At 69.4% G+C, this 108512-nt stretch carries 83 protein-coding genes and 27 pseudogenes (1 of these 110 running past the window's edge); 56 read left to right on the top strand and 54 right to left on the bottom strand.

The window, feature by feature from the left end; genetic code table 11:
* Together ACIPSA_RS35645 and ACIPSA_RS35650 are read left to right on the top strand one after the other, a co-directional pair.
* Positions 1-982 carry the 3' portion of a VCBS repeat-containing protein gene (locus ACIPSA_RS35645; protein WP_402642333.1) on the top strand. The gene continues 524 nt to the left of window position 1, outside the view, so 982 of the gene's 1506 nt are visible here — the last part of the coding sequence; the start codon falls outside the window, past its left edge; its stop codon occupies positions 980-982.
* 436 nt (positions 983-1418) lie between these two features.
* Positions 1419-1604 carry a KOW motif-containing protein gene (locus ACIPSA_RS35650; protein WP_402642336.1) on the top strand — a complete coding sequence of 62 codons (186 nt, stop codon included), beginning with the start codon at positions 1419-1421 and terminating at the stop codon, positions 1602-1604.
* Between the two features lie 228 nt (positions 1605-1832).
* Here ACIPSA_RS35650 and ACIPSA_RS35655 read toward each other — a convergent pair whose 3' ends face one another.
* From ACIPSA_RS35655 to ACIPSA_RS35675, 5 genes are all read right to left on the bottom strand, one after another.
* Positions 1833-2354 carry a hypothetical protein gene (locus ACIPSA_RS35655; protein ID WP_402642339.1) on the bottom strand — a complete coding sequence of 174 codons (522 nt, stop codon included), beginning with the start codon at positions 2352-2354 and terminating at the stop codon, positions 1833-1835.
* Entirely contained in the window at positions 2351-3427 is a 1077-nt protein-coding gene (locus tag ACIPSA_RS35660; protein ID WP_402642341.1) for an RHS repeat-associated core domain-containing protein, read from the bottom strand. The genes ACIPSA_RS35655 and ACIPSA_RS35660 overlap by 4 nt, the downstream gene beginning before the upstream one ends.
* A 743-nt stretch (positions 3428-4170) precedes the next feature.
* Positions 4171-4737 (bottom strand): dihydrofolate reductase family protein, encoded by a 567-nt coding sequence (locus tag ACIPSA_RS35665; protein ID WP_402642344.1) that lies wholly within the window; start codon positions 4735-4737, stop codon positions 4171-4173.
* Between the two features lie 263 nt (positions 4738-5000).
* Entirely contained in the window at positions 5001-6218 is a 1218-nt protein-coding gene (locus ACIPSA_RS35670) for a DUF4158 domain-containing protein (protein WP_402642346.1), read from the bottom strand.
* Positions 6219-6494: 276 nt separating this feature from the next.
* Positions 6495-7061: a class I SAM-dependent methyltransferase gene (locus ACIPSA_RS35675; protein WP_402642349.1), complete on the bottom strand. Its 567-nt coding sequence runs from the start codon at positions 7059-7061 to the stop codon at positions 6495-6497.
* 132 nt (positions 7062-7193) lie between these two features.
* Between ACIPSA_RS35675 and ACIPSA_RS35680 the strand changes: the two genes are divergently transcribed.
* Positions 7194-8459, top strand: a complete 1266-nt coding sequence (locus ACIPSA_RS35680; protein ID WP_402642351.1) for a sensor histidine kinase — start codon at positions 7194-7196, stop codon at positions 8457-8459.
* Positions 8456-9154: a response regulator gene (locus ACIPSA_RS35685; RefSeq protein ID WP_402642354.1), complete on the top strand. Its 699-nt coding sequence runs from the start codon at positions 8456-8458 to the stop codon at positions 9152-9154. Before ACIPSA_RS35680 ends, ACIPSA_RS35685 begins: the two co-directional genes overlap by 4 nt.
* Before the next feature lie 42 nt (positions 9155-9196).
* Here the strand turns inward: ACIPSA_RS35685 and ACIPSA_RS35690 are convergent, their stop codons facing one another.
* Positions 9197-9706 carry a hypothetical protein gene (locus tag ACIPSA_RS35690; RefSeq protein ID WP_402642356.1) on the bottom strand — a complete coding sequence of 170 codons (510 nt, stop codon included), beginning with the start codon at positions 9704-9706 and terminating at the stop codon, positions 9197-9199.
* Between the two features lie 106 nt (positions 9707-9812).
* Here ACIPSA_RS35690 and ACIPSA_RS35695 point away from each other — a divergent pair.
* A pseudogene (locus ACIPSA_RS35695) lies at positions 9813-10397 on the top strand (ISAzo13 family transposase); the annotation flags it as partial.
* Here ACIPSA_RS35695 and ACIPSA_RS35700 read toward each other — a convergent pair.
* The 6 genes from ACIPSA_RS35700 to ACIPSA_RS35725 all read right to left on the bottom strand — a co-directional run bounded on the left by ACIPSA_RS35700 (position 10285) and on the right by ACIPSA_RS35725 (position 16221).
* Entirely contained in the window at positions 10285-11910 is a 1626-nt protein-coding gene (locus ACIPSA_RS35700; RefSeq protein ID WP_402642359.1) for a hypothetical protein, read from the bottom strand. The pseudogene ACIPSA_RS35695 and the gene ACIPSA_RS35700 overlap by 113 nt on opposite strands.
* Entirely contained in the window at positions 11907-12362 is a 456-nt protein-coding gene (locus ACIPSA_RS35705; protein WP_402642707.1) for a tyrosine-type recombinase/integrase, read from the bottom strand. Before ACIPSA_RS35705 ends, ACIPSA_RS35700 begins: the two co-directional genes overlap by 4 nt.
* Before the next feature lie 139 nt (positions 12363-12501).
* Positions 12502-12711 (bottom strand): hypothetical protein, encoded by a 210-nt coding sequence (locus tag ACIPSA_RS35710; protein ID WP_402642360.1) that lies wholly within the window; start codon positions 12709-12711, stop codon positions 12502-12504.
* 114 nt (positions 12712-12825) lie between these two features.
* Positions 12826-15294, bottom strand: a complete 2469-nt coding sequence (locus ACIPSA_RS35715; RefSeq protein ID WP_402642362.1) for a DUF4132 domain-containing protein — start codon at positions 15292-15294, stop codon at positions 12826-12828.
* A 2-nt stretch (positions 15295-15296) separates the two neighbouring features.
* Positions 15297-15692: a hypothetical protein gene (locus ACIPSA_RS35720; RefSeq protein ID WP_402642364.1), complete on the bottom strand. Its 396-nt coding sequence runs from the start codon at positions 15690-15692 to the stop codon at positions 15297-15299.
* A gap of 76 nt (positions 15693-15768) precedes the next feature.
* Entirely contained in the window at positions 15769-16221 is a 453-nt protein-coding gene (locus ACIPSA_RS35725; RefSeq protein ID WP_402642366.1) for a hypothetical protein, read from the bottom strand.
* A gap of 36 nt (positions 16222-16257) precedes the next feature.
* On the opposite strand from ACIPSA_RS35725, the gene ACIPSA_RS35730 reads away from it, so the two are divergent.
* Positions 16258-16410 carry a hypothetical protein gene (locus ACIPSA_RS35730; RefSeq protein ID WP_402642368.1) on the top strand — a complete coding sequence of 51 codons (153 nt, stop codon included), beginning with the start codon at positions 16258-16260 and terminating at the stop codon, positions 16408-16410.
* Positions 16411-16552: 142 nt separating this feature from the next.
* The gene (locus ACIPSA_RS35735) at positions 16553-17521 is read left to right on the top strand and encodes a TIGR01777 family oxidoreductase (protein ID WP_402642369.1); all 969 of its coding nucleotides are present in this window, start codon (positions 16553-16555) and stop codon (positions 17519-17521) included.
* Between the two features lie 157 nt (positions 17522-17678).
* Here ACIPSA_RS35735 and ACIPSA_RS35740 read toward each other — a convergent pair whose 3' ends face one another.
* The gene (locus tag ACIPSA_RS35740) at positions 17679-18521 is read right to left on the bottom strand and encodes a LysR family transcriptional regulator (protein WP_402642372.1); all 843 of its coding nucleotides are present in this window, start codon (positions 18519-18521) and stop codon (positions 17679-17681) included.
* An 81-nt stretch (positions 18522-18602) separates the two neighbouring features.
* Between ACIPSA_RS35740 and ACIPSA_RS35745 the strand changes: the two genes are divergently transcribed.
* The 5 genes and pseudogenes from ACIPSA_RS35745 to ACIPSA_RS35765 form a co-directional block, all read left to right on the top strand.
* On the top strand, positions 18603-19097 hold the full coding sequence (locus ACIPSA_RS35745) for a cupin domain-containing protein (protein WP_402642375.1): 495 nt from the start codon (positions 18603-18605) through the stop codon (positions 19095-19097).
* Between the two features lie 177 nt (positions 19098-19274).
* Positions 19275-19634, top strand: coding sequence for a DoxX family protein (locus tag ACIPSA_RS35750; protein WP_402642377.1), 360 nt, complete (start codon positions 19275-19277; stop codon positions 19632-19634).
* Between the two features lie 942 nt (positions 19635-20576).
* Positions 20577-21107, top strand: coding sequence for an RNA polymerase sigma factor (locus ACIPSA_RS35755; RefSeq protein ID WP_402642380.1), 531 nt, complete (start codon positions 20577-20579; stop codon positions 21105-21107).
* The gene (locus ACIPSA_RS35760) at positions 21104-22423 is read left to right on the top strand and encodes a DUF5667 domain-containing protein (RefSeq protein ID WP_402642382.1); all 1320 of its coding nucleotides are present in this window, start codon (positions 21104-21106) and stop codon (positions 22421-22423) included. The genes ACIPSA_RS35755 and ACIPSA_RS35760 overlap by 4 nt, the downstream gene beginning before the upstream one ends.
* Before the next feature lie 381 nt (positions 22424-22804).
* Positions 22805-23065, top strand: a pseudogene (locus ACIPSA_RS35765) (GNAT family N-acetyltransferase); the annotation flags it as partial.
* Between the two features lie 77 nt (positions 23066-23142).
* On the opposite strand, the pseudogene ACIPSA_RS35770 reads toward ACIPSA_RS35765, so the two are convergent.
* From ACIPSA_RS35770 to ACIPSA_RS35780, 3 genes and pseudogenes are all read right to left on the bottom strand, one after another.
* Positions 23143-23649 (bottom strand): annotated as a pseudogene (locus ACIPSA_RS35770) (transposase); the annotation flags it as partial.
* A gap of 333 nt (positions 23650-23982) precedes the next feature.
* Positions 23983-25101 (bottom strand): fatty acid desaturase family protein, encoded by a 1119-nt coding sequence (locus ACIPSA_RS35775; RefSeq protein ID WP_402642385.1) that lies wholly within the window; start codon positions 25099-25101, stop codon positions 23983-23985.
* A gap of 7 nt (positions 25102-25108) precedes the next feature.
* Entirely contained in the window at positions 25109-26164 is a 1056-nt protein-coding gene (locus tag ACIPSA_RS35780; protein WP_402642388.1) for a ferredoxin reductase, read from the bottom strand.
* 86 nt (positions 26165-26250) lie between these two features.
* On the opposite strand from ACIPSA_RS35780, the gene ACIPSA_RS35785 reads away from it, so the two are divergent.
* On the top strand, positions 26251-27390 hold the full coding sequence (locus tag ACIPSA_RS35785) for a PucR family transcriptional regulator (protein ID WP_402642391.1): 1140 nt from the start codon (positions 26251-26253) through the stop codon (positions 27388-27390).
* A 555-nt stretch (positions 27391-27945) separates the two neighbouring features.
* Positions 27946-28284, top strand: a complete 339-nt coding sequence (locus tag ACIPSA_RS35790) for a thioredoxin family protein (protein WP_402642394.1) — start codon at positions 27946-27948, stop codon at positions 28282-28284.
* A 32-nt stretch (positions 28285-28316) separates the two neighbouring features.
* On the opposite strand, the gene ACIPSA_RS35795 is transcribed toward ACIPSA_RS35790, so the two are convergent.
* Positions 28317-28598 carry a hypothetical protein gene (locus tag ACIPSA_RS35795; protein WP_402642396.1) on the bottom strand — a complete coding sequence of 94 codons (282 nt, stop codon included), beginning with the start codon at positions 28596-28598 and terminating at the stop codon, positions 28317-28319.
* Between the two features lie 625 nt (positions 28599-29223).
* Between ACIPSA_RS35795 and ACIPSA_RS35800 the strand changes: the two genes are divergently transcribed.
* The 4 genes from ACIPSA_RS35800 to ACIPSA_RS35815 all read left to right on the top strand — a co-directional run bounded on the left by ACIPSA_RS35800 (position 29224) and on the right by ACIPSA_RS35815 (position 32294).
* The gene (locus ACIPSA_RS35800) at positions 29224-29727 is read left to right on the top strand and encodes a hypothetical protein (RefSeq protein ID WP_402642398.1); all 504 of its coding nucleotides are present in this window, start codon (positions 29224-29226) and stop codon (positions 29725-29727) included.
* An 84-nt stretch (positions 29728-29811) separates the two neighbouring features.
* On the top strand, positions 29812-30084 hold the full coding sequence (locus tag ACIPSA_RS35805; RefSeq protein ID WP_402642400.1) for a VOC family protein: 273 nt from the start codon (positions 29812-29814) through the stop codon (positions 30082-30084).
* A gap of 1114 nt (positions 30085-31198) precedes the next feature.
* On the top strand, positions 31199-31591 hold the full coding sequence (locus ACIPSA_RS35810; RefSeq protein ID WP_402642403.1) for a hypothetical protein: 393 nt from the start codon (positions 31199-31201) through the stop codon (positions 31589-31591).
* A 298-nt stretch (positions 31592-31889) separates the two neighbouring features.
* Positions 31890-32294 carry an SsgA family sporulation/cell division regulator gene (locus ACIPSA_RS35815; protein WP_402642405.1) on the top strand — a complete coding sequence of 135 codons (405 nt, stop codon included), beginning with the start codon at positions 31890-31892 and terminating at the stop codon, positions 32292-32294.
* Between the two features lie 106 nt (positions 32295-32400).
* Here the strand turns inward: ACIPSA_RS35815 and ACIPSA_RS35820 are convergent, their stop codons facing one another.
* Positions 32401-33108, bottom strand: coding sequence for a TetR/AcrR family transcriptional regulator (locus ACIPSA_RS35820; protein WP_402642408.1), 708 nt, complete (start codon positions 33106-33108; stop codon positions 32401-32403).
* A gap of 258 nt (positions 33109-33366) precedes the next feature.
* A complete protein-coding gene (locus tag ACIPSA_RS35825; protein ID WP_402642708.1) occupies positions 33367-34545 on the bottom strand; it encodes a PP2C family protein-serine/threonine phosphatase in 1179 nt (392 codons plus the stop codon).
* Positions 34546-35392: 847 nt separating this feature from the next.
* On the opposite strand from ACIPSA_RS35825, the gene ACIPSA_RS35830 reads away from it, so the two are divergent.
* Complete coding sequence (locus tag ACIPSA_RS35830; protein ID WP_402642411.1) at positions 35393-35551, top strand: hypothetical protein; 159 nt, start codon at positions 35393-35395, stop codon at positions 35549-35551.
* A 60-nt stretch (positions 35552-35611) separates the two neighbouring features.
* On the opposite strand, the gene ACIPSA_RS35835 is transcribed toward ACIPSA_RS35830, so the two are convergent.
* The 3 genes and pseudogenes from ACIPSA_RS35835 to ACIPSA_RS35845 form a co-directional block, all read right to left on the bottom strand.
* A complete protein-coding gene (locus ACIPSA_RS35835) occupies positions 35612-35833 on the bottom strand; it encodes a helix-turn-helix transcriptional regulator (RefSeq protein WP_030724363.1) in 222 nt (73 codons plus the stop codon).
* Positions 35833-36318 carry a DUF2975 domain-containing protein gene (locus tag ACIPSA_RS35840; protein WP_402642414.1) on the bottom strand — a complete coding sequence of 162 codons (486 nt, stop codon included), beginning with the start codon at positions 36316-36318 and terminating at the stop codon, positions 35833-35835. Before ACIPSA_RS35840 ends, ACIPSA_RS35835 begins: the two co-directional genes overlap by 1 nt.
* Before the next feature lie 68 nt (positions 36319-36386).
* A pseudogene (locus ACIPSA_RS35845) lies at positions 36387-36640 on the bottom strand (hypothetical protein); the annotation flags it as partial.
* A gap of 282 nt (positions 36641-36922) precedes the next feature.
* Between ACIPSA_RS35845 and ACIPSA_RS35850 the strand changes: the two are divergent.
* From ACIPSA_RS35850 to ACIPSA_RS35865, 4 genes and pseudogenes are all read left to right on the top strand, one after another.
* A complete protein-coding gene (locus ACIPSA_RS35850) occupies positions 36923-38566 on the top strand; it encodes an SDR family oxidoreductase (RefSeq protein ID WP_402642416.1) in 1644 nt (547 codons plus the stop codon).
* A gap of 5 nt (positions 38567-38571) precedes the next feature.
* Positions 38572-39507, top strand: a pseudogene (locus ACIPSA_RS35855) (deoxyribodipyrimidine photo-lyase); the annotation flags it as partial.
* 55 nt (positions 39508-39562) lie between these two features.
* Positions 39563-40097, top strand: a pseudogene (locus ACIPSA_RS35860) (DUF4383 domain-containing protein); the annotation flags it as partial.
* A gap of 263 nt (positions 40098-40360) precedes the next feature.
* Complete coding sequence (locus ACIPSA_RS35865) at positions 40361-41251, top strand: SDR family oxidoreductase (RefSeq protein WP_402642418.1); 891 nt, start codon at positions 40361-40363, stop codon at positions 41249-41251.
* Positions 41252-41436: 185 nt separating this feature from the next.
* Here ACIPSA_RS35865 and ACIPSA_RS35870 read toward each other — a convergent pair whose 3' ends face one another.
* Positions 41437-41802: a hypothetical protein gene (locus ACIPSA_RS35870; RefSeq protein ID WP_402642421.1), complete on the bottom strand. Its 366-nt coding sequence runs from the start codon at positions 41800-41802 to the stop codon at positions 41437-41439.
* Between ACIPSA_RS35870 and ACIPSA_RS35875 the strand changes: the two are divergent.
* Positions 41798-41941 (top strand): annotated as a pseudogene (locus ACIPSA_RS35875) (glutamate-cysteine ligase family protein); the annotation flags it as partial. The gene ACIPSA_RS35870 and the pseudogene ACIPSA_RS35875 sit on opposite strands and share 5 nt — an antisense overlap.
* Positions 41942-42122: 181 nt before the next feature.
* Here ACIPSA_RS35875 and ACIPSA_RS35880 read toward each other — a convergent pair.
* Positions 42123-42887, bottom strand: coding sequence for an ANTAR domain-containing protein (locus tag ACIPSA_RS35880; protein ID WP_402642423.1), 765 nt, complete (start codon positions 42885-42887; stop codon positions 42123-42125).
* A gap of 178 nt (positions 42888-43065) precedes the next feature.
* Here ACIPSA_RS35880 and ACIPSA_RS35885 point away from each other — a divergent pair, with 178 nt between their 5' ends.
* A complete protein-coding gene (locus tag ACIPSA_RS35885; RefSeq protein ID WP_402642425.1) occupies positions 43066-43398 on the top strand; it encodes a helix-turn-helix transcriptional regulator in 333 nt (110 codons plus the stop codon).
* 97 nt (positions 43399-43495) lie between these two features.
* Here ACIPSA_RS35885 and ACIPSA_RS35890 read toward each other — a convergent pair.
* Positions 43496-44179 (bottom strand): annotated as a pseudogene (locus tag ACIPSA_RS35890) (hypothetical protein); the annotation flags it as partial.
* Here ACIPSA_RS35890 and pta point away from each other — a divergent pair.
* Positions 44083-44867 (top strand): annotated as a pseudogene (pta, locus tag ACIPSA_RS35895) (phosphate acetyltransferase); the annotation flags it as partial. The pseudogenes ACIPSA_RS35890 and pta sit on opposite strands and share 97 nt — an antisense overlap.
* Positions 44868-45574: 707 nt before the next feature.
* Here pta and ACIPSA_RS35900 read toward each other — a convergent pair.
* Positions 45575-45796, bottom strand: a pseudogene (locus tag ACIPSA_RS35900) (recombinase family protein); the annotation flags it as partial.
* Between the two features lie 109 nt (positions 45797-45905).
* Complete coding sequence (locus tag ACIPSA_RS35905) at positions 45906-46562, bottom strand: TetR/AcrR family transcriptional regulator (RefSeq protein ID WP_402642428.1); 657 nt, start codon at positions 46560-46562, stop codon at positions 45906-45908.
* Positions 46563-46719: 157 nt separating this feature from the next.
* Between ACIPSA_RS35905 and ACIPSA_RS35910 the strand changes: the two genes are divergently transcribed.
* The 10 genes and pseudogenes from ACIPSA_RS35910 to ACIPSA_RS35955 form a co-directional block, all read left to right on the top strand.
* Positions 46720-47673, top strand: coding sequence for a fumarylacetoacetate hydrolase family protein (locus ACIPSA_RS35910; protein WP_402642431.1), 954 nt, complete (start codon positions 46720-46722; stop codon positions 47671-47673).
* Positions 47674-47767: 94 nt separating this feature from the next.
* The gene (locus tag ACIPSA_RS35915; protein WP_402642434.1) at positions 47768-49684 is read left to right on the top strand and encodes an acyl-CoA synthetase; all 1917 of its coding nucleotides are present in this window, start codon (positions 47768-47770) and stop codon (positions 49682-49684) included.
* A 66-nt stretch (positions 49685-49750) separates the two neighbouring features.
* Positions 49751-50101, top strand: coding sequence for a DoxX family protein (locus ACIPSA_RS35920; protein ID WP_402642437.1), 351 nt, complete (start codon positions 49751-49753; stop codon positions 50099-50101).
* A gap of 161 nt (positions 50102-50262) precedes the next feature.
* A pseudogene (locus ACIPSA_RS35925) lies at positions 50263-50490 on the top strand (amidohydrolase family protein); the annotation flags it as partial.
* 112 nt (positions 50491-50602) lie between these two features.
* Positions 50603-50977, top strand: coding sequence for an amidohydrolase family protein (locus ACIPSA_RS35930; RefSeq protein WP_402642711.1), 375 nt, complete (start codon positions 50603-50605; stop codon positions 50975-50977).
* A 49-nt stretch (positions 50978-51026) separates the two neighbouring features.
* Complete coding sequence (locus tag ACIPSA_RS35935) at positions 51027-52793, top strand: FAD-dependent monooxygenase (RefSeq protein WP_402642439.1); 1767 nt, start codon at positions 51027-51029, stop codon at positions 52791-52793.
* Positions 52794-52945: 152 nt separating this feature from the next.
* A complete protein-coding gene (locus ACIPSA_RS35940; protein WP_402642442.1) occupies positions 52946-54091 on the top strand; it encodes a VOC family protein in 1146 nt (381 codons plus the stop codon).
* Positions 54088-55755, top strand: coding sequence for a bifunctional 3-(3-hydroxy-phenyl)propionate/3-hydroxycinnamic acid hydroxylase (locus ACIPSA_RS35945; RefSeq protein WP_402642443.1), 1668 nt, complete (start codon positions 54088-54090; stop codon positions 55753-55755). The genes ACIPSA_RS35940 and ACIPSA_RS35945 overlap by 4 nt, the downstream gene beginning before the upstream one ends.
* 1426 nt (positions 55756-57181) lie before the next feature.
* A complete protein-coding gene (locus tag ACIPSA_RS35950) occupies positions 57182-59569 on the top strand; it encodes a SpoIIE family protein phosphatase (protein WP_402642446.1) in 2388 nt (795 codons plus the stop codon).
* 139 nt (positions 59570-59708) lie between these two features.
* A pseudogene (locus ACIPSA_RS35955) lies at positions 59709-59840 on the top strand (diacylglycerol kinase); the annotation flags it as partial.
* 62 nt (positions 59841-59902) lie between these two features.
* On the opposite strand, the pseudogene ACIPSA_RS35960 reads toward ACIPSA_RS35955, so the two are convergent.
* The 5 genes and pseudogenes from ACIPSA_RS35960 to ACIPSA_RS35980 all read right to left on the bottom strand — a co-directional run.
* Positions 59903-61182 (bottom strand): annotated as a pseudogene (locus ACIPSA_RS35960) (NF041680 family putative transposase); the annotation flags it as partial.
* A gap of 190 nt (positions 61183-61372) precedes the next feature.
* Positions 61373-62020: pseudogene (locus tag ACIPSA_RS35965) on the bottom strand (alcohol dehydrogenase catalytic domain-containing protein); the annotation flags it as partial.
* Positions 61936-64281 carry a SpoIIE family protein phosphatase gene (locus ACIPSA_RS35970; RefSeq protein WP_402642448.1) on the bottom strand — a complete coding sequence of 782 codons (2346 nt, stop codon included), beginning with the start codon at positions 64279-64281 and terminating at the stop codon, positions 61936-61938. The pseudogene ACIPSA_RS35965 and the gene ACIPSA_RS35970, both read right to left, overlap by 85 nt.
* Positions 64282-64478: 197 nt before the next feature.
* A complete protein-coding gene (locus ACIPSA_RS35975) occupies positions 64479-66947 on the bottom strand; it encodes a SpoIIE family protein phosphatase (protein ID WP_402642450.1) in 2469 nt (822 codons plus the stop codon).
* Positions 66948-67280: 333 nt separating this feature from the next.
* A pseudogene (locus ACIPSA_RS35980) lies at positions 67281-67517 on the bottom strand (HoxN/HupN/NixA family nickel/cobalt transporter); the annotation flags it as partial.
* Between the two features lie 83 nt (positions 67518-67600).
* On the opposite strand from ACIPSA_RS35980, the pseudogene ACIPSA_RS35985 reads away from it, so the two are divergent.
* A pseudogene (locus ACIPSA_RS35985) lies at positions 67601-67732 on the top strand (transposase); the annotation flags it as partial.
* Between the two features lie 30 nt (positions 67733-67762).
* Here the strand turns inward: ACIPSA_RS35985 and ACIPSA_RS35990 are convergent.
* The 3 genes and pseudogenes from ACIPSA_RS35990 to ACIPSA_RS36000 all read right to left on the bottom strand — a co-directional run.
* Positions 67763-68422, bottom strand: coding sequence for a dihydrodipicolinate synthase family protein (locus tag ACIPSA_RS35990; protein ID WP_402642452.1), 660 nt, complete (start codon positions 68420-68422; stop codon positions 67763-67765).
* 32 nt (positions 68423-68454) lie between these two features.
* A complete protein-coding gene (locus tag ACIPSA_RS35995; protein ID WP_402642454.1) occupies positions 68455-68865 on the bottom strand; it encodes a hypothetical protein in 411 nt (136 codons plus the stop codon).
* Positions 68866-68876: 11 nt separating this feature from the next.
* Positions 68877-69344, bottom strand: a pseudogene (locus ACIPSA_RS36000) (transposase); the annotation flags it as partial.
* Between ACIPSA_RS36000 and ACIPSA_RS36005 the strand changes: the two are divergent.
* Positions 69344-69469, top strand: a pseudogene (locus ACIPSA_RS36005) (transcriptional regulator); the annotation flags it as partial. The pseudogenes ACIPSA_RS36000 and ACIPSA_RS36005 sit on opposite strands and share 1 nt — an antisense overlap.
* 364 nt (positions 69470-69833) lie before the next feature.
* Positions 69834-70709 (top strand): helix-turn-helix transcriptional regulator, encoded by an 876-nt coding sequence (locus ACIPSA_RS36010; RefSeq protein ID WP_402642455.1) that lies wholly within the window; start codon positions 69834-69836, stop codon positions 70707-70709.
* Positions 70710-70833: 124 nt separating this feature from the next.
* Here the strand turns inward: ACIPSA_RS36010 and ACIPSA_RS36015 are convergent.
* From ACIPSA_RS36015 to ACIPSA_RS36030, 4 genes and pseudogenes are all read right to left on the bottom strand, one after another.
* A pseudogene (locus ACIPSA_RS36015) lies at positions 70834-71563 on the bottom strand (SDR family oxidoreductase).
* A gap of 105 nt (positions 71564-71668) precedes the next feature.
* Entirely contained in the window at positions 71669-71872 is a 204-nt protein-coding gene (locus ACIPSA_RS36020) for an SRPBCC family protein (protein WP_402642713.1), read from the bottom strand.
* Positions 71873-71917: 45 nt separating this feature from the next.
* Positions 71918-72046, bottom strand: coding sequence for a hypothetical protein (locus ACIPSA_RS36025; RefSeq protein ID WP_402642458.1), 129 nt, complete (start codon positions 72044-72046; stop codon positions 71918-71920).
* Between the two features lie 17 nt (positions 72047-72063).
* Entirely contained in the window at positions 72064-72348 is a 285-nt protein-coding gene (locus ACIPSA_RS36030; RefSeq protein ID WP_402642460.1) for an Atu4866 domain-containing protein, read from the bottom strand.
* A gap of 614 nt (positions 72349-72962) precedes the next feature.
* Between ACIPSA_RS36030 and ACIPSA_RS36035 the strand changes: the two genes are divergently transcribed.
* The 8 genes and pseudogenes from ACIPSA_RS36035 to ACIPSA_RS36070 form a co-directional block, all read left to right on the top strand.
* Entirely contained in the window at positions 72963-73178 is a 216-nt protein-coding gene (locus tag ACIPSA_RS36035; protein ID WP_402642462.1) for a hypothetical protein, read from the top strand.
* A 161-nt stretch (positions 73179-73339) separates the two neighbouring features.
* Positions 73340-74095 carry an Atu4866 domain-containing protein gene (locus ACIPSA_RS36040; RefSeq protein WP_402642465.1) on the top strand — a complete coding sequence of 252 codons (756 nt, stop codon included), beginning with the start codon at positions 73340-73342 and terminating at the stop codon, positions 74093-74095.
* A 202-nt stretch (positions 74096-74297) separates the two neighbouring features.
* Positions 74298-75689, top strand: a complete 1392-nt coding sequence (locus tag ACIPSA_RS36045; protein WP_402642468.1) for an amidohydrolase family protein — start codon at positions 74298-74300, stop codon at positions 75687-75689.
* Between the two features lie 405 nt (positions 75690-76094).
* Positions 76095-76205: pseudogene (locus ACIPSA_RS36050) on the top strand (Atu4866 domain-containing protein); the annotation flags it as partial.
* Positions 76206-76337: 132 nt separating this feature from the next.
* Positions 76338-77567 carry an MFS transporter gene (locus ACIPSA_RS36055; RefSeq protein ID WP_402642716.1) on the top strand — a complete coding sequence of 410 codons (1230 nt, stop codon included), beginning with the start codon at positions 76338-76340 and terminating at the stop codon, positions 77565-77567.
* A gap of 52 nt (positions 77568-77619) precedes the next feature.
* Positions 77620-79176 (top strand): aldehyde dehydrogenase family protein, encoded by a 1557-nt coding sequence (locus ACIPSA_RS36060; protein WP_402642471.1) that lies wholly within the window; start codon positions 77620-77622, stop codon positions 79174-79176.
* 103 nt (positions 79177-79279) lie between these two features.
* Entirely contained in the window at positions 79280-79714 is a 435-nt protein-coding gene (locus ACIPSA_RS36065) for a carboxymuconolactone decarboxylase family protein (RefSeq protein WP_402642473.1), read from the top strand.
* An 84-nt stretch (positions 79715-79798) separates the two neighbouring features.
* Positions 79799-79991: pseudogene (locus tag ACIPSA_RS36070) on the top strand (Atu4866 domain-containing protein); the annotation flags it as partial.
* A 556-nt stretch (positions 79992-80547) separates the two neighbouring features.
* Here ACIPSA_RS36070 and ACIPSA_RS36075 read toward each other — a convergent pair.
* From ACIPSA_RS36075 to ACIPSA_RS36085, 3 genes are all read right to left on the bottom strand, one after another.
* Positions 80548-81330 (bottom strand): DUF899 domain-containing protein, encoded by a 783-nt coding sequence (locus tag ACIPSA_RS36075; RefSeq protein ID WP_402642474.1) that lies wholly within the window; start codon positions 81328-81330, stop codon positions 80548-80550.
* A gap of 693 nt (positions 81331-82023) precedes the next feature.
* Entirely contained in the window at positions 82024-82800 is a 777-nt protein-coding gene (locus ACIPSA_RS36080) for an SDR family oxidoreductase (RefSeq protein WP_402642477.1), read from the bottom strand.
* Between the two features lie 166 nt (positions 82801-82966).
* Entirely contained in the window at positions 82967-83806 is an 840-nt protein-coding gene (locus ACIPSA_RS36085) for an SDR family NAD(P)-dependent oxidoreductase (RefSeq protein WP_402642479.1), read from the bottom strand.
* A gap of 648 nt (positions 83807-84454) precedes the next feature.
* Between ACIPSA_RS36085 and ACIPSA_RS36090 the strand changes: the two genes are divergently transcribed.
* From ACIPSA_RS36090 to ACIPSA_RS36100, 3 genes and pseudogenes are all read left to right on the top strand, one after another.
* Positions 84455-85330 (top strand): helix-turn-helix transcriptional regulator, encoded by an 876-nt coding sequence (locus ACIPSA_RS36090; RefSeq protein WP_402642482.1) that lies wholly within the window; start codon positions 84455-84457, stop codon positions 85328-85330.
* Positions 85331-85649: 319 nt separating this feature from the next.
* Positions 85650-86549 (top strand): helix-turn-helix transcriptional regulator, encoded by a 900-nt coding sequence (locus tag ACIPSA_RS36095; RefSeq protein WP_402642483.1) that lies wholly within the window; start codon positions 85650-85652, stop codon positions 86547-86549.
* Positions 86550-86762: 213 nt separating this feature from the next.
* Positions 86763-87143, top strand: a pseudogene (locus ACIPSA_RS36100) (PP2C family protein-serine/threonine phosphatase); the annotation flags it as partial.
* Positions 87144-87208: 65 nt separating this feature from the next.
* Here the strand turns inward: ACIPSA_RS36100 and ACIPSA_RS36105 are convergent.
* Positions 87209-87307: pseudogene (locus ACIPSA_RS36105) on the bottom strand (hypothetical protein); the annotation flags it as partial.
* Between the two features lie 242 nt (positions 87308-87549).
* On the opposite strand from ACIPSA_RS36105, the pseudogene ACIPSA_RS36110 reads away from it, so the two are divergent.
* A pseudogene (locus ACIPSA_RS36110) lies at positions 87550-87684 on the top strand (ATP-binding protein); the annotation flags it as partial.
* Positions 87685-87949: 265 nt separating this feature from the next.
* Here the strand turns inward: ACIPSA_RS36110 and ACIPSA_RS36115 are convergent.
* The 3 genes and pseudogenes from ACIPSA_RS36115 to ACIPSA_RS36125 form a co-directional block, all read right to left on the bottom strand.
* A pseudogene (locus tag ACIPSA_RS36115) lies at positions 87950-88657 on the bottom strand (electron transfer flavoprotein subunit alpha/FixB family protein); the annotation flags it as partial.
* A gap of 727 nt (positions 88658-89384) precedes the next feature.
* Complete coding sequence (locus ACIPSA_RS36120) at positions 89385-89852, bottom strand: GNAT family N-acetyltransferase (RefSeq protein WP_402642485.1); 468 nt, start codon at positions 89850-89852, stop codon at positions 89385-89387.
* Entirely contained in the window at positions 89849-89998 is a 150-nt protein-coding gene (locus tag ACIPSA_RS36125; RefSeq protein ID WP_402642746.1) for a hypothetical protein, read from the bottom strand. Before ACIPSA_RS36125 ends, ACIPSA_RS36120 begins: the two co-directional genes overlap by 4 nt.
* Here ACIPSA_RS36125 and ACIPSA_RS36130 point away from each other — a divergent pair.
* Positions 89967-91481 carry a cation:proton antiporter gene (locus ACIPSA_RS36130; protein WP_402642487.1) on the top strand — a complete coding sequence of 505 codons (1515 nt, stop codon included), beginning with the start codon at positions 89967-89969 and terminating at the stop codon, positions 91479-91481. The genes ACIPSA_RS36125 and ACIPSA_RS36130 overlap by 32 nt on opposite strands.
* 140 nt (positions 91482-91621) lie before the next feature.
* Positions 91622-92230, top strand: a complete 609-nt coding sequence (locus ACIPSA_RS36135) for an FG-GAP repeat domain-containing protein (RefSeq protein ID WP_402642488.1) — start codon at positions 91622-91624, stop codon at positions 92228-92230.
* Positions 92231-92561: 331 nt separating this feature from the next.
* On the opposite strand, the gene ACIPSA_RS36140 is transcribed toward ACIPSA_RS36135, so the two are convergent.
* Entirely contained in the window at positions 92562-94184 is a 1623-nt protein-coding gene (locus tag ACIPSA_RS36140) for a glycoside hydrolase family 76 protein (protein ID WP_402642719.1), read from the bottom strand.
* Between the two features lie 637 nt (positions 94185-94821).
* Here ACIPSA_RS36140 and ACIPSA_RS36145 point away from each other — a divergent pair.
* The gene (locus tag ACIPSA_RS36145; protein WP_402642491.1) at positions 94822-97677 is read left to right on the top strand and encodes an MGH1-like glycoside hydrolase domain-containing protein; all 2856 of its coding nucleotides are present in this window, start codon (positions 94822-94824) and stop codon (positions 97675-97677) included.
* Positions 97678-98751: 1074 nt separating this feature from the next.
* Here the strand turns inward: ACIPSA_RS36145 and ACIPSA_RS36150 are convergent.
* The 5 genes and pseudogenes from ACIPSA_RS36150 to ACIPSA_RS36170 form a co-directional block, all read right to left on the bottom strand.
* Positions 98752-100179, bottom strand: a complete 1428-nt coding sequence (locus ACIPSA_RS36150) for a cellulose binding domain-containing protein (RefSeq protein ID WP_402642493.1) — start codon at positions 100177-100179, stop codon at positions 98752-98754.
* Between the two features lie 61 nt (positions 100180-100240).
* The gene (locus tag ACIPSA_RS36155) at positions 100241-101773 is read right to left on the bottom strand and encodes a beta-N-acetylhexosaminidase (protein WP_402642495.1); all 1533 of its coding nucleotides are present in this window, start codon (positions 101771-101773) and stop codon (positions 100241-100243) included.
* A 43-nt stretch (positions 101774-101816) separates the two neighbouring features.
* On the bottom strand, positions 101817-102656 hold the full coding sequence (locus tag ACIPSA_RS36160) for a carbohydrate ABC transporter permease (protein WP_402642498.1): 840 nt from the start codon (positions 102654-102656) through the stop codon (positions 101817-101819).
* A pseudogene (locus tag ACIPSA_RS36165) lies at positions 102653-103641 on the bottom strand (carbohydrate ABC transporter permease). The gene ACIPSA_RS36160 and the pseudogene ACIPSA_RS36165 overlap by 4 nt, the downstream one beginning before the upstream one ends.
* 34 nt (positions 103642-103675) lie before the next feature.
* Positions 103676-104944 carry an extracellular solute-binding protein gene (locus ACIPSA_RS36170; RefSeq protein ID WP_402642500.1) on the bottom strand — a complete coding sequence of 423 codons (1269 nt, stop codon included), beginning with the start codon at positions 104942-104944 and terminating at the stop codon, positions 103676-103678.
* 270 nt (positions 104945-105214) lie between these two features.
* Here ACIPSA_RS36170 and ACIPSA_RS36175 point away from each other — a divergent pair, with 270 nt between their 5' ends.
* Complete coding sequence (locus ACIPSA_RS36175; RefSeq protein ID WP_402642503.1) at positions 105215-106054, top strand: GntR family transcriptional regulator; 840 nt, start codon at positions 105215-105217, stop codon at positions 106052-106054.
* 90 nt (positions 106055-106144) lie between these two features.
* Here ACIPSA_RS36175 and ACIPSA_RS36180 read toward each other — a convergent pair.
* Positions 106145-106591, bottom strand: a pseudogene (locus ACIPSA_RS36180) (transposase); the annotation flags it as partial.
* 238 nt (positions 106592-106829) lie between these two features.
* Positions 106830-107432 carry a hypothetical protein gene (locus ACIPSA_RS36185; RefSeq protein WP_402642506.1) on the bottom strand — a complete coding sequence of 201 codons (603 nt, stop codon included), beginning with the start codon at positions 107430-107432 and terminating at the stop codon, positions 106830-106832.
* A gap of 229 nt (positions 107433-107661) precedes the next feature.
* On the opposite strand from ACIPSA_RS36185, the gene ACIPSA_RS36190 reads away from it, so the two are divergent.
* Positions 107662-108348, top strand: coding sequence for an MFS transporter (locus tag ACIPSA_RS36190; protein ID WP_402642721.1), 687 nt, complete (start codon positions 107662-107664; stop codon positions 108346-108348).
* Positions 108349-108512: the final 164 nt, after the last annotated feature.

Consider the following 108512-nt stretch of genomic DNA (forward strand, 5'->3'; position numbering starts at 1 on the left):
CGACGTCGACGGGGACAAGAACCCGGACGTGGCGGTGTCGGGCGACGACTACGGCGACGAGAACACGCCGGGCGACGGCTCGGTGCTGCACGGACCATTCCAGCGGGACGGCGGCAGCGCGAGGACGACCCGGTTCACCCTCGTCCCCGGGGAGGAGTGGTACGCCATCGCGATGGCAGCCGGTGACGTGACCGGCGACGGCATTGCCGATCTGGCCGTCAGCGCCAGGCAGCAGGACGGCGAGATCGGTACCGGTGGGGTCGCCCTGCTGGTGGGCGGTCCTTCCGGGTTCACGTACAAGGGCCTCCTCAAGGACGCCCAGGGCCGGCTCATCCGCGGTGAGGACGTCGAGATGGGCGACCTCGACAAGGACGGTCGTGCCGAGATCGTCGTCGGTCACTCCGTCGACGGCACCGACTACGACGTCGGCCTCCCGGTCAAGGGCGGTGCGATCGCCGTCGTCCACGGCGGTCCGAACGGCGTGTCCACCACCCGCAAGCCGGTGTGGATCAACCAGGACACCGCGGGCGTACCCGGCGTGGGGGAGTGGCGTGACGGCATGGGCTCGGGCCTGTCGATCGGCGACACCAACGGCGACGGCTACCCCGACGTGGTGACCGGCCTGCCCGGCGAGGACTTCGACGGCCTCACCGACGCCGGCACCGTGCTCGTGCTGCGCGGCAGCGCGAACGGTCTGACCACCACCGGCATCAAGTCGTTCAGCCAGAACACCGCCGGGGTGCCCGGCACCGCCGAGAAGCTGGACCGTTTCGGCAGCGAGACCGCCCTCATCGACGCCAACGGCGACAAGAAGGACGGCCTGCTCGTCGGCGACTGGGCGGAGAACGCGAACAACGGTGCCGCGTGGGTCTTCTCGGCCACATCCAGCGGCATCACCGCGAGCGGTTCCTTCTCGTTCGGCCCGTCCACCGTGGGCCTGCCCGCGACCGGGTCCCTGTTCGGAGCCTCGGTGGCCGACTGACGGCGACCACGTCCCCGTACGAGCGCAAGCCTCTACCCACACATCATGGGACAGCCGCATGACGAGCCCGCCGCAACGCGCGGGACTGTGAACGCCTCATGACCCACGCCGAACCACACATCCACTGGGCCGTCATACCCTCATGACCCGCCGCCGCACCCGCCGAGACCGCCAAAACGAGACCGTCCTGGCCTCCGCCGCGGCAGCCGCCTGATGATCTCTCATTTACGATCGCCCTTCCCTCCCATCCCCTATGACCTGCGGAAAGAGGATGTGACACAGGCACTTACCTTGTTCCTTAACCTCGGCCTGCTTAATTGCCGGCTGCAGGTGGGCGGACAGCGCGATGGGAACCGAGATGTGGCTAGGTTCTACCTCGCCGGCGTTGTCCGCAGGTAGTGGCAGCTGGTGTCGATGGCGCCTGGAGGGAGTGGACATGCCGGATGAGGCGAAGGTTCGGATAGGTGACGTTGTGCGGGTCACTGGCGGGCCGTTCGCAGACTTCAGGGGCCCTGTCGGCTCCGTCGACCTCGGTCGTGGACGCGTGCAGCTGACCGTCGACATCCTGGGTGACGTGAGCACTATCGACGTACCCCTGTCGGATGTTGTGAGGACCGACTGAACTCGTCTGTCACGTCCGCCTCGAACAGCCAGCCGCTCCGATCACTCGTACGGGGATTCCTCCGACGACGGAGCGGCCTTCGCGTGATACTGAAAACGACTTTAGTACCCAGTTCAGCGGTCTTGAGGAGTTGGCCACCCTCACGGCAGCGAGTCCACGTGCTCGTCATAATTCGCCGAAAAGGAGGGCGGCTTGCCCAGTGAACCGGCAGGCCGTCGCGCGTCGGGCCTAGCTGCTTGCGATATCCTCCACGGCGCCATCGACGTTTCGAGATTTGGCTGTGATGCCTGCAATCCTTTCAACCGCTGCGGCAACCCATTGAGCGTCTCCGAGTTTTTCTGCGCGTCCGCACTTCACCACTTGCGCGAAAAACGCTTCGGCCAGACGGATTTCACGGCTGTCGTATTTTGTGGCGGCGCGTGTGAAATGCGCATTCCAGTCCTCATAGGGACTTCGCAGTGTCGCAGTGAAGTACGCCCCTCCTCCACCGTGACGGGAGCTCCCCGTGAGGGAGAGAACCAGATCCGTGATCCGTGCGAGTGTTCTGGAGTTTCCCAGCTGGCTGGCCTGGATCGAAAGGTCGAGGTTCATGAACCGCGACCACGGGATCGTCTCGGCCCGCACCCCCTGGACCCAGTAGCTGAGTCCTTGCCGATCGAGCTTGAAATACTTGCTCTTGGGGGCGGTCGAGTCACCGACGATCCACTCGCCTGAGACAAACTCCAGGGGGCCCAGGTTGGGGATGGTCATCGATCGCCGATCCATTGCCATGCGGCACTCCAGGCCGCGTGATGTCCTCGAAGTGTACGCCCCGATGCAGTTCTCCACCCGACGTTGTGGGGTAATCCGTGCGCATAGCCCGCGAAGCTGGAAATACCCGACCGATGCCTGACTGCCCAGCGATGTACTCTCCGGGCACCATGCCACAGGCCGCGCCAGAATCGCCCGTCCAGGTCGTAGCGGTTGAGGGGGTCGCCTCCGCAGCATTCGTACGCGTTGGCGCTGCCGCCGGGTACGGGGTCGACGGACAGGAAGCGTCCCGTGGCGCGGCCGTAGAGGCGCACACCCATGAGGGTGGCTCCGGTGACCGTCTCGCTGGAACGCTGCTTGCCGCCGAGCCAGCCGTAGCGGACGGAGGAGGTGTCGCCTTCTGCGTTGGCGTACTCGTCATGGGCGAGTGCGATCGGCGCCTGGCTGGTGTCCAGGGGCAGCTGCACGCTCACGTCGCCGTGGATGTCGGTGAGCTGGAGGACGGTGCTGCCCGTGGCGCTGGTGACGGCGTCGAGGTCGCCGCTGATGCCCTGGACGTTGCGGGTGATGGTGCTGCTGGTCCCCTGGATCCAGTCGGGGCTGTCGCTGTCGGAGCCGTAGTGGTTGGTCTTGGCTGCGGTCTGGGTCCAGGTGCCGCTGCTGTTGGTTTCGGTGGTCCAGGCGGCGAGGCGGCTGGTCGCGTCCGGGTTCCAGGTCTGCCGGCTGGTGCCGGAGGTCTGCTGGCGGACGAGGTCGTTGGCGTAGTAGCCGATCGTCGCACCGGACGCCTGGGTCGTGGTGCGGCCGAATGCGTCGTACACCGTGCCGCTGGTGGTCAGCCGGTCTGCGCTGTCGTAGGTGTACGACGTGGTGGTGGCACCGGTCGACGTGCAGGCCGCGCCGACTTCGCTGGTGGCGGTGCGGTTGGTGTTGTTGTCGAAGGTGTAGTCGCGGCGGGTGCAGGCCCCGTTCGGGTCGGTGTCGTCCGCCCGGGTGAGGCGGCCGGCTGCGTCGCCGGCACGGCGGCGGCTACCGCGGCTGACGAGACTGCGGGTGCCATCACTCGGTGACACCGGCCCGGCCCCCTCGGCACCCGCACAGGTGGTGTGCCCCCGCTGTTCTGCCTGCGGGGGCGTACCACCGCCTTCCGTGGCCACGCCCTCTTTCGGGCTCCGGCCCGTCGCCCTTCCTTGCCGCCCGCGCAACCACCTCATAGCGCAAGGTCGGAACGTTCGGCGCGTGTCACGAGAGCGAGCCGAGCGGCCCCCGAGCGTTCATCTTGATTGCGGATGCACTTGATGACCCGCCATCGTTCGAGATGTCGGCGTCGGCTGAACCAGCGTTCGGCCGTCGTCGAGAGCGTCCCAAAGGGGCATCGTCAGTCGCATCGAGCGAGCGGTGACACAGCGTGAGCTGGCATGGCCGGCGATTGCTGATGGCGCTACTGAAGAAATGCCGCGGAGCTGAGACGCGGGCATACAGACATGCGCTGGGACAGGTCAGAGACCCGCTGGTCAGCGCGATGCGTCATGACACGGAGATTGAGAACCTACAGGTGTGTAGGGTCTCAGATTTCGTGGCCAAATCTCACGAGCGATGGCCAAGCGATGGCATATCTGACACGAATCTGAGACTGGCAGGTCAAGCCCCCCACTCGTATGGGTGATTGGGCTCTGATGCTGGTGCCCTGGTAGAAGCCCGCTGCCACCGTGGGCTCACAGGGCATCGCTCGTGGGCTTGGGAGTGTGCGGTGGGGGAGATCGCCGCGACGGTGAGAGGAAACACCCATCCAAGCCGTGAGACAGCGGGAAGCTGCTCAGCGCCTCGTCTCGTACCTGGTCAGGACCACGCCGCCGGGAAACGTCCGCGTCTCCACCAGGTTCAGGTTCACCCAGCTGTCCAGCGCGGTGAAGAACGGCGTGCCGCCGCCCACCAGGACCGGATGGGCGGCGATCGCGTACTCGTCGATCAGCCCGGCGCGCATGGCCGCCCCGGCGAGCGTTGCGCCGCCGATGTTCATTGGGCCGCCGTCCTCGGCCTTGAGCCGGGTGATCTCGGCGATCGCGTCGCCGGTGACCAGGCGGGTGTTCCAGTCGACCTTGTCGATCGTCGAGGAGAACACCACCTTCGGGGTGTCCCGCCAGTTCCGCGCGAACTCGATCTCCGCCGGGGTAGCGTTGGGCTGCTGGTCGCCGGTCGGCCAGTAGGAGCTCATCGTCTCCCATAGCTTGCGCCCATACAGCGACAGGCCACTCGCCTGCTCGTGGTCGAGCCACCACTGGAACAGCTCGTGGCTCGGCGGTCCGCTCCAGCCGATGTCGTCGCCGGCCGCGGCGATGTAGCCGTCCAGGGTCAGGTTCATGTCGTAGATCAGTTTCCGCATGGCCCAGCCTTCCGTCCGTGGGTGTCCGGCGTATAGACCAGTGCGGCGCGGGAAACTCATCGGTGCGCGATCTGGGCTCGTCGGTAGTCCTCGTGCTCGGGGCTCAGCGTGGTGTACTGGGCCGACACGGGCAAGCCGCCTGATCTCGACCTCGCCCTCGCGAAGAATGCCACGGATTTGAGACTGATCATGGGTGACAAGGCCGTGAGACAGCCAAGAACGCCCAGGTCACGCAAGATCGACATGTCACGAGCGGCGAGACCCTACACTCGATCGGCGCGCTGGGCGGCGCCGCCCTGGCCGCCGCCACCGTCGGCACAGCCCACAGCGCTCTGTTCCTGACGGTTGCGACCTGGGACTGGCACCCCTTCGACGGTGAGCAGTCGGGCACTGCGGCCTGGCCGCTGGCGTTGCTCTCCCGCCGTGGTGAGTCGACACCGAAGGGAGCCGCAGCGGTCGCCCATGCGACGGCAGTCGGCAGCCACGCGGACGAACTGGAGCGGTGGAGCAAACTCACTCCCGTGCGACCAGCCGCCCATCAGCAGTAGCCTCGCGGGACCGAACAAGACCAGGTGATAGGCGCTGCCAGCTTGCGGCGCAGCCGGTCGCGCAGGGCCTGGAAGACGCACGCTTCTGTAGGAGGACTTGAACGCCTCTCGCTTGGAGCGGGCGAAGGCGGCGTTCGTCGCCTTCATCTCGGCGACCAAGTCCTTGAGCGTCTTCTCCTCGCCGGCCGCAGGATAGACCACCTCGCGCACCGACCCTTCGGGGGCGCTGAGGGAGGCAGCGGCGATCTTCCCGAGGAGTCCGGGCTTGCCGCGGATCTTGGTGAACTCGGCGACGAACGCCTCGGTCACCGATTCCACATCGTCTTCGTCCTCCGCGTTCGCCTCACCCTGGGCGGGGCCGTCGGCGGTCAGGTCGGCGAAGACCAGCGCGTCCAGGCGACGGGTGCAGTTCTTTGCCCGTGCCAGGCGGGCGGTGACCTCGGCGACGGCGCGTGCGTCGGCCTGGTGCAGCGCGGAACGGATGACCGTGTCGTTCTGGGCCGCGGTCGGCGGCTCGATCAGATCCTCGCGCATCTGCCTCAGCAGCTCGGCGCGCACTTGCTCCTCGCGGCGTTCGTCGTGCCAGATCACGTCCACCAGCTGCGAGACGAGCTTGACCAGGTCGGTCTTGGTGCACTCGTGCCAGCCGGTCAGATCCCGCAGCTCGCTGCGGTGCCGCTTCGCAGCGCGGGAGCTGAAGTCGTAGAAGGCCAGTTCGGACGCGGCGACGCCGACCTGCTTGGCGACGTGCTCGACCGCGTCGGGCGGCAGCTCCAGGCGCATCCGGGGAAACCGGCCGCGCCAGGTCAGGAACTTGAGCTGAACGGCGAAGCCCAGCCTCGTGGCACCGGTCTTGTTCCGTAACCAGCCCGCCTCGTCGCCGGACAGGGTGAAGTGGTCCACCACGCCGTCCAGCCCCAGATCCCGCCCCACTGCCCGGCCCCTTCCGCACGCCCTCGTGACCAGTGTTCGGGCTGGACGGTAGAGGCGCCGCCGTACGGCGGGCACGGGTATCGGCAATGTGCCCTGGCGGGGCGGCCCGAGCTTATAGAAGAACCGGCTTCTGCGCCGCAGAGCTCTCCTCGTCTCGGGTGCGCGAACTGCCAGGGAGCCCCGGCCGGCGCGTTGGACCGGCAGCCTCCGCGCCGTCCCCGTACGGATGGTCTCGCCCCCTGGCGCTGGTCCTCGCTCTCGCGGGCCTGCTCGCGGTCATGTCCTCCCGGTGGCTCGGTGTACCAAGGCGGGCGGGAGGTTCGCCCACACCGCCTTTGAGCGTTCCAGCCGGTCGAAGCGGCTGGCCAGTTCGGCGGTGAAGTGGCGGGCGGGTGGGGTCCAGGCCGCGTGCAGATAGGCGAAGGTGGTGAACCGGCCGCCGGGTGTGAGGACTTCGGTCACGGCGTCCAGGATGTGTCCGCGCTGGTCCTGCGGCATGACCGTCCACGGCAACCCGGAGACCACCGCGTCGACCGGTTCGCCCACCGCGGCGGCCAGCCCAACTGCTGAACCCTGGACCACGGTCAGCCGGCTGTCGCGCCGGGTGGCCGACAGCCGGGCGGCGAGCACGGGGTTGAGCTCGACGGAGACGAGCCGTGCGTCGGGTGCGAGCCGGGCGAGGATCGCGTCGGTGAACACTCCGGTCCCCGGGCCGAGTTCGGCGACGAGCCGGGCCCGTTCCAGGCCGATGCCCTCGGTCATCGCGTATGCCAGTCGTCGTGAACTGGCCGCCACGGCTCCGGTCATGAGGGGCCGTCTGAGGAACTCGGTGGTGATCGACATGGCGGCCATGGTGGAAGCGCCCTGGGTGGCCGCACGTCGTATCCCCGGCCGGTGTCCGTACGACTGCGGGAGGACCCCGTGACGCCCGGCAGGACGATGCCGGGGAGCGGGTCCCGGCCGTAGCGTGAGGCGGTGCAACGGCTGATCGAGACCCTGCCCCGCCTGCGGCGCGAACATCCGTGGCTGGCGGACGTCCTGCTGCTCGTACTGGTGGCCGTGCCCCCGGTGATCCGTCCGCAGCCGGGCTGGCGGCCCGTCTGGGTACAGGCGGTCGTGTACGCCGCCCTGGTGCTGCCCCTGCTGTGGCGCCGCCGGCGGCCGGTCCTCGTCGCGGCCCTGGTGACGGCCGCGTTCTGGGCGCAGTACCTCGGACAGGTGTGGGGACAGGAACCGGGACGCGGCGCCGTCGCCCTGGCCGCGGCCCTGGCCACCCTCACGGTACGCGGCCTGCGCCTCGCCGCCGCGGCGACGGTGCTCTGTGCCGTCGGCTGCGTCGTGCTGTGGATTCCCGACTGGCAGCGGGACTACGGGGGCCCGGGCGCCCGCGGTGCCTGGCTCACGCCGCTGGCGGTGGGGCTCCTGCTGGCCGGGGCCTGGGTGTTCGGCGAATACGTCCGTGCCCGGCGCGCCTATATCGCCGAGTTCGAACGCAGGGCCGCGCTCGCCGAGTCGGAACGCCTCGCCCTGGCCCGGGTCGCCGTCGCCGAAGAACGGGCCCGCATCGCCCGCGAGATCCACGACGTCCTCGCGCACAGTGTGAGCGTGATGGTGCTGAACGCCGAGGGTGGCAGGCTGATGCGGCACGCCGACCCCACGGTCGTCGACCGCACCCTCGGCGTCATCAGCGCGACCGGCCGTGAGGCCCTGGACGAACTGCGCCGGCTGCTGGAGGTACTGCGCACCCCCGACACGGACGCCCCAGCCGGCGACCCCGGCCCCGACAGCGGTGGGACCGGCGAGTCCCTCTCGGCTGATCTCCGGCGGCTGGTCGGCCGCCTCAACACGAGTGGCACGCGCGCCCGGCTGGACCTTCGCGGAGAGCGTGGCGGCCTTCCGGCGGACCTCACCGCGCAGACGTACCGCATCGTGCAGGAGGCGCTCACCAACGTCGTCAAGCACGCACCGCCGGACGCCACGATCCACGTACGGGTCGACACCGGTACTCAGGGGCCGGGGCGGCAGGTCCGCGTCCGGGTGGAGAACTCGGCCGGAGCCGGAAGGGGAGCAGCCTCGGAGCACCTCACCCCGCCGCTCCTCTCCGGTCACGGACTCACCGGCATGCGCGAACGCACCGCCCTGTACGGAGGGAGCGTCGACGCCGGACCCACACCCGACGGCGGCTACCGGGTCACCGCCACCCTGCGCCCCGAAGCCGAGCCCACCACGGCGGCCCCATGACCGGCCCGGCCCCCACCTCGGCTCCCACCCCGTCATCGTCCCGCGTGCTGATCTGCGACGACCAGGAGCTGATCCGGATGGGACTGCGCATGGTCATCGACAGCCAGCCCGACCTCAACGTGGTGGGCGAGGCCGCCGACGGGCACGCGGCGATCAGAGGCGTGGCCGCCCTGGGGCCGGACCTCGTTCTGATGGACGTACGCATGCCCGGTCTGGACGGGCTCGCCGCGACCGAACACCTCTGCTCGCAGCCGCATGGACCCCGGATCCTCGTCGTCACCACCTTCGACCTCGACGAGTACGCCTACGCTGCCCTGCGTGCCGGCGCGAACGGCTTCCTCGTCAAGGACGCCCCCGCCGAGGAGATCCTGGTCACCGTCCGCGCGGCGCTGCGGGGCGAGGTCATGGTGGCGCCCTCACTCACCCGGCGCCTGGTCGAACGCTTCGTCCTGCAAGCCCCCGCGTCCGTGCCCGCCCAGCGCAGCCGCCTGGCCGCGCTCACCGACCGGGAACGGGAAGTCCTCACCCTGGTCGCCCGGGGGCTGGCCAACGGCGAGATCGCCGAGCGCCTTTTCGTCGGAGAGACGACCGTCAAGACCCACCTCGGCCGCATCCTGACCAAACTCGGCCTCCGCGACCGTATCCACGCGGTGATCTTCGCCTACGAGAGCGGGCTGATACGGGCCGGGGACTGAACAGCGACGGGCGCAGCGCCAGGCTGCCCGCATCGCCGTGGACTAGCTGCGGTGGGTCCCGCGTTCCTGCCCCGCGCCGGCATCCAGCGGCCGACGGATGCGCTCGTACTCGGCGGCCGTCTGCGGTGTGGCGAGGATGTCGTCGAGGTCGGCGGAGACCTCGTGGTCGATGTCCTCGATGGAACGGATGGCGAGTTCGTAGACCTCGCCGCGCCGGTTCTGCTCCAGGTAGCTCTTCCAGTGCGCCAACGCGCTGATGGCGGTGAGGACTCCGGGGTCCAGACCGTTATCGACCAGGATGCCGTCATGGATCGTCGCAAGCGCGTCGTGCAGCTCGGCGGCGCTGATCGTCAGTACGTTCGCGCAGGCGGTGGCCAGTGCCGCCCGGGCCGTTTCGGTGAGTTCGTCCTCGGCCACACCGCAGAGCAGCTCCGGCCGCACCAGACGAGTGACCGTCTCCTCGCCGAAGGCACGAACGCCGCTCTCGGTGGCCCCGACGACCAGCCGGAGAACGTCCGCCTCAAGCTGGGGTGCCGGTAAGAACGCTGTCACCGATCCTGCTGGCTTAGGACTCGCAGAGAATCAACGTGTTGCTTCCCGTGATTCGGCTCGTTGTTGTGATGTGAGCGTCTCCGTTGAAGTTCGTGGTCAACTCGCTGTGAAGTTCTGGGTGTTGTTCCCTCATCTTGACGAGCGGCAGCGGCGGTTGCTGAAGAGGGCCGAGGCCCGGATCCTGGGGCATGGTGGGATCCGGGCGGTCGCGCACGCGGCCGGGGTCAGCGAGACGACGGTCCGTAAGGGCGTGGACGAGCTGGAAGCCGGCGAAGAGCCTCTGGGCCGGGTACGCAGGCCCGGTGGTGGCCGCAAGAGAGCCGTGGTCCTTGGCCGTGGTTTGCGGCCTGTGCTGCTTGCGCTGGTGGAACCTGATGAGCGGGGCGATCCGATGTCGCCGCTGCGCTGGACGGTGAAGTCGACCAGGAGCCTCGCGGTCGAACTCACCCGCCAGGGGCACAGGGTGAGCGCGGACACGGTCGGGGATGTGCTGCGTGAGGAAGGCTTCAGTCTGCAGGCCGGCGCCAAGACCATCGAGGGCAAGCAGCATCCGGACCGTGACGCCCAGTTCCGCTGCGTCAACGAGCGGGCCAGGCAGCACATGGATACCGGTCAGCCGGTGATCGGCGTGAACGCGAAGACGAAGGAGCTCGTCGGCGACTACAAGAACGCGGGCCGCCAGTGGCGGCCGGTTTGGCGAACGCTGTGCCGGTCTTGTCTGCGGGGAAGTCCAGCAGGCAGACGGCGTCCCGGGCGAGAATCTGAGTCGAGTCGCCGGCGACAGGAGTGCCCTTGTGCTGCCACCGGATGCATCCGAGGCGCAGGCACGCGATCTCGTTGCTGCGCTGACCGGCAAACAGCCAGGTCGATGTGATGGCTCGGACCAGTTCCACGGGATAGACGAGGCCGGCTTTGCCGCGCGGGATGTCGCCTGCCTCCAGGTTGAGCCCGGCCCACAGCAGCTTGGCCCAGATATCGTCAGCGATCACGCGGGGGCGCGGGCCGATCAGCGCGTTGATGCTGTGCGGCAGGCCGAGAGCACGTTGGGGATCGAACCTGCGGGGCAGCCACTCCCATTCCTGGATGTCCCTGAAGAAGACCCTGACTGCGCGCACGAGGTCGGCCTTCGATCCGGCCTGGATCGGCTGGCCGACCCGCCCTTGGAGACTGCTGGCGCGCAGCACATAGTCGCCGACCTTCATGCGGTCGACGGCCGCGATCCAGGCCGCGCACGTCTGCCGGGTCCAGGCGGCGGGATCATCGGCACCCGGCTGTTCCGCAGCGATCCACCGGCCGGCCTTCAGCAGCGCGGCCCGGCTGTGCAGACGGTGCCGGTGCGTCAAGGCCGTCGTGGACGTCCACCGCTCCACCCACTCGGCCCACACCGGCGAGACCCCGGCGTGGCCGACTACTTCCGATGTGGAGCGCAACGCCGGTGCCTCGCAGAAGCCGAGTTCGGCAACGGCCCGCTGCACCGCGAACAGGACTTTCGTACCGCCGAAGGCGAGGAGATCCTCCCTCCCTACACGGTCGAAGAACGCAGTGGTGAGATCGCTGCTGTGGGGGCTGCGGTTGAGCAGGAAGAGCCGGCTCATCACCGAGGGCACGCCTTTGTCGTGCCCCTGCCCATACTGGTGGCCCCAGCCGGTCAGCACAGTACGAACCCGCCGGATCTCCTCTTCGACCAGTTGCTGCCCGAAGACGCGGCAGGCCAGCGTCAGGCGGTTGAAGTGGCCCAGCCGGTTGAAGCCGGCAAAGCCGCCCAGGTGGTAGGCGTGCCCGCACAGGAACGGCCGCACCGCACCCTCGGCCCAGTCGGACACCTGCTCCCGGAATGCCTGGTGGTTGCGCCCGAGAAGGTCCAGCCACTCCTGGGCGGTCCAGTCCCAGTACACGCGGCCTACATCCGCGCACCGCAGAATGAGAACGGCGACGGCGTCGCTCATGGCGCGCTGCATGCGCATGGTGGGCGTCGTGTCGAAGCTGGCGTTGACCTCCTGCGGAGGCTGTACGAGACGGTTGATGGCAGCCCACTGAGAGGCATCGGGGTCGTGATGGCGCAGTCGGCGCAGGTTCCGCAAGCCCAGCTCACGGATGGCAAGCTGCTCTTCCACCGACAGCGCGGGCGAGCGGTCACCGCGGCTCAGGCCGAGCGAGGAGTGCCAGCGCTCGTTCGTTTCCTCAGGCAGGGAAGCGGTCGTCATCGCGCTCCTCCTATCGCGGCCTGCGCCATGTCGGCTTCGGCGAGCATCTGGACCCGCCAGGAGTGAAGGTGATCCATCCCGCTCTTCAGCTTCTCAACGAGATCACGGCCGGAGAGATGGATGTACTGCAAGGTCGTGTCGGTGTGACGATGGCCGGCGAACGTCGCGATGGCGTGCAACTCCCAGCCCATGCGCGCCAAGTCGGTCAGGCACAGATGGCGGATCGTATGGGTAGGAAACCGCTCGACACCGGCCGCCAGCGCGAGACGCCTGACCACCTTTGACCACGTCCACAGGCTCAACGTCTGGCCGTGATTGCGCCGGGACTCCGACTGGAACAGCGGCCCACGGGCCCGACTGATCGTTGCGCAATGCACGAGGTACTGAGTCAGCAGCACCCCCGTCGGGGCGGAATACGGCCCCACACGTTCGGGCCGGTTCTTCGTCGTGATCGAACATAGTTTTGATTCTTGTGGCCGTGCACGCTAGTTGGCCCCGATGGACAACTCCGACGCTCAGAACCGCGACCTCCGACGATGCTGGCATCCAAGCCCCTCTGTGCCCTTGCCGGTGCTGGCGAGCGGACCGGGTTCAAAGACGTTCGAGCGCCCCAACGAGGTGCAGGTTCTGAAGGCTCGGGCGGTTGAGGCCCGGCGTGGGAGAGCTCTGGGTGCGGGTGAGGGCTGCGAGGGCCTGGAGGTCGGCGTGGCGGACGAAGGCGTACTGGACGGTTTGGGGGCAGCGGGATGCGGCGAGCGGGATGTCGATCAAGCCGTGGCAGACGTTGTTGTCCAGGTTCATGTCGCGGTCGGGGTCGACGAGAGGGGCGGGCGCTGATCACGCGCCGCTACTGACCATCTTGTTTCTGTGTCCGCTGTGGGCCCCGCTCCCGGGTGAAGCGGGGCCCACGGCTGTTCAGCGGCGTATCTGACTGATGATCGTCGGATCGGTGATCTCCGTGTCCTTGGCGAGCATCAACGCCTTGCTGAGCACGACGGCCAAGGTGCGGTCGCCCTCGAAGGGCAGATAGCCGGTCTGCGCGGCGGGTCCTGCGGACGGCTTGGGGACGATGCAGAGGTACTCGTCGTTCGGCGTCATCAGGATGTTGCCCGAGCCGAGATGGATCTTGTACGTCCGTAGTTCGCCCTTGACATGCAGGAACCGGCCCTCGATCGTGCACCGCCCGGCGATCGCGAGCCGCGGCACCAAGAGCTCAAGAAGGGCGCGACGGGTCTCGGCGCTCTGGTTCAGCTCGCCGAAGCCGTATGACGTCCAGTACTCGCGGAACCGGCCGCCGGGCCCGCCGTCCTGCCACGTCGGGTCGTTGCCGACGCTGGCCACGCCGACGAACAGGTCCACGTCCCGCAGAACTTCGGAGAGGACAAGCGGCGGGATCTCGGTGAGCGGGAGCGGCTCAACCGGCTCCGCGCCGTCGCGCAGCCACATGCGGTACTCGCCGCCGCAGCAGTGCGCCGAGTTCTCCGGTGCGCCGATCGGGTAGAAGCGCACCTGGTCGGTACGCAGCCGCAGGTAGCTGCCCGACTCGGTGGTGTCGAGGCCGTACTCCTCGCCCTCGCCCTCGATCCAGTACTCGGCGCGCAGACCCCACTGCGGGAGTTCACGGGTGGCGGGTGGCGCCGTGTCGTCGACGCAGAGCCGCAGTTTGTTGCGCCAGCCGCGGATCGCGGCGAGAGAGTGGAACTGGTGCTGGCGGACGATGTGCGCCGCGAATCGGTTCGAGTAGGTGCCCGTCGTCCGTTCGGCGTCGGTCAGCAGATACACCTCGCGGTGGGCCTGCTTGAAGGGCTGGGTGATCGCGTGCCGCTCCAGCCAGTCCCGCCAGGCGACCACCTCGGCGGGCTCGCGGCCGACGGGGTGCCAGAGGGTGACCTCGGTGCCGTGCTCGACCGTGTCGTCGGCGAGGGTGCGCAGGGCGCCGTCGGCGAAGCCGACCGGGGTGCCGTCCACCGTCCACAGCAGGCGGCGGGCGAGGCTGCCGACGAGGGGGTGGTCGAGGTAGCGGTCGCGCCAGGCGGCGTAGGACCACGTGCGCAAGGCGAGGAACTGCCGGTCCAGACGCTCGGTCTGGGCGCCGAGCATCTTGTCGATGTCCTTGACGGCGGCCTTGAGCTCCTTCAGTTCCTCGGGATGGTCGCGCCGGACCGCGGCAGGGACGGACTTGACCTCTTTGCCGGTGGCGGAGCGCCAGCGCAGGACGGCTTTGGCGCCCTGGATCTCCAGCAGGGCGGTGGTGTCGCCGAGCTGTGTCGCGCAGCGGCCGACCTCGGTCAGCCCGTAGGCGGGCACGGCCAGTTCCTCGATCTCCTCCCGGCTGAGGCCGAGGGCTTCCGCGCGAGTGTCGAGGGCGGTGTTGAGCAGCTTGAGGGTGCCCTTGTAGGTGGTGCGGGTGGCGAGCCGGGCCAGCTCGGCGAGTGCCGCCTCGCTGTCGATACGGGCGAGGGCCGTGACCGAGGCATTGGCGACCTTGGGGTTCACGGGCCCGAGGCCGGGGACCTTCTTCAGGGAGGTCTCGACGAGCGCGCCGAGAGCGCGGGCCGTGTCCGGGTGAGCGGGCAGCAGGGCGAGGATCCAGGCAAGGCCGCGCAGGGCGTTGGCGTTGTACGGGTCGAAGGCGAGGTTTGTGTCGGGCCCGGACCGCACGGTGGTGAACGCGAAGGTGCGGGGGCGGCCGACGAGCGGCAGCCAGCCGAGCACCGCCGCACGCACGGCGTCGGTGCCGAGGGTTTCGATGAGGGTGAGCGCGGCCTTGTCCCACTTGGCCGTGGGTTTGGCCGACGTCGCGGTGGTGGCGTGGACGAGCAAGGCCAGCCAGGGCTCCTCGGCGGCCTCCTTCATGGCCTGCTCGGCCCACGCCTCTCCCACGTTCAGCACGGGTTCCGTCAGCTTCCTGGCCAAGGCCGTCATCTCCGTCTGGCGGTACGCCTCCAGAGCGGACCGCCGCAGGAATGCCACGACGGGTGCCGACAAGGGCCGGCCGGCGGCCAGTTCGTGCTCGGCGGCGAACCGCGCGTTACCGTCCCACCAGATGGAGACCTCGGTGCCGAGCTTCTCCAGCTCGGCGGTCCGCTCGGCCGCGAGCGGATCACCGGGCAGGTCCGCACCCACGGCTTGCAGGAGCCGCAACACCTTCACCTGCGCGCGCTCAGCGGAGCTGAACTTGGCGTACAACCGGCCAAACTCAACCGCGACGTCCGCGCGCACCACGGGATCGAGGCTCTCCAGCAGCTCGACCATCTGGACCCACACATCCCCCCTGAAGGTCGTCCGGGCCGTCGCCACGCACAGTGCCTCGTACGCGAGCGGACCGGCCTCGCGCGCAGCCGCGTGGCCCTGCATCTTGCCCAGCTTGCTCAGCACGTCCACTGTCAGCCACCCACCAGCGGCACAAGCTTCAGGAACGTGACCTCGACGCCGAGCGGCAGCTCTATCTCCTCGTCCGGGTCCGTGACCTGCCGGTCCCCGACAAGCACCAGGAACCCGTTCCCCGCGAACGCGGCCAGCGCGCGCTCCGCCTGGGCCTCCGGGTCGATGCGGCGCGGGGTGCGCAGCGCGTACCCGTTCAGCACGCGCTCCGTGTCCTGCGGCTGCACAAGGCCCTGGAAGACGTGCGCCTCCGCGCGCGCGTTGAACTCCGCAACCTCCTGGAAGACCCGCCGCCGGATCAACTCACGCACCGTGAGTTGATCCTCGGCGATCTCGAGTCCGAAGGCTGCGCCCCTGTCCCCTGATGTCGTCTCGTCGACGAACGTCACCGTTCCCATGGCCGAGGACGCTACCGGGTACCACTGACAACGGCCCCTGACAGCGGCGGCCGGGCCGCATGCGCAACATCGCAGCTCAGCCCATGCGGGGGCTGTCCCGCCGGCCATCCGGAATGCACAGCACAACAAGTCCCATGCGTGCGGCCCCAAGTCCGGCCCACCCAGGGGCTGTACTTGGGGCTGTCCATGCAGTGATCTGCGGGGCGGTGTCGTAGCGGAGACGGCCGAGTTCGACGAGGTCGAAGCGGCGCTCTGTGTGGGTGGGCTCCCACCCGTTCACGCCCCTGACGGCCCCTGGTCCGCAGTCTTCGCGCAGGAGGCCGGAGCCGGGGGTGTCCACGCCGACCAGAACGAGGGTGACGTGCATGCTCATGAACGCGCGGATCAGGTCGAGGGTGTCCTGGTCGTCGGCGCCGTGCATCCGCAGCCGGGTGATGTCGTCCAGGATCAGCACCTTCGTGCCGTAATCGCTGAGGGAAGCGGCGACCTGGCGGATCAGCTCGGGCAGGTCCATCCGGTTGGTCGGCACGTACGTGAGACCGCCTGGACTGAGGACGCCTCCCGTGTGCGCACCGGCACCGCCCCTCGGGCCATGGCCAGCCTGCGCAACCTCGCCATCGGTGCCCTCCGCCTGGCAGGGCACCGGAGTATCGCCGCCGGCCTCCGCCACCACGCGCGCAACGCCACCCGCCCCCTGACCACCCTCGGCATCACGTGATCAAACCGGACAACGCTCCCAACTGACGTCCAGCGCCCTGTGCCGCACGGCGAGGCTGACTGAAATCGTGGATCGCACCCCTAGTTTTGAACGCGTTCAACTCTTTGGTCTAGGCTCACCCGAGACGAAGGAGGGGTAGCCGGTGAAGATTGTGATTCCTGGGGGTACCGGACAGGTCGGCGCGGTCCTGAAGCGCGCACTGGACGCCGCCGGCCACGAGGTCGTGATTCTCACCAGACGCCCCAGGCGCGAGGGCGAGGTCCATTGGGACGGTCAGACCCTGGGGCCATGGACGGCGGCGGTGGACGGCAGCGATGTCGTGATCAATCTGGCCGGACGCACTGTGAGTTGCCGATACACGGCGGCCAATCTGCAGGAAATGATGGACTCCCGGGTCGACTCCACCCGGGTCGTGGGCGCCGCGATCGCGGGCGCTGCCCGACCGCCCCGGGTCTGGCTGCAGATGAGCACCGCCACGGTGTACGCGCACCGCTTCGACGCCCCCAATGACGAGGCCACCGGTGTGATCGGCGGTACCGAACCGGGCGTGCCGGACTACTGGGCGTACAGCGTCGAGATCGCCAAGGCCTGGGAGCAGGCTCAGCAGCAGGCCGAAACGCCGGCCACGCGCAAGGTCGCTCTGCGCTCGGCCATGGTGATGAGCCCGGACCCCGGCGGGGTCTTCGCCGTCCTGCTGGGACTGGCCCGCCTGGGTCTCGGCGGCCCGGTCGCCGGTGGAGCGCAGTACGTGTCGTGGATCCACGAACACGACTTCGTGCGCGCGGTGGAGTTCTTGATCGACCGGGAGGACATCGCAGGGCCGGTGAACCTGGCGGCTCCCCATCCTCTGCCGCAGCGCGCATTCATGCGCACCCTGCGCTCCGCGTGGGGCGTACCGGTGGGTCTCCCTGCGACCAAGTGGATGGCCGAGGTCGGCGCGTTCGCTCTGCGTTCCGACACCGAACTGCTGCTGAAGAGCCGCCGTGTCGTCCCGGGTCGACTGACCCAGACAGGCTTCGACTTTCAGTACGCACAGTGGCCGCAGGCCGCGGATGAGCTGGTGCGTCGGGTGCGCAAACGGGTCGGAGGCGGTTCCGCGGCACGCCGGTGAACGGATCCCGGACGGCGGCCGATCTGGCCGCCCCGTCGGGCCCTGGCCAGCCTGTGCTGCACCGCCCCCACGCACGCAACGCCACCCTCTCCCTGGCCAGCCTCGGCATCACGCGATCAAACCGGACAGACCCACTGAACGACGCCGCCCTGGGTGCTCAGTGACGGTACGCGGCTGTCGCGATCTCGACGAAGGATCGGATCAACGGATTGGTGTCACCTTCGTTCCACACCGCGACCACTCGGCTCGGCGCCATGTCGATCAGCGGTACCACGGCGAGCTCTGCGGGCAGGTCGTGTCCGAGCGGGGCCAGGCCGACCGTGCCGTTCCACAGCACAGCCTGCAGGCATTCCTGGACGGCGCGCACCACTGGGCCCTCGCGCGGCCTGCCACCATTCCAGTACGACTGCCAGATGGGGTCGGTGCCCTGCGGGAACTGGAACCAGCGGCGGCCGCTCAGTTCGGCCAGCCGCAGCCGGTCGCGGCGGGCCAGCGGATCGTCGGCGCGCAGGACCACGCCGACTGGATCGGTCCGCAGCGCACGCACCGTCAGGGCAGTCTCGTCGAACGGCGCCCGGGTCAGGGCGATGTCGACCAGTCCGGCGCGCAGCCCGCAGGTCAGGTCGGTGTCGCGGATGCAGATGTCGATGCCGGGGTGGTGTCGGCGGTAGGCGGCGGCCAGCCTGGACACTCCCGGGTCGGTGCCGTCGCCCAGGATGCCGACAGTGATGGTCGCGACGCCGGCCGCCGCGCTCACGCGTACACGGACGCGGTCGGCGTGGTCGAGCAGGGCCCGCGCCTCGTCGAGCAGCACCGTGCCCACCGAAGTGAGCGTGACGCCGGTGGGCGAGCGGGCGAAGAGCAGGGCCCCGACATCGGCCTCCAACTGCTTGATCGCCCGGCTCAGCGGCGGCTGACTCATGTGCAGTCGGGTGGCGGCCCGGCCGAAATGGAGTTCCTCGGCGACCGCCACGAAGTAGCGCAAGGTTCGTAGCTCCACGCTGCAACGATACCCACGGGGTATCAGCGCTGCGGGATGGGTCTTGGACACTGGCGGGGTCCCGGCGGTGCACTCGTGAGCATGACCGAAGAAGCGAAAACCAGCGAGCCGCAGGCCGACCCCGCCGTATCGGTGGTGGGTCCCGGCGACGGCGAGACGATCGTTCTGGGCACCACGCGCATGCGCGTCCTCGAAGACGGCAGCCACACCGGGCACCGCCTCGCGATCGCCGAGTCCGTCCTCGCCCCGCACACCCCCGGACCGCCGCAGCACCGCCACGCCCGACACGACGAGGGCTTCTACATCCTCTCCGGCACCGTGCAATTCACCGTCGGGGACCAGGACTACGACGCCGCCACGGGCACACTCGTGATGATTCCGCCCGGCACCCCGCACACCTTCGCCAACCGGACCGACCAACCCGCCGTCATCCTCAGCACATTCACCCCCGACCTGTACGTGCAGTACTTCCGGGACCTCCAGGAAGTACTCGCCGATGGCCGGCCGCTGACGCCACAGGCCAACATCGACGCGATGAGCCGCTACGCAACCGAGCCCGCCACCGACCTCACCTGAAGCCGACGACACAGCACGTCCCGGCCCGGCCACCCTCCTTTCGACCGGCAGGACGGTAGCGCTGCCGCATTTCGGCGCCCGGGTCCTTCGGACGACGGGCCGGGCCTTCTTCAGGGCTCTTCTGGCCATCGACGCAATCGAGGGCCCCCGTGAACCGGTGGCCCATGAACGGGAACCATGAACATCGCCTATTGGATCACCGCGGGACTGCTCGCGCTCTTCTACTTCTACGCAGGCACGCTGAAGGTGATCCGCAGCCGCGATCAACTCCGACCGATGATGGCCTGGGTCGACCGCATACCCTTGTCTGCCCTCAGGGCGCTGGGGGCGGTCGAACTACTCGGCGCGACCGGCCTGATCCTGCCGCCGCTGACCGGCATCGCTCCCTCGCTGGCGCTGGCCGCGGCCATCGGCTTCGTACTCCTGCAGACCGGCGCGATCGCCGTCCACCTGATTGGCGAAGACCGCCGGATCGCACTCAACGCCTGGCTCACCGTTACCGCGGCCGTGACCATCTGGCTCGCCACCCGGCTGTGATCGAGCGCAGTCCTCGACCGGTGGATGCGACTACAGAGCCGACCGCCCCACGGCCGCTGCCATCTCTCATGAACATCGAACACGCCGCCATCCACGCGCTGCTCGGTGAGGTGTACATCCGCTGTCGCAACTCATGAACAAGGCCACACTCGGCTCCCGCGCTGGGCGAGTGTGGCACTACTCAGTGGTGTCGAGGTGGGTTCGGCGGTCCTGAACGAGCCGCGACAATTGGACGCTCAACATGGCGGCCGCGACGCAGTACTTCGAACGCGAGACACACCTCCACGTGCCCCGCAGCACGTGGAAAGCGTTATCACCGACGACGGCCTCGAAGTACCCATCAATCTAGGCGTATGGACCAACAATCAGCGGGCGCGGGCCGCAAGCTTCATGCCCGAGCGCCTCGAACAGCTATCCGCCCTCGGCGTGCGCTGGTCGAGGAGCCGGTCGCCCACCGTACGGCAATCGAGTGAAGCGTCGCCCCTATTTCCGAATGTGAAGCTGTCGTCAATCAGGGCCCCTCCTCCCTCTTATATGCGTCAGGGTTACCTCCCCCCAACGCATGCAAGGACGGATCAACGTGCACCATCTCGCCCCGTGCGTGATTCTGGTGTTCAGTCTTCTGGCGCACAGACCGACGATCGAACACTGGGTCCGCGACCGCTCCCGCCAGCGGCTGAACTGCGCCGTCTTGCAGGAACTCGCCCGCACTGGCGGCACGGTCCGGGAAGAACACCGCTCACGCGGCAACACCGTGGTGTGGGAAGTGGAACTGCCGCCCAACCGGCCTGCCTCTGCACCGCGTCCGCAGACCGCTCGCGGAGAACGGGAGCACCGGCCACGGCCGACGACTTGCCGCACCGGCGCCACGAGGCCGCCGAGGAGCCGCGCCAGCGCCAGCGAACCGGGCAGGGGCCGGTGATCGAAGAAGGTTCACCCTGGGTGGACAGTACTGGATCCAAGCACCTGTTCGATCAATTCTTCAATGAATTCCATGACGAGGCCGTAGGGTTCGTAACCTCTGTAGCGTCGGACTTGGATGTCGCGGACATCGTCCAGCAAGTATTCGCGGAGATGTTGAGGAAGTGGCACACGATCCAGAATCCTCGCGCATATCTCTACGCCGCCCTCAAAAACGAAACTTCAAATCGGCGCAAAAAGCTGGCAAGGGATTTCCACTACAGCAGGCTTTACGTGGCCTCCCAGCCCCCTCTCCCTCACCCGGATCCCGCAGACCTCGTCCAGTCCGACAGCGAGTTCACAGAGACACTCACCGCAGTGCGGCAACTCCCTGAGCGCATGCGCGACATCGTCCTGTTGAAGATCTACGAATACAAGAACGACGAGATCGCCGACATCCTCGGAATCAGTCGCAGCACAGTATCCACCCAACTGACCAGGGCCAATAGGCGGCTCCGAAAGATCCTCGGGAACCGCACACCACAGCGGCGGTACATGCAGGGGGACCGATGACTGAGCATGCGCACGACGCACAGCCCGACGAGCAGTTGGACCCCTTCGTCGCAGGCCGACTGGCAGCGGCCCAGGCATACTTGCGCGCCAACTCGCCGCTGCTCACCCCCGAGGCCCGGGCATCGATGCTCCAAAGGATCAAGCAGCAGGCGGCTGCGGAAGAAGAAGCCGTTTCAACGCTGGTGTCTGCTACGCCTGCAACGATTCCCGCCGGCCATCGGTCCCTGGCCACCGGGCTGCTGCTCGTTGAGGCGACCGGCTCTCTCCTGACAAGGCAAGACCCTCGCCGGGCTCAGGCCTTCGCTGATGCCCTCGAGTGCGAAGACGCCCAGGTAGGTGCCAACGAGCAGGTCGGTGGGACCCGCGCCACAGACCGGCGTGCGGATCCGGAGCAGGGCAGGATCCTTGCCCTGGCGGACGCCCTGCAGGACGTGCCGCGACCGGCGCTGGATCCCGAGACGAGGACCGTTCAGCGCGCCCAGTTGATCGCAGCCATGGAGGCTGCCCTCGCCGACGGCACGTTGACAATTCCCCTAGAGAGCGACGGCAATCGGGGCACGCGCCGCACTGGCGACCACGGTCTTCGCAAGGCAAGGCCGCGCTCCGCGTGGTCGCGCAGGCTCGCTGCCGGCGGCCTCACGGTCGGGGTGGCGGCCGGTGCCTTCGGCGGGGCCGCCGCCGCGAGCAGCGATGCGCTGCCCGGCGACTCCCTCTACGGCCTCAAGCGGGGTATGGAGGACTTGCGTCTCGACCTTGCCGACGACGACGCCAGCCGCGGCACCATCTATCTCGACCTCGCCTCCACCCGGCTCCAGGAAGCCCGCCGCCTCATGGAACGCGGCAGCAGCGGCGAACTCGACGACGAGTCTGTGGGAGAGATCCGCCGGGCCCTGTCCGGCATGCAGCAGGAGGCCTCCGAGGGCCACCGCCTGCTCGCCGTCGCCCACCGCAAGGACGGCTCGCTGCAGCCGATCGAGACTCTCTCCGCGTTCTCCAACAGCCATCGCAAGGGCTGGACGGAGCTGCGCGACCGGCTCCCCTCCCGACTCGACGACGTCGGCAACAACGTCACCTCTGTCTTCGATGCTATTGAGCAGGAAGTGGCGCCGTTGCAGAAGCTGCTGCCGCCCTCCGGTGGCTCCGCTCTTGGTGACGGACGCAGCCGCAACGCTGGCACGCGCCCCACCGGCGGCACCCGGGAAGCCGTATCCCCTGCTGAACGCTCCACGGACCCCGACGACATGTCTCTCCCGCCCTTGCTCCCCGGCCCTCTTCCCCGCCCCAACCTCGAGTCGGACGACGGCAGCCACAAATGAAGCCTGGGGCCAGGCCGTCACCGCGCCCGGCCCCAGGTTCGTCATCGCCGGGTTCCCGAGATAAGTCGTGATAGTCGAGCCTGCAGAGCTTCGAGCGCACGGTCCCCTTCGGCCTGTGCTGCTACACCATCGCCGTCGTCTGGTACGCACAGCACGGACACCATCCCCATGACGCAGCCGAGCGGCGCGAACGGGCCACGTGGTACGCCGCGAAGACCCAGCCGTCACTGTCGGACATGCTCGCCAAGCTCCGCCGGGTGGTGATGGCGGCCCGATTTATGCCCACCACCGCCGGTCAGCCGACGGATGCCGAAATCCGTGCCGTCCACCAGGCATGGGCCGCAGCCAGCGGATGCCTGCCGTGACGATCAGTCAGAACGACGAAAGCCTGCCGGGAAAGCCGAGCTCGGCTACCTGTTCCTGCCACAGGCGTGGGGACACGGGTACGCCGCGGAGGCGTGCGCAGCGGCACTCGACTGGTTCGTCGGCGCGCTTCCCGGCGAACCAGTGGTGCTGGCCACCCAGACCGCCAACGTCCGCTCGATGCGCCTCGCGGCGAAGCTGGGGTTCATCGAGGTGGAGCGGTTCGATGCCTATGGAGCCGAGCAGTGGTTCGGCATGTGGTCCCCGGTCACATCGTCCGATCGAGCTCGTACTCGACAGCTGGGAGTTGCCGAAGCACTGCCGTTCTCGTGGACGAAGCCAGGCGGGCTTGCGGGTTATGCAGGCGCTTGAAGGACTGGTGCGAAGGCGCGTTGTTCGTCGAAGGGCTGTCGGGTCTGGAGGCAGTGGTGGAGCTGGCCGAGGAATCGGTTCAGCAAGTGGTGTTGAGCGGCAGCGTGCCAGTCTCCGTGCTCGCGGCGGTGCCGGTAGTGGGCGTTGGCTCCGGGCGAGGTAGTGAGGGCGGCAAAGGCCCAGAGGAACCCGGCGTTCATGAGGCGGTTGTTCTTGATGAAGCGGCGTCCGACGAAGTGCTTCTTGCCAGAGGCCCGGGTGATCGGCGCGGAGCCGGCGTAGGACTTCAGGGCCCTGGCGTCGGCGAACCGGGCCCGGTCGTCGCCGATTTCGGCAAGAACACGGGTTCCGAGCAGGGGGCCCAGTCCAGGGAAGCTGAGCAGGATCTCGCTGTCGGCGTGCTGGCGAAAGGCGGATTCGACCGTCTCCGCGAGGTTGTCCGCGGCCTGGCAGGCGGCGTCCAGCTGCCTGAGCAGCGCCAGGAGCTGATGTGCGCGGTGCCGTCAGCGTCGGCGACGTACACCACGGTCTCGCCGTTCAGTGCCGTCGCGTCCGGCAGCTGGCTGCTCCCGGATTCGATCTCCGGGAACGAAGCAGCCAGGCTCGTGCCCCGCTGTGAGTGGAGCACTACCCGGCCCACGTCGACGGAGACCAGGGTGTGTGCTGAGCTCCTGGCGCACGTCCAGGCAGCGCAGCCGGACATCGGCCTGCCCGGATCCCGTGTCGTACGGTCTGATGTCGCGGCCGCCCACCGTCCGCAACGGCTCTCACCGAACCCGGCGGTGCCGCCGGTACGGCCGAAAGATCTGAACCAATACCGGGAATCAGGCCGCGACGAGCTCCTGCTCGCGGTCCGGCGTCTTGACCCTGGGCTTCTTGTTCGGCAGCGAGAGCCGGAAGACCTTGCGCCACGCGGAGAACACCTGCTTGGGCAGCGGCCCGGTGACGTACTCCAGCTCGTACTTCTCGAACAGCGCGCGCACCTTCACCGCGACCTCGGCGTACCGGTTGCTCGGCAGGTCCGGGAACAGGTGGTGCTCGATCTGGTGCGACAGGTTGCCGGTCATGAAGTGCATGGCCCTGCTGCCGCTGATGTTCGCCGAGCCCATCATCTGGCGCAGGTACCACTGGCCGCGCGTCTCGCCCTTGATCGACCGGCGCTCGAAGACCTGCACGCCCTCGGGGAAGTGCCCGCACATGATCACCGAGTGGGACCAGATGTTGCGGACCAGGTTCGCGGTGAACGTGGCGGCGAGCGTGGTGAGGAACGACGGGCCCGACAGCAGCGGGTGGATCACGTAGTCCTTGAGCACCTGCTTGCGGATCTTGCGGCCCACGGCCTTGGCCCGCGCGCGGAACTCCGGGTTCTTGCGGCGGCGTTTGTGCAGGTTCTTGCCGAGCTCCAGGTCGTACGCTGCGATGCCGTACTCGAAGAAGCAGGCGTTGATGAAGTTCCACAGCGGCTGGCCGAGGTGGAACGGGTGCCACTTCTGGTCCTCGTCGACGCGCATGATGCCGTAGCCGAGGTCGTTGTCCTTACCGATCACGTTGGTGTACGTGTGGTGCAGCTCGTTGTGCGAGTGCTTCCACTGGTCGGATGGCGAGACGTGGTCCCACTCCCAGGTGGTGGAGTGGATCTTCGGGTCCCGCATCCAGTCCCACTGGCCGTGCAGGATGTTGTGGCCGATCTCCATGTTGTCCATGATCTTCGCCACGGACAGTCCGGCGGTGCCCAGCAGCCAGGCGGGCGGGAAGAACGAGAACAGCAGTACGCCCCTGCTGACCATCTCGAGCTTGCGCTGCGCCGAGATGACCTTGCGGATGTAGGCGGCGTCCTTCTCGCCGCGGCTGGCGATCACCTCGTCGCGGATCGCGTCCAGCTCACGGCCGAGCTCCTCGATCTGCTCCGCGGTCAGGTGGGCGGTGGGGTCGATGGCGGTCAAGGTGCTCCTACCGTTCGATGTCGCAGGGGCCCGCGGCGGCGGACACGCAGGTCTGGATGAGGACGCCCGGTTCGGCCTCGGTGATGTCGCCGGTGCGCAGGTCGCGTACGGCGCCCGCCTTGAGCGGCGTGACGCAGCCGAAGCAGATGCCCATGCGGCACCCGGAGGGCATGAGCACGCCGGCCTCTTCGCCGACGTCCAGCAATGGCGTGGCGCCGTCCGCGTCGACGGTCTTGCCCGTGGCGCTGAACGTGACCTCGCCGCCGTCGCCGGCGACGACGATGCTGGGGCGGAAGCGTTCGGTGTGCAGGCGCCCTTGGACGCCGTGCTCGGTCCAGTGCACTTCGGCGGCGTCGAGCAGGCCCGCGGGCCCGCAGGCCCAGGTCTCGCGCTCGGCCCAGTCGGGTACGAGTTCGCCGAGACGGGCGATGTCGAGCATGCCGTCCGTGTCGGTGTGCACCTCGGTGAGACGCAGCTTCTTGTCCGCGACCAGGTCGTGCAGATCGTTGCGGAAGATCACGTCGTGCGGCTGTGGCGCGCAGTGGACCATGACGACGTCGTCGAACTCGGTGTCGCGCAGCATGCCCATCACCGGCGTGATGCCGCTGCCGGCCGTCAGGTAGAGCACCTTGGCCGGCTTGGTCTCCGGCAGCACGAAGTCACCGGTCGCCTGGTCGAGCTGGATCAGCGTGCCCGGTTTCGTCCTGCGGACCAGGTGGTTGCTGACCTTGCCGTCCGGGATCGCCTTCACAGTGATCGTGATGCGGCCGTCCTGGCGGTTCGTCGGCGAGGTGATGGAGTAGGCACGCCACAGGCGCACCCCGTCGACGTCGACCCCGATCCGCACGTACTGACCGGCTGTGTGGCCGCGCCAGCCCCGTCCCGGTCTGATCACGATGGTCGCGGCGTCACCCGTCTCGGGGCGCACGGCCTCGATGCGCCCACGCAGGTCGGCGCCCGCACGCAGCGGGCTGACCAGGTCGAGGTAGTCCGACGGCAGCAGCGGCGTCGTGACCATCTCGAGCATCTTCCACGCCCTGCTGCGGAGGGCTGTACTCGTCATGGCTCCAGCTTGCTGCGCCTCAGGGCGTAAGGTCCTGACCGCAGGACGTAAATCTGGTCGGCAGAATTGTTCGCAGGGAATAAAACGTGAACCATGTGATCCGGAGGGCCAGCGAACTGGCCCTGGATGAGACGACGGTCACCGTACTTCGGGCTGGGCTGAAGGCCACCGCCGACGAGGTTGTCCAGGCGATCATCGACGAGGTCCCTCCCTACGCCAACGCCCTTACGGGCCACATGGGCGCCACCATCCGCCGAGCCGTCCGCACCGCCCTGGGGCACTATCTGGACCTTGCGAGCGGGAGTGCCACGGGTGGCGACGGCGGTGACGCGGCCTACGAGCTGGGCCGCGGCGAGGTCCGCGACGGCCGTTCAATGGACGCCCTGCTCAGCGCCTACCGCGTCGGTGCCCGCGTGGCCTGGCGATGCCTGGCAGCGGGGGCCGTACCCGCGGGTCTGCCCGCCGCCGAGGTCGCCAAGTTCGCCGAGCTGACCTTCGCCTACATCGACGAGCTCTCCGCCGCGAGCGCCGCGGGCCACGCCGACGAACTGGCCGCCCGGGGCAGGGATCACGAGCGCCACCTGGAGCACCTGGCCCGCGACCTCCTCGCCGGCGCGAGCCCGGACGTGCTGCTTGTCTCCGCTCAACGGGCCGGGTGGCAGCCTCCGGCTTCGCTGACCGCGGTCCTGCTGCCCGCCGCCCAGGCCCGGCCTGCCTACCGCGCGTTCGACCCGAGCACTCTCGTCCTCGACGATCTGCCGGATGCCACCGGTGTGCTGCTCGTCCCCGATGCCGACCGATCACATCTCTTGCGGCAGCTGACCGACCGCACCTCCGTGGTCGGCCCGGCCCGGCCATGGATTCGTGCGTCCGCCTCGTACGCACGAGCCGTACGCGCGCGCTCCCTCTCCTCTGATATTCGCGACACCGAGGACCACCTGCCCGAGCTGGTGCTGAGCGCCGACGTGGACGCGTTCGCAGACCTGCGTGTCCGAGCCCTCGCACCGTTGCGGACCTTGCCTGTCGCGACCGCGCGGCGGCTGGAGGAGACGTTGCGGGCGTGGCTGCTGCACCAGGGCAGGCGGGACGAGGTGGCGGCGGCGTTGTTCGTCCATCCCCAGACCGTCCGCTACCGGATGTCGCAGCTGCGGGAGCTGTTTCCGGATCTCGCATCGCCCCACCGGGTCCTTGAACTGACGCTGGCGGTCGGTCTTCGGGTCAGCTGACGCGTACTTCGACCGTCCACGACCGCGTCCGCGAGCGGTCCAGGAATCGTGCCTCGTTCCCGGTGCCATCAGCTGGCTCATGCGGCCCGGGTAAGAGCGGTATGAGCCAGCTGAGACCGGGGGTTGATGTGAAGACCAGACAAGGCCTCGGGAAGCCCGTCGGGGGCGCTGTCTCTGAGAAGCGCGGTGGCGGATACGGCTCGACTGGATCCGGTGGACGATGCGCACCGGCCCGCTAGTCGACGCGCTCATCGAGCATCTGGTCGGCGATCTGGGCCGCTATGCCCGAAAAGCAGCTTTCATGTCATCGTGAAGGGCGCTGTCCTGGCACGAGCTGACCCACGGGCGCGCGGCGGGCTGCAGCTGGGTGACCGTGGGGCGGCCGGGCCGGGTCACCAGGGGGGCCGGGCCACTCGCGCCGGGGACCACCGTGGTTCTGCGATGGCCCCGTGCCTCCCTTCCGACAGGTCAACCGGACGACCGACCGGGCCGGCCTGGCACACCGGGCGAGGGATGATGGGGATGGAATGACGGAACGTGAGGTCAGGAGCTTCCATGGCGATGCGGGTTCACCGACCCCGTGAGGACGCGGAGTTCAATTTCATCCTCGGGATGAGCGGAGTTCCGGTCCTCGCATACTTCACCGGGACATGGCCCAAGGCAATCGAGCCCTGCCGGGTGATGGACCTCGTCGTGGGTGGCATCGCCGACGACTACACGGGCCGCCTGACGGTCGTCCGCGCCGACATCACGCGTTGTCCGGCCGCAACCGAGCGATACGGGATCACCGGAGCCCCGTCCTACGTCATGCTGAAGGAGGGAGAGGCGGTGGCGCACGGCACGGGGCCCATGACCATCGCCGAGGTACGGAAGTTCCTGGACGGCCACCTCTGAGCGGCCGCTGCAGCACTTGGCCGCGACGCCCGTCACGTCTCGTCTATGGGAGCTGCGCCGCTTGAGACACCTTGGGGCTGAGACACCCCCACAGGGCACATAACGCCATCCAGGATCACGCCGGGCGACAGCCGCATGGCGGCCACGGCCAGGTCCATCCAGAGCGCGGTGACGTCGCGGCCGGTGCGCGACTGCAGCCGGACGCCGTCCTCGGTCTGCCATAGCACGGTCCGGTGGCCATCGACCTTGATCTCGTAAGCCCACGACGGACCCGTCGGCAGCTGCGTCACGGGCCGCGCGAGGGCGACGTCCACGGGGCGCCAGCCGGTCCCTACCGCCCACGTCCAACTAAGGCATCGCCACTGCCGTTCCTTCCATACGGTGCGGCCCCCGTCTTCTCGGGCGCCGCGCGTACGTCCACGGCAGCAGCCGGCCCCGACCGGAACCCCGACCATGAAGGCCCGACCAGCGTCGCGGTGCGATAACCCCGCCCCCGGCCACGCCCGCAACCCCGCGGGGTCCCCTCCGACAACCCCGCCGACAACTGTCCGCGCCTGCCCGGTGTCTGACGGAATATCCGCAGGTCACCACACCCTTTTGGCGTGGTCGGGGAGCCCGACATCCCCTCTGCACCCACACAACAGCCCCACCCAGGAAGAAGAACGGGAAGGGGGGGCGGGCGTGGTGGCGGAGCAGCGGGGGATCGGGCGGCTCCTTGGGGGTGTTGCGTGTCGGCAGGGCCTTTGCGCCGACGGGCAGGCAAGCTGCCCGGCGCTCTCAGCGGGTGATCTTCGCCGTGCGGCCGTTTTCTGCCGGTCCGCTGCCAGCGGGTGGGAGGGAACAGTCAATTCTGGCTGAAAACCGAACAAACAACGGAAAGTTCGCGCCACGGATCTTGTGTGGCGCCTGTGAACCCATGAGGGTGGCTGGTGGTGCGACATGTGTTCGATTTTCCTTAGGGGAAAAGTGAAGGCACGTTTTGTCGTCCCGCTTCTCGCGGCGGGGGCCCTGCTGGTGCCGGCTGCCACGGCGTCGGCTGCGGCAGCTCCGAGCGGCAGCACGGGAAGGGCGGTCGCGAAGAGCCCTGCTGACGTAGCCGTGTGGTGCACGTTCCAGGGTGAGAAGCCGTTCCAGGTCACCCATAACGGCCCGCTGTTCGCCCAGGGGCATTACACGGGTTGCTCGACTCCGGCGCCCGACAAATGCCGGGCCCAGGTCGATCTTCAGCGGTACGAAGTCTACGACGGGTACTGGCACACGGTGAAGCACAAGGACAGCGGGTGGACGAAGTGCAGCGGGCGCTACACCACCCCGGGGCTCAAGTGCGTGCATGATGGCCACAAGGGGACGTACAACACGCAGGTGTCCTTGCAGGTCGAGTACCACGGTCGCTTCAGCGAACCCGGAATCGCAGACACGCACAACACCGTGATCGACTGCTGAAGTCCGTTCACCCGTAACGGCCTGCCGGATTGATTCGGTAGGCCGATTTCGGTTCGGTCGCACAGATGAAAGTGAGACAGCAGCATGCACGTTCATTTTGAAGCAGTAGACCCAGAGAAAATGATCAGGTTCTGGGGCAGCATCCCGGGTTGGGGTGGGTACAGCGTCGGCGAAGCGAAGTCCCCGGCCGTGCTGCCGGTCGTCACCGTCCTCGTCGGAACGATCGCCGAACAGGTTCAGATACTGATCGGAAAAGGTGCCTCTCTGGTGGAACCTCACGATGGCATGCACGCCCTGATGACGGATCCGGAAGGCAACAAGTTCATGGTGGTGCTCGACCCCGATCATGAAGCATGACGTTCTCCAGCGTGGATGTGGCCCGGCGTACGGCACTCGCCCTTCAAGGGCGCCGGGTGGAGGATCCGGTGTGGGGCGCCTTCACCCGTCACCGACGTCGAGGCCGACGGGGCGCACCTGACGCACAACGCGTACGCACCTGTTGTCGTAGGTGGCCCGTCCGAACTCCCGATCATGAAGGCCTGACCAGCGTCACGGTGCGATACCCCGGCCCCCGACAACGCCCGCAACCCCGCTGACAACCCTGCCGACAACTGTCCCCACCCTCGCGGCGTCTGACGGTGTATCCGCAGGTCACCACGCCTTTTGGGTGTGGTCGGGGAGCCCGACATCCCACTCTGCACCCCCATAAGCGCCCCACCCAGGAAGAAATGAGGAGAAGGGGAGGGCGGGCGTGGTGTGGCGGAGCGTCGGGGGATGGGGCGGCCCTCAAGGGGTGTTGCGCGTCGGCGGGTCCTCCGTGCGCCCTGGTGGGTAGCGGGCAGTCCCTGCGCGCGCTGGCGACGAGGAGGGGGAGCGGAGTTGGACGCTGGAGTCGGCGGTGGCGGCTCGCAGAGCCATCGCGCCCGCGGGCGTGAGCGGTGAGTGGTGTGCGCTTGATGGTGTCTGCCGGCCGGACGGTGCGCGGCCGCGGTATGACGAGTGAGGCGGATATGTCCTGGCCGGGCAGCTTGCGCAGGGTGCGGCCGACGGGCTTGCCCCTGCGCCGTCAGCCGCCCCCCGTACCAAGGATGCGTACGACATCACTGTCTTCGCCCGTGCGGCGGCCCCATCCGCTGTGTCCGGGCCATCCCGCCTGAGGCCGACGCTGGTGGGCTCGATCGCCTTGGCGTCGGCGCACCCGGGTCCCGGATGTCCGTTCCTGTAGATCAGCCCTGGCGCCCGCCGCCCCGCCTGCCGTCGCGCCACTCGTGCCCGTCGACCCCTCCGACGTGCTGTGATGAGCCTCACCGCAAACATGAGGGGCCCCTCGAGTACGCTGGGCGACGTCGAACATGAGGGCCCCCTCCGGATGATCCCCGCAGTTCGGCACCCGGCCGATCCGGATTCCCCGGATCGCGGACAGGACGGCCGCCCGGTCAACGGAATCGCGGCACATCACAAGGAGATGACCATGAACAAGTGGATCAGGCGCGTTTCGACCGCTGTCGCTTCTGCCGCGCTGGCAGGCGGAGCCCTTCTCGGCGTCAGCGGCACGGCGTCAGCGGCGACGGCCTCGGCGCCCGGGGAGCACACGCAGTCCGCGATCACCGCCTTCGCCACCAGCGGCGACCGCGCGGACGGATACCAGCGCGCTCACCACGAGGCACAGGACGACAGCTGGGGCGCACCCCGCGACTGGTACACGAACGACGACCGCCAGGACCACTACGTGGAAGAGCGCTGGAACGGTAGCCACGTGTACGTCCGGGACGGGTACCGCTGGGACGAGGCGACGACGTGGCACCGCGTCAGCGCCGAGCGCTGGCACCTGGACCAGGTCGCGTGGTACGTGGACCAGCACTGATGCGGCCGCAGGCCAGCACGGTCGGTTTGACCGGCCGCAACGACGTGGCTCTGGGTTGTGCCGTTGCGACTCGTCAAACCGACCGCTCGCCGAGCCGACATCGAGCGTGAGCCGGTGAAATCGCCGCCCGGTCGAACGGGAACAACGCGCGGGAGCCGTGTGTGCTGCTCCCGCCTCCGGCGCCACTGGTCGCGCCGGCGGTACCGCCACGCCCCGCGTCTCTACGCGCACGGGGAGTCATCGCAGTGCCAAATGAGCGGGGATGTGGAAGTGAGGGACAGTGGGATCAGTCAGAACCGTGGCACACGAGCTGCCCGTGCGGCTTGTCGTGTCGCACGACCTGTCGGTGCCGATACGTGCAGAACTGGGGTACGAGGCGGATGATCCCTATGCCGTGCGTGCCGTCTTCCACACCCTGGACCAGAGCGGAACGGTCGAGTGGTTCCTCAGTCGCGACATGCTGGCTCAGGCTCTGAGCGAGCACACCGGGCACGGAGACGTGCGCATGTGGCCGACCGGTGACTCGGGACGCGACGTGGTGTACATGGCTCTTGGTTCGCCTGCGGGATCGGCCCTGCTCGAGTTCCCCGCGCAGGGCGTGGAATCCTTCCTGCGCGAGACGCGATCCTTGGTGCCGCCGGGGGCTGAATCCAGCCGGCTTGACCTGGACGCCGAGCTGGCACAGCTGCTGGCGGGAAACTGACGCCTCCAGCTGGATGGTGAGGGCCACCATGGGCCCTGGGGTCCGGATGCCGACCGCGGCACCGGGCCCGCTGCATGTCCCGTTGCCCGGTGTGGCCTGCCGCGGCTCACGCCCGCTCGCCGCACTCGCGGCATTCCTCTTCGGGGCACTCGAGAGTGGTGAGGGTCTGGTCGACCTGCTGGGGGGTCAGCGGGGGCTCAGGCAGCTCGTGGTGGGCGCACTCGGCGCGAAAGGCGTCAAGCAGGAGGTACAGGTGGCGGCGCCAGGCGTTGGGGGCGACGGCACGTGTGGCCTGGATGATCCCGGCCTGGGACCAGATCACGAAAGCGAGGTCGTCCGGGGTGACATCCTCGCGGAGAACGCCCTGCTCCTGGGCGTTGCGGAAGATCTGAGCGATCCGTTCCTTCGTACGCTCAAACATTCCCCTGCCGAGCGCGTGGACGGGCAGGCGGGCCGAGACCAGGTCGTTGAAGGCGCGGTCACAGGCCTGCAGTTCACAGAGCTTTTCCAGGTAGTGGCAGAACCCCTCCCAGGCGTCGTCCATGGCTGCGGCCTCTTCAGCTGCGGCGAGCAGATCCGTGAACTTCGCGGTGAAGAGTTCTTCGACCAGGTCGAGCCTGCGGGGGAAGTGCCGGTAGACCGTCCCGATCGCGACGCCTGCGTCGCGGGCAACACCCTCCAAGGAAGCTTCCAGCCCCTGTTCGGCGAAGGCCTTGCGGGCGGCGGCCACGATCGCGTCCCTGTTGCGCTGCGCGTCGCGGCGCAGCGGTTTGGCCGACGCCTGGGGCGCGGGCAGGACGTGCTGGTCACTCATGCATCCAGGCTAACATGAGGGGCCCCTCGAATTAGGTTGTGATCCTGCTCATGGTGCGGATGGAACGTGGTCCAGATGCACGCACGCAGGGCGCGCCGAAATCAGACTCCTTCACACAGCAGGACCCGCAGGAAACGAGCCCTGCCGCAAAGTCTGACGCGCGACACACACGGAGGTCGCCGCGGTCACCCGGGCATCGAACGCCTGAACAGCAGAAAGTGACCAGCAGGGCCCGCACCGGCCGGGAGAGCGCCCTGGTCACCGCTGCTGCTTCGTGCGGCCGGCTGAAGCCTGCTGAGTGTCCGCGCCGGAGCTGACGTGCCGCAGGGTCTGCTGGGGGCCGTGCCAGTCCAGGCACATCACGGTGGCATCGTCTGCGAGCCGGCCCCCGGCGGCATCCCGGACCGCGGACGTCAGTGTCAGCGCCGTTTCCCGCGGGTGCAGATCCCGGGTGTGCTCCAGCAGGGCGAGCAGGTCGACCTTCTCCCCATGCCGTTCGAGCATGCCATCGGTCACCATGAGCAGACGGTCACCCGGGCGCAGGTCGATGTCCTGGACACGGTAGGGGTGGGGCACGGAGACGGGCAGCCCGAAGGGATGGTCCACCTCGCAGGTGATCGCTTCCGCAGCCCCCTCGCGCAGGCGCAGTGGCCAGGGGTGGCCGGCGTTGACGAGCTGGGCGCGGCCGGTGTGGAGGTTGATGCGGAGTAGTTGCCCGGTGGCGTGACCGTGGCCGTGGTCGGCCAGGGCCTGGTCGGCCCGGTGGGCCTGCTCGGCCAGGCCGGTTCCCGCGCGACGGGCGCCGCGCAGGGCGCTCACCAGCACCGTGGCGGCCAGGGCGGAATCGATGTCGTGGCCCATGGGGTCGGTCACCGAGACGTGCAGGGTGTCGCGGTCCAGCGAGTAGTCGAAGGTGTCGCCGCTGAGGTCTTCGGAGGGCTCCAGGTGCCCGCACAAAGTGAATTGCGCAGCCTCGCAGGACAGTGACGGGGGCAGCAGCTGGTACTGGATTTCAGCAGCCAACGTGGGGGGCCTGGAGCGTTTGCCCCAGGTGTAGAGGTCCGTGAAGCGTCCGTTGGCGATCACGACGTAGGCCAGGATGTGGGCTGCTTCCCCGACCTCGTCGAGGACGTCGTCGCCGGGGTCGGCGGGCAGGAGCAGTTCCAGCAGTCCGATGGCGTCCCCCCGGTTGGTGACCGGCACGATCACCCGCTGTCCCTGGCCGGTCGCCTCCTGGTACGGCCGCTGGGTACGGATCACCCGCTCGTAGACGCTGCCGAACATGGGAATCCGCTCGGCTGCCTGCTCACCCCCCACACCGACGGCAGTGGCCAGCCGCGCCACCGCATTGCCCGTCAGGTCCACGATGAGGAATGACACCTTCGTGGCCCCGAAACGCCGCCGCAGGTCCTCTGCGACCACCGCGACGGCGTCCACCGGCGCCGCCCTCTCCGCTGCGGTCAGCAGCCGGGGAAGTCCACTCTGCCTACCGCTCACGAGCACGGCCCCTTCCACCAGCCCCTTCTACAGCTTGGGAACCGTCACCCCAGGCGTCAATCCGTGCGTGATCACGGCCGGTGGTCAAGCTGTGCGTACACGGAGATGAATCGGCCTCGGCGCCGGCCTGGGGGCGCCGCCGTCCGGTCGCGCGACCCGGCGAGGCGCTGCCGTATCCGCCCCCACCCCCCACCACACTCGCAGGCGGGGGCGGACCGTCATCCGGCTCCACGCCGAGATGTCGGCCCACTTTGGCGCGTTCGATGCCCTCCAGATCGACGGGCAGGAGCTGTCGAGGGGCAGGAGCTGTTGCGGGCGCCGTGCCGTGAAGCCGTGCCCGCTCGGAGGCGCCGTTCGCCGAGCGCGACCTGACCGACCCGTGGACCATCTGACCCGAGACGACCGACGTCGCCCTCGCCAAGGAGCGGTTCACCGCCTGGACCGAGGCGCCGGGCATTGAGGGGCTGATCATCCGTGGGAGCCGGCAGCGGCACTTGCCCGTCGCCCGGGCGCTCATCAAGATCCGGGCACCCTCGGCGCGATCACCGGCGCCCCGCGCCGCCCCCCAGAACCTCCTGCCGGGCCGGTACGACCGGGAGGGGGCCTTTCGGGCCGTGGCGCGCAGCTCGCAGTCGCATCCCGACCACGTCCGGTACATCGCCAGACCAGCGCACCCCGGCCGCATCGGGACACCACTGAGAGAGCACACGGTCAACGACGCCATTCACCACGCCATCGGGATCACGAACCCCGCTAAAAGCTCATCCGTCGGGGCGTCCACACCTCCGTGAAGGCCCTCGAGGTCGACATCGCCGCGTGGATCGACACCTGGAACGACAACCCGCGGCCCTTCACCTGGACGAAGACCGCCGGCGAGATCCTCAACTCCCTCGCCGACTACCTCACCAAGGTCGGGACCGGCAACCAGAAAACAGAGAAGAATTAATCTTCTGGATTTCTGGCGCATCACACCGGCTGGCTGGTCCGGTATGCGGATGACTTCCTCTCATCCGCCGGCGGCGTCCTCGGCCTCCCAGCGCAGCAGGTCGCCCGGCTGGCACTCGAGCACCTCGCAGAGCGCGGCGAGCGTCGCGAAGCGTACCGCCTTGGCGCGGCCGTTCTTGAGTACCGCCAGGTTGGCGGGCGTGATCCCTACGCGGTCCGCGAGCTCGCCCACGGACATCTTCCGCCTGGCCAGCATCACGTCGATGTCGACGGCGATCGGCATCAGATCACCTCGTCCAACTCGGCCTGCATCTGCGCCGCTTCGACGTCGCGCGCGACGGCCTGGGCGAGCAGCATCCGCAGCACGAGCACGATAAGGGCGACCCCCAGGATGGCCACGCCGACCCCGCCCATGATGACGGTGACGCCCGGGTCGTCCCGCTGGCCCGGCGCATTGATGGCCGTGACCGCGAACCACACGAGGGCAGCCGCCACGATCGCGCCGATCACGCCGTCCACGTACCGGAAGGCGGCGTGGGAGAACACGGTTCCGCGTCGCACCATCGCCACCAGCCGCCATACACAGACCAGGGCGACCTGGGCCGACACCATCCCCAGGATCGTGATCACGCGCAGCGGGGTCAGCGGGAGCGACCCGTCCTCCGGATCGGTGGCCAACGCCCACACCATCAACGCCTGTACGAACACGGTGCCGGCGAGCACCACCACGAGCACGGCGCGCAGCGCACGCACTGTCAGCTTTCCCATGACCCACCCCTCCATCGAGTTGCGATGGGAATCTATCGACTTTCGATAGGTGAGGCTAGGTGTGGTGCCAGCGCGGCCACGGTGCCCTTCCGCTCCACGGTCCATACCACGATCGCTGGCAAGGACTCGTCCTTCGCGAACGTCGTCTGCTCCCGCAGCACCCGCGTCGACTCCGCGTCGCGCGGCAGGAATGCCGCCCGTCCGTCGGTCGCGACCTCACCGAGCCGCGGCCCGCATACGGGACGAGGGCGCCGCCGACACCGAGCCGGACGAGCAGCAGGACCAGGGGGACGAGCCAGCGGGTACGGCGGGTGGCGGACATCGCTCTCCTTGACGAGGACCGGGCGGGACGGACGGTGGTGTGCCGGGCCCGGCCGCGCGGGGGGACAGACGAGAAATCACTCGGCAGGTCTACGGCTGCCCGGCGCCGGACACGTCCGTCTCCGTGCCGGACCGCGTCCTTCCGGAGGCTGCCCTTCAGGCGGGCGCGGACGTCACCCGATCGCCGCGCGCACGGGGCGCATCCGGTGAGGCGGCCAGCACGGTAGAGACAGTCGGGAGCGTGATCTGGCGCACCGGACGAGCTAGGACAGGGGCGGTTTCCGTGGCGCAGGAGACAAGCAGGGGCACGAGCCCGGACGGGGCGACGCCAGACGGGACACCGACCTGTCTCGTCACCGGTGCCAGTGGCTATATCGGCGGCCGGCTGGTGCCGGAGTTGCTGGACTCTGGTCACCGGGTGCGCTGTCTGGTCCGTACGCCGCGCAAGCTGCGCGACCACCCCTGGGCGGACCGGGTGGAGATCGTCCAGGGTGACGTCACCGACGCCGAATCCGTGGCGCGGGCCATGGCGGACGTAGACGTGGCCTACTACCTGGTGCACGCCCTCGGCACCGGCCGCGGCTTCGAGCGGACCGACCGGGAGGCGGCCCGGGTCTTCGGTGATGAGGCCCGCCGGGCCGGCGTGCGCCGCTTGGTCTATCTCGGCGGCCTGACTCCGGCCGGGGTCCCTGAGCGGGAACTGTCTCCGCATCTGCGTTCCCGCGCCGAGGTCGGCCGCATTCTGCTCGGCTCCGGCGTGCCGACCGCCGTCCTGCGGGCCGCGGTCATCATCGGCTCCGGCTCCGCGAGCTTCGAGATGCTGCGCTACCTCACCGAGCGACTGCCGGTGATGGTCACCCCGCGCTGGGTGCACACCCGGATCCAGCCCATCGCCGTACGCGACGTGCTGCGCCTGCTGGTGGGCTGCTCGCGGCTGCCCTCCGACGTCAGCCGCACCTTCGACATCGGCGGTCCGGAGGTGCTCACCTACCTGGACATGATGCAGCGGTACGCGGCCGTCGCCGGCCTGCCCCGGAGGCTGGTCGTGCCGGTGCCGGTGCTCACGCCCGGCCTGTCCAGCCACTGGGTCGGCCTGGTGACCCCGGTGCCGGCCTCGATCGCGCGCCCGCTCACGGAGTCGCTGCGGCACGAGGTCGTCTGCCACGAGAACGACATCGAAAGGTACGTGCCCAGCCCGCCCGGCCACCCTCTCGACTTCGACCGGGCCGTCGACCTGGCGCTCCAGCGGATCCGCGAAGCCCAGGTCGCCACACGCTGGTCCTCCGCCTCCGTGCCGGGCGCCCCCAGCGACCCGCTGCCCACCGACCCGCACTGGGCGGGCGGCAGCCTCTACACGGACGTGCGCGAGCGCGACGCGGACGTGCAGCCCGCAGCGCTGTGGCAGGTGATCGAGGGCATCGGCGGGGAGAACGGCTGGTACTCCTTCCCGCTGGCCTGGGCGGTGCGCGGCTGGCTCGACCGGCTCGTCGGCGGCGTCGGCCTGCGCCGGGGCCGACGGGACGCGCGGCGGCTGCGGGTGGGCGACTCGCTGGACTTCTGGCGGGTGGAGGAGATCGAGCGCGGGCGGCTGCTGCGGCTGCGCGCCGAGATGCGGCTGCCCGGCCTGGCCTGGCTGGAGATGCGCGTGGACGGCGACGGAGGCGGCCCGGTCCGGTACCGGCAGCGGGCGCTTTTCCACCCTCGCGGCCTGCTCGGCCACCTGTACTGGTGGAGCGTCTCGCCGTTCCACGCGGTCGTCTTCGGCGGCATGGCCCGCAACATCGTGCGCGCCGCCGCGCGTGCCCAGCGCGACCACCGCCACACCGCCGGGCCAGCCACGACCGGCCGCACCGCATCCGGACCCGCTCCGCCGCCGGAAGACAGTGACGTCCGCACCGGCCGCCGCCGACCACCGGAAAGAAGCTGACTGCCATGCACGTCTCGGTCGTCCTGTTCACCTCCGACCTGCGCCTGCACGACCAGCCGCTGCGCGCCGCGCTGGAGGCCGCCGACGCGCTCGTCCCGCTGTTCGTGCGCCACCGCGCCGTCGAAGCGGCCGGGTTCGCCCCCCGAACCGCACCGCCTTCCTCGCCGACTGCCTGACCGACCTCACCGGCTCGCTGCGCGAGCGCGGCGGACGGCTCGTGGTGCGCTCCGGCGACCTGGTGCGTGAGGTGTGCCGCGTGGTGACCGAGGCGGACGCCGACGAGGTGCACATGGCGGCGGCGCACAGCGCCTTCGCCGGCCGCCGGGAGGAGCGGCTGCGGCGGGCGGTGGAGGCCGACGGGCGCCGGCTGTTCGTGCACGACGCGGTGACCGTGGCCGTGCCGCCCGGCGAGGTTACTCCCTCCTCCTCCGGCCATTTCGCCGTCTTCACGCCGTACTACCGGCAGTGGTTGCTGGCTCGCCTGCGCGCGGCCGTGGCCGCCCCGCGCCGGGTACGGGTGCCGGATGAGGCGAAGGGCGAACCGCTGCGGGCGCGTGGTGACGTCAGCGGCGTCTCGCCCGCCCTGCCGCCCGGGGACGAGAAGGAGGGCCGCAAGCGGGTGACCGCCTACTGCAGGGGCGGACTGGGCGCCTACGACGACATGCGTGACGGCCTGGCCGCCGACGCCACCTCCCGGCTCTCCGCGCACCGGCACTTCGGCACCCTGTCCCCGGTGGCACTGGTCCACCGGGCCCGCCGCCACGGCGGCCCGGGCGCCGAGACCGTCGTGCGGCAGCTCGCGTGGCGCGACTTCCACGGCCAGGTCCTCGCCGCGTGCCAACGACGCCGCCCGCGCCTACTACCGCACGAAGCACGACCGCTGGCGCACCGAGCGCACCGCGCAGGCCGACATCGAGGCGTGGCAGGAGGGCCGTACCGGCTCCCTCCGATCTTACGAATGACCAGAGCAACCACCTTTGAAAGGTAGGACGTGCCATGAGACTTCACGACGAACTGCTGGTGGAACACCACCTGGCCACCGTCTACCGCTACGGCGCCGGACTGTGGGGCGTCGTCCTGCTCGCCTTCGGCGCACTGGGCTTCGCCGACCGGCTCAGCCCGTTCGACACCGACGGCACCCACATCGCGGGCATGCCCACCAACGGGCTGCTCAGCCTGATCTCCGTGCTGTTCGGGCTGCTCCTGCTGACCGGCACGGCGGTCGGCGAAAACGTCTCCTCGGTACTGAACATCGTTGGCGGAGCGCTGTTCGGGCTCAGCGCGTTCGTGCACACCTTCATCCTCGACCGGCCCGCCAACATCCTCGACTTCGGCATGACGAACCTTCTTCGGCTACGCCATGGGGGTGCTCGTCTCGGCCCTCGGCATGTACGGCCGCGTGTCGACAAAGCTGCCGCACGACAACCCCTACTGGCGCCGCCGTCACCCGCGTGAGGCGGCCCGGGAGTCGCTGGCCGCCTGTCGACGACCGCACGCGCGGGCGGCCCTCGCCCCGGCGACCCGGCAGACGTCCGGGCGTCGGCAGCCCGACAGGTCTCCGGTGCGCCGGCGACGCGGCCAGGGCGGTGACGTGGCCCGCGTCGGAAGGGAGACAGTGACCGCCCGCTTCCCGGTGACCGGGGTGGCCAGAGCCTTGGCGGACGCGTACGAGGACGTGGTCCGGGTACCCGAAGAGTTCCGCGCGTGATCGTGGCAAGAGGTCCACGACGGCGGAGGAACGTGTGCGGGCGCCGCGCTCCGGCCGCTCTGGACCGCCGAAAGCGAGGAATGTCCATGCACTCCACCGCCGCTGCGGACTCGCCGCTGCGAGGCCGTGTCGCCGTCGTCACCGGAGCCGCCCGAGGGATCGGGTTGGCGGTGGCGCGGCGCCTGTCCGAGGCCGGGATGCACGTCGCCATGCTCGGCCGCGAGGCGCAGACCTTGCACGACGCCGCGTCCGCGCTCACCACTCCCAGCCTGTGCGTCGAGGCGGACGTCACCGACACCGAGGCACTCGACGGGGCCGCACGGCAGGTGGCCGACCGGCTCGGCGACGCGTCGGTGGTCGTGGCCAACGCGGGCGTCGCGGCAGGCGGCCCCTTCCGCCTGACCGACCCCGGCCTGTGGCGGCGCGTCGTCGACGTCAACCTGACCGGCTCCGCCAACACCGCCCGCGCCTTCCTGCCCCAGCTCACCCGTACGCGCGGCTACTTCCTTCAGATCGCCTCCACGGCCGCCTTCGGCTCGGCTCCCATGATGAGCGCCTATTGCGCGTCGAAGGCGGGGGCGGAATCCTTCGCCCAGGCCCTGCGCGGCGAGGTCCAACCTGACGGGATCGCCGTCGGCATCGCCTACCTCCATTGGACCGGCACCGACATGATCACCGGCCTGGACGACCACCCGGTGCTGCGTGCCCTGCGCGCCCATCAGCCGCGTTTTGCCCGCCGTGTGCACACGCCCGAGCAGGTGGCCGACTGGCTCGCAGCCGGTGTCGAACGCCGAGCCGCCCAGATCTACGCCCCGCCCTGGCTGCGCTGGTGCCAGCCGCTCCGGCCGCTGTTCCCCGCCCTCGTCACCCGAGTCGCCCGCCACGAGCTGCGCCGCACGTCCGCCGGCGAACTCGCGTCCGGTACCGGGGTCATGGGTGCGGGCGGACGCGCCGACTGGGAGGCGAGCCGCCATTGATCGCATCGTCGGCGCGGGTGCCTGAACACGGGTGCGAAGGATTGTGGGTCGTCACCGCGACGGGGCGCGTCAGTCGAGCTTGCCCCGCCCTGTCAGCGCGTCGCGCAAACGGTCGACCAGCCGACGCCAGGTGCCTGACGAGGCAGGGGCGCAAAGGTGGCTGCTCTGTCACTCGCTCAGGGCGGTCACTCGCGGGTGGGTGCGAGCATGCTCCAGCCGCCCTCCAGCAACTCGAAGGCGCGGGTGGCGGCTTGGCGGGGGTCGTCGTGCTCTTGGGCGGCTCGGGGTGCTTCGAGGGCGAAGTGGGCGAGAGCGGTGCACGCGGGGTCATCTGCGGGAAGTCCGCTCTCTTCGGCGATGGCTCGGGCCAGGGCGGCCGTGTGGCGCAGCCACATGTTCTGGAGGTAGTCGCGCAGGGCGGGGGTGTTGTTCACCAGGCGGAGGAAGGCGGCGAAGCGGGGATCGCCGTCCGCGGCGGTGACGCGGGAGCGCAGTGCGTGCTCGCGCAGCGCTCCGGGGATGGACTGGCCCTCCGGCCGCTCTCGGAACACCGGCTACGCCAGCTATCGCAGCCGGGTGTGGGGCCGGTGGCCGTCGGCAGGGCCGACGGAGTTGTTCGGCTCGGCCGAGCGGTACCGGCGGAGGGCGGCGGACAGGGTGGCCACCGGTGTGATCCAGGACGAGGCGATGGCGGCTGCTGGCGTTGGGGTGGGTGTGATCACGCTGCAATAGGCTGCCTCGTTTGCCCCGGCTCGAGTCGGCCTCGGCGGCCTGGACGGTCGGGTGGATGTTACGTGCGATCCAGTCCAGGGCCAGGTCTGCGGCTGTCCGGACGTGCATCCGTCCGTCTCATGTCCGTCTCATGTCCGTCTCATGACGGTGTCCCGCAACTGCTGTCGTCCTCTTCGAGGGGCTGTGGTGGTTGGGGGGAGTCCGAGGGTGCAGCCGTGGCGCCCAGAGCGGTGACGGCTGCGGCCACCTGCTGCTGATCTGCCTCGGCAAGCGGCTGGCCCTGGGCGGTGGTGAGCAGTTTCTCGGCGACGTGGAGGAGTTTGGTGTTGGTGTTCTGGGAGACGGCGACCAGCACGCTCCAGGCGTCGTGGGCGGTGAGGCTGAACGTGGCCATCAGGATCCCCGTGGCCTGATCGATAACGGGGCGTGTCTGCATCGCCCGGCGCAGCTGGACGACTTCCGTGCGCAGGTTCTCGTCGCCGTTCAGGGCATCCTCCTGAGATGCTGAGCTTGCTTCGGGCGCGCCGTCTGACAGGCCTGAGGAACAGTGCTGGAGCGTGAACAGGGGCCACGTGCCGGTCACGCTCAGCAGACGCTGCACCAGGGGGCTGGCCGTGCGGATGGTCAGTGTCTTGCCGGACTGAAGGGCGCGGTGCCGGGCGGTAAGAAAACTGTTCAGGCCGCAGCAGTCGCAGAAGACCGTGCTGCTGAGATCGAGGTCGACGCCGTGCCTGGCCTGGCCGAGCGCTTGCTGCAGTGCGGCCTGGACTGTTTGTTCCGCGGTGATGTCGATATTGCCGCGGATCGTGATGAGTACGCGCCCGTCACGGGCCGAAGTGTCGATCCGGAGATCCTGCGGTGCTGCTCCCGCTGCCGCAGGGTGACCGACCGGTGGTCTGCTCATGATCTTGACCTCCCGGGCTTGTTGCCGGGGAAGCTTCAGCTCCCGTATGGCCGCCCTCTTCGGTGGCGTCCTTTTCCTTCCAAAGCAAGGCTGTGCCCGCCAGCATGGCCTGTCAAGAAAAACGGGAAATTTGTTTCAGCCTTTTGGATGCGTGAATGGTTGGGCCTACGCTGGAGGGATGGCAGAAGCAGTCGAGCCGCACATGGGATGGACGTTCCTGACCAATCACGCCCGGGTGCTCGCCGCGATCGCGAGCAATCAACGCAGCCGGGTCCGTGATATTGCCGCGCACTGCCGGCTGACCGAACGCGCGGTCCAGAAGATCATTTCCGACCTGGAGGCGGACGGTTACCTCACCCACGAGCGTGAAGGCCGGTCCAATGCCTACCAGATCCAGCCGGGGACCATCCTGCGCCACCCCGCCGAGGCGGACCTGACCGTGGCGGACCTGCTTTCCCTTCTGCTCCAGCACGACACGGAGCGCGCCGATCGGGCCGAGGAAACGAGCTGATCGGTTGCATGTGGTGGTCGTCCCGTTGCTGAAGCCACGACAGTGACTCGCCGCTGCTGATGCGCTGCTGCATGAGCCACTGGCGCCCGACGTCGAGGCACTCGTGGAGGAACGGCTTCTCTTCGATCGGTTGGTGTGGTGGGCGAGCGGCGAGCCGGTCGGCAACGACGAGGTATGCCTCCAGGTACGACGCCAGCACCCGGTGGGCGAGGTGCGGGCGGGCCCGTTCCAGCAACGTGGCGGCGTCCCTGGGTGACCGCAACCGATCGGTCCACGACTCGTCGATGAGAGCGAGTTCCGCTCGGATCTCCTCACGGAAGCACCGCTTGTCGCTGAAGAAGAACTCGAACTTCAGCAACTCCCTCAGACGCAGTGCCTCTTGCCAGCCGTCCGCCACCGGATCCCGGTAGTGCTCCTCGGCCGCGGCCTGACGCACCAGTTCCGCCGCGGCCCGGTTGACCAGGAAGTGGATGATGTTGTTGCGGTAGAACGCGGCGACCAGATCCTGGTCCTCGGCGACCCGGTACACCGGTTCCGGACCCCTGTCGTAGCAGGTGACCACCCCGACGGGTTTCCGACCTCGGCGTCGATCTCGGCGTGGGTCTCGGCGTGCGTCTCGGCGTGGGTCTTGGCGTGGGTCTCGGAGATGCGGCAGGGGGCGTACGCAAGGGGGGCGCTCTGTGCCGGGTCGTCGACCCGCAGACCTCGCCGCTGCGCGAGAACTTCGCCGAGGTCTACGCCAAGCTCCGCGCCCCCAAGGGCATGACCGCCGAGCTGGCACACGACGTGGTGGTGGAGGGCTCGTACTTCGGCACGATGATGGTGCACGAGGGCCTGGCCGACTGCATGGTCTCGGGCGCGGCGCACTCCACGGCGGCGACCATCCGGCCCGCGTTCGAGGTGATCAAGACCGCGCAGGGCGTCTCGATCGTCTCCTCGGTCTTCTCCATGTGCCTGCCCGACCAGGTTCTGGTGTACGGGGACTGCGCGGTCAACCCCGATCCGGACGCGGAGCAGCTGGCCGACATCGCCGTTCAGTCGGCGCAGACCGCCGCGCAGTTCCACGTCGAGCCGCGGGTGGCGATGCTGACGTACTCCACCGGTGCCTCGGGGCGGGGCGTGGATGTCGACAAGGTGCGCGACGCGACCGAGATCGTCCGTGAACGCCGCCCCGACCTGCTGGTGGAGGGACCGATCCAGTACGACGCGGCGGTGGACGCCGTGGTCGCGGCGGCGAAGTTGCCCGGATCGAAGGTCGCGGGCCGTGCCACTGTGCTGATCTTCCCCGACCTCAACACCGGCAAGCCGTCCAGCGCTCGGCCGGCGCGATCGCCGTCGGACCGGTGCTGCAGGGGTTGCGCAAACCGGTCAACGACCTGTCACGCGGTGCCCTTGTCCAGGACATCGTCAACACCGTCGCCATCACTGCGATCCAGGCGCACGGCGAAACCCGCGCCTCGACTGGGTAGCCTGCAGAGTTCTTGTCCGCGGGCAAAGCAAGCCGCACCAGGCCCCGTTGCGAAGTGTTCGATGCTTCGGACCTCGGACGCAGCCATTGACGATACGGGGACGAGGGCCTCGATCTTACGGCCGCGTTCCTCGTTGTGTGTTCGTAGCTGATAGTGATGCCCAGGGCGTCGTAGAGCGGGCCTTTCTTTCTTCCGGGGACGGCGGGGTGCGCGTCGAGCTTCTTCTGCGCCGCGTCCTTGTCTCGCTGGGCCTTGTTGATCCACTGGGTGACGACGGCGGGGGCGGCTCCGGCGTCGAGGGCTGCTTGGCAGCGGGCGAGCCGCCGCTCGCATTCCTTGATCGCCTGGCCTGCTTGAGTCTGCTCGGGGGTCTGGGGCTCTGCGGTGCTTCGCGGCGCTCGCATGGGTGAGCGCTTCGATGGTGGGGGAGAGCCGGTCCGAGGCGAAGGCCCGGGCGATCCACCGGTCCAGGACCTGGCACACGATGTCTTCCCGCAGGTAGACGGTGCGCGGGTGCGGCAGGTCGGGATAGAGGGCGGCTTCCTCCTCCTTGAACTCGCAGCGGTAGTAGACGCGGTGGTGGCCGGCTGCATCTTGGGCCCGCACAGGCTGCACCGGACCCGACCGCGCAGAGCGTAGGGGCGCCCGCCCCGCTTCCCGGCGCGCTCCTGCCGCGCCTGGTTGCGGGCGCGCTGTGTGCGCGCGATGCGGGCGGCATCGAAGAGAGTGGGGCTGATGATCGCTTCGTGGGCGGGTTCGTTGGAGTGGATCCACTCCTCGGCGGGGTTGTGGGCCATGTGGGTGCGGTGGCCGAGGGTGACGTCGTCGACATCGAGGAGGCGTTCTTCCTTGCGCTGCTTGTTCCAGACCTCGTAGTCGGTGTAGCGGGGGTTGAGGAGGATGGCGCGCACGGCGCCCTGCTGCCATGGGAGGCCGGCGGGACGGACCGGCGGTCAGCTCGCCGATCCGGCATCACGGTGCCGCCCCACCCGGCGGGTGAAGTCCGCGACGCGCTGCCTATGCCGGACATCGCCCAGGTCAGGTCGCGGGCAGGGCCGGCAGCGGCCGGGTGGCGATCTCCTGTGCTTCGGTGCGTGTCAGGCCGAACATGCACAGTAGGCGGGCGGCCAGTTGATCGGTGACCCGCTCGGCATCGAGGTCGGGACGGGTTTCCAGGAGGTGCAGCACGCCGAGCAGGGCGCCGCCGGACATGGCGACGGCGGTATGGGGGTCATCGATGTCCAGCCGCCCGCTGTCGGCGGCGGCCTGCAGGTCCCGCATCGCCTGCGGAGCCAATCCGCTCTCGGAGGTCAGGTACGGCATGCCGGTGCGCGCGAGGATCCTGGCTATCTGCGGGTGGGTGCGCTGCAGTCGGCCGGTCAGGCGGACGCTGGCGGCGAAGACCTCCGCCGGGTCCTTCAGATCTCCTACGACGGAGTCCAGGAGTGCGCTGTGTTCCTCCAGGGTGAGGGCGACCGCGGCGTCGAACAGCTCGTCCTTGCTGGTGAAGTGGTTGTAGAACGAGCCGAAGCCGACGTCCGCCGCCTCGGTGATCTCCTGGATGCTCACGTCGGCCCGCCCCTGCTCGGCAAGAAGCCTCTGCGCGGCAGCGACCAGCGCGGCCCGGGTGCGTGCCTTGCGCCGATCCAGGCGGTTGGGGGCCTGGCTGCCCCTGCGCTGTCCGTCTGTGGTCATCCCCACACCTTACCCATGGATCAATGATGGTTACTCATCAGTGATGGAACTACCCCTTGACGTGTTCAGTTATCTGGACTGATGCTGCCATCACTAGTGACCGGACGTTGCTCGCGTGAGCAGTTCGGTCGACTCTGTCCATGCTTCAGGAGAGCCGATGAGTATCCAGGTCGTCCGCACCGCAGAGGGCTGGTGGGTGGAGGCCAGCGCAGGACGGCTGCACCGCGTCGACACCGATGCGGACACCACCGCCGGCCTGCTCGCCGACCGCTTTGCCGTGCAGGAGGCGGCCGCCCGCGCCGCGGCCGACCCGGACGCCGGGCTTTCCGCTGGTGAAGGGGAGCTGCTGTCGCCCGTCACCACCCCCTGCCGGGTGGTGGCGCAGATGGTCAACTACCGCTCCCACGCGGTGGACTCCGGATTCGACCCGGACACCGTCCCGCCCGCGTTCTTCCGCAAGGCCTCCGGGTCCGTCAGCGGCCCCTACCAGGACATCATGCGTCCACAGCACGTGCGCTTCCTGGACTACGAGGTCGAACTCGGCCTCGTAATGGGCGCGGACCTGCCCATCGGCACCGAGGTCACCGACGCCACCCTGCCGGAGTACGTCGCCGCGCTGGTCGTCGCCGATGACGTCAGCGCCCGCGACCTGCAGCTGCCCAAGACCCAGTTCTACGAGTCCAAGTCGTACCCCACCTTCACCCCGCTCGGCCCCCGCCTGCTTTTGGTCGACGCCGACGACCTGGGCCGCCTGCCGGACCTGCGGCTCACGTTGAAGGTCAACGGGGCCACGCGACAGGACCGCACCACCACGGACATGATCGTCCGGCCCGCGCGCGCACTCAGCCTGCTGGCCCGCTTCCAGACCCTGAAGCCCGGTGACGTCCTGCTCACCGGAACGCCCGGCGGCACCGCCCTCAAGTCCCCGGGCAAGCTCCTGGCCACGCTGGCCGCCCTGCTGCCCCCGCACAAGCGCTGGCAGAAGTTCTTCGCCCGCCAGGAGAGCAATCCCGACTGCCTGAAGGACGGAGACGTCGTCACGGCCCGCATCGCGACCGATGACGGCGTCCTCGATCTCGGCGAGCAGCGCACGGTGGTGCGCGCCCGCTGACGACTCCCGGGACCCCCGCCCGGGACCGGCCGGCCCGGTTCCCCGTACCGGGCCGGCCACCTGACCCCATCCCTCACCCTGCAAAGGCGCACTGGTGACACGCACACCCACCGACCTGCTGTGGCCCGCCCACGACAATCCCGCGGACCTGCCCGCCATCGAGGCCGTCCCGCTCCCTGAGCGCGGTCTGCCCGCCACCACCTACGACGCCCTGCTCCGCGCTGCCCGCCTGTGGCCCGACCGCCCGGCCCTGGCCGTGCTGCCCGATGCCGCGAGCTTCCTGCGCCCCGCCACCGCGACCTTCGCTCAGCTACGCGACCAGGTGCATCGCACGGCGAACCTGCTGCGCTCCCTCGGCGTCACCCGCCGTGCCGCCGTGGGCCTGCTCGCACCGAACACCGCGGAGCTGCCCGCCGCCGTGCTGGCCGCACAGGCCGCGGGCATCGCCGCCCCGGTGAACCCTGGCCTGGCGGCCGAGCACGTCGAGCATCTGCTGCGGCGCGGCGGCGCGAGGGTGCTCATTGCCGCCGGTCCGCAGCTGGATGCGCAGGTGTGGGCCACGGCCCGACAGGTGGCCGCCTCTCTGGGCCTGGACGCGCTGCTGGCCCTGGCCCCTACCGCGGCCGACGGCCCCGCCCCCGCCCTGGAACCGGTCGAGGACGTGTGCGTGGGTTACCTCGCGGAGCTGGCCGCGTCCCATCCCGGCGACCGGCTGGTGGACATCGAGCCTGCGGCCGCCGCGGACCTGGCTGCCTACTTCCACACCGGCGGCACCACCGGCACGCCCAAACTCGCCGCGCACACGCACGCCAACGAGGTCGTCGACGCCTGGATGGTGGCCGCGAGCATCCCCCTGGACAAGGACTCGGTGATGTTCGCCGGGCTGCCGTTGTTCCACGTCAACGCCCTGATCGTCACCCTGCTCGGCCCGCTGCTGCGCGGCCAGCAGGTGGTGTGGGCCGGGCCACTGGGCTACCGCGATCCCGACCTGTTCGGAGTGTTCTGGAAGCTGGTGGAGCACTACCGCATCGCCGCGATGTCGGCGGTGCCCACCGTGTACTCCGTCCTCGCCCGCGTCCCCGTCGACGCGGACATCTCGAGCATGCGGTTCGCCGCCGTCGGCGCCTCCCCGCTGCCGCCCGCCGTACGGCAGTCCTTCGAGGAACACACCGCTGTCCCGCTGTGCGAGGGCTACGGGCTGACCGAGGCGACCTGCGCCTCCGCCCTCGGCGTGCCCGGCCAGACCCGGCCCGGCAGCGTCGGCCGGCGCCTGCCCTACCAGCAGGTCAAGACGGTGCGGATCGACCCGGACACCGGCAAGTGGCAGGACCTGCCGCCGGGCGCCACCGGGGTGCTCGCCGTCAGCGGGCCCACGGTCTTCGCGGGCTACGTCGCCGAGCACACTGCCCACGGGCCACGCCTGGAGACCGCCGGGAAGATCCGCGACGGCTGGCTGGACACGGGCGACCTGGCCCGTATCGACGCCGACGGGTTCATCTCCCTCGCCGGCCGTGCCAAGGACCTGATCATTCGCGGGGGCCACAACATCGACCCCGCCGGGATCGAGGACGCCCTCCTCGCCCACCCGGAGGTCACCGCCGCCGCGGCGGTGGGCCGCCCCGACCCGCACGCCGGCGAGGTGCCTGTCGCCTACGTCACCCTCGCCCCCGGCGCCCGCGTGGATCCCGCCGAACTGCTCACCTGGGCCACCGAACGGGCCCCGGAGCGCGCCGCCGCGCCGCGGGAGGTGCTCGTGGTCGACGCCATCCCGCTCACCGCCGTCGGCAAGCCCTACAAGCTCGGCCTGCGACTGGACGCCACCCGCCGTGCGGTCCTGGCCGAACTGGCCTCCCAGGGCGCGGACTGCGACCCGGAACGGATCGTGTGCCGACCGCACGACGGAGGGATCCGCGTCACGGTGCCCGCTCCTGCCGACGAGGCGGTGCGGCGCAAGGTCACCGCAGCCCTCGACCAGTACGGCCTCAACTGGCAGTACGCGCCCGGCACCTGACCTGGGCCGCAGCGATCCGCTTCCGGATGGCAGCAGACCATCCCTTCCGCACAGAGAGAAATCTCCATGAGCACCACTACCACCGTCCTGGCCGTCGTCCTCGCCGCGTTGTTCCTCCTGCTGGGGTCGGCCAAGCTCGCGGCAGTGCCCGCGATGCGGCAGGCCGCGGCCCACGTCGGCATGACCACCACCCACTACCGCCTGCTGGGCACCTTGGAGGTGGCGGCCGCAGCCGGGCTGCTGGCCGGACTGCGGATCACCGCGCTCGGTGCCGCTGCCTCAGTCGGCCTGATCCTGCTCATGGCCGGAGCCGTGGTCGTACACCTGCGCAGCGACGACCCGGCCGCGCGCTGCCTGCCAGCCGCCGTCGTGGGCGCCCTGGCCGCAGTCCATCTCGTCCTGCTGGCTAGCGGCTAGCGGGCCCACGCCCCGTGGCCGACGGCGTCCAACGCGCGGCCGTGACCGCCCAGCCGTCAGCTGGGCACCGGGAGGAGCACCCACCATGAGCCGCATCGACGTCCACCAGCATCTGCTGCCCCCGGCCTACACCCGGTGGTGACGGCGCAGAGGCGGTCACGATGGCCCGGCGGGTCAACGAGTTCGGCGCGGAACTCGTCCAGGACCGCCCCGACCGGTTCGGCTACTTCGCCACCGTGCCGCTGCCCGACCCGGACGCCGCCGTGGCCGCCGCCACGTACGCCCTGGACGAACTGGCCGCCGACGGCGTCGTGCTGCTCGCCAACACCGACGGCGCCTACCTGGGACACCCCGGCCACGACCCGTTCCTGGCCGAACTGGACCGGCGCTGCGCCGTCGTCTTCGTCCATCCCTCGGAACTGCCCGCCCCCCGTCCCCGGACTGCCGCCGTTCGCCGCGGACTTCCTTCTCGACACCACCGGCGCCGCAGCCCATCTGGTCCTGCACGGCGTCCCACGCCGCTACCCCAACCTCAAGATCATACTGTCCCACGCGGGCGGTTTCCTCCCCTATGCCGCCCACCGGATCACCGCCGCCCTGGTCGCCGAGACCGGCCGCGGCTTCGAGGAGATCCTCGAGGACCTGGGCAGCTTCTGGTTCGACACCGCCTTGTCCGGCAGCCCCTCGGCATTGCCCAGCCTGCTGGCCTTCGCCCGCCCCGACCGGGTGCTCTTCGGCACCGACTGGCCCTTCGCACCCGAAGTCGCCGTCGCGCACTTCACCGGCGAGTACGACCGCTACCCCGGCCTCGACCCCGCCGGCCATCACGCCATCGACCGGGACAACGCCCGCGCGCTGTTTGCCCGCCCGGCCTGAGCCGTCCCCTGCCCCCTGGCCCCGAGCCGCGACATCCCACGGAGTACCCATGTACGACATCGACATCCCTGTCCTCATCGTCGGCGGAGGCGGTGCGGGACTGACCGCCTCGATGCTGCTCAGCCGCATCGGCGTCGAGTCCCTGCTGGTCACCGCCTGGCCGCAGACCTCGATCCTGCCCAAGGCCCACGTCCTGAACCAGCGCGCGATGGAGGTCATGCGCGACGCCGGCGTGGCCGACACCATCTACGCCGCCTCCACCCCTGCCGAGCAGATGTCCCACAGCGCCTGGTACGTCGGCCTGGCCGGCGAGGGCGAGGACTACGGCCGCCGCGTCGCCAAGATGGAGGCCTGGGGAGCCGGCGGCCGCTCACCCGAGTGGCTCGCGGCCAGCCCCGAGCGGCAGGCCAACCTGCCCCAGATCCGCCTGGAGCCGGTCCTGCGCGCCGGCGCCGAGGAACTCGCGCCCGGCCGGGTCCGCTTCCACCACGAGCTGACCGAACTCGCCCAGGACGACGAGGGCGTCACTGCCACCGTCACCGACCGCGGCACCGGCGAGACCTACCGGGTGCGGGCCCGTTACCTGCTGGGCTGCGACGGCGGCCGCACCGTCGATCCCGCCGTGGGCATCGTCCAGGAGGGCGTGCGCAACCTCGCCCGGGTGGTCTCCTTCCACATCTCCGCCGACCTGTCCCAGGTGGCGACCGACCCTGACGTGCTGATCCGCTGGCTGTGGCTGCCCGACCTCGGCATCCCGGGCGTGCTCGTGCCCATGGGCCCCGACCACTGGGGCCCGGAGTCCGAGGAGTGGGTCTTCCACATCAACTACGGGTCCGAGGACGGCCGCGCGCTGGACGACGAGTCCGTACTGTCCGACATGCGCACGGCGCTGGGGCTGACCGAGGACCAGGTGACGGTCCACATGATCTCCCGCTGGTCCCTGGAGGGCGTGGTCGCCGACCGCTACCGCGCCGGCCGCATCCTGATCGCCGGCGATGCCGCCCACCGCCACCCGCCCACCGGCGGCCTCGGCCTGACCTCCGCCATGCACGACGTCCAGAACCTCACCTGGAAGATCGCCGCCGTCCTGAACGGCCATGCCGGCGACGCCCTGCTGGACACCTACGAGCCCGAGCGGCGCCCGTCGGACGCCACCAACGTCCAGCGCTCGCTGGAAAACGCCATGAACCACATAGCCATCAACGCCCTCTTCGGCGGCGGGCCGCAGGCCGACACGGAGGAGAACTGGCGGCAGGCCCGCCGCCTGTGGAGCGAGGACCCCGCCGACACCGACTTCCGCCGCACCTTCCTGGCCACCGTGGCCGCCCAGTCCATGGAGTTCAACGAACTGGGCATCGAATTCGGCTACACCTACGACTCCGCCGCCGTCGTCCCCGACGGCACTCCAGCACCCGAGAACCCCGACCCCGTCCGCATCTACCAGCCCGCCGCCCGCCCCGGACACCCGCTGCCCCACGCCTGGCTTGAGGACCCCGACGGCCATCGCGTGGCCCTGGCCCGCCTGGTCCGCCCCGGCCGCTTCCTGCTGATCGCCGGAGAGGACGGCCAGGCCTGGTGCGAAGCCGCCGAGAAGATCGCCACCACCAGCGGGCTGCCGCTCGACGCCATCCGTGTCGGCCACCTCGACGGCGACTACCGCGACCTGCGCTCCACCTGGACCGCCGTGCGCGGGCACACCCCGCAAGGCGCCGTCCTGGTGCGCCCGGACCGCTTCATCGGCTGGCGCACCCAGGGCACGGCCACCGACGCGGTCGCCGACCTGACCACCGCGCTTGACACCTTGCTGGCCCGGTAGGGGAATCCGCCACCGCTGGTGTCACCCGCTCCGCCGGCCGCTGCCACGGTCGGCGGGGCCGCGCCCCATCCTTCCCAACCCGCACTCGCCTCTTGGATCTCGCGACACTGCCGCACCAAAGCAGTCGCGGGAAGCCGCCGAAGGGACACGCCATGAACGACCCGACTCCCGCCCCCGCCGCCGACGCCCACCAGGGCCTGCACAGCGAACAGGGCGCCCTGCGCGGGGAGCACCCCGGCCGCGCGGCCCAGCCCGTCATCAAGGTGGTCGACCTGGCCTGGCTGGAGTTCACCAAGCCCGACCTGGACCGCGCCGAGACCTTCGCCCACGACTTCGGCCTGAACACCGCCGCCCGTACCGATGACGCCATCTATCTGCGCGGCGCCATGGCCGGCACCCACTGCCTGGTGATCCGCCGCGGCCCCTCCTCCCAGTTCATCGGCCCCGCCTTCCAGGCCGCCGACGCCGCCGACCTCGACCGGCTGGCGAGCGCCACCGGCCACAAGGTCCGCACCCTCACCGAGTACGGCGGTGGCAGTGCGGTGGACCTGCTCGACCCCTCCGGCATCCCGGTCCGCGTCGTCCACGGCGTCACCGAGCAGCCCGCACAGCCGCTGCAGCAGCCGCTGGTCCTCAACACCGGCACCACCACCGCGGCCGCCCGCATCAACGCCACCCAGCGCCCGCCCCGCACTCCCTCCCAGGTGCAGCGCCTGGGCCACGTCGTGCTCTCCACCCGGGTCTTCCGGCGCGCCCTGGACTGGTACCTGCAGCACCTGGGCCTGATCGTCAGCGACTTCCTCTACCTGGACGGGCAGCGCGACCGCGGCCCCACCATGGCCTTCATCCGCTGCGACCGCGGCAGCGAGCCCGCCGACCACCACACCCTGGCCATGCACCTGGGCCCCGACACGGGCTATGTCCACTCCGCTTATCAGGTCGCCGACCTGGACACGCTGGCCGCTGGCGGCGAGTACCTGCGCGAGCGCGGATACCGCCACTCCTGGGGCATCGGCCGGCACATCCAGGGCAGCCAGATCTTCGACTACTGGCGTGATCCCGACCGCTTCATGCTGGAGCACTTCGCCGACGGCGACGTCTTCGACCACACGCTGGAACCCGGCTGGGCCGCCATGTCCGCCTCCGGCCTGGCCCAGTGGGGCCCGCCCGCCACCCGCGACTTCCTCGGCGCCACCCCCTCGCCGGGAGCACTCCTGCAGGCGATCTCCGCGCTGCGCGAGGACAACGAAATCGACCGCGCCCGCCTGCTGGGCCTGATGAAAGCCATGAGCAAGTGACCGCCCGCGAGTACGTGCCCGTCGTGGTGATCGGTGCCGGGCCCACCGGGCTGACCGTCGCCACCCTCCTCGCCCGCCACGGCGTGCCCACCCTGGTCCTGGAGCGCCACCGCGCCCCGTACCCACTGCCGCGCGCCGTCCACCTGGACGACGAGGTGCACCGCATCCTCCAGGCCATGGGCATCCATGAGACGTTCAGCGAGATCAGCCGCCCCGCCCGCGGTATGCGGCTGCTGGACGGCTCCCACCGGGTACTGGCCGAATTCCTGCGCGACAACCCCTGCGGTCGGCACGGCTTTCCCCAGGCCAACATGTTCGACCAGCCCGAACTCGAGCAGTTGCTCCGGGACAACCTCACAAACTACCCCCTGGTGACGCTGCGCGGAGGCATCGAGGTCACCGCCGTGACCCCGCCCCCGCACAGCGGCGCTCCGGTGGAGGTCTCCTTCCGGGAAGAGGACACCGGTGGTTCCCACACGCTCCTGGCCGACGCGGTCCTGGGGTGCGACGGCGCCAACAGCCTGGTCCGCGCCTCCATCGGCTCCCGGATGCAGGACCTCGCCACCGCCCAGCAGTGGCTGGTCGTCGATGTCCGCTGCCACCGGCCGCTGCCCGCCTGGGACGGCGTCCACCAGGTATGCGACCCGCAGCGTGCGGCCACCTACATGCGCGTCGGCGAGGACCGCTACCGCTGGGAGTTCCGCCTGCGCGCCGGCGAGCAGCCGGAGGAGCTCACCGACCGCACGCGTCTGCTCGCGCTGATCGCCCCCTGGACGCCGGGCATCTCCGAGGACGAACTGCACGTCCTGCGCACCGCCTCGTACACCTTCCGAGCTCAGGTCGCCGACCTCTGGCGCAAGGGCCGCGTCTTCCTGCTCGGCGACGCAGCCCACCTCACGCCGCCCTTCATCGGGCAAGGGATGGGCGCGGGTATGCGCGACGCCCAGAACCTCGCCTGGAAGCTCGCCCGCGTCATCTCCGGCCGCGCGAACGAGGCCCTGCTGAACAGCTACCAAGCCGAACGCCACCGCCACGCACGGCAGCTGATCCGCACCGCCGTGGGCGTCGGCGCTCTCATGACCGGGGGCGGAACGGGCACCGCACTGGCCCGCAATGCCTTCCTGCCCGCCATCGCCCGCCTGCCGGGCGCCTCCGATCGCGTGCTGTCCGTTGTCAGCCCACCGCTGAGGCCGGGGCCCCTGGTCAGCTCCCGCCGCCGCCTCGGCCACCCGCGCCCCGGGACCCTGTGCCCCCAGCCCCTGGTCTCCGACACGGACGGCACCCCACGCCCGCTGGACGACCTGCTCGGCGAAGACTTCGCGCTCCTGGCCACCGCGCCGCTCAGCCCGGCGCTGTACGCGCTGGTACGAGCGCTGGACGCCCGCGTCATCCAGCTGCAAAACACCCGGCGACCGGAGCCCGGCACAGGCAGACCCGACCCTGGTGCCGATCCGGGCACAAGCGCACTGGTCCACTGGATGGGCGCCGCGGGTGCCGTCCTGATCCGTCCCGACCGGGTCGTCCTCGCCACCGCGGCCCGGCCCCGCCCCGGCAGGACGTGCGGAGACGACCTCGCGGCCGCCGCAACAGCCTGGGCACCCATGCTGTGCAGACGCGGCCGGGCAGCCGGGGGCGCCACAACCGTGGCCACGGAACCATCGTGACAGCGGCTGAATCCGCATCGTGGTTGAGCGCCCGGTGACGGCGGGCGAGACGCCGCGGAGCCGTCCTGACGCGCAGGCCGGGGCCGCCAGATCGCCGGTGGGACGGGCGGGGGCCAGGTGGTCGATCAGCTCCACCATGGGCATTCCCCGGAACTGCTCGCGCACTTCGGCAGGAGCGGTGATGATCAGGGTGTGGATCTGGTCGATGGCCTGGGTGCGGGCCTTGATGGCCGAGCTTCGGGCTACCCGCAAAGCGCGTATGGCCTTGGCAATACCGTCGCGGGACTTCGGCGTCCCCTTGGCGCGTCCCGACAGCACGGCCGTGGCTGCGGCGTAGGCGTCGACGGGTGCCGTTGTCCCTTTGGGCCTTACGGTCGGGCCGGTCGACCTCCATGACGGTCATGCCGTTCGCCGTCAGGAACCGGGCCGGCTCGGCTCCGTAGACGCCTGTCCCCTCCACTCCGACAACGAGGACCTCGCCGTGCGAGCACAGCCAGTCCAGTAGCTGCTGGTAGCCGGCCGGGCTGGTGGGGAACGGCTTCATAGCGAGGTGACGGGCGACCGGGCAGACGGACGAGACAGTGATGGGACCTTTGGCCGGGCTATGTAGTCACGGACTCCCGATCGGCCGCGCGCAGCGGCACCGCTTGGGAGATCGACAATTCCAAGCAAGGACAACCCAAGTGCCGGTCAGCTGCCGGGCCAGACCTCGAAGCGGTGCCGCAGGCTACATCATCACTGTCAGCTGCTGCAGCAGACCGCCGTCGCCAGCCAGCTTCATCCCGCCGTCCTTCGCACGGGCCACCAGCCTGCTGAATCGAGGCGTCGTCCACGACCTCGTCCACGGCCACCTCCTGGGCCTTGGTGTCACTCACCACGTCAGTCATCAACTGTCGCTTCCAGCTCGGAGTTCACCGGTGACCGTGCAGTCCCGGACTGTCCCAAGCTCGGCCAGGCCAACGTGTCGGCGCCCTGCCCCCCGTCGTCGGCGGACGAGATATCGCATACCCCGAACTGCCACCAACCCGAGATCGAGACCCCGGGGCGAAGCTGGACCAGCAGTTCACCTTCGTGTCGGGAAATGATCTATCTCTTCGCGGTAAACGAGCTTCGAAGGTGCGGGTGTACTGCCTGCCAGCGCATTCCGTCGGTTCCCCAGAGACCAGATCACCGGAGACAGCGAGGACGCTGACTGATCCCCGGACCGCAGCTGCGGCCCTTGGTCCACACCATCCGGCACTGTCTCGCTGCCAGGAGGGCGTTCACTGCGGGCCGGGGTACCTCCGCTGGGGCGGGCGCAGGCCCGCGGGATCTGGAGGAACCACCCTCGGTCGGCCTGCTGGGGGTCGGGTTGCCGGTTGCGGCTTTGGTCGAGGCGCGCCGCAGGGTGAGTGAGGGCAGGCTGGGAGGGGAGGAGGTGATTGCCGTGGCAGGTCATGAGCCGCTGATGGTCGTTGACGGCTCGGGCATCGTGGTGCAGTGGAGTCGCCAGGCAGAGGCATTGCTGGGGCGTGGAGCGGATGAGGTGCTCGGGCGATCCATCACGCCTTGGCTGGCCCGCACAGCAGCTGTGGCTGACCAGCAAGCGGAACCGGGCCGAGATGAAGTGGCGCTGTGCGACGCGAGCGGCCACGTTGTCGCCAAAGACTTGCGGGTGCGGCCCCTGCCACGTCAGGACGGCTCTTTGGTCTGGGGCTTCTTCCAGGCGCCGGCGAACGGAGCACGGGCGCCTGATGGGGGCACTGTGATGCTTGAGGCCTTGTTCACCCGGGCACCGGTTGGTCTGTACGTTCTGGACACGGGATTGCGGATAGCGGCGGCGAACATCGCCGCACAGACGATGTGCGGCGAGACCCTGGAACGGATCCTTGGGCGCCGACTCACCGACGCCTACGAGTTCTCGCCCCCCGGCGAGGTGGAGGCGATGCTCCGCGCGGTGCTGGACAGCGGGGCGCCCTCCCCGGAGCGCGTGGTGTACGTGTCTCCCAGGGGTGTTTCGGGCCGGCCGTGCGTCATGGATGTCTCGGCATTCCGCCTGGAGGACCGGCACGGTGCGATTCTGGGGGTGGCGGCAGGGCTGGTTGCTGCCGGCGACCGTGAGCGGGCGCTTGCCAGTCTGTGTGTCTGGGGCTCGGTACGGAAGCGGGTGGGACAGACCCTCGACGTGTTGGCCACCTGCCGCGGCTTGGTCGACGCCCTCGTACCAGGCTTCGCAGACGCTGCCGTGGTGGAAGTGGTGGATGCCGTGGTGCGGGGTGAGGAACCCCCGCTCGCTCCTCTCGATCAGGGTGTCCCGTTGCGCCGCGTGGCCTTTCGGCAAGGGGATGTCGAGCAGCAGGTGCAGGCGCATCCGGTGAATGACGTGCGCGCCCTGCCGTTCCCGACCCCCTACGCACAAACTCTGGCCGACCTCAAGCCTCGCGTTGTCCCCCTAGGTCCTGACACGCCCTGGCTGGCGGCCGACCCCCTGCGTGCCCGCGCGATCCGCGCCTCCGGGGTCCGCGCACTTCTCGTCATGCCTCTGACGCTGTACGGCACCGTGATCGGACTGATCAGCCTGTATCGAACGGAGCGGGCTGGTCTCTTCGATGAAAAGGATGTCGCCCTCGCCAAGGAAGTGGCTGACTACACGGCCCTGTGCATCAGTGACGCCCGGCATTACACCCGCGAGCATACGATCGCCGCAACCATCCAGCGCCATCTGCTGCCGCCATGGCGGCCCTCGGGCCCTACCGTCGAAACCGCCTCCGTGCTCGTGCCCGGCAACCAGGGAGCAGGCGGCTGGGTGGACATCCTCAATCTGCCGAACGCCCGTACCGCGCTGGTGGTCGGCGAGGTTGCCGGACAGGGCATCCACACCGCGACCACGATGGGCCAGCTGCGGACCGCCATCCACACCCTGGCCACACTCGACGTGGACCCCGACGAACTCCTCGCACGCCTCAACGACACCGCAACGCGCCTGGCCAGCGAACGGGCTGCGCTTCCAATCGGTGATCCCTTGCGCCATCAGCCGCTCACCGCAAGCTGTGTGTATGCGGTCTACGACCCCATTGCCCGCACCTGCACCATCGCCCGGGCCGGCCATCCCCCACCGGTGATCACCCACCCGGACGGCACCACCGAGATCTTCGATCACCCCAGTGGACCTCCGCTGGGCAGTACCGAAGGACCGCCTTTTGCCGCCACCACGGTTGGCGTCGCCGAGGGCAGCATCCTCGCCCTCTACACCATCTCCCTCCTGCCCTCCTGCCCATCGGGCCACCCCCCGGGCAAGGTCGACTCCCTCCGGGAGGTGCTGGGGGACCGCCCTGAGCGCCCCGTACAGGAGATATGCGATGACGCCCTGTACCGGTTGCACGGGGACAACCGTCCCACCGATACCGTCCTCCTCCTGGCCCGGACCCGCGCCATTCCCGCCGACGAGGTCGCCGCCTGGTATCTGGACCACCATCCCTCGGCCGCCGGCACGGCGCGCGTTCGTGCCCGAGAGCAATTGGCCACATGGGGAGTGGACGACGAGACCGCGTATGCCACCGAAGTGATCGTCAGCGAACTGGTGACCAATGCCGTCTGCTACGGCTCTCCGCCCGTGCGACTGCGCATCATCAAGCACCGTGTCCTTACCTGCGAGGTCCACGACACCGGTGCCCTCGCACCACGCCTGCGCCATGCCCGGACGGTCGACGAAGGCGGACGGGGCCTGTTCATCTGCGCGCAGCTCGCGCAGACCTGGGGCATCCGCTACACCTCCGACGGCAAGACCGTCTGGACCGAACAACCTCTCCCGCTGCAGCCAGGCAGGTCGGGATAGCAGTGGGATTGGGTCGTTTCGCCAGCTGCCTAGCCCGCCGCGCCGGGCAACTGCGGGTGCTGGCCACCGTCAACGAGCACGACCGTATACATCACCAGGAGCGGACCTCATGAGCCCAGCCCCCGACGAGCGCGACCGCATCGGCCTGGACCGTGCGGATCCTTCGGTCGCCCTGGAGGCGCTTACGGACGGTGTCGAGCTGCGCGTGGATCTGCGCTTCGCGGGCGAGCGGGTATTCGTCAACAACGTGTCGTTCGGTGCGTATGCCGCCGGTCAGGTGGCCGAGGACCCTCGCCACCTGAGCAGCCATACGGAGAGTCGGGTCTATGCCAACCCGCGCCGGACTCGGGCGGGGGTGAGCCGGCCGGGTTCGGCGGGCTTCTCCCAGGGACGGCGTAGGTCCGTGGCGGCTGCGCGGAGGAGTCGGAGCTGGGTGTGGGCGGCGATGACGAGCCAGGTCCAGCGGTCCGCGGCCTGGGGTGTGCGCAGTTTCGGGCGGGTCCGGCCGAGCGTCTGCTTGATCATCCGGAAGGTGTGTTCAAGGTCTGTTCAAGGTCGAATCTGCGGTGGAACGCCTGCCACCGGATGTCGGTGTCCGTGCCGGTCAACCCGGTCCTGGAGGACCACAGCCACACCGGTGACGGGGTGGCGTCGCCGGGCAGATGGTCGACTTCGAGACGGATCAACGTGCCCTCGATGACGGGGAGTTCACCATTGTGGTCGATCCAGGCCGAGCGGTGCCACAGACGGGGGTGGACACGGTCCCAGCTCATGGTGCGGGCGAGTCCGTAGCGTTCGGTGGTCTGCACCGTGGCAGTGTCGGGATCACCCCAGGTTTCCGAGTTGGCCAGGCGGAATTCCGGGCCGTGCTTGGGGATCCGGCCGCCTTGCGGCAGCGCGGTGGTGCGTGTGGCAGGGCGGCGCATCACTCGGTCCGAGCGCAGCCGTCCGAGCACCTCGACGGGCAGGTCCTCGAGGAGGTAGGCCGGGCGCGGGGCGTCGTAGCCGGTATCGCAGACGATGAGGATGTCCGGATCCCCCGGACGCCACCGCTCCTGGTGGATCAAGTCCTCGACCACGTCGCGTAATTGGCCGACGGTGACCTCGGCCGCGTCGTCGGCGGGTCCGAGCCGGACGGCGTCGAGGAGCTGGCACCAGGAGGTGCGGCCCGACTCGAGGGCGGCGACGAAGGAGTACGGCCAGCCCGGGACGAGCTGGTCGGAGGCGCGGCCGTTGCGGCCGTAGACATGACAGAACAAGCGGTCCGCGCTGCACGGTGCGGCCGGGCGGAGCCAGTGGGTCACGTCGACCGCGAGGACCAGGCGTCCGTCGGCAGCGCGGGGCTGCGGCAGGGCGGCCAGCAGTCGGCGCAGCCGTCCCGCGTTCACGTCTCCGCAGTTCAGCGCGTCGTACATCGCGCCGTGTCCGCGCCGGTGCTCGGCGGTTAGCGTCAGGTCGACCGGCGAGGTCACCGGACCGTCCGCGCACAACAGCGCGTCCGTGAGCTCGAAGAGCACGTCGCCTCGTGCCGTCAGGCACGCGTAGAAGATGTCCCGGAAGTGTGACGCCCACGCGAACGCGTCCCGTGTGGCGTCTTGTTGTTCCACACTCATATCCACGGCCTTCGTGCTGGTCCCGTGTGTTTCTTGATCCGGAACACAGGATCAGCCGAAGGCCGCTCTGACATGCGGCGATTACCCAGCCAGGTGAACGCGTACGAGACTCGTTCGACAGCCACGGGTTAAAGATCAAGCTGAGCGGGGCAGCTTGGCAGGGGTCGAGGGTGCCGAGCGGAATCAGGAATCGCGACGCCGGCACCAGCAGGTACTCGGCCATGCCGCCGTCGTGACCACCTCCCAGGCCACCGCCCTGACCGCCCATCGTCTGGCAGTAGTTCTCCTGCCCCTCCCGGCAGTTGGCGCACAGCCCACAGCCCCGGTGGCCGTAGACGATCACAGCCTCTCCGGGCGCGAACCCGGTGACGCCCGGTCCCGGTCTCTCCACCCATCCCGCGTTCTCGTGGCCGAGTGTGAAGGGCAGCTCCGTGGCGAAGCCGGGCGGGGGCCCGGGTGCCTCCATGATGTGCAGATCGGAGCGGCACGCACCGGCACCGCCGACCTTCACCAGGACCTGCCCCGGCCCCGGCTCGGGTACCGGCACCTCGCGCAGCTCGGGCGGCTTTCGCCATTCCCCCGTCGCGCTGGACGGCGAAGCCGTGACTCCGCCCACTTCCGTCGGGTGCCGGATGAGCACCGGATTCTGGGGTGCGAGTTCCTCGCCTGCGTCGGCCGGCGGCCGTGCTCCGCCGGGTGGTCGCTGGGCTGCGGCACCACCCGGAAGGTGACTTCGGCCGTGCGGCGAGCTGTTCACGGCCGCCGTGCCGGCTGACGGCGCTCGATGAGCTGTTCGGACCAGATCGTCTTGCGGTTCTGGCCGTGGCGGCAGCCCCATCGTCCGCCGAGTTGAGCGACGAGGAACAGGCCGCGTCCTCCCTCGTCGGTGGTGTGGGCGCGCCGCAGGCGGGGCTGGGTGCTGCTGGAGTCGGTGACCTCGCAGATCAGGACGTTGTCGCGGATCAGGCGCAGGTCAGCCGGTGGACGACCGTAGCGGATGGCGTTCGTCACCAGTTCGCTGACGACGAGTTCGGTGGTGAAGACGAGGTCGTCCAGGCCCCACCTGGTGAGTTGGCGCCTTGTCCATTCCCGGGCTTCGGAGACGGCGGCCGGATCGGCCGGGATCTCCCAGTGAGCGGTGTCCTGCGCCGGCACGGCGCGGGTGCGGGCCAGGAGCAGGGCCGCGTCGTCGCGCGGCGGCTGGGGCCGCAGCTCGGCGAGGAGAGTCCGGCCGGTTTCGTCCAGAGCGCGGTCCGGGCGGCAGGAGGTGGCGAGGGCATCCGCCAGGCACTGGAGCCCTTGGTCGATGTCGCGGCCGCTGTGTTCGATCAGGCCGTCGGTGCACAGCGCGAGGACGCTGCCCGGCTCGATCTCGATCGTGGTGGTCTCGTACGGCATGCCGCCGACGGCGAGTGGCGGCCCCGGGCGGATCCCGACGGCTTCGGCGGTCCCGTCGGGCCGGACCAGGACGGGAGGAGGGTGTCCTGCGCTGGCCATCGTGCAGCGTCGGGTGACCGGGTCGTAGACCGCGTACAGGCAGGTCGCGCCGACGACGTCGTGGTGGTCGGGTGGGGCTTCGGCCACGAGGCGCTGGACCAGGTCCGCGATCCGGGTGAGCAACTCCTCCGGTTCGAGTTCGAGGTCGGCGAGGGTCTGGATGGCGGTGCGCAGGCGGCCCATGGTGGCGGTTGCGGGCATGCCGTGGCCGATCACGTCCCCGGCGACGAGGGCCAGCCGGAGAGAGGGCAGGGCGATGGCGTCGTACCAGTCGCCGCGGATTTCCGCTCCGCCGCCTGCGGGCAGATAGAGAGCCACGGTCTCGGCGGCCGGAGTGTCGGTCGTGGCCGGAGGAAGAAGGCGCTGCTGCAGCGCCACGGCCGCCCGGTGCTCGCGCGTGTAACGGCGGGCGTTGTCGATGGCGAGCGCCGCCCCAGAGGCGATCTGTGTCATGAGATCCGCCTCGTCCTCGGTGAACGGTTCCGACCGGCCGCAGCGCCAGATCGATATGCCGCCGAGCGTGAGACCACGGGCGTGCAACGGTGCCACCACCACCGAGTGGCCTCCCCGCGGGACGAGGAATTCGACCAGCCGCGGATCGCCGAGCGCAGCACCGTACTGGTCGGCGCAGAGCATGATGGTCTCGCCCTGCTGGAACCTTCGCAGGAGCGGGAGGTCGGGAAAGGGCGGGAAGTGGTCGCCGCGCTCGGTACGGGTCGGCCACACCGTGGAGGTCGGCGCCAGGGCCGCGGTGCGCAGACCGAGATCTCCACCGCCCAGCTGCTTCGTGGGCTCCTCCCCGTCGAACACCGACTGGGCGAGGTCGACGGTGACGAGGTCCCCGAAAGCAGGTACGAGTACGTCCGTGAGCGCTCGTGCGGTGCGCACGACGTCCAGAGAACTTCCCACACGCTCGGCCACTTCACGGGTGAGGTCCAGATGCCGGCGAGCCCGCACATTGGGGCTGTCGACGTACAAGGCCGCAACCCCTGTGGGGTGCCCTCGCGCGTCCTCCAGACGGAAGGCGGACAGCGACAGGACCCGCCGCCGCGCTGGCTCGTGCCGCCAGCTCACCTGCTGGCCCCTGCGGATCACCGGAGTGCCCGTCTCCAGCACCTGGCGCAGTACCGCCTCCAGGCTCTCGGCATCCTCGGTGCAGAGCACGTCGCACAGCCGGGAACCGGGCTGTACACGACGGCCCTCGGCAGTGCCCGGCGTGGCGTTCGTCTGCACGGTGGCCAGGTCCGTGTCGTGCAGAGCGATCGTGACCCGGTCCTGCGAGGACAGTGCGCGCAGGAGCGCCGCACCCTGCTCATGGTGGACGACGTGGTGTGCAGGCGCCGCCAGGACAAGGAACTCCGCGGCGCCGTCCATCGCAGAGACCCGGAAGGTGACATCGACCGTGCCGCCGGACCGGTGCCGCAGCCGTGCCCGGCCGGACGCCGGCATTTCCGTGGCAGTGCGCAGTTCCTCCGGGAACTCGGCCACCAGCTCCTTCACCGGGCGGCCACAGACCTCTTCGGCCGGAAACCCCGTCAGGTGCTGCGCCGTTCGGGTCCACCGCAGCACGGTGCCCCGCTCGTCGAGCACGGCGGCTGCCACGCCGTCGAACGCGTGTTGCCTGCCGCTTGGGTCAGTACCGCATACACGCACCGGCCCTTCGGCGTCATGCGGGGAATCGGTGTTCTTGACGTGTTTGGTGCCCATGTTCGTACTTTCCTTGTCGGAGGCCGCGACAGCAGATCTGCATCCCGGGCGGTTGTCGACCGGCCGGGTGGCCGGTGCCGCCGCTGGGAGCGTCACCGTGCGACGGCTGCGCAGGGCAGGTCCTGTTCGGCCCAGACGACCTTGCCCTCTGATGCGGAGCGCGAGCCCCACCTGCGGGACAGGCGGGCGACGCAGAAGAGGCCGCGGCCGTTCTCGTCGAGAGTGCTCGGATGCCGGGGGCGTGGGTGGCTGGTGCTGGTGTCGGAGACCTCGCAGGTCAAGACCTGGTGCTGGATGAGCCGCAGGCGGACCGGCCCGCCGCCGTAGCGGATGGCGTTGGTGACCAGTTCGCTGACGATCAGTTCCACGGTGGGCAGGAGATGCTCCAGCCCCCATGTGCTGAGCTGGCGGGCGGCCAGGTGCCGGGCGGTGCGGACGGCGACCGGCTCGTTCGGCAGGTCCCAGGACGCGACCCGGGCCGATTGCAGTGCGCGGGTGCGCACAAGGAGCAAGGTGACGTCGTCCGAGTGCGTCCGGACCGGCAGGGTCTCGACCACTTGCGAGCACAGGTCCTCCAGGGACGGGCCGGACTGGGTCAGGGCGGCGCCCAGGCGCTGCAGGCCGACGTCGATGTCGTCGTCGCGGGACTCGACCAGGCCGTCGGTGTAGAAGGCGAGGACACTTCCTTCGGGCAGTTCCAGTTCCACGGACTCGAAAGGCACCAGGCCGAGACCGAGGCCGAGCGGGGCTCCGGCGGGCAGGTCGGGGAAGGTGACACGGCCCTCCGGGTCGACGATCAAGGGCGGGGGATGCCCGGCCCGCGCCATCGCGCACCGCCGGGTGACCGGGTCGTAGACGGAATACAGACAGGTGGCGCCCACCGCCGCGGGGACCTGGTCGGGGATGTCGTCGTCAACCTCGTTCTCATCGTTCAGTCGGCGGACGGTGTCATCGAGGTGCGCAAGCAGTTCGTCCGGTGGCAGGTCCAGGTCCGCCAGTGTGCGCACGGCGGTGCGGAGTCTGCCCATGGTCGCCGCGGCGTTGATGCCGTGTCCGACCACATCGCCGACGACAAGGGCCACCCGGGCGCCGGACAGCTCGATCACGTCGAACCAGTCACCCCCCACACCGTGGTCCGTGTCGGCCGGCACGTAGCGTGAGGCCACCTCCACGGCGGCGCCGCCCCGCACACGGTGGGGGAGCAGGTCGCGCTGGAGCGTGAGGGCCGCGGCGCGTTCGCGCGTGTACTGCAGGGCGTTGTCCAGGCAGAGCGCGGCCCTTGTGACGAGCTCCTCGGCAAGCAGGAGGTCGTCCTCCTGGAACGGCGTCGGCTCCTCGGAGCGGCCGAAAATCGCCAGTCCCAGCACGCATCGCCGCGCACGGACGGGTACGACCATCAAGGAGTGGACGCCGCTGTCGCGTACCTTCTGCGCCCGCACCGGGTCGTGGTCGACCCAGGGGCCGGAACGGGTGTCCAGCACCGGCTCCAGGTACGACCGGCCCGTGCGCATGGCGGCGGAGAACAACGAGTCCGGGTGGGCGTGGACCACCTCTTCACGCGCCCATGGCAAATTGAGGACACCCAGGTCGACGGAGGCCAGACCGGCGCGGCGCAGCGCAGGAGGGCGGCCGTTCGTCGTGCCGATCCGCGCCGACGGCTCGATGCCGAACGGAACCGACTCCACGAGGTCGACGAGGGCGTGGTCGGCCAGCAGGGGCACGGTGAGGTCGGCCAGTTCCTGCCCGGTCTGCATGACGTCCAGGGTGCTGCCGATGCGGGTGCTGGCTTCGCTGAGGATGGCGAGGCGTTCGCGCGCCCGCCGGTTGCCGGTGACGTCCACGCTCATGGAGCACACCCCCACCGGCTTGCCGTCCGCGCCCTGGAAGCAGAAGAACGAGGCCGAGACCACGTGCTCCTGGCGCCGATCGGTCGGCGGCCAGGCCCGGTACTCGTGGACCGTGCTGGTGCCGCTCTCCAGCACCTGCCGCATCACCACCTCGAGCGCTTCGGCCTCGATACCGGGCAGCGAATCCTTCAGGCGGCTGCCGAACCGTCGGTCACGAGGAATGCCGTCGTGGAGTTCCATGGCGTCGTTCACCCATGTGCAGCGCAGCCGCAGGTCACGGACGACGATGCCGATCGGTGCGTGGTTGAGCAGCGACTCGCGGAGCGATCCGTTCAGCGCTCCCGAGGAGAGCACGCCTATGTCGGTCACGGATACCAGCCACCGATGGCTTTCGTTCTCTCCCCACAGCAACGAGACCCGCAGAGTCAAGGTGAGAGTGTGGCCGTCTCGGTGGCGGACCGTCATGGTGCCGGACCAGCCGCCCTGGGCGCGGCACTGCTCGGCGTGCGCCCTGGCCTTCGGAGCGTCCTCGGAGGAGGACAGTACGTGTGTCGCGGGCCGGCCCACCACGTCCCTGGCCGAGTACCCGACCAACTGCTGGGCGGCCTGCGTCCACCCGACCACCGTCCCCTCCTCATCGATCATGGCTATTGCCGCGTCGGGTGCCTCGCTCGGCTTCACCGGCTCGACGAGTTTTGATTGATTCGTATTCATTGGGTTCATCCCTTCCTGTGCGTGGGTGCGGGCAGCGTTGGCGTGCGGTGCGGTACGCCGATCCGCGGGACGGCAGCGGCGGCAGGCGAGCGCGGTGTGTCGGATCGGGGCTCCGACCTTCCCGTGGCGCGCCGGGGGCGGGGCAAAAAGCCCATGTCCCCACCAAGGACTACGAGCACGGCATTTCTGACCATGTTAGGTTATTTCTGATGAAAGCATCATCCATGACGGCTTCATCGTCAAGTACCTCGCAGAATTGATCAAATGATCAGATATGTGTGACGGGCCATCCCGCTGAGGGGTGTCGACCGTAGTCGACGGCCGGGCTCCTCAATGGACGAGTGCCTGACGGGTCTCGGCCGGTCCGGCGAGGGCGGTGATGCCCGGAGACAGGAGGAAGGCCAGTACGAAGACCACGCTGGAGTGTCCCAGGGAGAACCAGAAGCCGACCGACAGGGGACGCCGGCCCTCCTCCATGAGCTTGCGGGTGGTGTTGTCGATCGCGGCGATGTGGTCGGCGTCGAACGCGTGCCGCATGCCCAGGGTGTAAGCGCTCACCCCGATGCCGATCATTGTTCTCCGTCGGGGTTGCCGACGAGGAGCCGCTGTGCTGCGAGCGCGCCGAGCGCAACGGCGTCGAGATCCACCCGTGGGCGGAGGTGTCCAAGCAGACCATCTCCACGATCACCGACAAGGTGATGGACGGCATGGCCGAATGGCAGAACCGTCCCCTCGACCGCGTCTGTCCGGTCCTGTTTGTGGACGCCATCAACGTCAAGATCAGGGTTCTGTCGACGATCTTGTGATCCGGGCGGCTAAGCGGCTCGTGCCGGCCGTGGCCAGCTCCGTCGCCCGCCGGACCGAATCGGCGGAGGCGGCCAGCAGCGGTAGCCGGACGGCCGGGCTGGGGATGCGGCCCTGGGCGTGCAGCACCCCTTGATCACGGTCGGGTTCGGTTCGGCGAAGAGCGCGGCGGAGAGCCGGGCCAGTTCGGCTCCCAGCCTGCGGGCCGGTCCGGTGGCGTCGCTCTGCCACAGCGAGATCAGCTCGGCGTAGTCAGCGGTGTGGACATTGGCCGACGCCAGGATGCCGCCGCGGGCGCCCGCCGCGAGCAGCGGCGAGATGACGGCGTCGTCGCCGCCGAGCACCGCGAAGGCCGGGGTCGACGAGCCGAGCAGTTCCATCGCGGCTGCGTCGATCGCACCGGTCGCGTACTTGACCCCGACGACCTCCGGAAGGTGCCCGAGCGCGTTGAGCGTGCTGGTGCTGAGGGGCTGACCGGTGCGGTACGGGATGTCGTAGACGACCAGCGGCAGACCCCCGTGTTCGGCGAGTGCCTTGAAGTGCGCCAGCGTTCCCGCCTCGCCGGGCCGGGTGTAGGGCGGCGTGGGAACCAGGGCCGCGGCGACGTCACCGCTCCGAGCGAGCTCCCGCAGTGTCGTGAGGAACTGACGCACCAGCAGCAGAAGGCACACAACTACTAACGATCAACTACTGGCGCAGGACACTAGGACCTCACCCAGGCGATCCAGAGGACAATTGCCGTGACGATCACAGTTCCTGTGAATTCAACGCTTGCGTGAACAATCAGGTCGGAGCGGTCGGTGACAGCCCAGTCCCGGCCCGCATACAGCGGTATGTCCGTCAAGAGCTCTTCGTCGGCGGCGAAGGACAGACCATGGATCTCGCCGCCGCCCTGCTGTCCGCCAGGCAGACGCCACACGCCCTGGCATGCGCCGTCCCACTTGCAGTGCACGTATCCTTCCGTCTTCGTATAGTGCCCGTCGGCGAAGCGGTAGGTGTTTGTCGCGGCGAACCAGAAGGGCAGCGCGAGCAAACACAGGCACACGACAAGTACCACCCGTTGCCACGGCTTAAGACCACGCAGCAGATCGGCGCCCCACGACAACGCGCCCATGCCCCACCACCTCACCGTCTCTGACTACCGATCACATCCCGAAAGGAGGCGCTGGGTAGGCAGGTGGTGTCGTCCGGATAGAGGCTGTCCATGCTCTCGATGGAGAGGCAGCGGCGGGGGACCGCGATCCACTCGTCGTGGAGTCCGACGAGGACGGCGGTGGCCAGGCGGTTCACCGCGTCGGTGTTCGGGAAGACCTGGACGACGTCGGAGCGGCGTTTGATCTCCCGGTTCAGACGCTCAAGAGGGTTGGTCGACTGGATCTTCTTCCCGTGTTGGTGCGGGAAGTTCGCGAATGCGGTCAGGTCCTCCTTGGCATCGAGGAGCATCTCTCTGACCTTGGGGAACTGTCGGCCGAGCATGTCCGCCACCGTGTCGAGCTGGGCCCGGACCGATTCGGCGGTGGGCTGGGCGAAGACGGTGCGGATCGTCGCGGCGACCATCTCCGCGGATCCCTTGGGAATCACGGAGAAGACGTCCCACCCAGCAACTCATCGTCTACCAGGCCGAACCAGGCAGCACCTCTGCCGACGCCCTCTCCCTGCTCGGCTCCCTGAGCGCCGGCCCCGTGCCCGCACAGGACTCCACGAAGAGCGCCGGCTGAGTCCGCGCTCGCGGTTCCGTGAGGACAACGCCTGGCCCTGCGTTTCCTGGGTGCGCCAGGGCTAGGTTCACGGCTTTCTGCCCTGGTGGAGAGGAAGGAGAATGACGTCATGACCCAGATCGCTGAGCCGGGAGAGTTTCTCCGTTCCCGCCGCGGTCGGCTGACCCCGACCGGGCTGGGGATGCCGAGGAGCGCCCGGCGCGCGCCGGGCCTGCTCGGTAAGGTTCCGATGACGCCGGGCGCCGCGGACCGGGCGCAGCGGTCTGAGTCCTGTACGTGGCCGGCCCCGCCGGCGTGGCAACGGCGGACGCCTGGACGTCCCGTCCACCAGCGGTCCACAGTCTCCACCGCTTAGGGTGAGGTCATGAGCGACAGCACTCCCTTGGGAGAGTTCCTCAGAGCACGGCGTGAAGCCCTCAAGCCGCAGGACGTGGGCCTGCCGGAGCACGGTCGCAGGCGGGTCCCGGGACTGCGTCGCGAGGAGGTCGCCATGCTCGCCGGCGTGAGTTCAGACTATTACATGCGCCTGGAACAGGGCCGGGAGACCAGCCCGTCGCCGCAGGTGATCGACGCGGTCGCCACAGCCCTCCACCTCGACGACGAGGCACTCGACCACCTGCGCAGACTCACCCGGGCGTCTCAGAAGCGCCGCAGCATTCCCGCCGGTCACGATCGGATCAGCCCTCAGCTCCTGCAACTGCTGGGCAGCTGGCCGGACACCCCCGCCTTCGTCCTGGGCCCGGCCCTGGACGTTCTGGCGCACAACGCGCTCGCCGCGGCCCTGCACAGCGGATTCCGCCGATTCGACAACCTGGCCCGCATGGTCTTCCTCGACCCGGCCGGGCGCAGCTTCTACCAGGACTGGGAGAAGGCCGCGAACTCCTGCGTCGCCGAAATCCGCGCCGCCTACGGATACGACCCCGAATCCCCGCGGATCACCGAGGTCGTCGACACACTCTGCTCGAAGAGTCCGGAATTCGCCGAACTGTGGGCACGGCACGAGGTGAAGGGCAAGACCCGGCAGGCGAAGAACCTCACACACCCCGAGATCGGCGCTCTGGAGATCCAGTTCTCGGCCTTCACGGTCAACGATGCCCCGCACCAGCAGCTGGTCGTCTACCAAGCCGAGCCCGCCAGTGCCACCGCGGCCGCCTTCGCGGAACTCCGTTACCGGTCCGAGCGCGGTGAATCCGCAGGGACTCGGCAGGAAGAATCCGGCCGGGCTCTCAGCGACACTTGACTTCCACTTGGCGCACGTACGAGCCGGTCCTTCGGCGTCCAGGGGTACGCGCCCCGACGCCTGCGCGAGCCGATGACACCGGCCCCGCTCCTCCTGCTCGGTGGCGACGGGGCGGTCGAACGGCTCAGGCCTGGCCGGCGGTAGGACGCACGATGATCTCACTGACGTCGACATCGACGGGTTGCTCGATGGCGAACGCGATCGCCGCTACGGAGGAGGCCGGGATGGCGACCCTGCGGTAGGTACGCGTCCTCTCGCGGCCCTCAGGGCGGAGATGGACTCGGCGAATGCGGACTCGGTCACACCCGGGGAGACGGTGGTGACGCGAATGTCACCGCCGACCTCCTGCCGCAGGCCCTCAGAGACGGCCCATACGGCGTGCTTGGTGGCGTTGTAGACGGCTGCGGTCGGGGAGACCTGGCGGGCGCCGACCGGGGCGAGGTTGATGAAGTGCCCATGGTGCTGGGCCTGCATGATCGGCAGAGCGGCCGCGATGTGCAGGACGCCGCGTATGTTCACGTCGATCATGCGGTTCCAGTCGTCGAGCCAGAGGGCCTCGAGCTTGGACAGCGGCATCACACCCGCGTTGTTGACCATGACGTCGACGCGGCCGTGCCAGCTGTAGGCGGTGTCGACGAAGGCCCGTACATGTTCGACGTCGGTCACATCGAGGGCGTGGTACTCGGCGCCGCCGCCGGCTGTGCGGAGTCGTCCGTGAGTTCCTTGAGCCGTTTGCGGCGGGCGCCGAGCACGACATGGTGGCCCCGTTCGGCGAGCAGTCTGGCGGTCGCCGCGCCGATGCCGCTGCCGGCACCGGTGACCAGCACGACCTTCCCGCTGGTGGGCACGGGCATGGACGAGAATTCTTCACAGTGCAGCAGCCGACGCGGCGAGTCGTTGCTCGAACCGCGTCGGCTGCCGGTCAGGGGTGGGGCTGTCGACGGACGGTTGCCGAGGGATTACTTGACGGCGTCGAGTCCGTCCTGCAGGACTCCGGTGATCACAGCCGCAGCCGTTCCCTCGTCGGCGCCGGCCGGTTCGAACGCGGAATCCCAGGTGACCAGGGCGTCGGCGGGGTCCGGGTTGTCGTGCAGGGTGATGACGGCTTCGTAGTCCCGCACGGGCAGGGGCGCTCGGAAGTCGGTAGCGGTAGGAGCGGCCAGCCTGTTCGATGAGTTGCTCGACTGCGGTGCCGCCCTCGTTCAGGGTCATCGGCGGGCGTTGGCGTGTTCCGTGTCCGGCTCGGTGGCCGTCATCAGCGGCTGCGAGGTGTGGATGGCGTAGAAGTCGTTCATGCGGTCCCACGTCTGCTCCGGGTGGCTGACGTGGTCGCGCACGTGGACCTTGGTCGTGGTCAGGCTCCCTGCCGGGCACGTTCGTCGCCCTCGCGGTAGAGCACCAGGTGCTCGTGGTAGAGGACGCCGTCGCGGATGTCGCCGGTGGCGGTGAAGCCGGTGTCGTCGACGTAGTCGAGGTGGTTGCTGGTGACGGTGTAGCTGCCGGTGTAGGCGCTCGAGCGGTTGCCGCGGGCTTCGTCGTAGCGGCCGTTCGCCAGTAGTTCCTGGCGGATGAATCCGTCGGCGGTCACCCACATCCCGACGTACGGGTGCGGGTCGCGGGGCGTGTCGTTGCTGTTCATGGCTCTACGGTCGGCCCGGCGGCCGGTGGCAACCAGGCCGCAGTCTCCCCAGGTGAGGGCTTCCTGGGTGCCGCGCACACAGCATCGCGAGCAGCTGGGCCCTTCGCGCGGTGCGGCAGTGGTGCGCGGTGCAGGGGAGGGGCGCGAGTGGTGGCCGGCCAGGGGGCGGCGGCCGTGTCGCACTCAGGAATGAAGATCGTCTCTCTGCCCTTTCGCCCGCGCACATCTGCTGTGGGGCTGTGCGTCTTTGCTGGTCAGGAGGCCGGGTCCGGTGCACGGCGGGGGTCCGTACGTGTCCGACGGCCTGGAGCGGGTGCGCTGAGCATGCTGACAGGGTTCGGCGAGTCGGCGGCGTGAGCCGCGACCGGTGGCGTGGGGTGATGAGCCTGGGGCGGTCATAGACGCCGGACTCTGTTCGGGCGGCGCACGGAGCGGGAGGCGCCGGATCGGCGGCTCGCCGATGTCCGCGCAGGCCACGATGGAGCCCCGGTGCTGTGCGGGGCGTCGGGCATCGGCAAGACGGCGCTGCTGGAGTACGCCTGCGACAGGCCATCGGACTTCCAGGTCCTGCGCGCCATCGGGACGAATTCGAGACAGAACTCGCCCTCGCGACCGTGCTCCAGCTGTGTGCACCGCTGCTCGGACGCCTGGGAGAATCGCCCAGCCCTCAGCGTGAGGTGCTGCAGACGGCCTTCGGACAACGCGGAGGAACCCGCCCCGACGGCTTCTTCGCTGGTCTCGCCGGCCTCGCGGTCCTCGGCCTGAGGTCACTGGCCGCGGCGAAGCAGCCCTTGATGTGCCTGGTCGATGAGCACACCGAAAGCATCTGAGACTGCTCCACAGGCCCCCGTTGCACGCGGCGGCACGGATCGTGGGTGCCCGACACCTGGGGATACGGCGGCCTGGTTCCGATTCCGGCGCGCGACGAATCTGGTGGTCAAGCAGCCGCTGCAGCTGCCGAACATCCGCCCGGCCATCTGAGGAGCACGCAATGAGCATCACCGACACCGACACCGTGAGCTGGAATACCGAGGCCCTCGACGAGATCCTCTCGAACGATGGTGGGCGTCCCGTCCTGTTCACGAATGCCCGGATCCTGACGATGGACCCGTTGATCGGGGCCATGGTCGGCGCCGACATCCTGTTCGTCGGCTCGCTGATCGTGGGGGCCGGCCCTGGCATCGTCACCGCGGCCGAGGACGACAACGCCATCGTCGTCGACTGCACCGGCATGACCATCGTCCCCGCCGTCGTGGACACCATCGCGCTGGCCGGCGGCCGCGGCCGCCGCTCGACGTACGTCGCGACGCTGACCCCGGGCAACGCCACCGACTTCCTGGTGGTGCCCGACGAACTCGCCGACGACGTACCGAGCGCGGTGGCCACGCTCGTGTCCCGGCCGGAGCAGGTCCGCGCACTGGTCGCGGCCGGGTGCCCGGTCCTGTGGGCCGGTACCGACGTCCCCGGCCGAGCCACCGCCCCCAAGACGGGCATCCCGGCCGCCGCGGACCTGACCGGCAGTCCGCGCGTCGGCGTCTGGATCGACCGGAACGACTTCCTGCACCAGGAGCTCACCGCCGACGGCCGCTACGACGAGACCCGGGGCGGGCGCCCGCACGCCTACCAGGGCCGGTACTGGATCGACGGCGACCGCGTCGACTACCTGGACGACCTCGGCTTCTGGGCCTACGGCGAGTTCCGGGGCGACGAACTGCACCACGCGGGCTACGTCATGAAGCTCGGCTGACCTTCCCACCGGTCGGCGCACTCACGGTCCCGATCCTGGGTGCGCGACACCTGGGGAAACCGCGGCCTGGTTGCCGTAGCGGGCGCGGCCGAGGCTGGTGTTCGAGCAGCATCGGCCGCCCCCGGCGACCCACCCTCCCAGCCCTCTTCGGCTTACAACCCATCCTCCCGGCCCTCTCCGCCGTACGGAAAGAAGACCCCTCATGAACCTCAACGACACCACCAGCGCAGCCGTACTCGAAGAGCTCCGGCAGCGGCCCGCCGACCAGCGGCGCATCCTCTTCACCGGCGCGACCGTCGTCACCATGGACCCCGGCCTCGGCGTCATCGACGGCGGCGACCTCCTCGTCGAGGGCGACACGATCACCGCCGTCGGCACCCACCTCGACGCGGCGGACGCCGTGGTGGTCGACGCCACCGGCACGATCCTCACCCCCGGCTTCGTCGACACCCACCGGCACGCCTGGGAGGCCCAGCTGCGCCGGATCATGCCGGACGTCGACGACCTCGGCGGATATGTGATGGCCACCCTCGCCGGCTACGCCACCGTCTACCGGCCCCAGGACATGTACATCGGTACCAGACTGGCCGCCCTGACCGCGATCGACAGCGGTATCACGACCATGCTCGACTTCTCGCACAACTCCCGTACCCGAGAGCACTCCGACGCCGCCGTCGAGGCCCTGCGCGACACCGGCATCCGTGGCGTGCACGCCTCCATGGGCCCGCACTTCGGTGACTGGGACCGGCAGTGGCCCGGCGATCTGACCCGCCTCAAGGACCGCTACTTCAGCAGCGACGACCAGCTGCTCACGCTGCGCCTGGCGACCCTGGCCACCGACGAGATAGCCGGACCCGCGCTCGCCTACGGTCCTGAACTCGCGCGTGTGGCAAAGGACCTGGGCATCGGGGTGAGCGTGGACGCCGTCTTCGGCACCTCGTCCTCCGAGGCGGTCCTGCGCTGGGCCAAGGACGGCATCCTCGGCCCCGACGTCACCCTCATCCACTCCACCGGACTGACCTCCGAGGCATGGAAGGCCATGGGGGAGACCGGCACCACCGTGGCGCTCGCCCCTACCTCCGACGCGCAGATCGGTCTGGAGACCGCGATCCCCGCCGTCGACGAGGCCCTGTCCGTCGGTATCCGCCCCGGACTGAGCATCGACGTCGAAGTCGCCCTGGCCAGCGACATGTTCACCCAGATGCGGGCCCTGCACGCCATCCAGCGGATGCGCGCCGTCAACGCCGCCTACGGCACCGACCAGCAGCCCTCCCGTATCACCACCCACGACGTCCTCGACTTCGCCACCCTCCAGGGAGCCCACACCAACGGCCTGGCCGGCGTCACCGGCTCACTCACCCCGGGCAAGAAGGCCGACCTGCTGGTCATCCAGGCCGAGGACCTCAACAACATGCCCCTCAACGACCCGATCGGCACGATCGTGCTGGGCTCCGACGCCCGCAACATCAGCGCCGTCCTCATCAACGGCGAGCCCCGCAAGTGGGACGGACAGGTCCTCGACGTCGACCTGGCCGCCCTGCGCGGCGAGGTGCACGCCTCGCGCGAGTACGTACTGAACACCTCCGCTGCCTGAACACGGAAACCCTCTTCGTCGTCCCCCAGCCGCTCCTCCCGCGGCCGGGGGCACCCACCGAGGACCCTGGGCCGCAGACAGCCGGCGAGCGCCGGGACCGCAGACCAGCGGGCCGTCAGACAGGAGGGTGCCGCGCCCCCAGGAAAAGGGCGGCCTGGATCCGCTCCGCGCCGACCCTGAATCCGGAACCGGGCCCTCAGGAAGCAAGCACCCCGGGCCCGGGCCCTCCCCCTGGCGAGGCAGGTATTGCACTGTGCGATCCCTGGCGAGGCAGGTATTGCACTGTGCGACACCACCACTGTCCTCCGTCCCCGCCGTGCCGCATCCGTCCTGGCCGAAGTCCTGAACGCCAGGGGCCGCCTCCTGCTCGTGACCGGCGGCACGGTCATCACCGGCAACGGCCCGATGCCCAACGGGCGTGACGACCAGGCGCGCGGCGAACGCCCCAGCGCCGGCCTGGGCCGCTACCGGATCGATGGCACTCGCGCCGGTTACCCGGACGACCTGGGTTTCTGGGCCCTTGGCAAGTGCCCGCACGCCCACTGCACCACACCACACGCTGACCGCCCACGCCCCGGCGGCAACATCGACCGATCGTGCCGCGCCCAGAGACGCAGGCGGCGATCAGACGCCCCTTCTGGAGTTCTCATGTCCCGCCCCACCACATCCCCCCGGCACGCAGCCGGGACCAGTACGCCGGACCAGCCTCCGTCCTGGGCGCCCGCCGCCCCGACCATCGCGCTGCTGACCGCACTCGGCGTCCTGATGGTCGGCCAGATGTACACCGTCCTTGCCCTGCTGCACCCCATGGCCACCACGTTCGGCACGACACCGGGGCAGGCCACCTGGACGGCGACGGCGTTCGGCTTTGCCTACGCCGCCGGATTCCTCCTCGCCGGTCCGCTCGCGGACCGCTACGGTTCGCGCGCAGTGATCACGGCAGGGCTCGTCGCCGCCACGGCAGCCACCGTCGCGGTCAGTGCCGCCCCCAACCTCCCCACGGCCATCGCCCTGCGCAGCCTGCAGGGGCTGACGGCCGGGACCTTCGCTCCCTCCGCGCTCTCCTACGTCGTCCACCACATCGCGCCGCAGCGCCGCGGCACCGCCCTGACCTGCATCACCAGCGGCATGTTCGCCGCTGCCGTGATCATGCAGATCGGCGCCCAAGCCGTCGCGGCAGGGCTCGGCTGGCGTGCGGTCTTCTGGCTCAGCGCCGCCCTCATGGCTCTGTGCCTGATCCCGGTGCGCCGTGTGCTACGGCCCACCCTCCGCCACGGCACCGGCGGCGGGCTGCTCCAGGCCTTCGCGGCGATGCCGCGGCTGCTGCGCCGGCCTCGTCTGGTCGCCCTGTACCTGTCGACCGTGGCTCTGATGGCTTCCTTCGTCGCTGTCTATACGGCGGTGGCCATCGCCGGGCCGTCCAGCATCGCCGGGAACTCCTCCGCGATCCTCGCCCTGCGGTCCAGCGCACTGCCCGCCCTGGTCGCCGTCCCCGTGCTCGCCCCCGTGCTCCAGCGCCTGGCCGCACCCCTGCGCGCGGTCCTCGCCTTTGCACTGGCCGCCCTCACCGTCGCGGCCGGCTCTCTCCTCGGAGGCCACACCGTGCCGCTGGCCATCGCCCTGCTCCTGTTCGTGGCAGCCGTCGCGACAGCGGCCCCCGCCGTTGTCGAGACCATCAACGCCACCGCCCCGCACGCACGCGGCGCGGCCGTCGCCCTCTACGGATGCAGCATGTTCATCGGCGCCAGCCTGGGCCCGCAGCTCACCGGCGCTCTCACCGGCCTGGGCTTCGGCGGCATCCTGCGCGTCGTCGCCGCCGCGCTCGTCCTGGGCGTCCTCCTGGCCCTGCCGGCCCTCCGCCACCAGCGCACCGAATAGACCCACCCACACCCCCGTCCGTTCCCAGCACAACGCACCGAAGGAGAAGAACATGTCCACCCGAGAAAGCACCGAGATCCGCACCCCCGGCGGTGTGCTGGTCACCACCGGCGGCACCCCGATGAGCGAGCGCGCCCGTGCACTCGGTGCCGGCGTCGCCCGTGCCTACATCGACGGCTCCTGGCACGACTCCGCGACCGACGAGCGGTGGCAGCACCACCACCCTGCCACCGGCGAGCCGGACTTCACGCTCGCCGTCAGCTCCGCCGGTGAGGTCGACCGCGCGGTCCGCGCCGCCCGGCGCGCCTTCGACGAGGGCCCCTGGCCGCGGATGACCGCCCGCCAGCGCAAGCTGGTCCTGCAGCCCCTCGGCGACCTGATCCGTGCCCACGGCACCGAGTTCGCGCAGCTCCAGTCGCTCGACAACGGCGTGCCGATCACGGTCGGCACCGGCTTCCGGTTCTCGGCGAATTTCGCCGCCGACGTCTTCGACTACTTCACCGGCTGGATCGACAAGCTCGACGGCGCCGCCCCGCCCGTCTACACGGAGCAGATCAACAACCAGCTGATCACCGTCAAGGAGCCGGTGGGCGTCGTCGCGGCGATCACCCCCTTCAACGCCCCGGTGATGCAGTTCGCCCAGAAGGTCGCGCCCGCCCTCGCCGCCGGCTGCACCGTGGTGTTCAAGCCGTCGGAGTACGCCTCCAACGTCGCCGCGCTCTACACCAGACTCATCGAGCAACTCGACCTGCCGGCCGGTGTGTTCAACCTGGTGCCCGGCACGGCGAGCACCTCCCGGGCACTGGTCGCGCACCCGCTGGTCGACAAGGTGGCCTTCACCGGACGCCGCTCCGTCGGCGAGCAGATCCTCGCCGCCGCCGCGCCCGGCCTCAAGCGCGTGCAGCTGGAACTGGGCGGCAAGAGTCCGAGCATCGTGTTCGACGACGTGGAGGACATCACCGCCACCGCGCAGTACGCGATGAGCCTGGTCTCCATGGGCCTGTCCGGGCAGCTGTGCTCGACCCAGACCCGCGCCCTCGTCCAGCGATCGGTGTACGACGACTTCGTCGCAGCCGCGGCCGCGCAGATCGAGAATGTCCACCTCGGCGACTCCTTCGACCCGACCGTCACCTCCATCCCGCTGGTGAACCCGGCCGCGTCCGATCGGGTCATGCAGCTGATCGACGGCGCCGTCGCCGAAGGTGCCAAGCCGGTCGCGGGCGGGCGCCGGATCACGGTCCCCGGCGGCGGCAACTGGGTCGAGCCGACCCTGTTCACCGACGTCACCACCGACATGGAGATCGCCCGGGAGGAGGTGTTCGGCCCGGTGCTGGCGGCCATCCCGTTCGACACCGAGGAGGAGGCCATCCGCATCGCGAACGACTCCGAGTACGGCCTTTCCGCCGGCGTCTACACCCGAGACACCTCCCGGGCCGTACGCGTCGCGCGCCGGCTGCGTACCGGGACGGTCGGCGTCAACAGCCTCTTCGTCGCCACCCCGACAGCCCCCTTCGGCGGCTACAAGACCTCCGGCCTCGGCCGCGAAGGCGGCCGCGACGGCCTCGAGGGCTACCTGGAGACCAAGACGATCAGCATCCCCCTCGACTGATCCCCGCCGTTCCACTGCCTGCCCTGCTGACCGATCGGCAGGGCAGGCACGACCCGCACGTCAATGCACTGGCCGTCTGACGGCAGGAAGAGGAACCGGAACCATGAGCACCCATGACAGCGCGAAGGACCGGCAGGAGCGTTTCGACCACGGCATGGCCGTGCTGTCGAGCGTCGACGGCGAGAGCGGACAGAAGGTCATCGACTCGCTGTCCGACATCTCTCCTGAGTTGGGACACCAGGTGGTTGCCTGGGCATTCGGCGAGATGTACAGCCGCCCGCAACTGGCCCCGCGGGACCGCCAACTGGTCACCCTGGGCATGCTGACGGCCCTGGGCGGCTGCGAGCCGCAGCTCGACGTCCACATCAACGCAGCCCTCAACATCGGCCTGAAACCTGATGAGATCGTCGAGGCGCTGCTGCACGCTGCCGTCTACTGCGGCATGCCCAAGTCGCTCAACGCCACCTTCGTCGCCAAGAAGGTCTTCACCGAGCGAGGCATGCTGGCCCATCCGGACTCCGAGGAACACGGCTCCTGAGAATGCCGTGGCCCGGTTCCACGTACGTCGGGACGCGACCGTAGAGCCGTGATCACGAACGCAGTGCCTCCTCCCTTTGTCGGCATGTGTGGTGACGGCAGACGGTCACATCCGTCGGGACCTTCTCCCGAACGGCCGTTACGACGAGGCCCGTGATGACCGGCAGAGCGCCCACATCGGGCGATGCACCGTCACCGGCAACCACATCGACTGCGTCGACGACACCGGCTTCACCGCCACCGGTGATGTCCGGGACCGCGTGCTCTTCCACGAGCACGCGGGTGAGGCGGTTGCCGAGCCGCCAGGTGGCGGCGGTCCAGATCATGGCTTCGTGGGTGGCTGGGAGGGCCTCGTCGTCGCGTACGAGGCGGCGGAACTTGGTCAGCCAGCGAAGGAGCGTTCCACGACCCGGTGGCGGTGGAGCAAGACAAAGCCCTTGGCCGCGGACCGGGTAGAACATCGCGTCCAGGACCAGGCGCCGGCCCCACTTCTCGGGCCTGCCCCCGCGCCCGCCGGTGCTCACCGCCGGCGGTGGTGGCGGCAGCCAGCAGCGCTCACTGCCCGTCGGTCATCGTCGAACGGGGTAGAAGTGCCGCCGAGAGGGACGATCACCCCCGGCCATGAGCAGGGCATGACGAGTACGGGCACTCGGACGATGCGTGCACCCGGACTCCTGGTAGGACTGGCAAGCCTGGACGGCCCCGCTCCTGCCAGGAGTCCTTCACCTTCCGGGCGAACCGCCCACCGATTGAGCGCGCGGGGGCCGTTTGCATTGCCCGGAGGTTCCGCCCGGCACCTGACACCTGTGGTCGTCGCCGTCGACGACAGGCGCGTCAGTGGTGGTGGCCGTGCCGGCCGAGGGTCTCCGCGGGGGTCGCGCCGGGGCGGGTCCACTGCGGCACGGGGCGGCTGGTCGGGCCCCAGGTGGCGTTCCCGTCCGCGTCCGAGCGCCAGTACCAGCACGGGCTGTGCCCCTCGGGCCAGCTCTCGGGGTTGTCCTCCCACGCCTCGCCGCGGCCGTAGGGCGTCATGTCGAGCAGGCCGAGGGACCCGTTGACCGGCTCGTTGCCACGGCCCGTCGTGGAGTAGGTGAGGAACACGCGGTCGCCGTCGCGCAGGAAGCAGGTGATGTAACCCATGCCGCCGCCAACGGGCGCGTCCACGTCGCGCACCGAGTACCAGGGCTGGGTGTAGCCCATGAACTCGACGTAGGAGGCCACCTCGTCCCAACGGCCCGTGGTCAGGATGGCGAACGAGACGCCACGGGCGTTGAGGTAGACGGCGTCCTTGAGGTGCCAGGCCGTGGTGGTGCAGCCCTCGCACTGCCCCTGGTGCGGCGCGCCGTCGTACCACATGTGCTTGTAGACCACGAGCTCGTCGCGGCCCTGGAACAGGTCCAGGAACGGGACCGGGCCGTGGGGTCCGACGACCTCGACCGTCCCGTCGAGCTCCACCATCGGCAGCCGGCGTCGGGCTGCGGCGAGGGCGTCGCCCTCGCGGGTGTGGGCCTTCTCGCGGACCAGAAGCTCGTCACGGGTGGTCTGCCAGGTGGCCAGGTCGACCACGGGCGGGCGGCCGGGCAGCGCGGTGGTCGGGTCACTCGGTGTGGTCGTCATGGCGTCCTCCGTGGTGTCTCATGCCGGGCAGCGTCTTACGACGCCCTACGACGGTCACCAGAGCAGACTCGCGACCCGGCCGGAACTCATCGCGGCAGGGGGGCGACCTCGGCCGAGCCTGTACAGACACCACGTCGGGCTGACAAGTTCGCAGAGGCGTTCTGAGGGTTCGGCGAGTGGTGCCCCGCCGCCCAGAGGGAACCGACCACCGGAGAGGTCCAGCACGTTCCCGTTCTCCTGGACGCGGAACGTCGCGGCACGGTCGCACCATCGGGGTCGCCACCGGCGCCGAGCGCGCCGAGTTCCTGGAGTGCGGGCCGAAACGGCCCCTCGGGTCTGCACGGGTTGCCTTCCGACAGGAGAATCCGGCCCACCCCGCCCCTGGCGCCCCTTCCAGCGCCGCACCTCTGGCTGGACTCTTCTCCTTCAAGTCCCGCCGTCACGTGTCGTGCAGGGCGACGCGAGGAGACGCGACAGTGCCTCGATACCTGGCTGGCATGCTCCTCCGACACCCCTTCCCCGTCCTGCCCGACCATCGCGCAGGGCAGGCAGGCAGCCGTGACAACACCTGTGCCGGATCGCTGAGCCTCGGAGGAGTGCCGGCAGTTGTCCAGTCGTCCGTCTCCGCCAACGCGTCATGGCGGGGGAGGAACAGCGCCCAGCTGTTCCTCCCCCGCCATGACGGGACGGACTTCAGATGGCCTGGGCGGTGGGCATGATGGTGATCTCGGTGAGGTTGACGTGACGCGGGACGGCGGCCATGAAGGCCACGGTCTCGGCGATGTCGGCGGACTGCAGGCAGTCGATGTCGTGGATGAGGTCGGCCATCAGCTTGGAAGCGTCGGGGTCGGTGACGTGGTCGGGCAGCTCGGTGTCGACCATGCCGGGCTCGATGGTGGCCACGCGGACCATCTTGGGGCCGAGTTCGACGCGCAGCAGGCGGGTGAGGTGGCTGATGTAGGCCTTGGTGCCGGAGTAGATGGAGAACTTCGCCAGGATGCGGGTGGCCGCGATGGACGAGGTGTTGATCAGGTCGGCGGGCCTGCCCTGGGCGGCGGAGTCCGTCAGGTGGGGGAGGAACGCGGCGATGACGTTCATCAGGCCGCTGATGTTGAGATCGATCTGGCGCTGCCAGTCGTCGACCTTGAGCTCCTCGATGCCGGAGATGAGCTGGACGCCGGCGTTGTTGAACACGAGGTCGGCCTTGCCGAAGCGTGCGGCGACCTGGTCGGCGGCGGTCTGGACGGCGTCGCGGTCGGTGACGTCGACGGCCAGGGCAAGCGCCGTGCCGCCGGCGGACTCGATGTTCTTGACGACGTCCTCCAGCTTGTCCTTGCGGCGGGCGAGCACGACCACGGTGGCGCCCAGTCTGGCGAGGCGTTCGGCCGTGGCGGCGCCCATGCCGCTGGAGGCGCCTGAGACGACAGCGACACGGCCCGCAAGCGGGGATCCGGAGAGGAGAGCAGACATGACGGGTTCCTTCGAATGCGTGGGGGAAGTGGCGAGCGTGGATTCCGCGGGGGCGGATTCGTGGCGGGCCGGGGCGCCCGGCCGGGCCGGCGAGGGAAGGGTCGACCCAGCCGCGCAGTTGTGGCCCGCGCACGTGGGCGAGGGCATACCCCGGCGATCAGTGAGCTCAGGCGGCGTCGTCGTGTGCGGTGGCGGCGGACTTCTCGCGCCACGCGGCGAGGTCTTCCTGCACCTGCTGGTACTTGACGTCGAGTCGCTCGAGGGTGTCGCGGCCGAGGTAGAGGTGCGTGGGCAGCTTCTCGGTGGAGGTGACCTCGACGATGAGGGCGGCGCCCTTGACGGGGTCGCCGAGCTGGGCGTGGTTGGCCTGGTCGATCCAGTCCAGCGTCACGTGCGCGGGCGTGCCGTCGTAGTCCGCGATACGGTCGGCGGCGACCGACAGGGAGCTGGCGTCGAGGAAGTCCGTGCGGAACACGCCCGGCTCGACCACCATCGACTGGATCCCGAACGGCGCCATCTCGACGGAGAGCGCCTCGCTGATGCCCGCGACCGCGAACTTGGAGGCGCAGTACAGGCTGACACCGGGCTCGCCCTCGAAGCCGGAGCGGGAGCCGATGTGCACGAGCTTGCCGAAGCCCTGCTTGCGCATGACGGGCAGCACGGCACGGGTGACGTTGATCAGGCCGAAGACGTTCAGGTCGAAGAGCGAGCGGGCCTCGGAGTCGGTGATCTCCTCCAGGGCGCCCAGCAGGCCACGGCCGGCGTTGTTCACCAGGACGTCGATGCCGCCGAACCGTTCCACGGCCGCCTCGACCGCCTGCGGGATGCTGTCGTTGTCGGTCACATCCAGGGCGACCGCGAAGACCTTGTCGGAGTTCTTCAGATCGGCCGGCACCCGCTCCGGGTTCCGTACGCCGACCACGACGTTGTTACCGCCTGCCAGGGCGGCACGGGCGATCTCCGCACCGATACCTCGGGACGCGCCGGTGACAAACCAAGTAGCCATGAGTAGGCCTCTTCTCTCTGATTCTCTTTCAGATTTCCATCGGAGTTTTCCCCGACGTATTCGATTCTGCGAGGCATCGTGAGAGGCAGGAAGGCCGGGAGTTTCCTGGGAGAAATTTTCCCAGGCTGCGGAGAGCATCTTTCACTGACGGCTCTTTCCTGAGCCGGCCGACAGCGGACGGCCCGCGGATGCACGACCATGACGGTGAGGGACTGGACGCAAGGTCGGCCTGACAGGCTTGGGCGGCGTCGAGGACACGGCAGCCCGGCAGATGAGACACGCGGCCGGAAGCTGCACGAGAGCGCAGGCCGAGAGGCAGCGCCGAGTTGATCCTTCGCAGGCCAAGAGGGCAGGAGGACTGCCGGACAGCCGGCGGCACAAAGCCGCACCCGATGTATCGTCCGGGTCCACGGCATGCGGGGCACACCGCCCAGAAAGAGCCGGAACACGCGAGGGAACGCAGCCGCAGCGCCCGCCGGCCAAAGGCACGGCACGGGAGCCGAAGCCAGAGCCGGAGTCCGCCTCGTTCCGCGGCGCGCGCCCTTCAGAGGGACCAAGTTACGCCTCTGCAAGGGACCGGAATTCCTGGGAGAAGCGCACCCCCCTTCCGGCCCGCCACAGGGCGCCGAGCCGCTCTAACCTTGGCGCATGGACACAGACAAGCATCCCGCTGCCGAGAATGCGCTGGGGGGTTTCATCCGCGCACGACGCGCTCAGCTGCGCCCCGAGGATGTCGGGCTTCCCGCCGCCGGCCGCCGCAGGGTGCCCGGTCTGCGCCGCGAGGAAGTCGCCACCCTGGCCGGGGTGAGCACCGACTACTACATGCGCCTGGAGCAGGGCCGCGAACGGCACCCCTCGCAGCAGGTACTCGAAGCCGTGGCCAAGGCGCTGCGGCTGGATGACGAAGCCGTGGCCCATCTGTTCCGGGTGGCCACTCCCACTGCACGCCGCACACGCCGTGCGCGCCGCGTTGAACGGGTCAGCCCGCACCTGCGGCGGCTCCTGGACACCTGGAGCCACACGCCCGCCTTCGTCCTGGGCAACGCCCTGGACATCCTGGCCCGCAACCGGCTCGCCGCGGCCCTCTACACGGGCTTCAACACCTGCGACAACCTGCTGCGCATGACGTTGCTGGACCCGGCTGCGCACCAATTCTACCGGGACTGGGACCGTGCCGCCGAATCATGCGTGGCGGCACTACGACGGGCGGCCGGTTTCGACCCCGACGACCCGCGACTGATCGAACTCGTCGGCGAACTGTCCATGAAAAGCGCCGAGTTCCGGGTACTGTGGGCCCGCCACGACGTACGGGGCAAGACACGCGAGGCCAAGCTCTTCCACCATGTTGAGGTCGGCGACATGGAGCTGCACTACGAGGCCTTCACCGTCAACAGTGCCCCCGGCCAGCAAGTCGTCATCTATCAGGCTGAGCCCGGCAGTCCCTCCGCCGACGCTCTGGCGTTGCTCGGTTCCCTGAGCGCGGTGCCGACTCTCCAGCGGGTCTCGTCCACCGGCCCGGACTGAGGACGAGACCTGCGGTCCACGCGGTTGCCGCGAACAAAAGAGACGAGGCGCTGCAGAAATGGGCAGGCGAACGGCTCCGTATCTGGATTTCACGTGGCGTAATTTCTCATGCACCGCCGAGCCTGTGCTCCGCCGCGGCCGTGTGTTGTCAAGCTTGCCGACCGGATCCGACAGAGGGAGACCCGGAAGCTACGCCACGGGTGAAGGAAGCCAGGAAACGAGTCCGTTCACGGCCACGAGACTGGTCCTTCGTTTCCTGGGTGTATTACGGCTACCCTTGCGCCTCCTCATACTCGCGGGCGTCGCGGAGAATGACGGTATGAACCAGATCGTGGAGCTGGGAGAGTTCCTTCGTTCGTGCCGGGGCCGGCTCAATCCCGCGGAGGCGGGGATGCCCAAGACCGCCCGGCGCCGCGTCCCGGGCCTGCGCCGTGAGGAGCTCGCCCAGCTGGCAGGCGTCAGCGTCGACTACTACACGCGCCTGGAGCAAGGGCGTAGCCGTACCGCCTCGCCGGAGATCCTCGAGTCTCTGGCGACAGCGTTGCGCCTGGACGACACCGAACGCGCACACCTGTTCGACCTTGCGAACCGGCGCCCCGTCCTGCCCCGGCGGGTCACGCCTTCCCCGGCCGAGCAGGTCAGCCCAGCCGTCCACCAGCTGCTGGCCACCCTGGATGCCGCCTACTGCCCCGCATTCGTCCTGGGCCGGCGCACCGACGTGGTGGCCTCCAACCCGCTGTCTCGTGCGCTGATCGCCGACTTCGACGCCATGCCCGCGCACGAGCGCAACCAGGCCCGGTTCCTCTTCCTCACTTCCGCCGCCCGCGAGCTGTACGCGGACTGGGAGACCGTCGCCGCAGACACCGCCGCCATGCTGCGCATGGACGCCGGACGCCACCCTGAGGACCCACAGCTGGGCGAACTGGTCGGCGAACTCGCCGTGCGCAGCGAGCACTTCCGTGCGTGCTGGGCCGAGCGCAGGGTCCATGAGCGAACCGAGGGGACCAAGGGCTACCACCATCCCGTCGTCGGGGACCTCACCGTCACCTACCAAGCTCTCGCCCTGCCCGGCGACAGCAATCAGACCCTGTTCATCTACAGCACCGAGCCCGGCTCCTCCTCCGAAACCGCCCTGCGGCTCCTGGCGACATGGTCGACCGAACCCGTCACAGACCAGGCCCGCACCGCTGCGCCCAACGAACCGGACGGCACCGCCTGACCTCCTCATGCTCAACTACTGGCGGACCGAGCGCACCATGATCTTTTTGGGAGCACGGCGCGAAGCCCTCAAGCGGCAGGGGACGCGGGCCTGCTCGAGCGCGGCCGCCGCAGGGTGCCCGGGCTGCGCCGCGTGGACGTCGCGTTGCTCGCCGGTGTGAGCTCCGACTACTACATGCGCTTGGAGCAGCAGCGCGAGTCCAGCCCTTCGCCCAGCGAGATCAGCGGCGACTGGTTCGACGTGATACCACTGCCCTCGCTGCGCACTGCCTTCGCCGTCGGTGACGTCGTCGGGCACGGCCTGCACGCCACCGCCACCATGGGCCGACTGCGCACCGCCGTGCAGACTCTTGCCGACCTGGGACTCGATCCCACCGAACTGCTCACCCACCTCGATGACGTGGTCACCCGGCTCGTTGCCGAGGCAAGCCCCGAACAACGGGATACGGTTGGCGCCACCTGCCTGTATGCCCCCTACGACCCCATCACGGGCCGATGCCATCTGGCCTCCGCTGGGCACCCGCCTCCTGTACTGGTCCAGCCGGACGGCACGGCCCAGATCGTCGGTGAGCTCTCTCCCGGGCCGCCGCTGGGGGTAGGGGTTCGGGCCAAGAGCAGCGTGATGTCGTCGTGGGGTGGTGAGTCGGCGGCATGGGCGATCACGGCACGGCCCGCCTCTTCCAGGGGGCGGCCCGGGCGGCAGGACGTGGCCAGGCGGTCGATGAGGCGCGCGAGTCCGGCCTCCGGGTCATGGTGCACGTGCTGGATCAGCCCGTCTGTGTACAGGGCAAGAAAACTGCCGGGGACAACGGCGGGATCGGCGGGGAAGTCTCACGCGGCGGTGGCTTCCGGCGGCAGGGTGTTGCTGCTGTCGGTGAACTCTCAGATGAGTGTCTTGTCGCGGATCAACCGCACCCCGACAGGGCCGCCGGCGTAGCGGATGGCATTGGTGACCAGCTCGCTGATCACGAGTTCGGTGGTGGAGCCCAGATCGTCGAGTTCCCAGGCGTCGGGCTCGCTGGAGCGATGAAGGGAGCCGCGGCCTGTTCCTGATCGCCCAGCTCACTACGCGGTGGGGCAGCCGTTATGGCCAAGCGGGCAAGACGATCTGGGCCGAACAGCCGCTGGCTTCTTGAGTGTCGACGTCCCCGACGTCCGGCGGATCCACGATGCGAGCACGGGACTGGTTCCTGCGGTGCTGGAGGCTCAACCGGCTCACGCGCAGCACGAACGGTCATGACCGGTGCCGTCAGTCGCTCTGGCACCGTCCTCGCATCCCCTCAGGGCGTGAGGTAGCCGATCTCGCGCATGTCGGCCGGCGGATCGGTGCCGAATGCCGCAGTGGTGCAAGAGATTCCGCCGGTGGAGGTGTGGCAGGCCTTCGATTCGCTGTGGATCAGCCCTTGCGGCCCTGACCTGTTCGGTCAGCTGGGGGACGACGTCGAAGAGGTCGCCCACCACGCCGTAGTCGGCGAGGTCGAAGATCGGAGCTTCGGCGTCCTTGTTGACGGCGACGATGGTCTTGGAGGTCTGCATGCCGGCGCGGTGCTGGATGGCGCCGGAGATGCCGTTGGCGATGTAGAGCGGCGGGGACACGGACTTGCCGGTCTGGCCGACCTGGTTGGTGTGCGGGTACCAGCCGGCGTCGACCGCGGCGCGAGAGGCGCCCACGGCCGCGCCGAGGGAGTCGGCCAGCGCCTCGATGATCGAGAAGCTCTCGGCGCCGCCGACGCCGCGGCCGCCGGAGACCACGATCGCCGCCTCGGTCTGCTCGGGGCGGCCGGTCCTCTCGCGCGGGTTGCGCGAGACGACCTTCGTGCCTGTCGCCGCCTCGGAGAAGGAGACGGTCCGGGCCTCAACCGTACCCGTGGCGGGAGCGGCCTCGACGGCGGCCGAGTTCGGCCTGACCGTGATGACCAGGGTGCCTTTGCTGATACGGGACTTGGCCGTGTAGTACGCCGCAAATGCGGACTGCGTGGCGCCGAGGCCTTCGCCGCCGGCCTCCAGATCGACGGCGCCGGTGGTGATGCCGGAACCAATACGGGCCGCGAGGCGGGCCGCGATCTCCTCGCCCTCGGCGGTGGACGGTACGAGGACGGCGGCCGGGGAGCGCCCTTGGGCCTGGAGTCGATGCGCAGGGTGAGCCAGAGGCGTTCGCGGGCCCAGTTCACGCCGCACGGGACGCGTCATGCAGCAAGATTCGGGCCCCCTTCCCGCCGCTACCTCTGTTCAGTCAAGTCCCACGTCCCCAGTGCGTCACGGTGCAGCAGGCAGACCTCACTCCACGACCCATCGACCGAAAGCGACGGACGCTGTACCTGCAGGCAAGCACGCTCCATCGCCAACCTCCTGGCGTGCTCGTCTCCCGAGGCCTCAGCGACTCGGTAGTAGTGCCGCACCGGCTGGCCATCCGCTGTCCAGAAACGGAAACCCACCAGCCATTGCACGTTGCAGTCCGCAGCAGGGTTCTCTCTGCCTGGCTCCACTGCGCGGCTCGCGAATGTCGGTGTCTGCTTGAGCGCTATGTACATTCCTGTGCACGACTGTGTCCTCCGTTCCGTACCCCCTGTCGTCATTCGTGTGTTCAGGCTGGTCATGCCAAGGCCTCTCTGGTCTCACAGGCAAACCGGTGCGTTGCCTCATATCTACCGAACCACTCGAAGGCAGGCTTCGGTGAAACTCATCCGTGCCCGGCTCTTCCTGGGTGTCGTGCCCCCACCCTCGCCGCCAATAGTGGTGAGTACCGAAGCCGCGAACCCAGACCAGGAGAACTGCCTACGCTGCCAGGAGCGAGACAGATCAGTACAGTTCCTGGGCCGCCTGGTGCGCGGTCCCTTTACGACTGCCCGGTCCAGCGCAGGGTCATGTCGGGCAGATTTTCCATGTTCCTGCGGCCATCGCTGGTGTCGAGGTCACGGAAGCCATGGCGTTCGTAGAACGCGCGGGCATCGGTGTTCTGCTGAAAGACGTGAAGTGACAGCCCGTCCGGGCTGTGCCGTCTGACCTCGTCGAGCAGCAGCGTGCCGATGCCCTGGCGGCGGACATCCGGCCGTAGATACAGGTGTTCGAGCACGTCGCCTTCAAGGGCGGCGTAGCCGAGGATTTCCATCTCACGCACCGCCACCCACACGCGGCATGTCTTGAGGAGGACATCCTCGACCCATCGGGTGACCTGTTCGTGATTCCGTCTCTGCGGAGGCAGGTACGGCATCGCCGCGGCTCGGGAGGCCATATGGATGCGTGCGACCACCGCCGCGTCTGCCGCAGCCGCGAGTCGGATCTTCGTTCCGTCGTCATCACTCATGGCGGGAACCTACAGGGACGGACGGCCACCACGTCGGCGATGCCCCTGCCGGCCAGGCCGCTGCGGAAGTCGGCGTTCTGCCCGTAGCGGGCGTCGGCCACCACCGTCGCTGCCGTGGCCCACACGTTGGGCTGCAGCTGGCCCATCGCCTTCGTCCTCGGCGCCGTCCTGGCTCGGACCGACGCCGCTGCCGTCGCTGCCGTAGCCAACACCATGCCCGGTCGCATCCTGACGGTGCTGCGCGCCGAAAGCCCGGTGAACGATGGGACCGCTCTGGTCCTGCTGGCCGTGACCATCGAGGTCGTCAGCGACGCGCAGCCCTTCTCCTGGTCCGGCACGGCGGTCGCCTTCGTCGAGTCCTACGCCGGCGGAATCCTGATCGGTGCCGCGGTCGCGCTGCTCCTGATCCCCGTCAGGCGCTGGCTGCCCGAGCCCTTGCTCCACAGCGTGCTGAGCGTCGCCACCCACTCCCTCGCCTACCTGCCCGCCGAACTCCTGCATGTGTCCGGCGTCCTCGCCGTTGTCGCCTGCGGCCTCGTGACCACCTGGTTCGGCCCTCGAGTCATAGGTTCCGACGCCCGCATTCAGGCCGTCGCCTTCTGGGAAGTGGCCAGCTACCTGCTCAGCAGTGCGCTGTTCATCCTCGTCGGTATCCAACTTCCTGCCGGGGCCGGGGCATTGACCTCGGTCTCCCCGCTGCAGGCGACGATCGGCGCCGTCGCCGTGAGCGTCGCTGTGATCGGGACACGGCTGCTGTGGTTCTACCCGGTCCCCTATCCGGTCAGGTTCCTGGACCGGCGTTCACAGCAGCGGGAGCGCCGTATCACCGCCCCTCAGCGTCTGCCGCTGGCGTGGGCGGGGATGCGCGGAGCCATCTCGCTGGCCGCGGCGCTGACCCTGCCCGCCGCGACCGCCGAGGGACATGTCGTCGAGCAACGCGATGCCGTCGTGTTCATCACGACTGTCGTCATCGTCGTCACCCTTGCGTTCCCCGGTCCCACGCTGCCGACCGTGGTCCGCCGGGCCCGCTTCCCCGAGGACGAGGGCAAAGCCGCGGAACTCACCCTCGCCCGGTGCCATATGAGCAGTGCCGCGTTGCGCGCCCTGCCGGAGTTGGCGCAGCGGCTCGGGGTCCCCGAGGCGGATACCCTCCGCGTGGCTCAGGACATCGAAGACCGTACGGCCCCCGCTCCCGGCACCGCGCGACGCCGCGAGAGCGTGCGGCGCCTCAACCTCGCCCTGCTTCAGGTCAAGCGCGATACGCTGACGAGCCTGCGTGACGCCGGCGGTATCGACGACATCGTCCTCCGCGCCGTTCAGGAAGTGCTCGATGTGGAGGAGGTCCGCCTGAGGAGAAGGGCCAATCTCCCAGCGTCAGAGTTTGCCCGTAACGACGCCGCGCACTCCAAGGAGGACGACGCAAGCCCCATGCGGCTCGGGATCCTCGAGGTAGGCGACTCTCGCCGATGCGATGCTGCCGCTGAACGAGCAAGCCTTTACCCGCTGTCGGGTCGGCCCTTGGCGCGAGGCGGCAGGCCGGCATTCCCGGCGCCGTTGCGGCCTGCGCTCGGTGCTGCAGCCGATCATCCCCCGCTGTCTGAAAGGTGCTTGTCACAGTCATGCGAGTAATGAGCCATCCGAGCGGGCGAGCACAGCTGTTCAGGCAGGCGGCTGCCTTGGCGACAGCCGCGGCCCTGCTCGGTGCCTGCGGTGAGTCCGTCGGAGGTGCACCGCCACGTCCCACGGGCAGACCTTCGGTCCCCTCGTGCGTGACGCCGTCAGGGGATCTGCTGGCCGACATCGACGGCGACGGCCTCACAGACCGCGTCTCGGACCCCTCCCACACCGGTGCTCAACTGACCGTCGCGTTCGGCAAGGAGGCGGGCTACGGCACGCCGGTCGGGGTGAGGAAGCTGATCGACCGCTCCGGCACCGGAGAGAAAGACGTGCTGGCGGCGGTGGCGGACTTCAACGGCGACGGGTGGGGCGACCTGGTCGTCGTGGCCACCGGCCAGAAGCAGGGAGACGACCCGATCGAGCCGACCGTGGCCGAGCTGGTGTCGGGCCCCTTCTCGGCTTCCGGCCGGGGACAGCACACCCGGCATCTCGACCTCGGCGAGACACGTGGCATCGCCGTGGCCGACTACGATCACGACCCCTACCCCGACCTGGCGGTGTTCGCCTACGCCGGCGACGGCGTCTATCAGACGGAGGCGCGCCTCGGCGACAGGGATACGGGACTCGCCGACAGCACGGCCGACACGAGCAAGTACAGCGTCTACGCGGACCAGACCGATGACCAGACCCCGAGCAACATGCCCAGCTCCGGCCTGCGCACGTTCTACCCGGAGTGCGGAAAGGCCGGTGGCCAGGGCTGAACTGGTGCTGGTGCCGATGCGCGCACGCGAGGCCGTGGTCCGTCTCCGAGGGGCCGTTGAGCGGTGCCCGCCGCCCGGAAGGAATCGGCCACCGGCGAAGCCCAGCACGTTCCCGCTCTCTTCTGGGTCGCCACGGCCGCACCGGCGATCACGGTCAGCGCTGTCACCAGCGCCGTCGTCCTTGCTCCGTGCCGCGGCGAGCCGCTTTCGATGCCCGCGTCCCGGGGCGGGCCGGCACCGGCAGTGCCGGTATCCGGTACAGGCGCCGGCAGGGTGTCGTCCGCTGAGTGAGTGCTGCCTCGCCCGAAAGCAGCGGAGCGGGGACCGGTCGTCAGCCCGCGGCGGCGGTGAGCGCTCCGAGGGCGCTGGCCTGGGTACGCCAGTCGGTCTGGTTCGGGCTGGTGCCGGCCCAGCGTTCACCGAGGGCGTTGAGGGAGCTGCGGTCCTGCGCCCACAGCGTGTCCGCCTGCTTCTGGATGTAACTCTGGTAGGTGCTGGACCCGGTGACCTTCGCCAGGTCGGCGAAGTTCCGCATGAAGATGCCCTTGAACTGCTTCTGGTTGTCGTCGCAGGACGCCGAGCCGATGTCGCAGGACTCGGTGAGCACTCCGTTGCGGGTCAGCGCCGGGCTGCTGATCGCGGCGTCGGCCAGCGTGCGTGCGGTGGTCAGCAGCGAGCTGTCCCCGGTCGTCCTCCACAGTTCGGTGAAGCCGCCGATGGCCAGTCCCTGGTTGTAGCTCCACACGGTGCTGCCGTTGTTGCCGCAGGCCGAGGTCAGCCCGTCGTTCACCAGACCCGAGGAGTTGATCATCCCGCTGGCCTTGTACCAGGCGGCGGACGTCTTGGCCCGCTGGAGCCACACGGTGTCGCCCGGGATGCGCTGATGCAGTGCCGTGGTCAGCCAGAGGTACTGCCCGTTCGTCACGGCGTTCTTGTAGGTGCGCTCGCGGTCCCACCACACGCCACCCCCGCAGGTGCTGGGATCCCAGTACTGCTGAACGTAGTTGGCGATGGTCACTGCCTCGTTCAGATAGCGGGAGTCGCCGGTGTAGTCGTACGCGTCGAGCCAGGCGATGGCCCACCAGGCCGAGTCGTCGATGGAACGGCTGATGAAGTGGCCCTCGATCGCGTCCGAGCTGCGCACGCCGGCGGCGAAGACGCCCTTGTTCTGCTCGAAGGTGCGCGCGATGACCCAGTCGTAGTCGTTCCTTCCGGTGGTTCTGGCGAAGTCGATGAGGGAGGTGAGGGTGGCGGCGGAGTTCCACCAACTGCTGGGCCACCAGCCGTTGTAGGGGTCGTACGAGGTCATCAGCGCGTCCGCCGCGCCGCGCGCCCTGGTCGGCGCGGGCCTGACCCACGCGGTGCAGCTGCCCTCCTGGTGGGCGGCCTCCCGGCCGCAGGCGCGGACAACGCCGCCGTAGAGGAGGCCGCGCGGGTCGCGGGTGGCGTACATGGCGGTACGGGTGCCGGTGGCTCCGGACGGGGTGCTGGTGCGGCCGAGGGAGGAGCCGTCCGGCCAGGTCGAGCCGCCGTCCCAGGAGCGGTCGAGCCAGATCTCGTCGCCGGCGCCACCGGTGTCGATGCTGGCCCAGGCCATGGAGTTCTTCTGGTCGACGTGCAGCCGGATCTTACGGCCGTAGAGGGTGGTGGAAGGCACCGGCTGGTCGTCGCCGGCCGCCTGGCCCGCGTCGGTGCGATCGCAGAGTGTGTCGCAGACGGTGGGGTAGGCCCAGTTCGTGCAGCCGACGCCTGCGGCGTCGCCACAGGCCCGCACGAGCCCGCGTCGGTGGTTGCGAGGATCGGTGATGTTGTACATCAGCGTCCTGGTGCCGGTCCAGGTTCCCGGGATGCTCGCCTTGCCGAGCAGTCCCTCCCAGGTGGCGCCGCCGTCCCAGGAGCGGTCCAGCCACACCGAGTCGCCGGTCACGCCGTTGTCGATGCTGGCCCAGGCCATGTCGTCCGCGTCGGAGACGTGCAGTTCGAGGCGACGGCCGTTGAGGTCCTTGTTCGGCACGGGAAATCTCTCCTGCCGGGCCAGTGAGGGATCCCGGGTGTCACAGGCCAGCACGCACACAGGGGTGGCGGCGGTCGCGGGCGTCGCGGCCGGGACCAGTGCCACGAACGCGAGAGCGGCCGTCAGAAGGAAGCTGAGAAGCCGTGGTCTGACAACGATGTCGGACCTTCGTAGGGGCACCGGAACTCGCCTCGATTTCACGGTGGGGGACGCCGGTTGGCGGCGTGACGGGGGGCCGACGGCTCGCACCGAGCCGGGCGGGAATCGAGCACTGGTCCATACCTATCTTGGAGGCAGTGAACCGGCTTGGCGGGTTCCTGTCAATGCCCTCAACGGGAGTCTGTTCAGGGGCGGTTCGTGGTGGCCGTGACGGGTTGACACCCTGTTTTCGGGCGCCCATCATCGGTGGAACTTCGACGAGGCTCCTCGTGTACCCGATTGTTCGATCAGCCACTGGGTCTCGTAGACCACGATTTTGAATCGATTCATATATCGCGTCTCCACGTCCCCGCACCTGATTCGGGAGGTTTCCATGCGTCGTCGTTCCCCACTGAGCAGATCGCCAGGCAGGCACCACTTGCTCGGCCTGGCCGTGATCGCGGCCACCGTGCTGTCCACAGGTCCCGCGCCGTCCGCGAGCGCCGCGCCTTCCGCATCCGCGGCGGCCTCGACGACCGCAACGGGCGTCAGCAAGGCTGCCCTTGACGACCTGAATTACTCGCCGACCTCACGCACCCTCAAGCCGGCGGCCGTCTACCGAACCTCCGGCAGCGTCGCGAACCCGCAGAACGTCCTCAACGGTCAGGCGACGCGGATCTCCGGCTCGCAGTCGGCCATCACTCTCGACTTCGGCAAGGAGGTCGGCGGTCTGGCAACGTTGTCCTTCGGCAGTGTCAGCAGTGCCGGCCAGCGAGTCGGCCTGGCCTTCAGCGAGTCGTCCCAGTACGTGGGCAACAACAGCGACCGGAGCAGCGGCCGCGACGACGAGGACGGGGCCCTCTACGCCACGGCCTCCGCCAACGGCACCTACACGATGCCCACGGCGAGACTGCGTGGCGGCTTCCGCTACCTCACCGTCTTCCTCGACTCCTCGGGCTGGGTGGACCTCACGGGCGTCAGTCTCAACTTCACCGCGGCTCCGGGGAAGGCCAACCCGGCCGACTACGCCAACTACTTCCACTCCAGCGACGACCTGCTGAACCGCATCTGGTACGCAGGGGCATACACCGTGCAGCTCAACACGATCGCCTCCAACCAGGGCCGCGCCTGGCCCCCGCCGGGCTCGGAGTGGGACAACGGCGCCACCGTCGGCGTGGGTGACTCCGTCCTGGTCGACGGGGCCAAGCGCGACCGTACGGTGTGGCCCGGCGACCTGGGCATCGCCGTACCCACGCAGTACGCGTACTCCAACGACCTCACCTCGACCCGCAACGCGCTCACCACGATGTACAACGCACAGTCCGCGGAGGGTGAAATCCCCTGGTCGGGCCCGCCGTTCAACCTCACCGGCTCGGACACCTACCACACCTGGACGCTGCTGGGGACTTCGACCTACTACACCTACTCGGCCGACCGGGCGTGGCTGGACTCCGAATGGGCCAACTACAAGCGCGGGATGGTCTTCATCATCAACAAGATCGACGGCAACAACCTGCTCAATGTGACCCGCACCCAGGACTGGGCCCGGTCCGGCCAGGGCGGCGAGAACATCTCCGCCAACGCGCTGCTGTACGCGGCGCTCAAGGGCGGCGCCACCCTGGCCTCGGTCAAGGGCGACAGCGCGCTCTCCGCGAGCTGGGCCGACAGGGCGGCCGCCATCAAGACCGCGGCCAACTCCCGCCTGTGGGACGCTGCGAAGGGCATGTACAAGGACAACCCCACCAGCGGCCTGTACCCGCAGGACGGCAACTCGCTCGCGGTCTGGTACGGGCTCACCGACTCCACGGCGAAGTCGCGGAGCATCGTCACCCAGCTCGGCAGCCGCTGGGGCATCTACGGCCCCACCACCCCCGAGTGGGGCGGCAACGTGTCGCCCTTCGCCGGCGGAATGGAGCTGAACGCCCACTTCACAGCCAACGACGACTACACCGCCCTGGCGCAGATCCGCCGTACCTGGGGCCACATGCTCAACAGCGACATCGGCACCAGGAGCACCTTCTGGGAGGGCATCAAGGCCGATGGCGGTCTCGCCTACGGCGGTTCGTTCATGAGCCTGGCCCACGGCTGGTCCACCGCGCCCACCTCCACGCTCACCTTCGACGTGCTCGGCACGGCACCGGAGTCGGCGACCGGTGCGTACCGCTTCGTCCCGCACCCCGGCGGCCTGACCGGCGCCGAGGGTCGCATCACCATGCCCCAGGGTGCCGTCAACGCCTCTTGGTCCCGCGACCCCTCCGCCGGCACCTATTCGGCGCACCTCACCAGCCCCTCCGGCACCACCGGCCGCATCGGGGTCCCGAAATTCGGCGGCAACATCTCGGTGTCCGTGAACGGCAACGCCGTCTGGAGCAACGGAACCTTCACGCCCACCTCGGGCATCACCGGCGCCAGCCAGGACGACACCTACATCTACCTGACCGGCGTCGCTCCGGGCAGCTACACCGTGAACGCCAGCGGACTGGGCAATCCGCCGGCACCCGGCGAACCCGGTACCGGTGAGCTGCGGGCGGGCCTCACCCGGTGCGCGGGCGAGGGCGGTACGTGCTCCTTCAGCGGCACCCGCGCGGTGGCCTACGGGGCCGGAACATACACGTACAAGACGGTGACCGGCAGCACCGCCTGCAGCAACGACTCCTTCGGCGGCGACCCGGCGGCCGATCTCGTCAAGTCCTGCTACGTCGCCGACGCGGGCGGCCCGCCCGGATACACCGCCTGCGCGGCCGAGGGCGGCACCTGCTCCGTTCCCGGCTACAACCGCGACGTGGCGTACGGCGCCAACGGCAACTTCGCTCACCAGGTCACCAACGGCTCCGTCGCCTGCACCAACGCCCACTTCGGCGACCCCATCGACGGAGTGGCCAAGTCCTGCTATCTGCCGCCCGCCGGAGCCCCGGCCGGCGGCTGGACCAAGTGCGCGGACCAGAACGGTACTTGCCCCGCCGCCGCGGGACAGCCGGTGAAGTACGGCGCCTTCGGCGCGTTCACCACGATCACTGCCACCGGCGACACCCCGTGCACTGATGCCAAGTTCGGCGACCCGATCTTCGGCGAGTCGAAGGCCTGTTACACCGCCACCGGCGGCCCGGCCGGCTACGCCACGGCCTGCTCGGACGAGGCCGGGACGTGCGGCTTCAGCGGACAGCAGACCGTCGCCTACGGCGCGCGGGGCAGCTTCGTGTACAAGTCGTTCACCGGCGGCGCCGGCTGCACGACAGCGGCATTCGGCACCGATCCGCTGCCAGGCGTTCGGAAGGTGTGCTACCTCACTACCTGAGGAGTGGCAGGACAGGGCCGGGACGGTGAGCTCACCGCCGGATTCCCCGCCTTTACAGCCGACAAGGGCCGGACCGCTGAACCCGAGTGCGACTCCCGCGAACGTGGCATCGTCGACGCCCTGACGGTCGATGGCGTGAACGTCCTGCACCCGGGGACAGCGCCGACACTTTCGGCGGAGCGGCCTGAGTCCTGAAGGGGCGAGCGCACCGGTCGGCCGAGCGCGCCGAGTTCCTGGTGGCCAACTTCTGCGTGACGTCGGGCGACTTCGACCCCGACGAGGTTCACCGGATGGTGTCGTCGGCCGCGAGCCGTCGACAGGTCGTCGCCGGGCTGACCCGGATGGTACGGGGAGGCTGGGACGGCGTGCACATCGACCTGGATTCGGGCGAGGCGGCTGATCGGGCAGGCCTGGCCCGCTCCTTGACCCGGCAACTCGACGGATCGTGCGTATGGCCTACGACTCGGTGGGAAGCGTGAAGACGTGAGCCATCCGGTCCCTTGCGCAGCGGCGCGCGTTCACGGTCAGGCTCTCGGGAGAGGCCAGGGCATCACGTGCGCGTCATCGAGAAGGCACAGCACCGGCTGCCGCCAGGCAGCGGAGGCGGGCAGACCATGCAGGGCGAGGCCGGTGTCGAGACGGGCCGGGGGAGCCGGGGCACAGTCCGAGGATCGACTCGACGCCTTCCCACTGCGGCTCGGCACCCAGCCGCTGCGCGGCGGCGAAGGACAACTCGCCCTCACTCGCGACACCGTTGGTCCGAGCCACCCGCACACCGTGCGACGTGGCCTGTACGTGGTCGAGCAGGGCGTCTTGCCGATGCCCTGCTCTCCGCACACGAGCAGGGTGCGGCCTCGGCCGGCGCGGCAGTGCGCCACCAGTCGGTCGAGAACAGTGACCTCTCGTGCCCTGCCGTACAAGCTTCCGCTGGGCGCCCTGCCGACCGCCCGGCCCGGAGCGCGGCAGGTGGTGCGCGTGGGTTCGAGCACCCGACGGGGGAGGCCGGGACCACGCACTCGGTGCATATGCGCCGACGTGCGCGGTCACCTTGGCCCCCGTCATCGGGCAATGGGATCAACTGCTGGGGACGGTGTCCTCGAACGTGGTGCCCGCGCTGCGGTACGCCGTCACCTTGGCGGCTACCTGGGCCGGCGTGAGGACCTGGTCCTTGACGTGCAGGACGTAGTCGACCTGCTCGTCGTACGCCCGTGCGGTGGTGCTGGTCTGGCCTACGAGGTCGATCAGCCACTGGTTGAAGTTGATCGACATCGGCCGCTCCGGCAGGTACGCGGCGTCATGGGTGCCGAAGAGCTGTCCGTCGATGTAGTACTTGATGGTGCTGTTGTCGATGGTCAGCACCAGGTCGTGCCAGCCGTTGTAGCTCTGACGGCCTTCGGTGTGCTGGTTGACCGCCACCCACGGGTCGGCCTGGTAGGTCTCCCAGGACGTCGTGTAGAGGATGTTGGCCGGCTCGCCCCAGCCGCCGTTGGGCAGGTACTCGAAGTCGTACTCGGAGTAGTCGTCCGCCATCGGTGCGGTGAGGTCGTTGATGGTGAAGAACGTCTGGACGAGGTGGTCGCCGTCCGGGCCGTACTTGGGCGCGTCGCTGAACTTGACCCGGGCCGCGTAGGTGCCGTTCTTGAACTTGCGCGCGTTGGTGACGATCTCGGTCTGCTTGGTGCTCTCGCCGGTGCCCGCGGTCGAGGTCTCCAGGTTCATGACGGAGTTGCCGCTGGTGGTGGCGAAGGTGACTTTGTCGGGCGCCCAGGTGGCGCCGGACACGCCGGGGCCACCGGAGGTGGAGCGCACGCTCCAGCCGTGCGCCGAGACCTTCGGGTCGTTGTAGGCGCTGTAGTTGAAGTCGTCGAACAGCGTGGCGCCGCCTGCCGGAGGATCGGTCGGCGGGTCGGTGGGCGGGTTCGTCGGGTCGTTGCCCGCGGGGGCCTGGCCCCACACGGTGGTGCCGGCCAGCTGCGCTGTGACCTTGGACCAGTCGCCGTACGACGTCTGGGAGGCGCCGAAGGAGTAGTCGTCGCTCTGGTTCAGCGGCGCCCACGTCGACTGGTAGAAGCGCAGTTGCATGTCGCCGGTGTCGGCGCCCGGGGCGAGCGAGCCGGCACCGGAGTTGAAGCCGATCTCAAGGTAGCGGTCGGCCGTGGCGGTCGGGTTGGCGAGCGTACCGAAGGTGCCCGTGACGTTGGCGCAGCCCTTGACGGCCCAGGAACAGGCGAAGCGGTAGGTCGCGCTCGCCGAGTCGGCCTTGAAGTAGTAGCGGATCTTGACGTTCGCCAGTTGTACGGTCGTGCCGCCGGTGTTCTTCACCTTGAACCAGGGTTCGGCCTGGTCGGCGCTGGCTCCGGTGGCGCTCGTGCGGTATTGGACGCTCAGCCCGTCGGTGGCCGCGCTCGCGGTGGCCGGGAGTGCGGTGAGCGCGGCGGCGCCCATGGCCACTGCGACGGCGGTGGATGCGGTGGCGCGCAGCCGCTTCTTCGCGAACCTCATCGTTGTTCCTCTCCAGAAAGGTGGGGGTGATTCCCGGAACGGGACAGGGACAGGGGTGGTGTCAGGGGTGGCGCTGGACACCGAGCGCGTCGAGCCGGGCCGTGTGCTCGCCGAGGCGGGAACGGAAGTCGGCCCAGTCGGTCGCGTCGCTCCAGCCGCGGTCGGCGAGGGCGCACAGCCGCGGGTAGGTGAGGTATTCGATGTGGGCGGACGTCGTGACGAACTCGGTCCACAGCTGGGTCTGTGTGCCCAGCACCCGTCCGGCCGCCTGGGCGTCCGCATCCTCGGGTACGGGGTTGTGGGCGTGGACGGCGCGCAGATCGACGACGGTTCCGGGCTGGGCCGGTGGCTCGTGCCGGTCGTCGGACTGGGCGTAGTCGAGGTAGGTGGCCCGGTGGTACGCGCTGACGACGGGGTGGCCGCGGCGGGCCGCCGTCAGGGTGTGGGACGGGTCGCGCCAGGTCATCACGGTGAAGTCGAGGGGCAGTTCGGTGCCGGTCTCGGCCCAGCCGACCGGGCGGCGTCCGCGCCGGACGAGGAAGTCGCCGATCTGTCCGAGGAACCAGCCGTGCAGGGCCTCGGGGTTCGGCAGGCCCTCCGCCGCCGCTCGTTCGCGTGCGGCGGCGCTGTGCGTCCACTCGGTGGTGGGGCACTCCTCGCCGCCGACGTGGATGTAAGGGGAGGGGAAGACGTCCATGACCTCGTCGAGGACGGTGCGGCAGAAGTCGAGGACCTCGTCGTGGACACCGAGGACGGTGTCGCACACGCCCCAGCGCGTCCAGACGTCGAGGGTGCGCTCCGGGTGGTTGCCCAGTCGGGGGTAGGCGGCGAGGACGGCGCGTACATGGCCGGGCATCTCGATCTCCGGCATGACGGTGACGCCGCGAGCGGCCGCGTACCGGACCAGGCCGACGAGTTCGGCCCGTGTGTACGCCCCACCGTGCGGGATGCCGTCGTACGTGTCGCTGCCGGCCGGGCCCTGCTGTGACTCGGCGCGGTGGCCGCCGATCTCGGTGAGCTTGGGAAAGGCGGCGACCGGCATGCGCCAGCCCTGGTCGTCGGTGAGATGCAGGTGGAACACGCTGATCTTGTGCAAGGCCAGCACGTCGACGTAACGGCGCAGATAGGAGACGGGCTGGAAGTGGCGTGCCACGTCCAGCATCGCGCCGCGCCAGGGGTGACGCGGGATGTCGGTGATCTCGGCGCACGGCAGCAGCCACCGCGTATCGGGCTGCGGGGTCTCCGACAGGGCCTGAGGGGGGAGGAGCTGACGGATCGTCTGGATGCCGCGTAGCAGGCCGGTGGGGTGCGCGGCGCGGAGCAGCACGGCGTGCGGGGCGATGGTGAGCCCGTACCCCTCTTCGCCGAGGCCGGCGAGTCCGGGGTCGAGCGTCAGGGCGAACTGTCCGTCCGGGGACGGCCGCAGGGACAGTCCGGTGGCGGGGGCGAGCAGGGTGCGCAGCAGTTCAGCGGCCGGTTCGGCGCCTGCGCCGATGTGCAGCGCGGTGTCGGCGTCGAGCGTGAAGTGTCCTGGCCGGAGTGCGGCCTTGGTGGGGCGGGGGATGAGGGTGAGTCCAGATCGCTGTGCGGGCATGGATCGTCTCCGGAACGGGGTCGCGTGGGGATCGAGTGTGAGGTCAGCCCTTGACCGCGCCGGCCGCGAAGCCGGAGGTGACGTGGCGCTGGAGCAGCAGGAAGACCACGAGTGCCGGTGCGGCGAAGAGGGTCGAGGCGGCCATGGTGGCGCCCCAGTCGGTGCCGAAGACGTTCTGGAACGAGGACAGCCACACCGGCAGGGTGCGGTTGTCCTGCTGCTTGATGATCAGGAAGTTGGCGTACGTGAACTCGTTCCAGGCAGTGATGTAGCCGAACAGCGAGGTGGCCATCAGACCCGGTGCCAGCAGCGGGAACGCCACGTGCCGGAACGCGCCGAGCCGGGTGCAGCCGTCGACCTGGGCGGACTCCTCCAGCTCCGGGGGGATCGTGCCGATGAAGCCGCGCAGGACGATGATGGTGAAGGGCAGCGTCATCATGAAGTAGACGAGGGTCAGGGTCGGCAGCCGGTCGAGCATGTCGGTGTCCCGGGAGATGATGTAGACCGGGATGATCAGCGACTCCCAGGGCGCCATCTGGGCGATGAAGATCATGAGCATGAACTGGCGGCGCCCTTTCCACTTCATCCGGGCGACCGCGTAGGCGGCGCCGAGAGCGATGACGAGGGAGAGCAGGACGGCGCTCAGCGTGACGAGGATGCTGTTGCGCCAGAACAGGCCGAAGCCGTCGGCGCCGACGGCGGTGCGGAAGTGGTCGAGTGTCCAGGTCTCCGGGAGGAGGCGGGGGCTGTCGGACTGGATGTCGCGGGTCGGTGTGAACGCGGTGGCGACCATCCAGTAGACCGGGAACAGGCAGACCACGACCGTGACGGCGGCGGCGGCGTTCAGGGGCATGCGGCGGATGCGGGGCCGGGTCGTGCTCATGCGAGCTCGTCCTCCTGGCGGAACATCTGGCGGAAGTAGAAGACGAGCACGCCCGACATCAGCACGACGGTGACCATGGAGGCCGCCGATCCGAGGTCGTAGCGCTGGCTCGACAGGGCGGTCTGCACCGCGTACACGGGCAGGATCGTGGTCGCGTCGCCGGGCCTGCCGTTGGTCATCACCCAGATCTGGACGAACGCCTTGAAGGTCCAGATCACTTCGAGCGAGAACACGAGCAGGAAAATGGGCCGGACGATCGGGAGGGTGATGCAGCGGAATATCCGCGGCCCCGATGCTCCGTCGAGCCGCGCCGACTCGTACAGCTCGGTGGGGACGGTGGTGAGGGCCGAGTACAGGGTGATCGCCGCGAAGGGTACGGACTGCCACACGATGAGGGTGACCACGATGGCGAAGGCGGCCGGACCGTGTGCGAACCAGGGGTAGCGGTGGAAGGATTCGAACCCCAGGTCTGTCAGGGCCGCGTTGACGATGCCGAACTCCGAGTGGAACAGCCACTGGAAGACGGTGGTGCCGCGATGACGGGCATCGCCCAGGTCAGCACGAGCGCGCTGAGGACCGTGGTTCGGCCGAACCGGCCGAGCCGCTCGATCATGAGCGCGACCAGCGTGGACAGCGCCATGATCAGTACGACGTTGATCGACATGAAGAGGAAGGTGCGGCGCACGACCTCCCAGAAGCGGTCGTCGCTGAGCAGCGTCTCGTAGTTCTTGAATCCGACGAAACGCGCGTCGCCCACGATGAGTTGGCGTAGGCGGAAGTTCTGCAGCGATATCACTACGGCGCGGACCAGGGGGTACACGAGCAGGTAGAGCGTGCCGAGGACGGCGGGCGCGATCAGGACGTACGGCCAGATCGTGCGGCCGGCGGTCTTCGGCGGGCGGCGCGGTCCTGGGCCGTTGGAGCGCCGGGGTGGCCCGGTGCCGAGTGGGGGGCGGGGGGCGGTCTGCTCTCGGACGGCCGACACGGCACTCTTCCTTCCCGTGCGTTGACGTGACGGTTCAGGAGCCGGAGTTCATTGCTGTGGTGATGGCGTCGGATGCCGTGGTGGCTTCTTTCTGCGGGTCGCCTCCGGTGAGAACGGCGGTCATGTAGTCCTTGATCGGGTTCTTGGCCTCGACTGCGGCCCAGCCGGGTGTGTTGGGCGTGGCATGGCCTTCTGCGGCGCCGACCGCCATGGCCGCGGCGCCCGGGTCGGCGGCGACCGCGCCGGCCAGGGTGGTCTTGTTCGGGACGTAGCTCATGGCGAGGGCGAGCTTCTTCTGCCAGGTGTCGCCGGTGAGTTCCTTGATGAAGGCGTAGGCCGCGTCCTGCTTGGTGGAGGCCGTGGGGATGACGAGGTCGGAGCCGCCGGTGAAGACGGCGCCGGGTGTGCCGGCGGTCTTCCCCGGAATCGGGAAGAAGCCGAGCTTGCCCCTCAGCGCGGGGTTGTTCTGGATGACGACATTGGCGCCGCCGGGTGTCGAGACGACCTGGGCGACCTTCCCCTTGGCCATGACGTCCGCCTGCGGGGGGTTGGCCTCGTCGGAGTCCTTGGGACCCGTGCCGAGGGCCTGGAGTTTCTTGTAGAACTCCATACCGCGGATCGCCTCGGGGGTGTCCAGCGTGCCCTTCCACTTGCCGCCGGACTCGATGGCGAGGTCACCGCCCTCGTCCCAGATGAAGCCCGAGAGTGTGTACCAGTTCTGGCCGGGCAGATAGATGCCCTGTGTGCCACCGGTGTTGAGCTTCTCGGTGGCGGCGAGCCACTGGTCGCGGGTCTTGATGGCGGTCGCGTCGACGCCCGCCTTCTTGAAGAGGTCGGTGCGGTAGATGACGACGCGGTTGGCGGCGTAGTAGGGGATGCCGTACTGCTTGCCCTCGTAGGCGCCCGGCTCGGAGAGGCCCTTGAGCCAGTTCTTCCCGCCGAGTTCGTCGACCCTGACGCTGAGGTCGAGCAGCCCCCCGCTCTGCGCGAACTGGGCGACCTGGGTGTTGCCGGTCTCGATGACGTCCGGCGCGTCGTTGCTGGCGAGGGCCGCCGTGACCTTCTCGCCGATCCCGTCCCACTCCTGGATCTGCACCTTGACCTTGATGTCGGGGTGAGCAGTCTCGAAGCCCTTGACGAAGTCCTTCTGGAACTGGGCCGAGACGCTGTCGCGCATCAGCCAGACGTCGATGGTGGTGCTCCCGCCGGAACTGGCGTCGGAGGCATCGGAGGAGCTACTGCAGGCACTCAACCCGGCCGTCATCACGAGCACGGACACGCCGGCGAACAAGCGGAGCTTCACGGTTCACCTCTGGAGGACATGACCTGACCACCTGACCAGTGAAGTCCACTGGACAGCTCACCTCTTGATGTGAGGATGAAGGTGGCATAGACCAATCGATGGGTCAACCCCCTGTACTTCTAAGGGCTTTGGTGCGCAGACCAGTCAAGTTCTGGACGATCACCGCTCGGTGGCGGTTACACTTCCCTGACTCAGAGGGCAGTTGCCAGGCGACCAGTGGTCAACTGGCCAACTGGTTGACTGGGGATTCCGCGCATAAGGGAGTGCAACATGGAGGCCGACGCACCAGGTGCGGTACTCAAACGGGAGCTGGTCCGCGACTTCATCCTCGACCTCGTCGAGTCACACCGCCCGGGGGATGCGATCCCCTCCGAGCGCTCCCTGTGCGCCCGCCTGGGCGTGTCCCGCCCGACCCTGCGCGCGGCGGTCGACGAGCTCGTCGCCGCGGGTCTTCTGGTACGGGAACACGGTCGTGGCATGTTCGTGGCACCCGAGAAGATCACCCAGGAACTCGTTTCCGGTCAGCAGGCCATGACAGTGCCACAGGCCTCCGGGACCTGGTCGAGTCGCCTGCTGGAGTTCACCACCATCCCGGCAGGCGCGCGCGTGGGCCGCAAGTTGCGCATCTCACCCGCCGCCGAAATCGTGTACGTGGCACGGCTGCGCCTGGTCGACGGTGCCCCGATGGCCATCGAACATCTGCATATCAGGGCCGATCTGGTCCCCACCCTGTCCGCCCGGGAACTGGAAGCCGGCGACCTGTACGAGCACCTGCGCGAACAGCATGGCGTGCACGTCCAGGAGGCCGTACAGGCGATCGAGCCGACCGTCGTCACCCGAGCCGAGGCCGAGCTGCTCGACGTGCCCGAGTTGTCCCCGGCGCTGCTCTTCGAACGGCTTACCTCGGACGCCACGGGTCAGCCCGTCGAATACGTCCACTCGATCTACCGCGGCGACCGCTACCGCATCGTCTCCCGGCTCACCCTCGGCCCCTCGGCCACGGTGCCGCCGACCCGGCTTGGACACCACCCCGGCATCCCTCCGGGCGACTTCGCCCACCGCGACACCATCGCGTCCTCCACGCTCGGGGAGATCCAGTCGGCACCGTGAGCTACAGCTCTCCAGGACGGGCGTAGCGATAGAAGAACGGGCCGATCTGGCCGGCCAGCGCGCGCATGAGACCGGAACTGTCCTCCAGCTGTCGGCTTCCACCACGGTCGTGTCGATGCGCAGCTTGCGGCACCGCAGCAGCGTGTCCTCGACCAGCTTGTCGAGCAGAGCAACGTTGAGCTCTTCCACCGTCCGGGCCCCGCTGCGGCCCACTGGCTTGATCAGCGTGGTCGGGTGCGGCGCCGGACAGGCCAGCGGGATGCGGCAGAACCGGCGCCAGCTCAACGAGTCCGCGACCGCACGGCACAGGGTCTCGTCACCCAGCTGGTACCGGTGCTTGAGATACAGCAGGCGCAGCAGCGTCTCCACCGGCATCTACGGCCGCCCCAGCCGCTCGGCGAACACCGCCCGCCACGGGGCGATGAATCGTTCGTCGTCCGGGAACGCATCGACCCGGGCCGGCTCGGCGGGCAACTGCCGCGCGTGCTCCGGCAGCACCTCCCACCAGGCATCCTGCCCTCCCGCGACACACAGCACCGCCACCACCCCCAGCCGCTACGACACGCCTCCACTGTCGCGGCCAGTCACGGCCCTCACCAGCTCCCCCCAAAGGACAACCCAGCGCCATCCTCAGACTTCTTCAGGGGCAAGTTGCTGAGGCTGTAGTACAGGGTTGCCTGGAGTCCCGGTCCACGGCCCAGTGGATGAAAATCGCCGTCGGGCGACGCGTGTGCTTCGGCGCCCGACGGTGCTGGAGGGGATTCAGGACGGACAGTCAGAGCGAATGCAGAATGTCAGCGACTTTCGCCGCAGCGGTTTCCGCCGCGCCCTTGGCGTACGACGAATCCATCGCTTCGTACGTGATCCGGGCGTAACTCCGTGCCTCCGCCATGTTTTTGGAGCCGCCTTCCAGCATGGACAGCACGGCGGTGTGCGCGAACGACGAGTGCTGCTCGATGTCCAGCGCGGTGTCGGTGGACAGTTCCGGCTCCACTCCGGCGAAAACGCCCTGCCCGACCCGGAGCACCCAGATCGGCGCCTCGGCCGTGCCGTTCGGCGTGAAGTCGTACGTCTTCGTCGGCCCCGTCGGATTACCCATCGCCACCGTGCCGACCGTCACGGAGTCGGTCAGCAGACGCAGTGGAGACCTCGCACTGCCCGAGGAGGTCCTGTTGGTCCCGCTGACCCGGACCACCTCTGTGCCCAGCCGCTCGCCCTGCACGGTCAGCAGGATCCAGCCCGCGTCCTTCGCGTCGACCTGGGACCAGTTCCGGTCTTTGTCGATGGTGTACCGCTTCGAGCGGGACGCCGCTGACTGGTCGCCGCACGAGCCGACCAGGAAGAGCCCGACGACGTCATCGCCGTACTGCTCCTCCACGTGCCGCACGGCCGCGCCGGCGTGTGCGTGACGGTGACGACGATGTCTGCCGTCGCCACGCCGGCCGCCTCGGAGATGACCGACCGCATCGCGGTGATCGCCTCCTCGCTGATCGACGTCAGGTCCAGCACGACCAAGGCAACCCGGCGGGAGCCGCCGGCCGGCAGTCGGCCTGGTCTTCGCGCTGAGCGAGTACTTCGGGCTCGTCCACCACGCCTCGACGCTGGACATCGGGGTGCGCCTGGTCGCCCTCAACGGGTTCACCGTCGTGCTGGGTCCGCTGGTCGGCCGGCTGATGAACCGGACCTCTCCCGGGCTGGTGCTGGTCACCGGCCTGGTCGTCGGCGGCATCGGGGAGCTGTGCGTCAACCTGTTCCACGCCGACACCGGCACCGGCAAAGCCGCGCTGCTCATCGGGGTGCTGGGCATCGGCATCGCGCTGGCCATGGCACCGATCACCACAATAGCCATGGACAGCCTTCCGCACCGGCTGGCGGGCACGGCCGGCGCCGCCAACAGCGCCCTGCGCCAGATCGGCAGCGCGCTCGGCCCCGCCGTCTTCGGTGTCATCCTCACCAACCGCACCCTCGGCACCCTGCCCGGACACCTCGCCCATTCCGGTCTGGGCCCGGCCGACCAGGGCCAGGTCAACGGCATGGTCTCCCACGTGGGCATCCAGGCAGGTGCCTTCCTGCACCTGGGGACCTCGGAGGCCACCGGCCGGGCCCTGTCCGCCTACGGCGCCAGCTTCACCGACGCCCTGCACACCTGCGCCCTGGTCGGCGGCATCGGCATGCTGCTGGCCGCGCTGGTCGCCCTCGTCCTGATCGGAGTACGCGCCCGGCCGGCGCACGATGCCGACGCGGCGACCGCGGTGACGCACCCCGCCGGGACGGTCACCGGTGACGTGAGCTGACGGTCCGACGGGCCGCCACCGGTCAGTGGTCGTCCGGCGCCGCCCGTCATCGCCGCGGGGGGGGCCCCCGGGCCCGGGGGGGGCCCCGCGGGGGGGGGGGGGGCGCGGGCCGGGCGGCGGGGGGCCCCGCCGCCCCCGGCCCGGCGGGCCCGCCCCCGGGCGGC

The organism is Streptomyces sp. NPDC086549 (assembly GCF_044746205.1).
Taxonomy (GTDB): Bacteria; Actinomycetota; Actinomycetes; order Streptomycetales; family Streptomycetaceae; genus Streptomyces.

Bases quoted from the DNA above. Each gene is read 5' to 3' on its own strand.
- ACIPSA_RS35650 (WP_402642336.1), top strand. From the start codon at position 1,419: ATGCCGGATGAGGCGAAGGTTCGGATAGGTGACGTTGTGCGGGTCACT.
- ACIPSA_RS36065 (WP_402642473.1), top strand. From the start codon at position 79,280: ATGAGCACCCATGACAGCGCGAAGGACCGGCAGGAGCGTTTCGACCAC.
- ACIPSA_RS35810 (WP_402642403.1), top strand. From the start codon at position 31,199: ATGAACAAGTGGATCAGGCGCGTTTCGACCGCTGTCGCTTCTGCCGCG.
- ACIPSA_RS36160 (WP_402642498.1), bottom strand. From the start codon at position 102,656: ATGAGCACGACCCGGCCCCGCATCCGCCGCATGCCCCTGAACGCCGCC.
- ACIPSA_RS36075 (WP_402642474.1), bottom strand. From the start codon at position 81,330: ATGACGACCACACCGAGTGACCCGACCACCGCGCTGCCCGGCCGCCCG.
- ACIPSA_RS35940 (WP_402642442.1), top strand. From the start codon at position 52,946: ATGAACGACCCGACTCCCGCCCCCGCCGCCGACGCCCACCAGGGCCTG.
- ACIPSA_RS36010 (WP_402642455.1), top strand. From the start codon at position 69,834: ATGAGCGACAGCACTCCCTTGGGAGAGTTCCTCAGAGCACGGCGTGAA.
- ACIPSA_RS36120 (WP_402642485.1), bottom strand. From the start codon at position 89,852: ATGAGTGATGACGACGGAACGAAGATCCGACTCGCGGCTGCGGCAGAC.
- ACIPSA_RS36095 (WP_402642483.1), top strand. From the start codon at position 85,650: ATGAACCAGATCGTGGAGCTGGGAGAGTTCCTTCGTTCGTGCCGGGGC.
- ACIPSA_RS35655 (WP_402642339.1), bottom strand. From the start codon at position 2,354: ATGACCATCCCCAACCTGGGCCCCCTGGAGTTTGTCTCAGGCGAGTGG.
- ACIPSA_RS36090 (WP_402642482.1), top strand. From the start codon at position 84,455: ATGGACACAGACAAGCATCCCGCTGCCGAGAATGCGCTGGGGGGTTTC.
- ACIPSA_RS35885 (WP_402642425.1), top strand. From the start codon at position 43,066: ATGGCAGAAGCAGTCGAGCCGCACATGGGATGGACGTTCCTGACCAAT.
- ACIPSA_RS35865 (WP_402642418.1), top strand. From the start codon at position 40,361: ATGCACTCCACCGCCGCTGCGGACTCGCCGCTGCGAGGCCGTGTCGCC.
- ACIPSA_RS35905 (WP_402642428.1), bottom strand. From the start codon at position 46,562: ATGACCACAGACGGACAGCGCAGGGGCAGCCAGGCCCCCAACCGCCTG.
- ACIPSA_RS36040 (WP_402642465.1), top strand. From the start codon at position 73,340: ATGAGCATCACCGACACCGACACCGTGAGCTGGAATACCGAGGCCCTC.
- ACIPSA_RS35935 (WP_402642439.1), top strand. From the start codon at position 51,027: ATGTACGACATCGACATCCCTGTCCTCATCGTCGGCGGAGGCGGTGCG.
- ACIPSA_RS35710 (WP_402642360.1), bottom strand. From the start codon at position 12,711: ATGAACCTGGACAACAACGTCTGCCACGGCTTGATCGACATCCCGCTC.
- ACIPSA_RS35780 (WP_402642388.1), bottom strand. From the start codon at position 26,164: ATGACGAGTACAGCCCTCCGCAGCAGGGCGTGGAAGATGCTCGAGATG.
- ACIPSA_RS35835 (WP_030724363.1), bottom strand. From the start codon at position 35,833: ATGCCGATCGCCGTCGACATCGACGTGATGCTGGCCAGGCGGAAGATG.
- ACIPSA_RS36125 (WP_402642746.1), bottom strand. From the start codon at position 89,998: ATGGGCCAGCTGCAGCCCAACGTGTGGGCCACGGCAGCGACGGTGGTG.
- ACIPSA_RS36085 (WP_402642479.1), bottom strand. From the start codon at position 83,806: ATGGCTACTTGGTTTGTCACCGGCGCGTCCCGAGGTATCGGTGCGGAG.
- ACIPSA_RS35720 (WP_402642364.1), bottom strand. From the start codon at position 15,692: ATGGGAACGGTGACGTTCGTCGACGAGACGACATCAGGGGACAGGGGC.
- ACIPSA_RS36030 (WP_402642460.1), bottom strand. From the start codon at position 72,348: ATGAACAGCAACGACACGCCCCGCGACCCGCACCCGTACGTCGGGATG.
- ACIPSA_RS35685 (WP_402642354.1), top strand. From the start codon at position 8,456: ATGACCGGCCCGGCCCCCACCTCGGCTCCCACCCCGTCATCGTCCCGC.
- ACIPSA_RS35700 (WP_402642359.1), bottom strand. From the start codon at position 11,910: ATGACGACCGCTTCCCTGCCTGAGGAAACGAACGAGCGCTGGCACTCC.
- ACIPSA_RS35750 (WP_402642377.1), top strand. From the start codon at position 19,275: ATGAACATCGCCTATTGGATCACCGCGGGACTGCTCGCGCTCTTCTAC.
- ACIPSA_RS36175 (WP_402642503.1), top strand. From the start codon at position 105,215: ATGGAGGCCGACGCACCAGGTGCGGTACTCAAACGGGAGCTGGTCCGC.
- ACIPSA_RS36140 (WP_402642719.1), bottom strand. From the start codon at position 94,184: ATGGCCTGGGCCAGCATCGACAACGGCGTGACCGGCGACTCGGTGTGG.
- ACIPSA_RS36080 (WP_402642477.1), bottom strand. From the start codon at position 82,800: ATGTCTGCTCTCCTCTCCGGATCCCCGCTTGCGGGCCGTGTCGCTGTC.
- ACIPSA_RS35745 (WP_402642375.1), top strand. From the start codon at position 18,603: ATGACCGAAGAAGCGAAAACCAGCGAGCCGCAGGCCGACCCCGCCGTA.
- ACIPSA_RS36060 (WP_402642471.1), top strand. From the start codon at position 77,620: ATGTCCACCCGAGAAAGCACCGAGATCCGCACCCCCGGCGGTGTGCTG.
- ACIPSA_RS35790 (WP_402642394.1), top strand. From the start codon at position 27,946: ATGGCGATGCGGGTTCACCGACCCCGTGAGGACGCGGAGTTCAATTTC.
- ACIPSA_RS35840 (WP_402642414.1), bottom strand. From the start codon at position 36,318: ATGGGAAAGCTGACAGTGCGTGCGCTGCGCGCCGTGCTCGTGGTGGTG.
- ACIPSA_RS35675 (WP_402642349.1), bottom strand. From the start codon at position 7,061: ATGTCGATCACCACCGAGTTCCTCAGACGGCCCCTCATGACCGGAGCC.
- ACIPSA_RS35805 (WP_402642400.1), top strand. From the start codon at position 29,812: ATGCACGTTCATTTTGAAGCAGTAGACCCAGAGAAAATGATCAGGTTC.
- ACIPSA_RS35880 (WP_402642423.1), bottom strand. From the start codon at position 42,887: ATGAGCAGACCACCGGTCGGTCACCCTGCGGCAGCGGGAGCAGCACCG.
- ACIPSA_RS36055 (WP_402642716.1), top strand. From the start codon at position 76,338: ATGTCCCGCCCCACCACATCCCCCCGGCACGCAGCCGGGACCAGTACG.
- ACIPSA_RS35920 (WP_402642437.1), top strand. From the start codon at position 49,751: ATGAGCACCACTACCACCGTCCTGGCCGTCGTCCTCGCCGCGTTGTTC.
- ACIPSA_RS35975 (WP_402642450.1), bottom strand. From the start codon at position 66,947: ATGAATACGAATCAATCAAAACTCGTCGAGCCGGTGAAGCCGAGCGAG.
- ACIPSA_RS35995 (WP_402642454.1), bottom strand. From the start codon at position 68,865: ATGGGCGCGTTGTCGTGGGGCGCCGATCTGCTGCGTGGTCTTAAGCCG.
- ACIPSA_RS36045 (WP_402642468.1), top strand. From the start codon at position 74,298: ATGAACCTCAACGACACCACCAGCGCAGCCGTACTCGAAGAGCTCCGG.
- ACIPSA_RS35800 (WP_402642398.1), top strand. From the start codon at position 29,224: ATGTGTTCGATTTTCCTTAGGGGAAAAGTGAAGGCACGTTTTGTCGTC.
- ACIPSA_RS35665 (WP_402642344.1), bottom strand. From the start codon at position 4,737: ATGCGGAAACTGATCTACGACATGAACCTGACCCTGGACGGCTACATC.
- ACIPSA_RS36155 (WP_402642495.1), bottom strand. From the start codon at position 101,773: ATGCCCGCACAGCGATCTGGACTCACCCTCATCCCCCGCCCCACCAAG.
- ACIPSA_RS35820 (WP_402642408.1), bottom strand. From the start codon at position 33,108: ATGAGTGACCAGCACGTCCTGCCCGCGCCCCAGGCGTCGGCCAAACCG.
- ACIPSA_RS35910 (WP_402642431.1), top strand. From the start codon at position 46,720: ATGAGTATCCAGGTCGTCCGCACCGCAGAGGGCTGGTGGGTGGAGGCC.
- ACIPSA_RS35760 (WP_402642382.1), top strand. From the start codon at position 21,104: ATGACTGAGCATGCGCACGACGCACAGCCCGACGAGCAGTTGGACCCC.
- ACIPSA_RS36150 (WP_402642493.1), bottom strand. From the start codon at position 100,179: ATGAGGTTCGCGAAGAAGCGGCTGCGCGCCACCGCATCCACCGCCGTC.